This window comes from Pseudomonas sp. GYB4201 (assembly GCF_056312595.1).
Genome location: NZ_JBWGIG010000030.1, coordinates 1 through 82,941 on the forward strand (window position 1 = coordinate 1; position 82,941 = coordinate 82,941).

General features: G+C 66.9%; 49 protein-coding genes. 28 read left to right on the plus strand and 21 right to left on the minus strand.

Features of this window, described 5'->3' with window-relative positions:
* Window positions 1-48: 48 nt before the first annotated feature.
* The 6 genes from AC0Z2B_RS23755 to AC0Z2B_RS23780 all read right to left on the minus strand — a co-directional run bounded on the left by AC0Z2B_RS23755 (window position 49) and on the right by AC0Z2B_RS23780 (window position 25,916).
* Window positions 49-10,824, minus strand: coding sequence for an amino acid adenylation domain-containing protein (locus AC0Z2B_RS23755; RefSeq protein ID WP_476299827.1), 10,776 nt, complete (start codon window positions 10,822-10,824; stop codon window positions 49-51).
* A gap of 229 nt (window positions 10,825-11,053) precedes the next feature.
* Window positions 11,054-14,083 carry a non-ribosomal peptide synthetase gene (locus AC0Z2B_RS23760; protein WP_476299829.1) on the minus strand — a complete coding sequence of 1,010 codons (3,030 nt, stop codon included), beginning with the start codon at window positions 14,081-14,083 and terminating at the stop codon, window positions 11,054-11,056.
* Complete coding sequence (locus tag AC0Z2B_RS23765; protein ID WP_476299830.1) at window positions 14,080-19,770, minus strand: amino acid adenylation domain-containing protein; 5,691 nt, start codon at window positions 19,768-19,770, stop codon at window positions 14,080-14,082. The genes AC0Z2B_RS23760 and AC0Z2B_RS23765 overlap by 4 nt, the downstream gene beginning before the upstream one ends.
* Window positions 19,767-24,971 (minus strand): amino acid adenylation domain-containing protein, encoded by a 5,205-nt coding sequence (locus tag AC0Z2B_RS23770; protein WP_476299831.1) that lies wholly within the window; start codon window positions 24,969-24,971, stop codon window positions 19,767-19,769. The genes AC0Z2B_RS23765 and AC0Z2B_RS23770 overlap by 4 nt, the downstream gene beginning before the upstream one ends.
* A 16-nt stretch (window positions 24,972-24,987) precedes the next feature.
* Complete coding sequence (locus AC0Z2B_RS23775) at window positions 24,988-25,701, minus strand: thioesterase II family protein (protein WP_476299833.1); 714 nt, start codon at window positions 25,699-25,701, stop codon at window positions 24,988-24,990.
* The gene (locus tag AC0Z2B_RS23780; RefSeq protein ID WP_473005379.1) at window positions 25,701-25,916 is read right to left on the minus strand and encodes an MbtH family NRPS accessory protein; all 216 of its coding nucleotides are present in this window, start codon (window positions 25,914-25,916) and stop codon (window positions 25,701-25,703) included. The genes AC0Z2B_RS23775 and AC0Z2B_RS23780 overlap by 1 nt, the downstream gene beginning before the upstream one ends.
* A 224-nt stretch (window positions 25,917-26,140) precedes the next feature.
* Here AC0Z2B_RS23780 and AC0Z2B_RS23785 point away from each other — a divergent pair, with 224 nt between their 5' ends.
* The 12 genes from AC0Z2B_RS23785 to AC0Z2B_RS23840 all read left to right on the plus strand — a co-directional run bounded on the left by AC0Z2B_RS23785 (window position 26,141) and on the right by AC0Z2B_RS23840 (window position 41,594).
* Entirely contained in the window at window positions 26,141-26,848 is a 708-nt protein-coding gene (locus AC0Z2B_RS23785) for an SIMPL domain-containing protein (RefSeq protein ID WP_473005378.1), read from the plus strand.
* A gap of 118 nt (window positions 26,849-26,966) precedes the next feature.
* The gene (locus AC0Z2B_RS23790; protein ID WP_476299835.1) at window positions 26,967-28,571 is read left to right on the plus strand and encodes an ABC transporter substrate-binding protein; all 1,605 of its coding nucleotides are present in this window, start codon (window positions 26,967-26,969) and stop codon (window positions 28,569-28,571) included.
* 345 nt (window positions 28,572-28,916) lie between these two features.
* The gene (locus AC0Z2B_RS23795; protein WP_476299837.1) at window positions 28,917-30,530 is read left to right on the plus strand and encodes an ABC transporter substrate-binding protein; all 1,614 of its coding nucleotides are present in this window, start codon (window positions 28,917-28,919) and stop codon (window positions 30,528-30,530) included.
* A gap of 289 nt (window positions 30,531-30,819) precedes the next feature.
* A complete protein-coding gene (locus AC0Z2B_RS23800; RefSeq protein ID WP_476299838.1) occupies window positions 30,820-32,421 on the plus strand; it encodes an ABC transporter substrate-binding protein in 1,602 nt (533 codons plus the stop codon).
* 129 nt (window positions 32,422-32,550) lie between these two features.
* A complete protein-coding gene (locus AC0Z2B_RS23805; protein ID WP_476299840.1) occupies window positions 32,551-33,927 on the plus strand; it encodes an OprD family porin in 1,377 nt (458 codons plus the stop codon).
* A gap of 70 nt (window positions 33,928-33,997) precedes the next feature.
* Window positions 33,998-35,593, plus strand: coding sequence for an ABC transporter substrate-binding protein (locus tag AC0Z2B_RS23810; RefSeq protein ID WP_476299843.1), 1,596 nt, complete (start codon window positions 33,998-34,000; stop codon window positions 35,591-35,593).
* 77 nt (window positions 35,594-35,670) lie between these two features.
* Entirely contained in the window at window positions 35,671-36,681 is a 1,011-nt protein-coding gene (locus AC0Z2B_RS23815) for an ABC transporter permease subunit (RefSeq protein WP_416422476.1), read from the plus strand.
* A gap of 10 nt (window positions 36,682-36,691) precedes the next feature.
* Window positions 36,692-37,603: an ABC transporter permease subunit gene (locus AC0Z2B_RS23820; protein ID WP_416422475.1), complete on the plus strand. Its 912-nt coding sequence runs from the start codon at window positions 36,692-36,694 to the stop codon at window positions 37,601-37,603.
* A 10-nt stretch (window positions 37,604-37,613) separates the two neighbouring features.
* Window positions 37,614-38,582 (plus strand): oligopeptide/dipeptide ABC transporter ATP-binding protein, encoded by a 969-nt coding sequence (locus AC0Z2B_RS23825; protein WP_473005372.1) that lies wholly within the window; start codon window positions 37,614-37,616, stop codon window positions 38,580-38,582.
* On the plus strand, window positions 38,582-39,553 hold the full coding sequence (locus AC0Z2B_RS23830; RefSeq protein ID WP_416422473.1) for a peptide ABC transporter ATP-binding protein: 972 nt from the start codon (window positions 38,582-38,584) through the stop codon (window positions 39,551-39,553). The genes AC0Z2B_RS23825 and AC0Z2B_RS23830 overlap by 1 nt, the downstream gene beginning before the upstream one ends.
* Window positions 39,554-39,635: 82 nt before the next feature.
* Window positions 39,636-40,430 (plus strand): AraC family transcriptional regulator, encoded by a 795-nt coding sequence (locus AC0Z2B_RS23835; RefSeq protein WP_476299845.1) that lies wholly within the window; start codon window positions 39,636-39,638, stop codon window positions 40,428-40,430.
* An 84-nt stretch (window positions 40,431-40,514) separates the two neighbouring features.
* Window positions 40,515-41,594 carry a polyamine ABC transporter substrate-binding protein gene (locus AC0Z2B_RS23840; RefSeq protein WP_476299847.1) on the plus strand — a complete coding sequence of 360 codons (1,080 nt, stop codon included), beginning with the start codon at window positions 40,515-40,517 and terminating at the stop codon, window positions 41,592-41,594.
* Window positions 41,595-42,343: 749 nt separating this feature from the next.
* On the opposite strand, the gene AC0Z2B_RS23845 is transcribed toward AC0Z2B_RS23840, so the two are convergent.
* Window positions 42,344-43,225 carry a LysR family transcriptional regulator gene (locus tag AC0Z2B_RS23845; RefSeq protein ID WP_476299849.1) on the minus strand — a complete coding sequence of 294 codons (882 nt, stop codon included), beginning with the start codon at window positions 43,223-43,225 and terminating at the stop codon, window positions 42,344-42,346.
* Window positions 43,226-43,346: 121 nt separating this feature from the next.
* On the opposite strand from AC0Z2B_RS23845, the gene AC0Z2B_RS23850 reads away from it, so the two are divergent.
* Genes AC0Z2B_RS23850 through catA form a run of 3 tightly spaced genes read left to right on the plus strand, consistent with a single transcriptional unit; the run spans window position 43,347 to window position 45,781 of the window.
* Window positions 43,347-44,495 (plus strand): muconate cycloisomerase family protein, encoded by a 1,149-nt coding sequence (locus tag AC0Z2B_RS23850; protein ID WP_476299851.1) that lies wholly within the window; start codon window positions 43,347-43,349, stop codon window positions 44,493-44,495.
* A gap of 12 nt (window positions 44,496-44,507) precedes the next feature.
* On the plus strand, window positions 44,508-44,798 hold the full coding sequence (gene catC / locus AC0Z2B_RS23855) for a muconolactone Delta-isomerase (protein ID WP_416422468.1): 291 nt from the start codon (window positions 44,508-44,510) through the stop codon (window positions 44,796-44,798).
* 53 nt (window positions 44,799-44,851) lie between these two features.
* Window positions 44,852-45,781, plus strand: coding sequence for a catechol 1,2-dioxygenase (gene catA / locus AC0Z2B_RS23860; protein WP_476299853.1), 930 nt, complete (start codon window positions 44,852-44,854; stop codon window positions 45,779-45,781).
* A gap of 143 nt (window positions 45,782-45,924) precedes the next feature.
* On the opposite strand, the gene AC0Z2B_RS23865 is transcribed toward catA, so the two are convergent.
* Together AC0Z2B_RS23865 and AC0Z2B_RS23870 are read right to left on the minus strand one after the other, a co-directional pair.
* A complete protein-coding gene (locus AC0Z2B_RS23865) occupies window positions 45,925-47,508 on the minus strand; it encodes a peptide chain release factor 3 (RefSeq protein WP_476299854.1) in 1,584 nt (527 codons plus the stop codon).
* Between the two features lie 98 nt (window positions 47,509-47,606).
* Window positions 47,607-48,350, minus strand: coding sequence for a phosphatase PAP2 family protein (locus AC0Z2B_RS23870; protein ID WP_476299856.1), 744 nt, complete (start codon window positions 48,348-48,350; stop codon window positions 47,607-47,609).
* A gap of 468 nt (window positions 48,351-48,818) precedes the next feature.
* Between AC0Z2B_RS23870 and AC0Z2B_RS23875 the strand changes: the two genes are divergently transcribed.
* The 4 genes from AC0Z2B_RS23875 to AC0Z2B_RS23890 are packed head-to-tail and all read left to right on the plus strand — an operon-like array spanning window position 48,819 to window position 52,247.
* Window positions 48,819-49,505, plus strand: a complete 687-nt coding sequence (locus AC0Z2B_RS23875; protein ID WP_416427535.1) for an ABC transporter permease — start codon at window positions 48,819-48,821, stop codon at window positions 49,503-49,505.
* Between the two features lie 14 nt (window positions 49,506-49,519).
* The gene (locus AC0Z2B_RS23880) at window positions 49,520-50,434 is read left to right on the plus strand and encodes a glycine betaine ABC transporter substrate-binding protein (RefSeq protein WP_476299858.1); all 915 of its coding nucleotides are present in this window, start codon (window positions 49,520-49,522) and stop codon (window positions 50,432-50,434) included.
* Window positions 50,431-51,084 carry an ABC transporter permease gene (locus AC0Z2B_RS23885; protein WP_416422463.1) on the plus strand — a complete coding sequence of 218 codons (654 nt, stop codon included), beginning with the start codon at window positions 50,431-50,433 and terminating at the stop codon, window positions 51,082-51,084. Before AC0Z2B_RS23880 ends, AC0Z2B_RS23885 begins: the two co-directional genes overlap by 4 nt.
* Window positions 51,081-52,247, plus strand: a complete 1,167-nt coding sequence (locus tag AC0Z2B_RS23890; protein WP_476299859.1) for an osmoprotectant ABC transporter ATP-binding protein OsmV — start codon at window positions 51,081-51,083, stop codon at window positions 52,245-52,247. Before AC0Z2B_RS23885 ends, AC0Z2B_RS23890 begins: the two co-directional genes overlap by 4 nt.
* An 80-nt stretch (window positions 52,248-52,327) precedes the next feature.
* On the opposite strand, the gene AC0Z2B_RS23895 is transcribed toward AC0Z2B_RS23890, so the two are convergent.
* Together AC0Z2B_RS23895 and AC0Z2B_RS23900 are read right to left on the minus strand one after the other, a co-directional pair.
* Window positions 52,328-54,748, minus strand: coding sequence for a TonB-dependent siderophore receptor (locus AC0Z2B_RS23895; RefSeq protein WP_476299860.1), 2,421 nt, complete (start codon window positions 54,746-54,748; stop codon window positions 52,328-52,330).
* A gap of 62 nt (window positions 54,749-54,810) precedes the next feature.
* Entirely contained in the window at window positions 54,811-56,007 is a 1,197-nt protein-coding gene (locus AC0Z2B_RS23900) for a sigma-70 family RNA polymerase sigma factor (protein WP_476299862.1), read from the minus strand.
* 458 nt (window positions 56,008-56,465) lie between these two features.
* Here AC0Z2B_RS23900 and AC0Z2B_RS23905 point away from each other — a divergent pair, with 458 nt between their 5' ends.
* Window positions 56,466-57,629, plus strand: coding sequence for a type III PLP-dependent enzyme (locus AC0Z2B_RS23905; RefSeq protein ID WP_158152702.1), 1,164 nt, complete (start codon window positions 56,466-56,468; stop codon window positions 57,627-57,629).
* Between the two features lie 109 nt (window positions 57,630-57,738).
* On the opposite strand, the gene AC0Z2B_RS23910 is transcribed toward AC0Z2B_RS23905, so the two are convergent.
* Both AC0Z2B_RS23910 and AC0Z2B_RS23915 read right to left on the minus strand, forming a co-directional pair.
* The gene (locus AC0Z2B_RS23910; RefSeq protein WP_476299863.1) at window positions 57,739-58,491 is read right to left on the minus strand and encodes a tetratricopeptide repeat protein; all 753 of its coding nucleotides are present in this window, start codon (window positions 58,489-58,491) and stop codon (window positions 57,739-57,741) included.
* 1 nt (window position 58,492) lies between these two features.
* Complete coding sequence (locus tag AC0Z2B_RS23915) at window positions 58,493-59,173, minus strand: Fe2+-dependent dioxygenase (protein WP_476299865.1); 681 nt, start codon at window positions 59,171-59,173, stop codon at window positions 58,493-58,495.
* Window positions 59,174-59,381: 208 nt separating this feature from the next.
* On the opposite strand from AC0Z2B_RS23915, the gene AC0Z2B_RS23920 reads away from it, so the two are divergent.
* The 3 genes from AC0Z2B_RS23920 (at window position 59,382) to AC0Z2B_RS23930 (ending at window position 65,632) form a co-directional block, all read left to right on the plus strand.
* Entirely contained in the window at window positions 59,382-61,685 is a 2,304-nt protein-coding gene (locus AC0Z2B_RS23920; RefSeq protein ID WP_476299866.1) for a TonB-dependent receptor, read from the plus strand.
* A gap of 116 nt (window positions 61,686-61,801) precedes the next feature.
* Window positions 61,802-64,174, plus strand: a complete 2,373-nt coding sequence (locus AC0Z2B_RS23925) for a PepSY domain-containing protein (protein WP_476299868.1) — start codon at window positions 61,802-61,804, stop codon at window positions 64,172-64,174.
* Between the two features lie 195 nt (window positions 64,175-64,369).
* Window positions 64,370-65,632 (plus strand): hypothetical protein, encoded by a 1,263-nt coding sequence (locus AC0Z2B_RS23930; RefSeq protein ID WP_476299870.1) that lies wholly within the window; start codon window positions 64,370-64,372, stop codon window positions 65,630-65,632.
* 57 nt (window positions 65,633-65,689) lie between these two features.
* Here the strand turns inward: AC0Z2B_RS23930 and AC0Z2B_RS23935 are convergent, their stop codons facing one another.
* The 6 genes from AC0Z2B_RS23935 to ptsP form a co-directional block, all read right to left on the minus strand.
* Window positions 65,690-67,243: an alkaline phosphatase D family protein gene (locus tag AC0Z2B_RS23935; RefSeq protein ID WP_476299871.1), complete on the minus strand. Its 1,554-nt coding sequence runs from the start codon at window positions 67,241-67,243 to the stop codon at window positions 65,690-65,692.
* Between the two features lie 181 nt (window positions 67,244-67,424).
* Window positions 67,425-67,700 carry a hypothetical protein gene (locus tag AC0Z2B_RS23940; protein ID WP_416422453.1) on the minus strand — a complete coding sequence of 92 codons (276 nt, stop codon included), beginning with the start codon at window positions 67,698-67,700 and terminating at the stop codon, window positions 67,425-67,427.
* Window positions 67,701-68,163: 463 nt separating this feature from the next.
* The gene (locus tag AC0Z2B_RS23945) at window positions 68,164-68,640 is read right to left on the minus strand and encodes a type II toxin-antitoxin system PemK/MazF family toxin (RefSeq protein WP_476299874.1); all 477 of its coding nucleotides are present in this window, start codon (window positions 68,638-68,640) and stop codon (window positions 68,164-68,166) included.
* Between the two features lie 347 nt (window positions 68,641-68,987).
* Complete coding sequence (locus AC0Z2B_RS23950) at window positions 68,988-70,724, minus strand: PTS fructose-like transporter subunit IIB (RefSeq protein ID WP_476299876.1); 1,737 nt, start codon at window positions 70,722-70,724, stop codon at window positions 68,988-68,990.
* Window positions 70,725-70,735: 11 nt separating this feature from the next.
* Entirely contained in the window at window positions 70,736-71,677 is a 942-nt protein-coding gene (gene pfkB, locus AC0Z2B_RS23955; protein WP_476299878.1) for a 1-phosphofructokinase, read from the minus strand.
* Window positions 71,677-74,550: a phosphoenolpyruvate--protein phosphotransferase gene (gene ptsP / locus AC0Z2B_RS23960; protein ID WP_476299880.1), complete on the minus strand. Its 2,874-nt coding sequence runs from the start codon at window positions 74,548-74,550 to the stop codon at window positions 71,677-71,679. Before ptsP ends, pfkB begins: the two co-directional genes overlap by 1 nt.
* A gap of 340 nt (window positions 74,551-74,890) precedes the next feature.
* Here ptsP and cra point away from each other — a divergent pair, with 340 nt between their 5' ends.
* Both cra and AC0Z2B_RS23970 read left to right on the plus strand, forming a co-directional pair.
* Window positions 74,891-75,886 (plus strand): catabolite repressor/activator, encoded by a 996-nt coding sequence (gene cra / locus AC0Z2B_RS23965; RefSeq protein WP_476299881.1) that lies wholly within the window; start codon window positions 74,891-74,893, stop codon window positions 75,884-75,886.
* Between the two features lie 3 nt (window positions 75,887-75,889).
* Window positions 75,890-76,666, plus strand: a complete 777-nt coding sequence (locus tag AC0Z2B_RS23970) for a TatD family hydrolase (protein WP_476299883.1) — start codon at window positions 75,890-75,892, stop codon at window positions 76,664-76,666.
* A 4-nt stretch (window positions 76,667-76,670) separates the two neighbouring features.
* Here the strand turns inward: AC0Z2B_RS23970 and rimI are convergent, their stop codons facing one another.
* On the minus strand, window positions 76,671-77,123 hold the full coding sequence (gene rimI / locus AC0Z2B_RS23975) for a ribosomal protein S18-alanine N-acetyltransferase (RefSeq protein ID WP_027976748.1): 453 nt from the start codon (window positions 77,121-77,123) through the stop codon (window positions 76,671-76,673).
* Window positions 77,116-77,895, minus strand: coding sequence for an energy transducer TonB (locus tag AC0Z2B_RS23980; protein ID WP_476299885.1), 780 nt, complete (start codon window positions 77,893-77,895; stop codon window positions 77,116-77,118). The genes rimI and AC0Z2B_RS23980 overlap by 8 nt, the downstream gene beginning before the upstream one ends.
* A 165-nt stretch (window positions 77,896-78,060) precedes the next feature.
* Between AC0Z2B_RS23980 and mksB the strand changes: the two genes are divergently transcribed.
* The 3 genes from mksB to mksF are packed head-to-tail and all read left to right on the plus strand — an operon-like array spanning window position 78,061 to window position 82,839.
* A complete protein-coding gene (gene mksB, locus AC0Z2B_RS23985) occupies window positions 78,061-79,350 on the plus strand; it encodes an Mks condensin complex protein MksB (protein ID WP_476299887.1) in 1,290 nt (429 codons plus the stop codon).
* Window positions 79,340-80,008 (plus strand): Mks condensin complex protein MksE, encoded by a 669-nt coding sequence (mksE, locus tag AC0Z2B_RS23990; protein ID WP_476299889.1) that lies wholly within the window; start codon window positions 79,340-79,342, stop codon window positions 80,006-80,008. Before mksB ends, mksE begins: the two co-directional genes overlap by 11 nt.
* Complete coding sequence (gene mksF / locus AC0Z2B_RS23995; protein WP_473005355.1) at window positions 80,005-82,839, plus strand: Mks condensin complex protein MksF; 2,835 nt, start codon at window positions 80,005-80,007, stop codon at window positions 82,837-82,839. Before mksE ends, mksF begins: the two co-directional genes overlap by 4 nt.
* The last annotated feature ends 102 nt before the right edge of the window (window positions 82,840-82,941 follow it).

The following is an 82,941-nucleotide window of genomic DNA, read 5'->3' on the forward strand; positions in this document are numbered from 1 at the left end:
GTATTGCGCCTGTAGCAGCGGCCGCCAGGCCGCGTCACGGCCACCGCGTCAAAGGGCCTCCAGGCGGGCCATCAGGTCGTCCAGGTCGGTGGTGGGTTGCGGGGCGCGGGCGGCGTCGACCAGGTCGGCGAGCTCGGCGACGGTGGCCACTTCGAACACCTGGCGCAGGCTCAACGACACCTGCAAGGTACTTTGCAGGCGGGTGAACACCTGCGTGGCCAGCAGCGAATGGCCGCCCAGTTCGAAGAAGTTGTCGGTCACCCCCACCTGCGCAAGGCCCAGCACCTGGGCCCAGATGTCAGCCAGCAGCCGTTCGGTCTCGGTGCGCGGGGCCACGTAGTCGCGCGGCTGCCAGTCCGGCGCCGGCAGGGCCTTGCGGTCGAGCTTGCCGTTGGGGGTCAGCGGCATGCGCGGCAGCGCCAGCAGTTGCGCGGGCACCATGTAGTCCGGCAGGTCGCGGCGCAGCTGCGCCTTGAGCGCATCCAGGCGGCTGTCGTCGACGCCGGTGACGTATCCCACCAGCTGCTTGCCGTACGCCGACTCGCGGGCAACCACGGCGGCGTCCGCGACGCCAGCCTGGGCCAGCAGGCAGGCTTCGATTTCACCCAGCTCGATGCGCAGGCCACGGATTTTCACCTGCTGGTCGATACGCCCCAGGTACTCCAGCACGCCATCGGCGCGGCGCCGCGCCAGGTCGCCGGTGCGGTACAGGCGCGCGCCGGTGGCACTGAACGGGTCGGCGACGAAGCGCTCGGCGGTCAGCCCGGGGCGCGCGTGGTAACCCCGCGCCAGGCCATCGCCGCCGATGTAGAGCTCGCCGGCCACGCCCGGCGGCGCCGGGTTGAGGCTGTCATCGAGCACGTGCAGCTGGGTGTTGGCCAGCGGCCCGCCCAAGTCCGGGCGGCCGTGCACCAAATTCAGCGCCGACCAGATGGTGGTCTCGGTGGGGCCGTAGAGGTTCCACAGCTGCGCCGCCTGTTCGCCCAGGCGCGCCGCCAGTTCGGTGGACAGCGCCTCGCCGCCGCAGAAGAACCGCTTGCCGCGCAGGCGGCTGAAGCCCTCATGGCTGGCGAGCATGCCCCAGCTCGACGGCGTGGCCTGGATCACCGTGACACCATACTGCTCGATCACCTCCAGCAGGCGCGCCGGGTCCTTGGCCGCCATGCGTTCCACCAGCACCACGGCGCCGCCCACCAGCAACGGCAGGTACAGCTCCAGCGCCGAGATATCGAACGACAGCGAGGTCAGGCCCAGCACCCGGTCAGTCGCCGCCAGGCCTGGTTCGGCGGCCATGCTGTGCAGGAAGTTGACCAGCCCGCCCTGGCGCACCGCCACGCCCTTGGGCTTGCCGGTGGAGCCGGAGGTGTAGATGACGTAGGCCAGGTGCTCGGGGTGCCCCACGGCTGGGCCGTTGTCGGCAGCGTAGTGCGCCAGGCCGTCGAGGTCGTCCATGCAGAAGGTCGGCACCTGGGTGGTTGGCAGCGCCGCCAGCAGGCGTCGCTCGCTGAGCAGCAGGCTCAGGCCGCTGTCCTCGAGCATGTGCGCCAGGCGCTCGCGGGGGAATTCAGGGTCCATGGGCACGTAGGCGCCGCCGGCCTTCATCACCGCCAGCAAAGCCACCGGCAAGGCAGCGCCGCGCTCCAGGGCGATGCCCACCGCCACGTCCGGGCCCACGCCCTGCTCGCGCAGGTAGCCGGCCAGGCGGTTGGCCCGGGCGTTGAGTTGCGAATAAGTGAGCTGGCCGTCGTCGGCGATCACTGCCACCGCGTCGGGGCTGCGCGCCGCCTGCGCCTCGATCAACTGGTGCAGGCTCTGCGCCGGGTCGTAGGCCATGGCGCTGCGGTTGCAGTCCAGCACCAGCGCGCGCTGGCTGGCGGCGTCCAGCAACGGCAGCTCGCCCAGGAGCCGCGCTGGGTCTTCGAGCATCGCCAGCAGCAGGGTCTGCAGTTGGCTGGCCAAGCCCTGCACGGCCAGCTCGCTGAAGTGACTGCGGCGGTAGTTGAACGCCAGCTTGAGGCTGTCGCCCAGGGACGCCATCAGCGTCAGTGGGTAATTGGTGTTGCCCTGAATGCCCGCGCCCGAGAAACGCACCGGGCTGTCGGCGCGCTCCAGCACTTCGGCCACCGGGAAGTTTTCGAACACCAGCAGGCTGTCGAACAGCGCCTCACCGTCACCATGGCGGCGTTGCAGTTCGAACAGCGGAGTGTGCTCGAATTCGCGGAGGGCCACGGCCTGCGCCTGCACCTGCTGCAGCCATTGGCCGACAGACAGCTGCGGCGCCGGCACCGACACCACCGGCAGGGTGTTGATGAACAGCCCCAGCTGCCGGTCGATGCCCGGCAGTTCCGGCGGCCGCCCCGCCACCGTCGCGCCGAACGCCACCGCCGCCTGGCCGCTGTAGCGCTGCAGCACGATGGCCCAGGCCGCCTGCAACAGCGTGTTGACCGTGACCTGGCGGCTGCGCGCGAACGCGGCCAGCGCGGCCAGCGGCAGGTGGATTTCATGCTGGCCGAAGCCCTCGCCGCCCTGGGGTTTCACCAGGCAGTCGGCGAGCCGCGTGGGCGCCTCCAGCGCTGCCAGCTGCTGGTCCCAGAACTGCTCGGTGGCCGCCGGGTCGCGGCGCTGCAGCCAGCGCAGGTAATCGCCGTAGCGGCCGGGGCTGGCCGGCGGCGCCTCGCCGAGGTAGCGCTGCATCACCTCGCCCAGCAGCTGCGCGGTGCTCCAGCCGTCCATAAGGATATGGTGGTGGGTGTAGATCAGGTGGTAGCGCTGCTGGTCGCAACGCACCAGGGTCAGGCGCAGCAACGGTGGCTGGTCGAGGGCAAAGCCGCGGGCCTGGTCGTCGGCGGCCAGGCGGTCTAGGGCCTGGCTGTCGCAAGCATTGCGCCAGTCCAGCACCTGCAACGGCAGGGTCAGCGCCGGCTGCACCCATTGCAGCGGGGTGTCCAGGCCCCGCCAGCAGAAGCCGGTGCGCAGGCTGTCATGGGCGTCCAGCGCCGCTTGCCAGGCCTGGCGCAGGCGCTCGACGTCCACGGCTTCGACGTCCACCCGCAGTTGGTTGACGTACACGCCGTCGCGGTTGTCGAGCAGTTGATGGAAGAGCATGCCGTGTTGCATGGGCGTCAGCGGCAGCGCGATGCTGACGCCGGCCGGCAAGGCCGCGCGCTGGGCGTCGTCGAGCACCAGCAGCGGCGCGTCGTCCTCGGTGCTGGCCGCCACGGCTTCAACCACAGCGGCCAGGGCACGCACGGTAGGCTGTTCGAACAGTGCCTTGGGGCTGAACATCAGCCCGGCCTGGCGGGCCTTGCCCACCACCTGGATGGTGACGATGGAGTCGCCACCCAGTTCGAAGAAGTTGTCCAGCACGCCGACCTTGTCCAGCCCCAGCACCTGGGCCCAGATCTCCGCCAGCACGGTTTCGCGCGCGCCTTCGGGCGCCTGGTACGCCTGGCCTTGCCAGTCCGGTGCCGGCAGGGCCTTGCGGTCGAGCTTGCGGTTGGGGGTCAGGGGCATGGCGGCCAGCTGCAGCAGCTGCGCCGGCACCATGTAGTCGGGCAGCTGCTGCTTGAGCGCTGCCTTGAGGGCGTTCAGGTCCAGCCCCTCGCCGACCACGTAGCCCACCAGCTGCTGGCCCTGCCCCACGCTGCGGGCAACCACGGCCGCCTCGCGCACGCCGGGTTGGCGCAGCAGCTGTGCTTCGATTTCGCCTAGCTCGATACGGAAGCCGCGCACCTTCACCTGCTGGTCGATACGGCCCACGTACTCCAGCTGGCCGTTGGCGCGCCAGCGTGCCAGGTCGCCGGTGCGGTACAGGCGGCCGTGGCCTTGCGGGTCCGGCACGAAGCGCTCGGCGGTCAGGTCGGCGCGGCCGTGGTAACCGCGGGCCAGGCCCTGGCCGCCGATGAACAGCTCGCCGGCCACGCCTTGGGGCAGCGGTTGCAGGTAGGCGTCCAGCACGTACAGGCCGGTGTGGGCGATGGGCTCGCCCAGCCACGGCTGCGGTTGCTGCGGGTCGAGGCGGCGGCGCGCCGACCAGATGGTGGTCTCGGTGGGGCCGTAGAGGTTCCACACGTGCCCGGCGGCGGCAATCAGGCGCTGGGCCAGGTCGGCGGGCAGCGCTTCGCCGCCGCACAGCAGCTGGCGCCCGGCAAGCTTTGCCGCCAGCTGCGGATGGTCGGCGAGCATGCGCCAGGTCGATGGCGTGGCCTGGATGCTGCGCACCTGGTGCTGCTCGATGGCCGCCCACAGGCGCTGCGGGTCACGGGCGCTGTCGCGGTCCACCAGCACCACGCTGGCGCCACGGGTCAGCGGCAGGTACAGCTCCAGGCCGGCGATGTCGAATGACAGCGAGGTCAACGCCAGCATGCGCTCCCCCGCCGCCAGGCCCGGTTGCTCGGCCATGCTGTCGAGGAAGTTGAGCAACGCGCCGTGGCTGACCGCCACGCCCTTGGGCCGGCCGGTGGAGCCGGAGGTGTAGATCACGTACGCCAGGTGCTGGGGCTGGGTGACGGGGGCAAGGTCGCTGGCATTTTCGTCGGCCCACAGCGCCTGGTCACGGTCCAGGCACCAGGTGTTGGGGTGCGCGGGCAGCTCGGCCAGCAGGTGCTGCTGGGTCAACAGCAGGCGCGCGCCGCTGTCGGCGAGCATGTGGCCCAGGCGTTCGGCGGGGAATTCAGGGTCCAGCGGCACGTAGGCGGCGCCGGCCTTGAGCACCGCCAGCAAGGCCACCAGCAGCTGGCTGTCGCGCTCGCAGGCCACGGCCACGCGGTCGTCGGGCTGCACGCCGGAGGCACGCAGGGCGCGGGCCAGGCGGTTGGCGCGGCGGTTGAGCGCGGCGTAGTCCAGGGTCTGGTCGCTGGCAATCAGCGCCAGGCTCGCCGGCGCCTGCGCGGCCTGCCGCTCGAACAGCGGCACCAGGCTGGCGGCGGCCAGCGCCGGGCCGCCTTGCACGCCGCGTTGCAGCAGTTGCTGGCGCTCGGCATCGCCCAGCAATTGCAGCTCGGCCAGCGGCCGCGCGGCGTCCTCGGCCATGGCCAGCAGCAGGTGCTGGAAGTGCCCGGCCAGGCGCGCCATGGCCTCGCGGTCGAAGCTGGCCAGGTCGAAGGTGAAGCGCAGGTGCAGTTGCTCCGCGAGGTTGACCATCAGCATCAGCGGGTAGCTGGACTGCTCGGTGGCGCGGGCGTTGGCAAAACTCACCCCCGCTGGCGCGCCTTGTTGCAGGGCTTCGCTGACGGGGTAGTTTTCAAACACCAGCACGTGGTCGAACAGCCCACGGCCGCTGTAGCCCAGCCAGCGCTGGATGTCGTAGAGCGGCGTGTGCTCGTGCTCGCGCAGGTCCAGGTTGAGCTGCTGCACCTGGGCCAGCCAGGCGTCGACGCTGTGCAGCGGCTGCGGCGTGGCCGCCACCGGCAGGGTGTTGATGAACAGCCCCAACTGCTGCTCGATGCCCGGCAGCTGCGCCGGGCGCCCCGCCACGGTGGCGCCGAAGGCCACGGTGGCCTGGCCGCTGTAGCGGTGCAGCAGCAACAGCCAGGCGGCCTGCACCAGGGTGTTGAAGGTCACGTGGCGCTGGCGGGCGAAGACCTGCAACTGCGCGGTGCGTGCAGGGTCGAGCTGCACCTGCACCTCGGCCTGGCCGCTGTCGCCGTTGCCTTCGTAGGCCAGCAGGTTGGCCAGGTAGGTCGGCTCGTGCAGCTCGCCCAGGTTGGCACGCCAGAAGCTTTCGCTGCTGGGGCGCTGGCCAAGCCACTGGATGTAGTCGCGGTAGGCCGGGGCGCTGCGGCTCGGCGCCTGGCCGGCGTAGCGCTGCAGCACCTCGCCCAGCAGCTGCGACTGGCTCCAGCCGTCCAGCAGCAGGTGGTGGCAGGTCCAGATCAGCTGCTGGCCGCCGTCGGCCAGGCGCACCAGGCGCAGGCGCATCAACGCCGGCCGGCGCAGGTCGAAGCCGCGCTGACGTTCGGCGCGAGCCACCTGCTCCGCGTCCTCGACCGCACTGCCCTGCTCCAGCACCAGGCTGACGTGGCGGTGCACGATCTGCAGCGCCGCGTCGCCCTCGCCTTCCCAGGCAAAGCCGCACCGCAGCACCGGGTGCGCGTCCAGCGCCGCCTGCCAGGCCGCGCGGAAGCGCGCCAGGTCCAGGCCCTGCACGTCCACCCGCAACTGGTTGATGTAGGCGCCAGCGGTGGGCGTGAACACGCTGTGGAACAGAATGCCCTGCTGCATCGGCGACAGTGGGTAGATGTCCTCGATCTGCGCGGCGGGCACCGGCAGGTTGTCCAACTGCGCCTGGGTCAGGCGCGCCAGGGGGAAGTCCGAGGGCGTCAGGCCGCCGGCTGCGGGGCTGATGCAGTGTTCGATCAGGCTGCGCAGCTCCAGCTGCCAGGCGTCGGCCAGGCCCTGCACCTGTGGGGCGCTGAACCACTGCGGGGCAAAGCTCCAGGCCAGGCGCAGGCAGCCATCGCTGATGCTGCCGTTGATGCTCAGCCAGTTGCCCGGCGGCGCCTCGGGGTCACTGTTGCGGCCACTGCTTTCGGCGGCCGGGTACAGCAGCGCGTCATCGCCGAAGCTCTGGTCGAACTGGCCCAGGTAGTTGAAGGTGATGCGCGGCGCCGGCAGCGCGCGCAGGGCTTCGCCGTGGGGCGACAGCCAGGCCAGCACGCCATGGCCGATGCCGCGGTTGGGCACCTGGCGCAGGTGTTCCTTGATGGCCTTGATCGACTCGCCCATGTCGCTGGCGGCCTGCAAACGCAGCGGGTAGGTGCTGGTGAACCAGCCGACGGTGCGGCTCAGGTCGGCGCCGTCGACCCACTCCTGCTCGCGGCCGTGGCCTTCCAGTTCCACATGCACTGCCGCCTGCCCACTCCAGCGCTGCCAGGCGCGGGCCAGGGCAGTCAGCAGCAGGTCGTTGACCTGGGTGCGGTAGGCCGCCGGGGCCTGGCGCAGCAGCTGCCGGGTGCGCTCGGCATCCAGGCCGGTCTCGATCACTTGCAGGTCGCGCTGGCAGGCCTGCGCCTGGGGCGTGGCCACCAGCTGTTCAACCTGGTTGTCGGCCAGCTGCGCCTGCCACCAGGGCAGCTCCGCGGCCAATTGCGCGCTGCCGGCCTGGCGGTGTAGGGCCTGGGCCCAGTCACGCAGGGCGGTGGTGCGCGGCGGCAACTGCGGCCGCGCGCCGTCGGCGAGCTGCCGGCACAGGGCCTGCAGGTCTTCGAGCAGGATGCGCCACGACACGCCGTCCACCACCAGGTGGTGCACCACCAGCAACAGGCGCTGGCTGCCGTCCCACAGTTGCAGCTGCACGGCGCGCAGCAGCGGGCCGTTGAGCAGGTCGAGGCTGTTTTGCGCCTGTTCGGTCACGGCCTCCAATTCAGCCTGGTCGGCCACTGCCACTTGCCACAGCACGTTCTGCCCGGGGGCGGCGTGCTGGGCCTGGCCCTGGGCGTCGAAGCGCAGGCGCAGGGCGTCGTGATGTTCGAGCAGCAGGTGCAGGGCCTGGCGCAGGTGTTCGCCGATGATGGTGCGGTTGAAGCCGAGCATCACCGACTGGTTCCAGTGCTGGCGCTGGGCAATCTGGGTGGCGAAGAAACGCGTCTGGAACGGCAGCAGGCGGCTGGCGCCGGTCACGGGGGCCTGCTCTACCTGCGGGGCTTCGGCCTGCCGGGCCGCCTTGGCCAGGGCCGCCAGGGTCTGGTGCTGGAACAGGTCGCGCGGGGCCAGCAGCAGCCCCGCCTGGCGGGCGCGGCTGACCACCTGGATGGCGATAATCGAGTCGCCGCCCAGTTCGAAGAAGTTGTCGTTGGTGCCCACCTGTTCAAGGCCCAGCACCTGCTGCCAAATGCCCGCCATGAGGGTTTCGCGCTCGCCCTGCGGCGCCACGTAGGCCTGCACCTGGGCCTGGGGCAGTGGCAGCGCCTTGCGCTCCAGCTTGCCGTTGGGGCTCAGGGGCATCTGCGCCAGGCTGATCAGGTGCGCCGGCACCATGAAGTCCGGCAGGCGCTCGGCCAGCCAGGCGCGCAGCGGCGCCTCGACGCTGCTGTCGCCGACCACGTACGCCACCAGCTGCTGCGAGCCGGCCACGCCGTCCACCGCCAGCACCACGGCTTCGCGGGTGAGCCCAGATTCGAGCAGGCAGGCTTCGATTTCGCCCAGCTCGATGCGCAGGCCGCGAATTTTCACTTGGTGGTCCAGGCGCCCCAGGTACTCGATGATGCCGCCTTCGCGCCAGCGCACCAGGTCGCCGGTGCGGTACAGGCGGCCACTGCCGTCGGCAGCGGGCACGAAGCGTTCGGCGGTCAGCGCTTGGCGCTGGTGGTAGCCGCGCGCCAGGCCGACGCCTCCCAGGTACAGCTCGCCAGCGACGCCAATGGGCACCGGTTGCAGGCGCTTGTCCAGCACCTGGGTGCTCAGGCCGTCGATGGGGCGGCCAATGGGCACGCTGTCGCGGCCGTCGAGGCGGCAGGTCCAGTGGGTGACGTCGATGGCCGCCTCGGTGGGGCCGTAGAGGTTGACCAGCTCGGCGTTGGGCAGCGCCTTCAGGGTGCGCGCAGCCAGGTCGGCGGGCAGCGCCTCGCCACTGCACACAATCAGGCGCAGGCTGGTGCAGCGGGCCACGTCGGGCTCGGCCATGAACGCCTGGAGCATCGAGGGCACGAAATGCAGGGTGGTGATGCCCTGCTGGCGGATGCGCCGGATCAACGCCGCCGGGTCGCGGTGCTCGCCGGGCAACGCTAGGGTCAGGGTGGCGCCGGTCATCAGCGGCCAGAAGAATTCCCACACCGACACGTCGAAGCTGAACGGGGTCTTCTGCAGCACGTTATCGGCAGCGCTCAGGTCATAGGCCTGCTGCATCCACGCCAGGCGGTTGAACAACGCGCCGTGGCTGTTGCCGGCGCCCTTGGGCTTGCCGGTGGAGCCGGAGGTGTAGATCACGTACGCCAGGTGCTCGGCGTCCAGCGCGGCCGGTGCCAGGGCCACCGGCTGGCGCAGGTCCAGGGCGTCGAGGTCGAGCACGTCCAGCGCGCGGCCGGCCAGCGGCAACTTGGGCAGCACCCGCGCCTGGGTCAGCAGCAGGGTGATGCCGCTGTCGTCGAGCATGTGCTTGAGGCGCTCGGCCGGGTAGTCGGGGTCCATGGGCACGTAGGCGCCGCCGGCCTTGAGGATGGCCAACAGCGCCACCACCAGCTCCGGGCTGCGCTCGGCGGCCACGCCCACCATTACGTCGGCGTCCACCCCACGCTGGCGCAGCAGCAGGGCCAGGTGGTTGGCGCGGGTGTCGAGCTGGGCGTAGGTCAGCTGGCGGTCGTCGAACAGCACCGCCAGGGCGTCCGGGCGCAGCGCCGCCTGCTGTTCGAACAGGCGGTGCACCGGCGCGCTCATGGCGTGGGCCGGGCCACCCTGGCTCCAGCCCTGCAGTTGCTCGCGCTCGGCTTGGCCAAGCAGCGGCGCGTCGTCCAGGCAAGCATCGGGGTAGTCGAGCATGTAGTCCAGCAGGTGTTCGTAGTGGCCGGCCAGCCGCGCGATGGTGCTGGCGGCGAACAGGTCGCGGTCATATTCCAGGGTGCACAGCAGGTGCTCGCCCAGGGCCACGTCCAGGGACAGGTCGAACTTGGCGGTGACGCTGGGCAGCGTCATCACTTCCACGTGCAGGCCCGGCAGCTGCAGGCGGGTGCTGTCGTCCTGGTTGCGCAGGTTGAACAGGGTCTGGAACACCGGGCTGTGGCTGAGGCTGCGCTCGACCTGCAGGTGGTCGAGCAGCAGTTCGAAGGGGTAGTCGGCGTATTCCAGCGCCTGCATGGCCTCGGCGCGCAGGCGGCGGCACAGGTCGCGGGCGCTCAGCGGCTGGCTGAAGTCGGCGCGGTACACCTGGGTGTTGACGAAGAAGCCCACCAGCTCCTGGATCTCGCGCTGGTTGCGCGCCGCGTTGGGCACGCCCACGGCGAAGCTGTCCTGGCCGCTGTGGCGCGCCAGCAGCGCCTGCCAGGCGCCCAGCAACAGCACGAACGGCGTGCATGCCTGTTGTTGGCAGAACGCCCGCAGGCGCGCCAGCAGGGCGTCGGGCAACTGCACCTGCAGCGATTCGCCGCGGTGGCCCTGGATGGCCGGGCGCGGGTGGTCCAACGGCAGGTTCAGGACCGGCAGGTGGCTGCCCAGGTAGCCGCGCCAGTAGTCGGCAGCGGCCTGGGCGTGGCCCTGTTCATAGCGCTGGCGCTGCCAGGCGGCGTAGTCGGCGTATTGCACTTCCAGCACCGGCAGGCGCGCGTCGGCCTGGCCCAGGGCAGCGGCGTAGGCCACCGACAGGTCGCGCACCAGGATGGCGTTGGACCAGGCGTCGGAGACGATGTGGTGCAGGGTGAACAGCAGCACTTGCTCGCACTCGTCGGCGCACGACAGCAGCGTGGCGCGTAGCAGCGGCGCGCGGTCGAGCACGAACGGAATGGCGGCCTCGGCGCGGATGCGCGCGTTGATCTGGCTGCAGTCGACCTTCTCCTCGCGGTGCAGCTGGAAGGTCACGTGGGGCTCGATGACCTGGCGCGGCTGGCCGTCGACTTCGACGAAGCGGGTGCGGAACACTTCATGGCGCTGGATCAGCGCCTGGAACGCCTGCTCCAGCGCCGCCACGTCAACCTCGCCTTCCAGGCGCAGCGCCCGCGGCAGGTTGTACTGGGCCGCAGCCGGGTCGTAGCGGTGTAGCAGCCACAGGCGCTGCTGGGAGAACGACAGGGGCGCACTGCCTTCATCGGGACGCCTGGGAATGCCTGGCTCGCCCGCTTCCTCGGCAAGCAGCAGCGCCAGCAGTTCGTCGTCCTGATTTTCGATGAATTGGTTCATGTCGTCCCGTCTCTCGACCGTGTCGTTGGTGTCTTTGAAGGACGAAGGGGGGGTGGGGGAATTTAGCGGGGTTTTGGGAGGGTGGTTAATGGGATCAAGTCAGGGCGGCAATGGGCCTGCCGGGAGATTTGCATGCCTCATGACATCGAGCGCCGCCCGCGCGGCGCTCGATCTTGAGGGCGCCACAACAATCCAGGCATGCGCCTTGTAGCCATCCCCCAATCAAAAATCACCGGCGGTTGAGCAACGCCTCGCGCTGCGCCGGGCTCAACGCCTGCAACTTCAAGCGCAGCCCAGCCGCTTTTTCCAACTGCCCCGGCGCGCTCTCGCGTTCGCGCAGGGCGGCGGCCAGGGCCACCACGCTGGGGTGGTCGAAGACGATGCCCGGCGGCACTTCCAATTGCAGGCCCTTGCGGATCGCCGCCACCAGTTTGATCACCGTCAACGAATGGCCACCGGCCTCGAAGAAGTCGCTGTCGATGTCCAGGCTCTCGCGCCCCAGCAGTTCGGCCATGTGGCCGGCCAGCAGGGTTTCCAGGGCGTCGCGCGGGGCGCGGCCACTGGCAAGGTCGGGCTGCACGGCGGGGAGTGCCTGGCGGTCGATCTTGCCGTTGGCCAGGCGCGGCAGGCTGGGCAGCCGCACGTAGCGCGCCGGGCGCATGGCATCGGGCAGGCGTGCCTCCACCTCTTGGCGCAGCGCCGCTTCGTCGCCGACCACGTAGGCCACCAGGCTGGCTTCGCCATCAGCATCGTGCAGCACTTTCACCGCCGCTTCCCCCAGGGCTTGCAGGGTGGCCTCGACCTCGCCCACTTCCACGCGGAAGCCACGGATCTTCACCTGGCCGTCGCCACGGCCGCGCAGCTCCAGCGCGCCATCATGGCGGCGCACGGCGCGGTCGCCGGTGCGGTACAGGCGCTGGCCGGGTTGCTCGGGATCGGCAATGAACGACGATTCATCGCCGCTCAGGTAACCCCGACACAGCTGCGCGCCGCCCAGGTACAGCTCGCCGATGGCACCCACCGGCACGCGGCGGCCCTCCTCGTCCAACAGGGTGGCGACGTTGTTGGCCAGCACCCCGCCCAGCACCAGCGGGTCGCCGGCTACTGCCTGGTAGAGCACGCCGACCGTGGCTTCGGTGGGGCCGTAATGGTTGAACAGGCGCGTGGCCGGCGACTGCGCGCGAATGCGCTCGGCCAGCGCCGGCGTGGTGGCTTCGCCGCCGAGGATGACCGTGGCCGGCAACGCCCCGTCCTGGCCGTCGAGCAAGGCAGCCAGGTGCGAGGGCACCATCTTCAGGCAGTCGATGCGCTGGGCCACCAGGAAGCGCGCGAAGGACGGCGCGTCCTGCATGTCCTCGGTGCTGGCGACCACCAGGCAGGCGCCCTGCTCGAAGGCGCCGAACAGGCAAGTGTTGCCCAGGTCGGCGGCCACCGTGGAGGTCAGGGCAAAGCGCTGGCAGGCACGCAGGTCCAGGGCCTGGCTGACCGCCTGAACATAGTTATGCAACTGTTGATGCTCGATGACCACGCCCTTGGGCTGGCCGGTGGAGCCGGAGGTGAACAGCACGTAGGCAGCCTGGTGCGGCGTGGGCAGCGGCAACTCTGCGACCACTGCCGGCTGCGCCGCCCAATCCACCCACGACAGCTGGCGGTGGCCGGCCAGCGCCGCGTCGGCGCCGATGACCAGCAGCGGCTTGGCGGCGTCGGCCAGTTGCTGGCGCCGGCCCTGCGGCCACTGTGGGTCCAGCGGCAGGTAGGCGGCGCCGCTGCGCATCACGGCCAGGGCGGCGATCACCAGCTCGGCGGAGCGCGGCAGCGCCAGGGCGACAATGGTCTCGGGGCCGGCGCCCTGGGCGTGCAAGGCGCTCGCCAGGTGCTCGATGCGTTGCTTGAGCTCGCTGTAGGTGAGCACGCCATCGGCGCCTTGCAGCGCTGCGGCGTTCGGCGCCACCGCTGCCCAGTGGGCGATGCGCGCCAGGGGGCTGCCTTCGCCGAAGGCCTGCACCGGGCCGGACAGGCGCGCGTCAGCCACCGTCGGCTCCAGCAGCCGCTCGATGCTCTGGTCGAGGCCATCGGGCAAGCGCTCCAGCAGTTGCAGGTACTGCTGCAACAGGCCCTGGGCGTCGCCGGGGCGGTAGTGCCGCAGGTCCGCCGACAGCCCCAGGCCGTTGACCTGACCGTGGGCGTCCTGGTGCACCTGCAAGGCCAGTTCAAAGGGCGACGGCCGCGCGCCGAGTGCACGCCAGCCGGCCGGCACCGCGGACTCGACGCTGAAGCCGGCCCGCAGGCAGTCGCTGCGCAATTGCGCCGGGGCGTGTTCCTGCCAGCCACGGTGGCTGTCCAGCAACGCACTGCACTCGGCCAGCCAGCGCGCGAACGGCTGGCGGCAGTCCAGGCTTAGCGCCAGCGGCAGGGTCTTTTCGTAGACCCCGGTGCTGGCGGCGAAAAAGTCATAGTCGGCGCGGCAGTCGTGCAGCCAGCCGCCCAGCAGCTGGCCCTGGCCGCCGATGCGCGCCAACAGCGCCCACCAGGCCGCCTGCAACAGGCTGTCGACGGGCACCTGGCGGCTTTCAGCCAGGGCGTTGAGGCCATGCACCTGTTCGCTGCCCAAGGCGCTGAACGCCTGGTCCTGGGCGGTCTGGCCGTGCAGGCGGCGCAGGGGCAATTGCAGCGCCTGCCCGGCACCCGCGGCGCGCAGGTGCTCGGCCCAGTAGGCTTGCCCGGCGGGCGCGTCCTCGTCCTCGGCCATGGCCTGGCGCCATTCGACGAACTGGCCGAAATGGCCGCTCTCCTCGTCTTCGGCCGGCGCCTCGGCGAATACCTGCCGTGCCAGCAGGCGCAGGCTGCCGGCGTCGGCCACCAGGGCGCTGGCGCGCAGGCACAGGCGCCAATCGTTGTCGGCCACGGCAAACAGCTGGGCGGCCACCACGTCGCCGCGGCTGAGGTCGAACGCCGGCGGTTCGCCGTGCAGCGCCGCCTGGGCGTCGGCCACGCCGCGCAGATCGGTAAACTGCCAGCGGCCGCTGCCGGGCGCTTCCAGGGCCTGCTGGCGAAGGCCGCGGTAGCCGGGCTGCTGGCTGAAGCGGCAGTTCAGGCTCCACTGCCCGCGCACCGCGCGCTCGAACCCCTGGTGCAGGGCCTGGGCATCGACAGCGGCCGCAGCGCCCAGCCACAGTACCTGCGGCTCGCCACCGGCGTCCTGGGCGGCGCGCTGTTCCGGGCTCAGGGCCAGGTGTTCGAGTTCCATCACTTCGCTCATTGCACAGTCTCCAGGGGCGCTTGGGCCAGGGCGGCACGCTCTTGCTGCAGGCGTGCGCGGTCATACATGTCGCCCATGGCGACGACGATCTTGCGCGGCCCCTCGTAGGGGTCGCGGGCGTGGGCGGCGATCATGTTGTCGAGCATCACCACGTCACCCTGCTGCCAGTCGAAACGCACCGCGCACTCTTCGTACAGGCGGCCCAGCAGTGCCATGACCTCATCTTCGATGGGCGTGCCGTCGCCGTAGTAGACGTTGCGCGGCATGCGCTCCAGGCCCAGCATGTCCAGCAGGTCGCTGCGCACGTCGGGCTCCAGGCAGAAGATGTGGTGCAGCTGCACCTGGTTGAAGAACGAACGCTCGCCGGTCAGCGGGTGGACGATCACCGCCGGGGCACGGGTGCGGGTCTGCAGTTCGTCGTCACCGAGCCAGCGGTAGTCGATGCCGCCGGCCTCGCAGCGCGCTTCCACTTCGGCGCGGTCAGCGGTCTTGAAGAAGTGCTGCCAGCTGACGTCGAGGTTCTGCAGGAAGGTGCGCACGTACAGCAGGCCGCGCTGTTCGAAGCGCTGGGCGACGTCGGCCGGCAGGCGCCGGTACAGCTCGCGGCAGTCGACGATGGGCGTGCAGCCGCCGATGGCCGACGGCAGTTCGCAGAAGAACCACTGTTTGCGCGGCCAGCGGTCCAGGTGCGCGCTTTCGTTGTGGTACAGGATCATCTGCCGCTCGGGGAACGGCGTGGAGCGGTAGGTGTTGCGCCCGCCCTCCTTCTTCGGCAGATCGCCGTAGGCGCCGTACAGGCCTGGCTGCAGGGCTTCGGCGAAGGCCTCGAAATCGGCCGGGGTAACCACGCCGAAGTTGCGCAGCACCAGGCCGCCGTGGCGGCGCAGCAGGGCCTCGACCTGGTCGCGGTGGGCGGCGGCCCAGGCCAGGGCGTCGAGGTCCGGGCTGGCCGGTTCGATCAGCAGCGGGAACACTTTGCCAGGCTCGATGGGCCGGGTCTTGATCAGCTCACGCGGGCCCTGGGGCCTGGCTGCCGGCTGCTTCATGAATTTTTTCAGTTTGTCGAGCTTGTTGCCCATGGCCGGCGCATCGCGGCCAACGGGGGTTTCGCTGCTGTCGTGCACGGTGAACTCCTCCAGCGGGGTGTGGGGCGAAGCAATCGCCAGGGCAATCAGTTGCAGCCAGGCCTGGGCCAGGCGCTGGATGCGAGCGGCGCTGAACAGGCCGCTGGCGTAGGCCCAGCGCACCAGCAGGCCGTCGCTTTCGGGCTCGAGGAACAGGCCCATGTCGAACTTGGAGCTGTGCTCCAGCGCGTCCAGGCGCTGGATGTGCAGGCCGTCGATGTCGAACTGGCCCTTGGGGGTGTTCTGCAGCACGAAGAGCACCTGCACCAGCGGGTTGCGGCTGCGGTCGCGGGGCACGCCCACGGCCTCGACGATGCGGTCGAACGGCAGCTGCTGGTGCTCGAAGGTGGCCAGGGCGCTGTCACGGGCCTGGGCCAGCAGCGCCTCGAAGGTCATGCCCGGCACGGTGCGCGAACGCAGCGGCAGGACGTTGACGAAGAAGCCGATCAGGCCTTCCAGCGCCTGCTGTTGGCGGCCGGCAAGGTCGGTGCCCAGCAGCAGGTCGTCGGTGCCGGCCACCCGGTGCAGCAGCCACTGGAAGCTGGCCAGCAACCACATGAACGGCGTGACCCCGGCGCTGCGGCAGTGCGCCTCGATCTGCGCGTACTGCGCCGGGTCGATGCGCAGCACATGCTCGGCACCGGCGGTGGAGGCCACGGCCGGGCGCGGGAAGTCGGTGGGCAACTCCAGCACCTTCGGCGCCCCTTCCAGCCGCGCCTGCCAGAACCCGCGCTCGCGGCCGAAGGCGTCGCTGGCCAGCCAGCGCTGCTGGTGGATGGCAAAGTCCAGGTACTGCACCGGCAGCGGCGCCCACTGCGGCGCGCGCTGGGCACCGAGGGCGCGGTACGCCTCGGCGAATTCGCGAATGAGGATGCCCACCGACCAGCCGTCGCCGACGATGTGGTGCAGGCTGAACAGCAGCAGGTGCCGTTGCTCGCCCAAGCGCAGCAAACGCGCACGCAGCAGCGGCCCGCCCAGCAGGTCGAAGGGCTGCCGGGCGTCGTCCAGCGAGGCCTGGCGCGCCAGCTGCTCACGTTCGTCCACGGCCAGCATCGACAAGTCGGCGAACGGCACGTCGAGCGTGAGGGCGTCGAGCACCTGGGTGTGCGGGTCGCCGTTGTCGTCCTCGGGGTAGTGGCTGCGCAGCACTTCATGGCGCGCCACCAGCAGGTCGAGGGCGGCCACCAGCCGTTGGCGGTCCAGTGGGCCGTCCAGTTGCAGGCGACCGCTCATGTTGTAGGCGTCGGACTGGCCGCCGCTGAGGCGGTCCACCACCCACAGGCGCTGCTGGGCCAGGGACAGCGGCAGCACACCCTGGCGCGGCTCGGCGGCCAGCGCCGGCAACGCAGGGGCGGTGTCGCCGGCCAGCGCGGCGATGCGCGCGGCCAGTTGGTCCAGGCGCGGGGTGTCGAACACTTCGCGCAGCGCCAGGGCCACGTCGAACTGCTCGCGCACCCGCGCCACCAGTTGCGTGGCCAGCAGGGAATGCCCGCCCAGTTCGAAGAAGTGACCGTCGCGGCTCACGCCTGCCAGCCCCAGCAGGTCCTGCCACAGCTGCGCCAGGCGTTGCTCATGGGCCGTGACTGGCGCCTCGCTGCTGCGGCTATGCAGCACCGGTGCCGGCAGCGCCTTGCTGTCGAGCTTGCCGTTGGCGGTCACCGGCAACGCCGCCAGCAGCTGCCAGTGCGCCGGCTGCATGTAGTCAGGCAGCCGGCGCGCCAGGTCGGCCTTGATCGCGTCCAACGTGGCGCCTTGCGCCAGCACCACGTAGGCCAGCAACTGGCCCGCGCCGAGGATCACCGCGCACTGCTGGACTGCCGCATGGGCGGCGATCTGCGCCTGCACTTCGGCCAGCTCGATACGGAAGCCGCGCACCTTGACCTGATGGTCCTGGCGGCCCAGGTATTCCAACTGGCCCTGGGCGTTCCAGCGCACGCGGTCGCCGCTGCGGTACAGGCGCGAGCCGGGGGCGCCGAAGGGGTTGGGCACGAAGCGCTCGGCGCTGTGCCCCGGCTGGCCCTGATACCCCTGGGCCAGCCCTGCGCCGCCGATATACAGCTCGCCCACCACGCCCACTGGCAGCGGGTTGAGGTCGGCGTCCAGCACGTGCACGCTGCTGCCGGCCAGCGGGCGCCCCAGGGGGGCCCGCGTGCTAACGTCCTGCACCGCGCCGGCCAGCACGCCGACGGTGGTTTCCGACGGCCCGTAGTGGTTGAAGATACGGCAGGCCGGGCGCGCCTGGGCGATGCGCTGCAGCAGCGCCGGCTCGCAGGCCTCACCACCGAGAATCAGTGCATGCCAGGGCAGCGCCGCCGCCTCGTGGCCGGCCACCAGCAGGCTGTGCAGGTGGCTGGGCACAATTTTCAGCACGCCTACCCGGTGCTGGCTGAGGTAGTCGGCGAACAGCTGCGGGTCGCGGGCCTGGTCGTTGTCCAGCAGGTGCAGGGTGCGGCCGCTGCACAGCGCGCCGAACAGCACGGTGTGGCCAAGGTCGGCGGCCACGGTGGAGACCATGGCCATGCTCGCCTCGGGCGCCAGCGCCAGGCGTTGCAGCAGGCCCTGCACGTAGTTGGCCAGGGCGCCGTGGCTGATGACCACACCCTTGGGGCGGCCCGTAGAGCCGGAGGTGAAGATCAGGTAGGCCGGTTGCAGGCTGTGGCTGGTAGGCTGCACCGCAGGCACAGGCGCGGTGGCGGCCAGCAGGTGATCGAGGCGAACCCGCGGCAGCGCCAGCTCGGGTTGCTCGGTGCAGGCCAGCACGCGGCGGGCCTGCAGGTCGGCGCAGATCTGCTGCAGCCGCCCGATCGGCGTCTGCGGCTCCAGCGGCACGTAGGCGCCACCGGCTTTCATCACCCCCAGCAACCCCGCCACCAGCGCCGGGCTGCGGCCGCACACTAGCGGCACGCGCTCGCCGGGCTGGCAGCCCTGGGCCAGCAGCGCCTGGGCGACGCGGTTGGCGGCCTGGTCGAGCCAGGCGAAGGTGTAGCCCTGGCCGCCGTGCATCAGGGCGATGCTGGTGGGCTGCTCGCGCACCTGCTGGTCGAACAGCTGCAGCACCGACGCCTGCGGCTGCTCCAGCGCTTCGCCCCACTGCGGTGGCGGTGCCTCGCCCAGCAACAGGTCGAGGTCGGCCAGGCGCAGCGACGGCTGCGCCAGCACCTGGCGCAGTACGGCCAGATAGTGCTGTTGCAGGCGCCCTACCGTGGCGCGCTCGAACACGTCGGCGCTGTAGCCCAGGCTGGCGAGAATCTCGCCGCTGCCGCGCTGTTCGGTGCTCAGGGTCAGGTCGAATTTCTGCGCTCGGCGCTCGCGTTCCACCAGCACCATCTGCACCTGTTCATCCAGCCGTCGCGCGCCCAGGGCGCCCTGGCGCTGATGGTTGAACAGCACCTGGAACAACGGCGTGTGGCTGGCGCTGCGCTCAGGTTGCAGCGCGTCGACGAGCATTTCGAACGGCAGGTCCTGGTACTGCTGGGCCTCCACCGCCGTGGCCTGCACCTGGGCCAGCAAGGTGGCGAACGGCAGGGCGCCGCTGACCTCGCTGCGCAGCACCTGGGTGTTGACGAACAGCCCAACCAGCGGCTCCAGCTCGCTGCGGTTGCGCCCGGCCAGGGGCACGCCGACCTGGATCGCCGGCTGGCCGCTGTAGCGGTACAACAGCGCCTTGAACGCCGCCAGCAGCACGCTGAACACCGTGACCCGCGAGCGCTCGGCCAGTTGTTCCACCTGCCGGGCCATGGCCGTGGGCAGGGCAAATTCGAGGCTGCCGCCGCGCTCGCTGCGCTGCGCCGGCCGTGGCCGGTCCAGCGGCAACGCCAGGGGCGGATGCTCGTCGCCCAGGCGCTGCTTCCACCAGTTCAGTTGGCGGTCGCCCTCCCCCGACTCCAGCCAGTGCCGTTGCCACTGGGCGAAGTCGGCGTAGTGCAACGCAGGTGCCGGCAGTTGCAGTGGCGGGCCCTGGCGCAGGGCCGGGTACAGCTGGGTCAGCTCCTGGATCAGCAGGTTGATGGACCAGCCATCGGCGACGATGTGGTGCACGGCCAGGGCCAGCACCTGCTCGCCCGCCGCCAGCTTGATCAACGCGCCGCGCAGCAGGCAGTCGCGGGCCAGGTCGAAGGGCCGCGCGGCTTCGGCGTCGAGCAGTTGTTCAAGGCGTATCTCGCGTTCGCCCACCGGCAGCGCGCTGAGATCCCAGCGGGTCAGTTGCAGCGGCGCCGGCGCCAGGACCTGCTGCACCGGCACCCCGGCTTCGGCCTGGATACGGCTGCGCAGCGGCTCGTGGCGGGCCAGCAACTGGTCCAGCGCCGCCTGCAACGCCGCTTCGTCCAGCGGCCCGGTGAGGCGCAGGGCGCCGGGGATCACATAGGCGGCACTGGCAGGCTCCAGCTGTTGCAGGAACCACAGGCGCTGCTGCGCGTAGGACAGCGCCAGCGGCGCGTCACGCGGCACCCGTGGGATCGGCAGCTGGCGGAACAGGTCGATGCCCTTCTTCGCCATCACTGCCGCCAACGCCTTGCGCTGGGCCAGGCTCAGGGTTTGCAACGATTCGAGCACCTTGTTCATGAGTCGCTCTTCTCGGCGGCCAGCAGGGCCAGCTCGTCTTCGGACAAACCTTGCAGGCTCTGCATCAGCGCCAGCACTTCATCGGCCAGGGCGTCCTGGTCAGGCAGCGCCTCGCCGACGTCCAGGGCTGCAGCCAACGCTTGCAGGTCGGCGGCTTCGAACACCTGGCGCAGGTCCAGGCGCCGCTGGAATTGCACCTCTATGCGCGAAGCCAATTGCGTGGCCAGCAATGAATGGCCGCCCAGCTCGAAGAAGTTGTCGTGCAGGCCCACCTGCTCGACGTTCAGCAGGCTCTGCCAGATCCCGGCCAGGGCCTGCTCGGTGACGGTACGGGGCGCCACGTAGGCCTGTTGCAACCAGGCGTTTTCGTCCAGTTGCAGGGCGCGCTGGTCGAGCTTGCCGTTGGCGGTCAGCGGCAGGCTGTCGAGCTGCTGCAACTGCGCCGGCACCATGTGCAGCGGCAGGCTAGCCTTGAGCTGCTGGCGCAGCTGCAACAGCGTCTGCGCGGCGTCGGGCCACGGTTCGGCCGCCACCACGAAGCCCACCAGGCGCTGTTCGCCCTGGGCGTCGGCACGCAGCAGCACAGCGGCGTCACGCACCTGGGGCTGGTCGCGCAGGCGCGCCTCGATCTCGCCCAGTTCAATGCGGAAGCCACGCAGTTTGACCTGGTGGTCGATGCGCCCCAGGTACTGCACCTGGCCGTCGGCGCTGCAGCTGGCGAGGTCGCCGGTGCGGTACATGCGCGCGCCCGGCGTGGCGCTGAAAGGGTCGGCCATGAAGCGCTCGGCGCTCAGGCCCGGGCGCTTCAGGTAGCCACGGGCCAGGCCCGCACCGCCGATGTACAGCTCGCCCACCACGCCCGGCGGCACCGGTTGCAGGCTGGCGTCGAGGATGTACCAGGCGAGGTCCGGCAGCGGCAGGCCGATGGGGCTGGCGCTGCTGCGCAGGTCGGCCTGGGTCAGCTCGCGGAAGGTCACGTGGACGGTGGTCTCGGTGATGCCGTACATGTTGATCAGCCGCGGCTGGCGGTCGCCGAAGCGCGCGAACCAGGGCTGCAGGCTGCTGACTTCCAGGGCTTCGCCACCGAAGATCACCGTGCGCAGCGCCGGCAGGCCTTCAGGGCTGGCCAGCAGCGGCACCATCAGTTGGCGGAACGCCGAGGGGGTCTGGTTGAGCACGGTCACACCCTGCTCGCGCAGCAGCTCGACGAAGGCCCGTGGCTCGCGGCTGACGTAGTACGGCACGACAACCAGCGTGCCGCCGTGCAGCAGTGCGCCGAAGATCTCCCACACCGAGAAGTCGAAGGCGTAGGAGTGGAACAGCGTCCACACGTCGCGGTGGTCGAACGGCAGCACCGGCTCGCTGGCCTGGAACAGCCGCAGCACGTTGGCGTGCTCGATCAGCACGCCCTTGGGCGAACCGGTGGAACCGGAGGTGTAGATGCAGTAGGCCAGGTGCCGGGGGCCTGCAGCCGCGGGCGGCGCGGTGTCGGGGTAGCCGTCGCTGGCGAAGCCCAGGCGCTGCACGCCGTCGACCACGGGCAGGCGCTGTTGCAGGTGGTCCTGGATCAGCAGCAGGGCAATGCCGCTGTCGGCCTGCATGTAGGCCAGGCGGTCGGCGGGGTAGTCCGGGTCCAGCGGCAGGTAGGCGCCACCGGCCTTGAGAATCGCCAGCAGGCCGACGATCAGCTCCAGCGAGCGCTCGGCGGCCAGGCCCACCAGCACGTCGGGGCCCACGCCCTGCTCGCGCAGGCGCCAGGCCAGGCGGTTGGCGCGCTGGTCGAGCTCGGCGTAGGTCAGGTGCTGGTCGTCGAAGCGCACGGCTACCGCAGCGGGGTGGCGGCGGGCTTGTTCGGCGATCAGGCCGTGCAGGCTCTGCGCGGGTTCGAAGGCCTGGGGCTGTGGGTTCCACTGCGCCAGCAGTTGCGCTTGTTCGTCCTCGCCCAGCAGCGGCAACTGCGCCAGCGGCTGTTCGGGTTGCGCCACCAGCTGCTGCAGCAGCGCGCGCCAGTGGCGGGCCAACTGCGCGGCGGTGGCGACGCTGAACAGGTGGAGGCGGTAGGTGAAGGACGCCGACAACTGCTCGGCGCGCTCCACGGTGTGCAGAATCAGGTCGAACTGGGTGGCCAGGGCTTCCTGGCCCAGGGCCTGGACCTGGAGGCCGTCAAACTGCACGTCGTCGTTGAGCCACTGGTGGTCGAACGCCACCTGGAACAGCGGGTGCTCGCCGGGCGTACGCTGCGGTTGCAGCGCTTCCACCAGCGCATCGAACGGCAGGTCCTGGTGGGCCTGGGCCTGCAAGGCGCGCTCGTGCACCTGGGCCAGCAGCGCGCTGAACGAGGGGTTGCCCGACAGGTCGGCGCGCAGCACCAGCAGGTTGACGAAGCAGCCGATCAGCGCCTGGGTGTGGGCCTGGTTGCGGTTGGCCACGGTGCAGCCCACGCGCACGTCAGGCTGCTGGCTGTAGCGGTGCAGCAGCACCTGGAAGCTGGCCAACAGCACGGTCGGCAGCGTCACCCCGTGGCGCTGCGCCAGGCGGCGCAAGGCCCAGGCCAGGGCGGGCTCCAAGACGATGGCCAGTTCGGCGCCGGCCAGGCTGGGTTGCGCCGGGCGCGGCTGGTCAGTGGGCAGGGCCAGGCGCGGATGTTCGCTACCCAACTCCGCCTGCCAGTACGCCAGTTGGCGCTGGGCCTCGCCGGCCGCCAGCCAGTCGCGCTGCCAGGCGGCGAAGTCGCGGTATTGCACCGGTAGCGCCGGCAGCGTGGCCGGGCGCTGTTGGCGCAGGGCGTTGTAGTGCTCGGCGAGTTCGGCCAGCAGCAGGTTCATGGACCAGCCGTCGGCGATGATGTGGTGCAGGGTCAGCGCCAGGCGCCAGCTGTCGGCGCCCAGCGTGGCCAGGCTGGCGCGCAGCAGCGGGCCCTGGCGCAGGTCGAACGGCTGGCGGGCGCTGCTGGCCTGGCCGTCGACTGTCAGCGGCTCGATGGCCGTTTGCAGTGCCGGCAGGACCTGCTGGCGCACCTCGCCGCCCTCCTCGACGAAGCGGCTGCGCAGGCTTTCGTGGCGCGCCACCAGCTGGTCGAAGGCCTGCTGCAGCGCGGCCTGGTCCAGCGTGCCCTGCAACTGCACGGCGCCGTGGATGTTGTAGGCGTGGCCTTCAGGGTCGAGCTGCCATTGCAGCCACATGCGCTGCTGGGCCGGCGACAGCTGGCCGGCGGCGCCATCGCCGGCGCGGGCGGCCTGGGTGCTGGTGGCCACGGGCTGGCGCTGCACCAGGGCGGCGAACTCGGCCAGGGTCGGCGCTTCGAACAGGTCGCGCAGGGCCACCTCGCGGCCCTGTTCATCGCGCAGGCGGGCGAGCATCTGCACGGCGGTGATGGAGTTGCCGCCCAGGGCGAAGAAGTTGTCCGCGGCGCCCGGCTCGATGCCCAGGCAGTCTGCCCACAACGGGGCAATCAGTTGCTCGCTGGCGGTCAGCGGGGCGCGGGCCTGGGCCTGCACCTGGCCTTGTTCGCCCAGGCGGTCGATGGCGTAGCTGTCGAGGCTGCCGTCCTGCAGCATGGCGCGGCAGGCCGAGCGTTGCAGCTTGCCGCTGGAAGTCTTGGGCAGCGCGCCGGGGTTGAGCAGCGCGACCACCGCCGGGGCTTCCTGGCAGACCTGGGCCACGGCCAGGCGGATGGCCTCGGCCAGGGCCTGGGCGCTGATCTTGTTCTGGGTGCCGCGGCCGATCTCGGCGGCCACGCCGATGGCCTCGCGGCCCTGGTGCTCGATGGCGAACACCCCTACCCGGCCCTGGCGCACGGCCGCCACGTGGGTTTCCACGGCGCGTTCGAGGTCCTGGGGGTAAAGGTTCTGGCCACGCACGATGAGCATGTCTTTCAGCCGCCCGGTCACCCGCAGCTGGCCCTGGACCAGGCTGCCCAAGTCACCGGTGCGCAGCCAGGCCTGGCCGTCAGCCTGCACGAAGGCCTGGGCGCTGGCCTCGGGGTTGCGCCAGTAGCCCTTGGCGATGCTCGGCCCGCTGGCCCAGATCTCGCCCACCTGGCCGTCGGCCAACGGCTGGCCCTGCTGCGGGTCGCAGATGCGCACGGCGTGCCCGGGCTGGGCGCTGCCGCAGTCCACCAGCGGCGAGCCCAGGCCCGCTTGCAGGCGGTTGTCGGCCAGCGCCTGGCTGTCGAACTCGTCCACGGCAATGCCCTGGCCACGCTGGCTGCCGGTGACGAACAGGGTCGCCTCGGCCAGGCCGTAGCAGGCGAAGTAGGCGCGTTCCTGGAAGCCGCAGGCGGCGAAGCGCTGGGCGAAGCCTTGCAGGGTCTCGCGGCGGATGGGCTCGGAGCCCGAGTACGCCAACTGCCAGTGGCGCAGGTCGAGCTGCGCCAGCGCCGCGTCGCCGACGCGCTCGGTGCACAGGCGGTAAGCGAAGTCCGGGCCGCCGCTGAGGGTGCCCTGGTAGCGGGTCATGGCCTGCAGCCAGCGCACCGGGCGCTCGAGGAAGTGCCGTGGCGACATCAGCACGCAGGGCACGCCGCTGTAGATGGGCTGCAGCAGGCCGCCGATCAGGCCCATGTCGTGGTACAGCGGCAGCCAACTGACCAGGGTGTCCTGGGCGTTGATGCCGAAGCCGTGGGCGATCAGGCGCTCGTTGGCCACCAGGTTGCCGTGGCTGACCTGCACGCCCTTGGGCCGCGAGGTGGAGCCGGAGGTGTATTGCAGGAAGGCGATGTCATCGGCAGCCAGCAGCGGCATCTGCCAGTCGGCGGCCATGCTCGCTTCCACCTGGTCCACGGCGAGCACCTGGACCTTGCCGGCGAAACTGTCGCCCAGCAGGCCGGCCACCGTGGAGTCGGTGAGGATGACTTTGGGCTGGGCGTCTTCGATGATCGATTGCAGGCGCTGCAAGTGCTGCGAGCGGGTGGATTCCGGCGGGTAGGCCGGCACCGCGATAACCCCGGCGTGCAGGCAGCCGTAAAAGCTGGCCACGTAGTCCAGGCCACTGGGGAACAGCAGCACCGCGCGCTCGCCGGCCCCCGCCTGCTGGCGCAGCCACACGGCGATGGCCTGGGCCCGCTGTGCCAGCTGCCGGTAACTGAGCGCCTCGAAGGCCTCTTCACCGTCCACCAGGAAGCGCAGCGCTTCGCGGTCCGGCGTTTCGGCCGCGCGTTGCTGCAAGGATTCCACCAACGAGCTTGCGAAGCGCTCGGTCATTTCGATCACCTTTGGTTCAAATGGCTGTTGCGTGACGGTGCAGCAGGGGTTGCAGCCGGGCCTGGAGCAGCGCGAGGACGTCGCTGGCCTGGTCGTGGATGAAGAAGTGGCCGCTGTCGAACAGGCTCAGGTCGAAACCGCCCGTGGTCTCCTGGCGCCAGGCCTGCAACTGCGCAGGCGTGGTCGAGTCCTGGCGCCCGGCCAGCACCTGGATGGGGCAGCCCAGCGGTGCCCGCGGGCGGTACTGGTAGCCACCACACAGGGCGAAGTCGGCGCGCAGCACCGGCAGCGTCAGGCGCATCAGCTCTTCATTGGCGAGGATGTCCTCGGGGGTGCCGTTGAGCTCGCGCAGGTCGGCGATCAGCTGGGCGTCGGTCTTGTCCGCGGCAAAGCGCTCGGTGTCACGCAGCGACGGCGCGGCGGTGCCCGAGGCGAACAGCAGGCGCGGCGGCGGGCAGCCACGCTCGCGCAGGGCGTGGGCCAGCTCGTGCACCAGCAGGCCGCCCAGGCTGTGGCCGAACAGGGCGTAGGGGCGGTCCAGCTCGGGGCTGATCTCGGCGGCCAGCTGGCGCGCCAGCGCGACCATGTCGGTGGCCAGCGGCTCGCTGAACCGCCGGCCGCGGCCGGGCAGCTCCAGCGGGCGCACCTCGATGTCGGCCGGCAGGCTGCGGCGCCAGCGGCCGTAGACCATGGCGCTGGCGCCCGAGTACGGCAGGCAGTACAGGCGCATCAGCGGGCCGCCTGCTGTTCCATGTGCTGGCGCAGGCTGAGCGGGCGCATGTCGGTCCAGACTTCCTCGATGAACGCCAGGCATTCGGCCTTCAGGCCGCTCTTGCCGGCTTCGCGCCAGCCCTGGGGAATGGCCTTGTATTCGGGCCAGATGGAGTACTGCTCTTCGTGGTTCACCACCACGGTGAACACGGTGTCTTCGCGATCAAAAGCCATTGCCGACCTCGTCAGTATTGCGTTGCAGGGGGATTGCCGCTTGCACGGCTTTGGAACCACAACGAAGTGACGAGTCAGCCAGAGGGAAAATTAATGAGAGGCGTTTCTGATAATGGCGTAGGACGTTTCGCTAACGCGCTCCATGCCACAAACGGTTACACATCCGTGCTGAACCGCTTAGGTGGAACTACAGTCTCATCGGTTTGCCCACAAGGAGTCCCCCCATGCACACCCTCAGTCGCAGCGCCGCCTTCCTCCTCGGCGCCGGCCTGCTGGCCAGCCTTCCCGCGTTGGCCGACGAACCCCGCTACAACCAGGTTTCCCTGCGCGCCGAGGTCAGCCAGGAGGTGCCCCGCGACCTGATGCTGGTGACCCTGTACAGCGAGGAACAGAACGCCGACCCGGCCAAGCTCGCCGCCCAGGTCACCGAAGCCATGAACAAGGCGCTGGGCAAGGCCCGCGCGGTGAAGGAAGTGAAGATCAGCCAGGGCAGCCGCAACAGCTACCCCATCTACGACGACAAGGGCCAGAAGATCACCGGCTGGCGCGAGCGTGCCGAGCTGCGCCTGGAAAGCGCCGACTTCCCTGCCCTGTCCACCCTCACCGGACAGTTGCTGCAAGACCTGAAGATGGGCGGCATGAGCTTCACCATTTCGCCCAAGGCCCGCACCCAGAGCGAAGACGCCCTGCTGAAGGACGCCGTGGCGGCGTTCAAGGCGCGTGCCCAGTTGGCCACCGAGGCGCTGGGTGGCAAGGGTTACAAGGTGGTGAGCATGAACCTCAACAGCAGCGGCTATCAGCAGCCGTTCCCGCGCGCGGCGATGATGATGAAATCGGCGATGGCCGACTCGGCGCCCGCGCCTGAAGTGGAAGCCGGCACCAGCCAGGTGACCATGAGCGCCGATGGCGCCATTGAAGTGCAGATGCCATAAGCAATGGCCGCGTCGGGGCACCGCGCACTGCCCTGACGCGGCCTGCGGCCGCTGCTACAGGTGTTTCGGGGGGCAGATGGAGTATTCTGCGTGCGATCACCGCACCCTAGAGGCTTTCATGGACAAATCCGCCTTCACCCCGCTGCTGCTTGCCGCCGCGCTGCTTGGCGCAGCGCCCCTGGCCCAGGCGGCCAGCACCCTGGTCTATTGCTCGGAAGCCAGCCCCGCCGGCTTCGACCCCAGCCAGTACACCAGCGGCACCGACTTCGATGCCTCGGCCGAAACCGTGTTCAACCGCCTGACCCAGTTCAAGCGCGGCGGCACCGAGGTGGAACCGGGGCTGGCGACCTCCTGGGACGTGTCCAAGGACGGCCTGGTGTACACCTTCCACCTGCGCGACGGGGTGAAGTTCCACACCACCGACTACTTCACGCCCACCCGCACCTTCGACGCCGATGACGTGCTGTTCACCTTCGAACGCCTGCTCAACCCCGAGCAGCCGTTCCGCAAGGCGTACCCGTCGGAGTCGCCGTACTTCAACGATATGGACCTGAACACCACCATCAAGTCCGTGACCAAGACCGACGACCACACCGTGGTGTTCACCCTCAACCACATCGACGCCGCGTTCGTGCAGAACCTGGCCATGAGCTTCGCCTCGATCCAGTCGGCCGAGTACGCCAACCAGTTGCTCAAGGAAGGCCGGCCCGCCGACATCAACCAGAAGCCCATCGGCACCGGCCCGTTCGTGTTCAAGCGTTACCAGAAGGACGCGCAGATCCGCTACGTGGGCAACAAGGACTACTGGAAGCCCGAGGATGTGAAGCTCGATAACCTGATCTTCTCCATCACCCCGGACGCCGCCGTGCGCCTGCAGAAGCTCAAGCGCAACGAGTGCCAGGTCAGCGGCTACCCGCGCCCCGAAGACATCGAAGTGGCCAAGCAGGACCCCGACCTGAAGGTGCAGAGCCAGCCCGGTTTCAACCTCGGTTTCCTCGCCTACAACGTCACCCACGCGCCGCTGGACCAGCTGAAAGTGCGCCAGGCGCTGGACATGGCCATCGACAAGCCGGCCATCATCAAGGCCGTGTACCAGAGCGCCGGCCAACTGGCGCAGAACGCCCTGCCACCGGCGCAATGGTCCTATGACCCGACCATCAAGGACGCCCCCTATGACCCGGCCAAGGCCCGCCAACTGCTGAAGGAAGCCGGGGTCAAGGAAGGCACCACCATCAACCTGTGGGCCATGACCGTGCAGCGCGCGTCCAACCCCAACGCGCGCATGTCGGCGCAGATGATCCAGAACGACTGGGCCAAGGTGGGCATCAAGGCCAACATCGTCAGCTATGAATGGGGCGAGTACATCAAGCGCGCCAAGGCCGGCGAGCATGACGTGATGATCTACGGCTGGACCGGCGACAACGGCGACCCCGACAACTGGCTGGGCGTGCTGTACAGCTGCGCGGCGGTGAAGGGCAGCAACTACGCCAAGTGGTGCGACCCGGCCTACGACAAGCTGATCCAGCAGGCCAAGCTGAGCAGCAACCGCGACAAGCGCATCAAGCTCTACCAGCAGGCCCAGCACATTCTCAAGGCCCAGGTGCCGATCACCCCGATCGCCAACTCCACGGTGTTCCAACCCATGCGCAAGGAAGTGCAGGACTTCCGCATCAGCCCGTTCGGCCTTACGCCCTTCTACGGCGTAAGCCTCAAAACCCCGTAGCAGCGGCCAAAGGCCGCGTCCCAGACGCTGCGTACGTTCAGGCCTGGCGCGGCGCGGTCTGACGCAGCCTGGCGGCAGCTGCTACGCGGCGTCATTGAATGCACCAATATGGCGCACAAAGCTGACCGAATGATCAGCTTTAGTGCGCCTCGTGCACCATTTAAAACGTACGCAAACGTTCAAATGGATGGTTTTTTATATCCATGCGACATTCTTGTACGCGTGTTCCACACTTTGCCCTTTCGCTGGCGTCAAAGTATTGCTTTGGGTATGCCGCCTGCATAAGTATCGGCGGGTAGACCCACAAGGTCCCCTCAATCAAAAAACACAACAACTGAGGCCACCATGCTCAAACACGCGGTCATTCCGTTCCTGATCGGCGCCGGCATGCTTGCCAGCGCTCCTTTTGCCCTGGCAGCACCCACCAGCCTGGTGTTCTGCTCAGAAGGCAGCCCGGCGGGCTTCGACCCGGGCCAGTACACGACCGGCACTGACTTCGATGCCTCGGCCGAGACCATGTTCAACCGCCTGAGCCAGTTCGAGCGCGGCGGCACCGCCGTGGTGCCAGGCCTGGCCACCAGCTGGGACATCAGCCCCGACGGCCTGACCTACACCTTCCACCTGCGTGAAGGCGTCAAGTTCCACACCACCGACTACTTCAAGCCGACCCGCGAATTCAACGCCGACGACGTGGTGTTCACCTTCACCCGCATGCTCGACAAGGACATGCCGTTCCGCAAGGCCTACCCCACCGAGTTCCCGTACTTCACCGACATGGGGATGAACGACAACATCACCAAGGTGGAGAAAGTCGACGACCACACCGTCAAGTTCAGCCTCAAGACCGTGGACGCCGCGTTCATCCAGGACATGGCCATGAGCTTCGCCTCCATCCAGTCCGCCGAGTACGCCGCGCAGCTGCTCAAGGAAGGCAAGCCGCAGGACCTCAACCAGAAGCCGATCGGCACTGGTCCGTTCGTGTTCAGCAAGTACCAGAAAGACGCGCAGATCCGCTTCAAGGGCAACAAGGACTACTGGAAGCCTGACGATGTGAAGGTCGACAACCTGATCTTCGCCATCACCACCGACGCCTCGGTGCGCATGCAGAAGCTGAAGAAGAACGAGTGCCAGATCACCGCCTACCCGCGCCCGGCCGACATCGAGCCGCTCAAGGCCGACCCGAACCTGAAGATGCCTGAGCAGGCCGGCTTCAACCTGGGCTACATCGCCTACAACGTGACCCACAAGCCGTTCGACAACCTCAAGTTCCGCCAAGCCCTGGACATGGCCGTGAACAAGCAGGAAATCATCAAGTCGGTGTACCTAGGTGCGGGCCAGCTGGCGGTCAACGCCATGCCGCCGACCCAGTGGTCCTATGACACCACCATCAAGGACCCAGCCTACGACCCGGCCAAGGCCAAGGCCCTGCTCAAGGAAGCCGGCATTCCCGAAGGCACCACCATCAACCTGTGGGCCATGCCCGTGCAGCGCCCCTACAACCCCAACGCCAAGCTGATGGCTGAGATGCTGCAATCGGACTGGGGCAAGATCGGCATCAAGGCCAACATCGTCAGCTACGAGTGGGGCGAGTACATCAAGCGCGCCCACAACGGCGAGATGGACGCCATGCTGATCGGCTGGAGCGGTGACAACGGTGACCCGGACAACTGGCTGGGCACCCTGTTGGGCTGCGACGCCATCAACGGCAACAACTTCGGCAAATGGTGTGACGCCGACTTCGACAAGCTGGTCAAGGCCGCCAAGGCCACCTCTGACCAGGCCAAGCGCACCGAGCTGTACAAGCAGGCCCAGCATCGCGTGAAAGACCAGGTGCCGATCACCCCGATCGCCCACTCCACGGTCTACCAGCCGATGCGCAACAGCGTAGTGGATTTCAAGATCAGCCCGTTCGGCCTGAACTCGTTCTACGGCGTGGGCATCGACGAAAGCAAGAAGTAACCCTGTAGCCGCTGCCGACGGCTGCGCTGGCTGCCTGCCTCACTGGAAATCTTCGGTGAAACGCAGGGCCAGCGCAGCCTGGCGGCAGCGGCTACATGGCTTTTTCGTGGGAAATCCCTGAAGACAACGATGACTGCATTTTCACGCAGGGCCTTCGTGCATTTCAGATTTTTCCTACAGGTCGCAGCGATTTCGCGCATTTACGGTCACGGCTCGCGCCCCTAGTTTCGAACCTCGGCCCGACTACCCCTCAGGTCGCCTCGATCCAGACAACAAGGAATAGACCGTCATGCGTCAACACCATCTGGTTGCATCCCTGCTGAGCCTGGGCCTTTTGGCCGAGGTGCCGCTCAGCCATGCCAACAGCAAGAGCCTGGTGTTCTGCTCCGAAGGCAGCCCTGCTGGCTTCGACATCGCCCAGTTCACCGGTGGCACCGACAACGATGCCGCGGAACCGCTGTACAACCGCCTGACCGAATTCGAACGCGGCGGCACCGCCGTGATCCCCAGCCTGGCCACGCGCTGGGACGTGGCCGAGGATGGCCTGACCTACACCTTCCACCTGCGCGAAGGCGTGCGTTTCCACAGCAACAAGGCGTTCACCCCCAGCCGCGATTTCAACGCCGACGACGTGCTGTTCACCTTCCAGCGCATGCTCGACCGCGACCACCCGTTCACCCGCGCCTACCCCACCGAGTTCCTGTACTTCGTGTCCATGGGCCTGGACAAGAACCTGGTCAGTGTCACCAAGGCCGACCCCATGACCGTGGTGTTCAAGCTGCGCACGGTGGACGCAGCCTTCGTGCAGAACATCGCCATGAGCTTCGCCGCCATCCAGTCGGCCGAGTACGCCGAGCAGCTGCTCAAAGCCGGCAAGCCCAGCGACCTCAACCACAAGCCCATCGGCACCGGGCCCTTCGCCCTGCAGCGCTACCAGAAGGACTCGCAGATCCGCTACAAGGCCCACGAGCAGTACTGGGAGCCGAGCCAGGTGAAGGTGGACCAACTGATCTACGCCATCAACGTCGACTCCTCGGTGCGCGTGCAGAAGCTGCGCAAGAACGAGTGCCAGGTCACACTCAACCCGCGCCCCGCCGACCTGGCCGCGCTGCGTGCCGACCCCAAGCTGAAAGTCATCGAGACCCCGGGCTACAACCTCGGCTACATCGGCTACAACGTGCAGCACCCGCCGTTCGACCAGCTCAAGGTGCGCCAGGCCATGGACATGGCGGTGAACAAGCAGGCGATCCTGCACGCGGTGTACCAGGAGGCCGGCCAGCTGGCGATGAACGCCATGCCACCGACCCAGTGGTCCTACGACACCAGCATCAAGGACGCGCCGTACAACCCGGAAATGGCCCGCCAGTTGCTCAAGGAAGCCGGGGTCAAGGACGGCCACGAGATCACCCTGTGGGCCATGCCCGTGCAGCGCCCCTACAACCCCAATGCCAAGCTGATGGCCGAGATGCTGCAGTCCGACTGGGCCAAGGTGGGCATCAAGGCGCGCATCGTCAGCTACGAGTGGGGCGAGTACCTCAAGCGCACCAAGAACGGCGAGCACGACGTGGCCCTGATGGGCTGGACCGGCGACAACGGTGACCCCGACAACTGGCTGGGCACCCTGTACAGCTGCGGCGCCATCGGCAGCAACAACATCGCCATGTGGTGCGACCCGACCTTCGACGCCCTGGTGACCCAGGCCAAGACCCTCAACGACCGCGAGGCCCGCAGCGAGCTGTACCGCCAGGCCCAGCAGCGCCTCAAGCAGGAGGTGCCGATCACCCCGATCGCCCACTCCACGGTCAACCAGCCCATCAGCGCCAAGGTGCAGGACTTCAAGGTCAGCCCCTTCGGCCGCAATACCTTCAGCGGAGTGTCACTGGCCGACTGAGCCCCAGTGCAGGCAAACCATGGCCAGTTGAACGAGGCCAAACGTTTGCAAACACAGTTGTACCCAAAGTTGACCGAGCACCCGAATGTGCCCGGCATAAAAAAAAGAAAAAACCAAGGAGCTTCACCCATGAACATTACAAGAAAAACACTGCTAGCCCTGTCCATCGGCGGCCTGTCCGCCCTGGCCAATGCCGATGACGCCAGCCAGGCGTTCACCCCCACCACGCTCAAGGACAGCAGCGCCCAGGCCGACGCCAAGGGCTTTGTCGAGGACCAGAGCCTGTCGGGCTGGACGCGCAACTGGTACGCCCGCGAACAGTCCAAGCGCGGGCCGCTGTTCAGCCACGCCAAGAACGGCACCCGGGAGCCCATGAACAACCGTACCAACTGGCTGCAGAGCACCACGGTCGACTACACCTCGGGCTTCACCCAGGGCACCGTCGGCTTCGGCGTGGAAGCGGCGCTGTACAACGTGGTGGCGCTGGAGCGCGGCAGCGCGCGCAACGGCGGCTCGAACAACCGCACCCTGGCCGACAGCGACGGCGACACCATCGGCCAGTGGAGCAAGCTGGGCCTGGGCAACGTCAAGGCGCGGGTGTCCAACACCACCCTGACCCTTGGCCGCCAGGCCATGGACACGCCCATGGTCGCCACCATCGGCAACCGCGCCCTGCCCTCCAGCTTCGAAGGCGTGAGCATCGACAGCAAGGAGTTCAACAACCTGTCGTTCCAGGCCGGCACCTTCGACCGCGTGTCGCCACGTACCGAGCAGAGCCTGAGCAAGTTCCGCAGCGAATACAGCGCCACCGGCGTGGAAACCGACCGGGTGACCACCGCCGGCGTCAACTACCAGCCGTTCGAAAGCGTCACCACCACGCTGTTCGCCACCCAGGTCGAAGACTTCTGGAACCAGTACTACTTCGGCGGCACCCACGTGCTGGGTGACAGCGCCGTGGTCAGCCTGACCACCGGCTTGAACTACTACAAGACCCGCGACACCGGCGCCCGCAAGATGGGCGAGATCGACAACCAGGCCGGCAGCCTGTCGCTGACCGCCACCCACCAGGCCCACAGCCTGACCTTCGCCTACCAGCAGATCAACGGCAACGAGTACTTCGACTACCTGCACGAAACCAACGGCATCTTCCTGGCCAACTCCCTGCTGTCGGACTTCAACGGCCCGAACGAGAAATCCTTCCAGGTGGCCTACGGCCTGAACATGGCCCAGTACGGCGCGCCGGGGCTCAAGTTCAACGTCTACAGCGCCCGCGGCTGGGGCATCGACGGCACCCACTACACCGGCACCGCCTATGACGTGAAGAAAATGGACGGCGAACACCACTATGAATACGGCGTGGGCACCTCCTACGTGATTCAGAGCGGCGCCCTGAAAGACACCAGCGTGCGGGCGACCTACACCGCCCACCGCGCCAGTGCCAACCAGGCTGATGGCAGCCTGGACGAACTGCGGATCGTTACCACGATTCCGTTCAACATCCTGTAACCGACCTGGCCTGCGCGCGGTGCGATCCACCGCCGCAGGCTAATCTGGCTATTGATCACAGAGGGACTACATGAAAGCGCTACCCCTTCGAGCCGCAATCGCGGCAGCACTGTTCAGCGTTGCCGTCGGCATTTCCGCCAAGCCCCTGGTGGTCTGTACCGAGGCCAGCCCGGAAGGGTTCGACATCGTCCAGTACACGGCGGCCACCACGGCCGACGCGTCAGCGGAAACCCTCTTCAACCGCCTGGCCAGCTTCAAGCCCGGCACCACCGACGTCGAGCCCGACCTGGCGCAGAGCTGGGACATCAGCGCCGACGGTAAGACCTACACCTTTCACCTGCGCCACGGCGTGAAGTTCCAGACCACCGACTACTTCAAGCCCAGCCGCGAATTCAACGCCGATGACGTGCTATGGAGCTTCGAGCGCCAGCTCGACCCCAAGCATCCCTGGCACGACAAGGCCCCCATGGGCTTCCCCTACTTCGAAGCCATGGGCATGAAAGACCTGATCGACAGCATCGACAAGGTTGACGACTACACTGTTCGTTTCAACCTCAAGCGTCCCGAGTCACCTTTCCTGCGGGACATGGCCATGGGCTTCGCGTCGATCTACTCCGCCGAATACGGCGACCAACTGCTGAAGGCCGGCAAGACCGGCGACATCAATAGCAAGCCCATCGGCACCGGGCCGTTCATCCTCACGCGCTACAACAAGGATGCGATGATCCGCTACAAGGCCAACCCCGACTACTACAAGGGCGTGGCCCCCAGCGAAGCGCTGGTGTTCGCCATTACCACCGACAGCAACGTGCGCCTGCAGAAACTGCGCGCCAACGAATGCCAGATCGCGGTGTACCCCAAGCCTGACGACATCCCCGGCATGAAGGCCGACCCCAACCTGCGGGTGGACGAGATGGAGGCGCTGATGACCAGCTACGTGGCCATCAACACCTCGCACAAATACCTGGGCGACCTTCGCGTGCGCCAGGCCATCGCCATGGCCCTGGACAAGCCCACCCTGGTCAAGACCCTGTTCGGCGAGGGCAACGCCACCCCCGGCACCGGCCCCTACCCGCCGACCCTGCTGGGCTTCGACAAGAGCATCAGCGACCTGCCCCACGACCTGGACAAGGCCCGCGCCCTGCTCAAGGAAGCCGGTGTGCCGCCAGGCACCCGTTTCACCGTGTTCGCCCGCAACGGCGGCGGCCCCACCAACCCCAACCCGACCCTGGCGGCCCAGTTATTGCAGGCAGACCTTGCCAAGATCGGCCTCAACCTCGATATTCGTGTGTTCGAATGGGGGGAAATGGTCAAGCGTATCAAACAGGGCGAACATGACCTGGCGTTCTACGGCTGGGCCGGCGACAACGGCGACCCGGACAATTTCCTCAGCCCCAACCTGAGCTGCGACGCAGCCACAAGCGGCGAGAACGCCGCGCGCTGGTGCAACAAGGAGTTCGACGGGTTCCTCGCCAAGGCACGTGCCAGCAGCGACCCGGCCGAGCGCGAGCAGGCCTACAAGCAGGCCCAGGCTCTTTTTGCCAAGGACATTCCCTGGCTGAGCCTGGCCTACCCACGCTTGTTTACCGCCGTGCGCAAGAACGTCGAGGGTTATCACATTAGCCCCCTGACCAATAACAACTTCGCTACCACCCTGGTGAAGTAACAAGAAGAACGCCCGCCCGCACCCCAACCGGGTAGTGGGCGGGAACTGCCTAACCGGCTGACGAGGTACCACTCAAGATGTTTAGTTTTATAGCCCGCCGCGTGGGGTTGTTGATCCCCACCTTCTTCGGCATCACGTTGCTGACATTCGCACTGATACGCCTGATACCGGGCGACCCCGTGGAAGTGATGATGGGCGAACGGCGCGTCGACCCTGAAATGCATGCCCAGGCGATGGAGCGCCTGGGCCTGAACAAACCCCTCTATGCCCAGTACCTGGACTACATCGGCAACCTGGCGCATGGCAACCTGGGCGAATCGCTGCGTACCCGCGAAAGCGTCTGGCACGAATTCCTGCAACTGTTCCCTGCCACCCTGGAGCTGTCGATCGCCGCGCTGATCTTCGCCGGCATCCTCGGGCTGCTGGCGGGGGTGATCGCCGCGCTCAAGCGCGGGTCACTGTTCGACCATGGGGTGATGGGCATCTCCCTGGCCGGCTACTCCATGCCCATCTTCTGGTGGGGCCTGATCCTCATCATGTTCTTCTCGGTGAGCCTGGGCTGGACGCCGGTGTCCGGGCGCATCGACCTGCTGTATGACATCGAGCCCAAGACCGGCTTCATGCTCATCGACACCCTGCTCAGCGACGAGCCGGGCTCGTTCGTCGACGCCCTGCGCCACCTGATCCTGCCGGCCATCGTGCTGGGCACCATCCCGCTGGCGGTGATCGCGCGCATGACCCGCTCGTCCATGCTTGAAGTGCTGCGCGAGGACTACGTGCGCACCGCCCGCGCCAAGGGCCTGTCGCCCGCCCGCGTGGTGTTCGTGCACGGCCTGCGCAACGCGCTGATCCCGGTGCTGACCGTGTTCGGCCTGCAAGTGGGCACCCTGCTGGCAGGCGCCGTACTGACCGAGACCATCTTCTCGTGGCCGGGCATCGGCAAGTGGCTGATCGAAGCCATTGGCGCCCGCGACTACCCGGTGGTGCAGAACGGCATCCTGTTGATCGCCTGCCTGGTGATCCTGGTCAACTTCGTCGTGGATATCCTCTACGGCCTGGCCAACCCACGCATCCGTCACCAGCGCTGAGGCCCGGACAATGACTACTGAAAACACCGCGGTCACCGTTGACCAAAGCCTGCTGTACCCCTCGCCCTACAAAGAGTTCTGGCAAGCGTTCGCCAAGAACAAGGGCGCCGTCGCCGGCCTGGCGTTCATGCTGCTGATCATCTTCTGCGCGATCTTCGCGCCGTGGGTGGCGCCCCATGACCCCAGCGAGCAGTTCCGCGACGCGCTGCTGACCCCGCCCGTGTGGCTGGCCGGCGGCCAATGGCAATACCTGCTGGGCACCGACGAGCTGGGCCGTGACCTGCTGTCGCGGCTGATCCACGGCTCGCGCCTGTCGCTGCTGATCGGCCTGTCGTCGGTGGTGATGTCGCTGATCCCGGGCATCATCATGGGCCTGCTGGCCGGCTTCTTCCCGCGCATCATGGGCCCCACCATCATGCGCCTGATGGACGTGATGCTGGCCCTGCCCTCGCTGCTGCTGGCCGTAGCCATCGTCGCCATCCTCGGCCCAGGCCTGATCAACACCGTGATCGCCATTGCCGTGGTCTCGCTGCCTTCCTACGTGCGCCTGACCCGCGCCGCAGTGATGGGCGAGCTGAACCGCGACTACGTCACCGCCGCGCGCCTGGCCGGTGCCGGCCTGCTGCGCCTGATGTTCGTCACCGTGCTGCCCAACTGCATGGCGCCGCTGATCGTGCAGGCCACCCTGAGCTTCAGCTCGGCCATCCTCGACGCCGCGGCGCTGGGTTTCCTGGGCCTGGGCGTACAGCCGCCGACCCCCGAGTGGGGCACCATGCTGGCCTCGGCCCGCGACTACATCGAACGTGCCTGGTGGGTGGTGAGCCTGCCTGGCCTGACCATTTTGCTCAGCGTGCTGGCAATCAACCTGATGGGCGACGGGCTGCGCGATGCGCTTGACCCCAAACTCAAGAATGCCGCCTGAGGAAACGACCATGTCACTGTTGCATATCAAGAATCTGAACGTGCGCTTTGGCGATGCCAAGGCCGTGCCGGTGGTCGATGGCCTCGACCTGTCGGTGGACAAGGGTGAAGTGCTGGCGATCGTCGGCGAATCGGGCTCGGGCAAATCCGTGACCATGATGGCGCTGATGGGCCTGATCGATCACCCTGGCATCATCACCGCCGACGCGCTGAATTTCGACGGCCGCGACATGCTCAAGCTCAGCGCGCGCCAACGCCGGCAGGTGGTGGGCAAGGACCTGGCAATGATCTTCCAGGACCCCATGACCGCGCTGAACCCCAGCTACACCGTGGGCTTCCAGATCCAGGAAGTGCTGCGCCAGCACCTGGGCATGAACAATAAGCAGGCGCGCCAGCGTGCCCTTGAACTGCTGAAGAAGGTCGAGATCCCCGGCGCCGAAAGCCGCCTGGACGCCTACCCGCACCAGCTGTCGGGCGGCATGAGCCAGCGCGTGGCCATTGCCATGGCCATCGCCGGCGAGCCGAAACTGCTGATCGCCGACGAACCCACCACCGCCCTGGACGTGACCATCCAGGCGCAGATCATGGAGCTGCTGCTCAACCTGCAGAAAGAGCAGAACATGGCGCTGATCCTGATTACCCACGACCTCGCCGTGGTGGCCGAAACCGCCCAGCGCGTCTGCGTGATGTACGCAGGCCAGGCCGTGGAAGTGGGCCAGGTGCCGCAGCTGTTCGACATTCCCGCGCACCCTTACAGCGAAGCGCTGCTGGCGGCAATCCCCGAGCACAGCGAAGGCGCCGAGCGCCTGGCCACCCTGCCCGGCATCGTCCCCGGCCGCTATGACCGCCCGCAGGGCTGCCTGCTGTCGCCACGCTGCCCCTACGCCCAGGACAACTGCCGCAGCCAGCGCCCGGCGCTGGACCCCAAGGCCCATAGCCTGGCCCGTTGCTTCTACCCGCTGAACCAGGAGGTGGCTTGATGGCCGTCGTACTTACTGCCCGCGACCTCACCCGTCACTACGAAGTCTCCCGCGGCCTGTTCAAGGGCCATGCCCTGGTGCGCGCCCTCAACGGCGTGTCGTTCGAGCTTGAAGCCGGCAAGACCCTGGCCGTGGTCGGCGAGTCGGGCTGTGGCAAGTCCACCCTGGCCCGCGCGCTGACGCTGATCGAGGAACCGTCCTCGGGCTCGCTGAAAATCGCCGGCCAGGAGGTGCATGGCGCCAGCAAGGCCGAGCGCAAGCAACTGCGCAAGGACGTGCAGATGGTGTTCCAGAGCCCGTATGCCTCGCTGAACCCGCGGCAGAAAATCGGCGACCAGCTGGGCGAACCGCTGCTGATCAACACCAGCCTGAGCAAGGCCGAGCGCCGCGAGAAAGTGCAGGCGATGATGCAGCAGGTGGGCCTGCGCCCCGAGCATTACCAGCGCTACCCGCACATGTTCTCTGGTGGCCAGCGCCAGCGTATCGCCCTGGCCCGCGCCATGATGCTGCAACCCAAGGTGCTGGTGGCGGACGAGCCGACCTCGGCGCTGGACGTGTCGATCCAGGCGCAGGTGCTGAACCTGTTCATGGACCTGCAGCAGCAGTTCAACACCGCCTACGTGTTTATCTCGCACAACCTGGCGGTGGTGCGCCACGTGGCCGATGACGTGCTGGTGATGTACCTGGGCCGGCCGGCGGAAATGGGCCCCAAGGAGGACATCTACAAGCGCCCGCTGCACCCCTACACCCAGGCGCTGCTGTCGGCCACGCCGACCATCAAGCCGGATCCGGCCAAGCCGAAGATCAAGATTGTCGGCGAGCTGCCCAACCCGCTGAACCCACCGTCGGGCTGCGCCTTCCACAAGCGCTGCCCGTACGCCACCGAGCGCTGCGCCATGGAAATACCGGAGCTGCGCCAGGTTGATACCCGCCAGGTGGCCTGCCACTATGCGGAGCAGTTCCTGAACTGATGCCATGACGCGGCCTGCGGCCGCTGCTACGGGTTCGTAGCAGTGGCCGCAGGCCGCGTCCGCATCCACCACCGGTGCCTGCATGCCAACCGACACCCTCACCACCGTCACCCGCTACCACCTGTGCTGGAAGCACCGCGACCTGGACGGCGTCATGGCGCTGTACCACCCGGCTATCCAGTACCACGATTTCTTCCAGAACCGCACCTTGGCCCTGGCCGAGCTGCGCGACTACGTGCAGGCGAACATGCCGCGCAACGCCGACGAGGCGCTGGAACACAGCGACCGCATCCGCGTGGACGGCGACACCGCCTTCATCCAGTACACCCTGACCCTGCGCGGCAGCGCCCAACTGGTGTCGTTCCATGCCAGCGAAGCCATCACCGTGCGCGACGGGCTGATCTGGCGCATCAACGAATACGCCGCCCTGGTGCGCGAACCCACGGCCGACGCGCCACGCCCGGCCACCTCGCGCCTGGGCCTTTCTCCCCGCCAGCTGGGCATCATGGCCGACGACCTGCAGCAGTACTTCGACCAGCGCCAGCCCTACCTGGACCCCGAACTGGACCTGCAGGCAGTGGCCCGCGTGTGCGGCTACAGCCGCAACCAGATGTCCTACCTGCTCAACCAGGTGCTGGGCCAGACCTTCTACGCCTACGTCAACCAGGCACGCCTCAAGCACCTGCTACAGGCCCTGGAAACCAACCCCGAGGCGCGCATCGACGCCCTGGCCTTCGCCGCCGGGTTCAACTCGCTGTCGGCGTTCTACAAGTGTTTCCGCCAGCACACCGGGCTGTCGCCCACCGCCTACATGAAACAACGCAACCCCGAAGCAGCGGCCGCCAGGCCGCGTCCAGCGCCAGCGCACTGCCCCTGACGCGGCCTGGCGGCCGCTGCGACAGTGCCATCTGCCGCAAGGTGGCTTATGCTGTACCCGCCCCCACCCGCAAGGCTTGCCCTGATGCTGCGTTCCCTGATTGCCACCTTGCTGCTCGCCACCGGCGCCACCCAGGCGGCCGAGACGGTCAAGATCTACAACTGGTCCGAATACATCGCCCCCGACACCCTCAAGCAATTCCAGGCCAAGACCGGCATCGTGCCCAGCTACACGGTGTATGACAGCAACGAGTTGCTGAACAGCAAACTGCTGGCGCGCAACTCCGGCTACGACGTGGTGTTCCCTTCCACCCACTTCATGGCCCGCCAGGTACAGGCCAACGCGCTGATGGAACTGGACCGCAGCAAGCTGCCCAACTGGGACAACCTCAACCCTGTGCTGCTCAAGGTGCTGGAGGTCAACGACCCCGGCAACCGCCACGGCTTCCCGTACCTGTGGGGCACCACCGGCATCGGCTACAACATCGACAAGGTCAAGGCCGCCCTGGGCGACAAAGCGCCCACCGACTCCTGGGACCTGATCTTCAAGCCGCAGAACCTCGACAAGCTCAAGGCCTGCGGCGTGGCCTTCGTCGACAGCGGCCCGGAACTGCTGCCCATCACCCTCAACTACCTGGGCCTGCCACCCCACAGCCGCAAGCCCGAGGACTACGCCAAGGCCGAGGCCGCGCTGCTGAAAATCCGCCCCGACGTGGCGTACTTCGACACCGCGAAATACATGGCGGACCTCGCCAGTGGCAAGGTCTGCGTGGTGGTGGGCTATTCCGGCGACGTGCTGCAGGCCGCCACCCAGGCCAAGGCGGCGAAAAACGGCGTGAACATCGGCTACTCGGTGCCCCGCGAAGGCGCGCCGCTGTGGTTCGACATGGTCGCCATGCCCGCCGACGCCCCCGACCCCAAGGCCGCCTACGCCTTCATGAACTACCTGCTGGAGCCCAAGGTGATCGCCGGCATCAGCAACTACGTACACTACGCCAACGGCAACGAAAAGGCCGATGCCCTGATCGACCCGGCGTTGCGGGGGGACAACAAGGTGTACCCGGACGAGGACATCATGAGCAAGTTGTTCCCGTTGGAGGCGATGCCGGCGGATATCGATGCGATTCGGACGAAAGTCATGACGAAGGTAATCGCGGGGGGCTAAAGCCCCCCACCACAAGCCGCGCCCGAGCCTGTGATCTGCTTGTGATCTGGCCCTTGATCTGGCTCTGGCTCTGGCTCTGGCTCTGGCTCTTGATCTGGCTTTTGACGTTGATCTGGCTTTTGATCTTGGCCCCGTTAAGCGCCCGGGCCGACTGGAGGTGTTGATCAAGCGGCCCTCGGCGGAGCCGAGGGAGACGGAACCGGAGGCGCTTCTATTCCGGGCCGTCGTCCGCTTGAGCGACGCCGGAGGGAGGGGACCCGTAGCGCAGCGAAGGGCCCAAGCAGGGGCAAGCCCTTTTTGCTTCCTTTTTGGGGCGACTGCCAAAAAGGGAGTCGCCGTAAGGGCGAAACGGTCGGTGGTATCCCCGCGAAAATGGATATGTTCGAAATCGCCGAAGCGGGATTCGAAAGCCGTATGAATATCCAGCATTCAGGGTGATGCAGAATCACCTTTCCGCCCTTACGGCGGGTCACTTTTTGACAAACGCCTCAAAAAGTAACCAAAAAAGGCTTGCCCCTGCTTGGGCCCTCCGCTGCGCTACGGGTCCCCTCCTTCCGGCGCCGCTCAACGGGCAGACGGCACCCGCTATAGAAGCCTGCGGGTTACCGTCTCTTCGGCCTGCGGCCTCGGCCCTTCGGGCAGCCCGTTGATCGACGCCTCCAGTCGGCCCGGGCGCTTTACGGGGCATACAATCAAGATCAAGAGCCAGATCACAAGCCAGATCAAAGGCGACCGCAACGGCGCCGGGTTCAACTTCGCAGCTGCGCGATCACCTCCAGGCAATACCCCACCGCCGGAGACACATCCCCCACCCTGCGGCTAAGAATAATCGGCGAGGTCGCATTGGCCTCCGCCAACGGGCTATAGCCAATATCATCCCGATGCAGAATCTGCACCGACTCCGGCACCAGGGTAATGCCTATACCCGCCCCCACCAGGCCGATGGCCGTCTGCAGTTCATTGGTCCACTGCGCCACCTTGATGCCCAAGCCGTGCGCCGCGAACAGCGCCAGCACGTGGTCGGCATAGCTGGGCCGCGGGTTGCCGGGGTACAGCACGAACGGCTCGCGGGCCAGCTGGGCCAGGGTGGCGCTGTGGCCCAGCAGCGGGTGGCCGGTGGGCAGCACGGCGATCAGGCGGTCTTCGCGCAGCACGGTCTGGGTAATGGCCGGGTCGTCGATATGAATGCGGCCGAAGCCGACGTCAATGCGCCCGGCCTTCAGGGCCTCCACCTGCTGCACCGTGGTCATCTCCGACAGGCCCAGCTCCAGTTCGATGGCAGCGTCTTCGCTGCGCAGGCGGCGGATCATCTCCGGCAGCACACCGTACAACGTCGACGGCGCGAAGCCGATGCCCATCCAGGTCTTCTGGCCCAGGCCGATGCGCCGGGTGTTTTCACACAGGGTATCGAGCTGGTGCAGCAGCGCGCTGCTGTGTTCGAAGAAGTACCGTCCCGCCTCGGTCAGCCGCAGCGGCCGGGCGCGCTCGATCAGGCTGACGCCCAACTCGTCCTCCAACTGCTGGATCTGCCGGCTCAACGGCGGCTGGGCGATGTGCAGGCGCTCGGCGGCGCGGGTGAAGTTCAGGGTCTGGGCCAGCACCTGAAAATAGCGGAGATGCCTGAGTTCCACGGCTTACCTCATCAGCGACAATACCTGGCAGGTATCAGACCAGACCAATTCTATATTGGATTGCAAGAAAACGCCGTATCACTATCGGGTCAGACAAGAACATAACCTGACGGGTATCGAAATGAGTCATCCCACGATCGAGTCGCTCGAAACGATCATTGTCGATCTGCCAACCATCCGCCCGCACAAGCTGGCCATGCACACTATGCAGCACCAGACCTTGGTGCTGTTGCGCCTGCGCTGCAGCGACGGCGTGGAAGGCATTGGCGAGGCCACCACCATCGGCGGCCTGAGCTATGGCAACGAAAGCCCCGACAGCATCAAGGTGAACATCGACAGCCACATCACCCCGCTGCTGGTTGGCCAGCCGGCCGACAACATCAACGCCGCCATGCAGCGCATCGAGCGCAGCGTGCGTGGCAACACCTTCGCCAAGTCCGGCATTGAAAGCGCGCTGCTCGACGCCCAGGGTAAGCGCCGTGGCCTGGCGGTGAGCGAGCTGCTGGGCGGGCGCCTGCGTGACAGCCTGCCGGTGGCCTGGACCCTGGCCAGCGGCGACACCGCCCGCGATATCGCCGAGGCGGAACAGATGCTCGACGTGCGCCGCCACCGCATCTTCAAGCTGAAGATCGGCGCCGGCGAGGTGAACAAGGACCTGGCCCACGTCATCGCCATCAAGAAGGCCGTGGGCGACCGCGCCAGCGTGCGCGTGGACGTCAACCAAGCCTGGGACGAGGCCGTGGCCCTGCGCGCCTGCCGGGTGCTGGGCGACAACAGCATCGACCTGGTGGAGCAGCCAATCTCGCGCTACAACCAGGTCGGCCTGGCCCGCCTGAGCGCCAGCAGCCCGATCCCGATCATGGCTGACGAAGCCATCGAATCGGTGGAAGATGCCTACAACCTGGCCCGCCTGGGCGCCGGCACCATCTTCGCGCTGAAAATCGCCAAGACCGGCGGCCCCCGCGCGGCCCTGCGCGCCGCCGCCATCGCCGACGCCGCAGGCATTGGCCTGTACGGCGGCACCATGCTCGAAGGCGGCATCGGCACCCTGGCCTCGGCGCACGCGTTCATTACCCTGCCGAAGATGGCCTGGGATACAGAACTGTTCGGCCCGCTGCTGCTGACCGAAGACATCCTCGCCACCCCACCGGTGTACAAGGACTTCCAGCTGCACGTGCCCAGCACCCCGGGCCTGGGCCTGGAACTCGACGAAGAGCGCGTGGCCTTCTTCCGCCGCGACAAAGCCACCAAGGCCCACAGCCACAGCTGAGAGAGAACTGCCATGCTGTTCCACGTAAAGATGACCGTGAACCTGCCCCTCGACATGGACCCGGCCAAGGCCACGCGCCTGAAGGCCGACGAGAAAGAGCTGGCCCAGCGCCTGCAACAGGAAGGCACATGGCGCCACCTGTGGCGCATCGCCGGGGCCTACGCCAATTACAGCGTGTTCGACGTGGCCAGCGTACAAGAGTTGCACGACACACTGATGCAGCTGCCGCTGTTCCCGTACATGACCATCGAGGTGGACGCCATGTGCCGCCACCCTTCCTCGATCCACGAAGACGACCGCTGATAGGCGCCTGACCCTGGCGCGCTGACTAATAAATATAAGATGAGGCCACACCCATGACTGTCAAAATCTCGCAGACCGAACCGGTACAGCAGTTCCTGAAAGAAGCCAGCGGCGTGTTCAACGACGCCGGCAACCCACGGGTGAAAACCCTGATCCACCGCATGCTCAAGGACTCGGTGAAAATCATCGAGGACCTGGAGGTCACCCCGGAAGAGTTCTGGGCCGCGGTGAACTACCTCAACGTGCTGGGCGCGCGCCAAGAGGCCGGGTTGGTGGTGGCCGGCCTGGGCCTGGAACACTACATGGACCTGCAGCTGGATGCCCAGGACGAGGCCGCCGGCCAGTTGGGCGGCACCCCGCGCACCATCGAAGGCCCGCTATACGTGGCCGGCGCGCCGCTGAGCCAGTACGAGGCGCGGCTGGACGACGGCAGCGACCCGGGCACCGTGCTGTTCATGCAGGGCCAGGTGAAAGACGTCGACGGCCAGCCGGTGCCCGGCGCCATCGTCGATGTATGGCAGGCCAACACCGGCGGCACCTATTCGTATTTCGACCCGTCGCAGAGCGAGTTCAACCTGCGCCGCCGCATCCAGGCCGACGGCCAGGGCCGCTATCGTTTCCGCAGCATCGTGCCCTCGGGCTACGGCTGCCCGCCCGACGGCCCCACCCAGCAGCTGCTCGACCAGCTGGGCCGCCACGGCCAGCGCCCGGCGCACATCCACTTCTTCATCTCGGCGCCGGGCCATCGCCACCTGACCACGCAGATCAACCTGGCCGGCGACAAATACCTGTACGACGATTTCGCCTACGCCACCCGCGATGAACTGGTGGCGGAGATCCGCTTCAGTGAAGATCAGGTGCAGGCGCAGAAACATGGGGTGAGCGGCCGGTTCGCCGAAATCGACTTCGACTTCACCTTGCAGGCCAGCGAAGTGCCGAAGGCGCAGCAGCGCGGCGAACGCGTGCGCGCGTTGGAGGATTGACGCACACACCGTAGGAGCCGACCTTGGTCGCGATGCAGGCACTGCGGTGTGTCAGGCGGGGCCTCATCGCGCGCAAGCGCGGCTCCTACCGGGATCATTGCGGGGTGTAAAAAAAGGGCAGCCCGTGGGCTGCCCTTTTTCGCTTAGTGGTGCTCGCGCGTCGCGCGGAATTTCACGTCAGGCCAGCGCTCTTCCATCAGCGCCAGGTTCACCCGGGTAGGCGCCAGGTAGGTCATGTGACCACCGCCGTCCACCGCCAGGTTTTCCACGGCCTTGTTCTTGAATTCCTCGAATTTCTTCTTGTCGGCGCAATCAACCCAGCGGGCCGACCACACGGTGATCGGCTCGTAGGAGCACTCCACCTTGTATTCTTCCTTCAGGCGGCTGGCCACCACGTCGAACTGCAGCACGCCCACGGCGCCGAGGATGATGTCGTTGCTGCGCTCGGGGAAGAACACCTGGGTGGCGCCCTCTTCGGCCAGCTGCTGCAGGCCCTGGCGCAGTTGCTTGGATTTCAGCGGGTCACGCAGGCGTACCCGGCGGAACAGCTCCGGGGCGAAGTGCGGGATACCGGTGAAGCCCAGCGCTTCGCCTTCGCTGAAGGTGTCGCCGATCTGGATGGTGCCGTGGTTGTGCAGGCCGATGATGTCGCCAGCGAACGCTTCTTCCAGCTGCTCACGCTCGGAGGAGAAGAACGTCAGGGCATCGCCGATGCGCAGGTCCTTGCCGGTGCGCACGTGGCGCATCTTCATGCCCTTCTCGTACTTGCCCGAGCAGATGCGCATGAACGCGATGCGGTCGCGGTGCTTGGGGTCCATGTTCGCCTGGATCTTGAACACGAAGCCGGTGAACTTCTCTTCCACCGGTTCCACGGTGCGCTCGTGGGCCACGCGGGCCAGCGGGCGCGGCGCCCAGTCCACCACGGCGTCGAGCACGTGGTCGACACCGAAGTTGCCCAGCGCGGTGCCGAAGAACACCGGGGTCATCTGGCCGTTCATGAACTCTTCCTGGTTGAAGGTGTGGCATGCGCCCTGCACCAGCTCCAGTTGGTCGACAAAACGGTCGTACTCGTCACCCAGGTGCGCGCGCGCTTCATCGGAGTCCAGCTTCTCGATGATCTTGGTCTCGGTGCGCTCGTGGCCGTGGCCCGGGGTGTAGACGATGATGTAGTCGCCGGCCAGGTGGTACACACCCTTGAAGTCGCGGTAGCAACCGATCGGCCAGGTGATGGGCGCCGCCTTGATCTTCAGCACCGCCTCGATTTCGTCGAGCAGCTCGATCGGGTCGCGAATGTCACGGTCCAGCTTGTTGATGAAGCTGACTATAGGCGTGTCGCGCAGGCGGCACACGTCCATCAGGGCGATGGTCCGCGGCTCTACGCCCTTACCGCCGTCGAGCACCATCAGCGCCGAGTCCACCGCGGTCAGGGTGCGGTAGGTGTCTTCGGAGAAGTCTTCGTGACCGGGGGTGTCGAGCAGGTTGACCATGTGGTCGCGATACGGGAACTGCATCACCGAGGTGGTGATGGAGATGCCGCGCTGCTTCTCCATCTCCATCCAGTCGGACGTGGCGTGACGGTCGGACTTGCGCGACTTCACGGTACCGGCCACGGCAATGGCCTTGCCCATCAGCAAGAGTTTCTCGGTGATGGTGGTTTTACCGGCGTCCGGGTGGGAAATGATGGCGAAAGTGCGGCGTTTCGCGACTTCGGCGGCCTGTTGGGTCATGGGAAATCGCCTGCGAGGTGATTCAAAAAAGGGCGCCGATTATAGCTGAACCCGGGCCGAGCTGGAACCATGCGTCCAACTCGCCCGTCGCCAGGGGCTCAGGCCGTGGCGGGTGCGGCCTGGGGCAGCGTGTCGGTGGCGGCCTGCGGGCGGTACAGCATCACGTAGTAGGTGCCCAGGCAGATCAGCCAGCAGAAGATCGCCGCCCAAATGTTGTGCGACAGGAAGTGCGCGCCCTGGATCATGCGACCGATGGAGAACACCGTGCCCAGGCCAAAGGCGAACACCAGGCCGGCGCGGGCCATGCGCGGGCGGCGGTCACGCAGCACGAAGAACAGCGAGAACAGGGTGAAACCGGTGGCCGCGTGGCCACCCGGCCAGCAGCGGCCCGGGCTGGAAGTGGCGGGGCGGTGCTCGAACAGCTTGCTGTAGGCCTGGGTGCCGCCGAACTCGGTCACGCTCCAGGGGCACTGCACGCCGGTCAGCGCTTTCAGCGGCGCGGTGTAGCTGGTGGACAGCGACATGGCCACCACCAGGCATGCCAGTTCACGGCGGATCGGCAGCAGGCCCTTGACCAGGAAGCTGGCCAGGTAACCCAGGGCGCCCAGCACGCCGATGGCGATTACCACGCGCTTGGCCTGGTCGTGCAGCACGTTTTCCAGCCAGTAGCTGTGCCGGCCGGCGAACGCCTGCTGCACCGGGTCGTAGAACCACTGCTCGATCACCATGTCGATGTCGGTCAGTTCCAGCAGGCACAGGGCGATGGCGATGACGGCAGGAATGCCGAGGCCGATCCAGAGGTTCAACGGGCGTGACGTGGGTCGCGGCAAGGTAGCTGGCATTTTTATGGGGAAGTCCACGGGCGGAAGAAGCGGCACCCGGAGCGTCGGGCGCCCAGGGTTTGAATGACGCAGGCGTGCGGCCCCATGGGCCGCGCGGCGTGGACTATACGCTTTTGACTGGTCAAAATTTCGTCAAAAACAGGCAGGCGAGTGTAGTCGTGTTTGCCAGGTCCGCCACACCGCTGGGTCAATTAAGGGTGGCCAAATGCTGCCGCAGATGGGAACCTTTTAATAAGCGGAGACGTCCACTCCCCTGATTCGACCATTCGTCAGGGTGTTGCAAGAACGGCAAGTCAGCCTGACGAGGCTGCGCTTATGGCGCGCATCGACGCTGTTTCACAGCCGTCCGCGCGCTGCTTCTCGCGAACCCACCGTTGACCGCCAGGCATGGCTGTCGCCACCGACGGTGAGTGCGCCGACTGAAAAAATAGGAGTCCGCCTGTGGCTATTCGCTATGGCAAGGGGCTGATGGGGTGTGCGGCTGCCGTCGTCATCCTGGCCCTGCTGGTCCACTGGATCGGCATCAGTACCATCGAGCAGTACCAAGAAGATTTACTGTTTTACCTGCAAGCGCATCTGATCCTGGTAGTGGCCTCCATGGCCGCCGCACTGCTAGTGGGCATCCCCGCCGGCATTGCGCTCAGCCGACCGAACATGGTTGGCCGCGCCGAACGCTTCATGCAAATCTTCAACATCGGTAACACCGTCCCTCCCCTGGCCGTACTGGCCATCGCCCTGGGCATACTTGGCATCGGCAGCGGCCCGGCCATCTTCGCCCTGTTCCTCGCTTCCCTGTTGCCCATTGTGCGCAACACCTACGAAGGCCTGAAAAACGTTCAGGGCTCGCTCAAGGAAGCCGCCGTCGGCATCGGCATGACCCCGCGCCAAGTGCTGTTCCAGGTCGAACTGCCCAATGCCGTGCCCATCATTGTCGGTGGCGTGCGCGTGGCCCTGGCGATCAACGTCGGCACCGCGCCGCTGTCGTTCCTGATCGGCGCCAACAGCCTGGGCAGCCTGATCTTCCCCGGCATCGCCTTGAACAATCAGCCGCAACTGTTGCTGGGCGCCGCCTGCACGGCGTTGCTGGCATTGCTGCTGGACGGCCTGGTGTCGATGGCCAGCCGCCTGTGGCTGGAACGCGGCCTGACTCGCTGAGCGAAGGAAATCACATGAAAGTACCAAGCATGCTGCTGGGCCTGGCCCTGCTGTGCGCGGGCGCTGCCCACGCTGCGGAAAAACCGCTGGTGCGCCTCGGCGCCCGGGTGTTCACCGAACAGTCGGTGCTGGCCGCCATCACCGCGCAATACCTCGATTCGAAAGGCTACAACGTGCAGGTCACCAGTGGCCTGGGCAGCAACCTGGCGCGCAGCGCCCAGGAGAGCAACCAGCTGGACATGGTGTGGGAATACACCGGCGTGTCGCTGGTGTCCTACAACCACGTGACCGAGAAACTCGACAGCGCCGCCACCTACCAGCGGGTCAAGGAACTCGACGCCAAGAAAGGCCTGGTGTGGCTGACCCCGTCGAAGTTCAGCAACACCTACGCCCTGGCCCTGCCGGAAAACATCGCCAAGGCCTACCCCCAGGTCAATACCATCAGCCAGCTGAACCAGGTGCTGCGCGATGAACCGAAAAAGGGCCACGTGCTGGCCCTGGACACCGAGTTCGCCAACCGCTCCGACGGCCTGGTGGGCCTGACCCAGACCTACGACCTGCAATTCACCCGCCGTGATATTCGCCAGATGGACGCCGGCCTTGTCTACACCGCGCTGCGCAACGGCCAGGTGTTCACGGGCCTGGTGTACACCACCGACGGCCGCCTGAACGCCTTCCACCTCAAGCTGCTGGAAGACGACAAGCACTACTTCCCCGACTACACCGCCGCACCGGTGGTGCGCCGGGACTTCCTCGACGCCCACCCGGACCTGGCCGCCGACCTGAAACCGCTGGCCGAGCTGCTGGACGACGAGACCATGCGCCAGCTCAACGCCAAGGTCGACGTGCAGCACCTGAGCCCGACCGCCGTGGCCGCCGAGTTCCTGCGTGACCACCCCGTGCCCGCCGCCACGAAGGAGCAGCCATGAGTTTCCTCGATACCTTTTCCCACCTGGACTGGGCGCAGGTGCTGCACCTGACCGGCCAGCACATCGCCCTGGTGGGCGTGGCGGTGAGCCTGGCGATTCTGGTGGGCGTGCCCCTGGGCATCGTCATGACCCGCTTCCCCGCCGCCGCCGGCGTGATGCAGGCCAGCGCCACCGTGCTGCTGACCATCCCGTCCATCGCGCTGTTCGGCCTGCTGCTGCCCTTCTATTCGAAGTTCGGCCAGGGCCTAGGGCCGCTGCCGGCCATCACCGCGGTGTTCCTCTACTCGCTGCTGCCCATCATGCGCAACACCTACCTGGCGCTGACCGGCGTGGAGCCGGGCATCCGTGAGGCCGCGCGCGGCATCGGCATGACCTTCGGCCAGCGCCTGCGCATGGTCGAGCTGCCCATCGCGGTGCCGGTGATCCTGGCCGGCGTGCGCACCGCCGTGGTCATGAACATCGGCGTCATGACCATCGCCGCCACCATCGGTGCCGGTGGCCTGGGTGTACTTATCCTCACTTCCATCAGCCGCAGCGACATGTCGATGTTGATCGTCGGCGCCGTGCTGGTGAGCGTCCTGGCGATCATCGCCGACCTCTTCCTGCAATGGCTGCAACGCGCCCTGACTCCCAAAGGATTACTCAAATGATCGAACTCCAGAACCTGACCAAGACCTTCACCAGCAACGGCAAGGAAGTAAAGGCCGTGGACGCCGTGAGCCTGACCGTCAACGAAGGCGAGATTTGCGTGTTCCTGGGCCCGTCGGGCTGCGGCAAGAGCACCACGCTGAAAATGATCAACCGCCTGATCACGCCCACCTCGGGCAAGGTGCTGATCAACGGCGAGGACACCACCGGCCTTGACGAGGTGACCCTGCGCCGCAACATCGGCTACGTGATCCAGCAGATTGGCCTGTTCCCGAACATGACCATCGAGGAAAACATCACCGTGGTGCCGCGCCTGCTGGGCTGGGACAAGCAGAAATGCCACGAGCGCGCCCGCGAGCTGATGAGCATGATCAAGCTGGAGCCCAAGCAGTACCTGCACCGCTACCCGCGTGAACTGTCGGGCGGCCAGCAGCAGCGCATCGGCGTGATCCGCGCGCTGGCGGCGGATGCGCCGTTGCTGTTGATGGACGAGCCGTTCGGCGCGGTCGACCCAATCAACCGCGAGATGATCCAGAACGAGTTCTTCGAGATGCAGCGGGCGCTGAACAAGACCGTGATCATGGTCAGCCACGACATCGACGAGGCCATCAAGCTGGGCGACAAGATCGCCATCTTCCGCGCCGGCAAACTGCTGCAGATCGACCACCCGGACACCCTGCTGGCGCACCCGGTGGACGACTTCGTCAGCAACTTCGTGGGCCAGGACAGCACCCTCAAGCGCCTGCTGCTGGTGAAGGCCGAGGACGCCGCCGACAACGCGCCGTCGGTCAGCCCGCAGACGCCGGTGGCCGATGCCCTGGAGCTGATGGACGAGCACGACCGCCGCTACGTGGTCATGACCGACGCCCAGAATAAGGCCATGGGCTACGTGCGCCGCCGCGACCTGCACCGCCAGCAGGGCACCTGCCAGGATTACCTGCGCCCGTTCAACGCCACCGCGGCCTACGACGAGCATCTGCGCATCCTGCTGTCGCGCATGTACGAGTTCAACCGCGCGTGGCTGCCGGTGCTCAATGCCGAGAACGTATTCCTGGGTGAGGTGACCCAGGAATCCATCGCGGCATACCTGAGCTCGGGCCGCTCGCGGGGTATGAAGACCAACATCGTGTCGCCGGCGGAGTTGGTGGAGCAGGCCGCCGTTTGATTGCAGGACGCGGCCTGCGGCCGCTGCTACGGATATCCCCTGTAGCAGCGGCCGCCAGGCCGCGTCATGCCCACCCCTATTTAAAACCCTAGACTGGCCTGCACATAGAACGTGCGCGGCTCACCCAGGTAGATGCCCGAATTGTTGTCGCTGGAACGGGTGAAGTACTGGCGGTCGAACAGGTTGCGCACCCCGGCGCCCAGCTTCAGGTTTGACAGCTGCTGGCCGAAGTCATACCCACCGCGCACATGCCAGGTCACGTAGCCGGGCATATCCCCATACTGGCCATCGGCACTGGGCTGGGTGATGTAGTTGCCGTTGAAGCTGCCATCGGCGTTCATGCCGGTGCCCGGCGCGCGCTGCTTCGATTGGGCGAAGGCGTCGAGGTTCCAGGTCCAGCGGTTCACTTCATAGCGCAACCCGGCGGTAGCCACCTGGCGTGAATAGAACGGCAGGTCGCGGCCCTTGAAGCCCGGGATATCGCCCTGGTAGGTGGCGCGGGTGTAGGTGAAACCGGCGTTGGCGTTCAGGCCATCCAGGCGTGGGTCCAGCGCGGCCAGGTCATAGTGCACCGAGGCCTCGATGCCCTGGTGCTTGGTGGCGCCCAGGTTGGTCCAGCCGATGTCGTTGCTGATGTACTGCAGCTCGTGGTCGAAGTCGATGTAGAACGCCGTCAGCTCGCCACCCCAGGTGCCGTCGTCATAGCGCGTGCCGATCTCGTAGGTCTTGGCCTTCTCGGCTTCCAGGCCGCTGGCGGTCTGGTTGCCGATGCCGCCCTGGGCCAGCTGGAAGTACTGCAGGCTGCCGAACGAGGTCTCGTAGTTGGCGAACAGCTTCCAGGCATCCGACAGGTGATACATCACGCTCAGCGCCGGCAACGGTTCGTTGCTCTCGACGCTGCGGTCCTTCGCCTGCACGCGCACGCCGTTGGTGCCGAGCACCGGGCGCTCGTGCCAGTCGGTGCTGATGTGCTCGAAGCGCACGCCGGGGGTGATGGTCCAGTTGCCGACGTCGATCTTGTCGTCGATGTAGAACGCGGTGGCCTCGGTGCCGCCGGTGCGGTCCTGGGAAATGTGGCCGTCGGAAGTCGGCGTGACCGTGGGCGTGTTGTCGATCAGCGCCAGGCGGCTGCTCTGTTCGTGCATGGCCTCCTTCAGGTAGCGCACGCCAATGCTGGCCTCCTGGCTGACGCTGTCGCCGATGAACAGGTGCGACAGCCGCGGCTCCACGGCGAAGGTGTGGTAGCTGCGCGGGTAGGACGACAGGGTTTTCTGGTCGCGGGCGGCGATGGTGCTGCCGCGGAAGCTGTCGGTGTAGTAGGTCAGCACCTCCAGCTGGGTGGCGTCGTCGATCTGGTGCAGCCACTTCAGCGAGACGTCCTTGCGGCGGCCGGTGAAGTTGTCGTAGTCGCGGTCGGACTGGTACGGGTTGTGGTCGTACTGGGCCTGGGTGAGGCCGCCGGGCATGTCGGCACGGGCGTCGTAGTAGTGGAAGTTCAGCGACAGCTCGTCGCTGTCGGTCAGCGCCCAGTGGGTCTTGAACAGCACGTCGTCGATGTCGTTGCCGTTGTTGCTGCTGCGGTAGCCGTTGCCGTTCACCCCGGTGTACAGCAGGGCTGCACCTAGGCCGTTGTCGGCGGTGCCGCCGAGGAAGGTCGACTCGGTATGCTTCCAGCCGCCGTGGGCCGAGGTTTCCAGGGTGGTGCTGACGTCACCGCTGAAGTCCTTGGGGATGGCGCGGGTGACGAAGTTGATCACCCCGCCGACGTTCTGCGGCCCGTAGCGCACGGAACCGGCGCCGCGCACCACGTCGATGCTGTCGAGGTTGCCAGCGGAAATCGGCGCCATGGACAGCTGCGGCTGGCCATAGGGGGCGAACGCCGCAGGCACGCCGTCGATCATCACCGTGGAGCGCGGCGACAGCCGCGAGGTCAGGCCGCGCACGCCGACGTTGAGGGAGATGTCGCTGCCACCGGTGCCGTTGGAGTCCTGCACCTGCACGCCGGGGATGCCGCGCAGCACGTCGCGCACGTTCATCGCGCCCTGCTCCACCATGGCCTCGCGGCGCACCACGGTGCGCGCGCCGGGGTGGTTCTGCACCACGGTCTTGTCGGCGTCACCCAGCCAGTCGCCCACCACTTTCACGTCGGTGGGCGCCAGCTCGACGCTGCCTGTGGCGGCGGCCGGCTGGGCGGCGTGCAGCACCGCGCTGCCCTGGTTGATCTCATACGTCAGGCCGCTGCCTGCCAGCAGCGCCTTCAGGGCCTGCTCGGGCGCCAGGTTGCCGGCGACGGCCGGGGCCTGTTTGCCAGCCACAAGGTCGGGGCTGAAGAACAGTTGCAGCGCGGTCTGCCGGCCCAGCTGGTTCAGCGCTGCGGCCAGGGGCTGGGCCTGGATCTGCACGCTGACCGGCGCCTGGTCGGCAAACGCCAGGGGGGCGACACTGCCGAAGGTAATGGCCAGCAGGGCCAGGGTTAACGCATTGAGCTTGTTGTTGTTCACGTCGTGACTTGTCCTGAAGTTACAGTTGGCCAGGAAGACGAACCAGGGCAAAAAAACCTGAATCAGCGCGCGATAATTTCTGCCGAACCGTCGGCCAGGGTGCGCACGCTCACCGGCAGGATGCTCGGCAAGGCGCGCAACAGGGCGTCGGTGTCATCGGCCTTGAACACACTGCTCAGGCGCAGGTGGGCGGCCTTGCCGCTGACGTGCAGCGGTTGCTGGCGGTAGCGGGACACTTCGCGCACCACCTCGCTCAGCGGCGCGTCGCTGAACACCAGCTTGCCGCTGCGCCAGGCAGTGAGGTCGGCGGTGTTCACCGGGGCGGCCGGGCTCACCTGGCCGTCCTCGCCAATGCGCGAGCCCAGGCCTGCGGTCAGCACCACCGGCGCGGCATGGCCCTGCACGCGCACGGTGCCGGACTCCACCGCCACCTGCACCTGGTCGGGGTCGCGGCGCACGTCGAAGCGCGTGCCGGTGACCGTCACCGTGCCGGCGCCAGCGCTCACCACGAACGGCCGCGACGGGTCATGGGCGACGCTGAACATGGCCTCGCCCTCCTGCAGCGTGACCTGCCGCTGGCCGTCGACGAAGCTCACCGACAGGCGCGTGCGGCTGTTGAGTTCCAGGTGCGAGCCGTCCGGCAGGTCGAACTGCCGGCGTTCGCCCAGCACCGTGGCAAACTGGCCCTGGTAGGCCGGGTCATGGCGCAGCTGGGTGAACCAGCCCAGCCATACCGCCGCCGCGACAATACTGGCCGCCACCGCGTAGCGAATGGCCTGGTGCCCGCGCAGGTGCTTGAGCGCGCGCATCATGTAGCGCTCCACCATGTTGCGGCTCAGGCCCATGCGCTCGGCGATCTCGGCCTGGCTCAGGCCCTCCAGCTTCTGCCAGACGAACACCTTGCGGCAGTTGGGTGGCAGCTCGTCCAGGGCCTTCTCCACCGCGTCAGCCAGTTCCACCGCCTGCACGAACGCTTCGGGGTCGGCGCCGGCCGCAGGGTCGGGCGCCAGCGCCAGGCTCTCCAGCGCGGCGCGGCGGTCTTCGCGGCGGTAGCCGTCCACGGCGATGTTGCGCGCAGCCTGGTGCAGGTAGGCACGTGGCTGCTGCACCTCCGCGGCCGGGGTTTCCAGCACGCGCACGAAGGCGTCGTGGGTCAGGTCCTCGGCGCGCGCACGGTCGCGCAGGCGGCGCGTCCAGGCGCCCAGCAGTTCCTGATAATGCTCGAGAAAACCGGGGTGGCCGCGCAGCTTGGAGGTCATGGTCGGCAGCTACTGAGGGGAGAGAGGCGCGAATGGTAATGGTTACCATTAATGTATTGCAACGGGTACACAGGGCAAAAATGTAGATACATACGGCCTGCCGACGGGCCGTCGGGGGAACATCAGGCTGTCATGTGGGTCGGTTACTAAAGAGGCGAAAAGGACGCCACGACGAACGCGTGTAAAAACGCGACATTTTTTGTTGATCTTGAGCCCCTCACGTCCTAAAGTTCGCGCCGACCGTCCATGCTGGAAACGATCCATCCGGCTCAAGTACTGACGACGAGACAGCAAGGCCATGAGGAAGCGTGCTTCCAGTGGCCTTTTTGCTTTCGGCGACATGCCTTGGGAAGTAGGCGAACCAAAGTGGGGATACGGAGGGCGGTCAAGAGAGGTGTGCACCGGGTGCCACCTTCACCCATGAATATTTTCAACGTTTGCCAGCAGGAGTCCCCAGCATGTCGATCCAGGTCGAAGACTATTTCGCGCGCGAAACCTTCCAGAAAATGAAGGCGTTCGCCGACAAGCAAGAAACCCCTTTCGTACTCATCGACACCCAGATGATCAGCCAGGCCTACGACGACCTGCGCGCCGGCTTCGAATTCGCCAAGGTGTACTACGCGGTCAAGGCCAACCCTGCGGTCGAAATCATCGACCTGCTGCGTGACAAGGGTTCGAGCTTCGACATCGCCTCCATCTACGAGCTGGACAAGGTCATGGGCCAGGGCGTTGGTCCTGAGCGCATCAGCTACGGCAACACCATCAAGAAGTCCAAGGACATCCGCTACTTCTACGAGAAGGGCGTGCGCCTGTTCGCCACCGACTCCGAAGCCGACCTGCGCAACATCGCCAAGGCCGCCCCGGGTTCGAAAGTCTACGTGCGTATCCTCACCGAAGGCTCGACCACTGCCGACTGGCCCCTGTCGCGCAAGTTCGGCTGCCAGACCGACATGGCCATGGACCTGCTGATCCTGGCCCGTGACCTGGGCCTGGTGCCTTACGGCATCTCCTTCCACGTGGGTTCGCAGCAGCGCGACATCAGCGTCTGGGACGCCGCCATCGCCAAGGTGAAGGTGATCTTCGAGCGCCTGAAGGAAGAAGACGGTATCCACCTGAAGCTGATCAACATGGGTGGCGGCTTCCCGGCCAACTACATCACCCGTACCAACAGCCTGGAAACCTACGCTGAAGAAATCATCCGCTTCCTGAAGGAAGACTTCGGCGACGACCTGCCGGAAATCATTCTGGAGCCGGGCCGCTCGCTGATCGCCAACGCCGGTATCCTGGTGAGCGAAGTGGTACTGGTTGCCCGCAAGTCGCGCACCGCCGTCGAGCGTTGGGTCTACACCGACGTGGGCAAATTCAGCGGCCTGATCGAAACCATGGACGAAGCCATCAAGTTCCCGATCTGGACCGAGAAGAAAGGCGAAGTGGAAGAAGTGGTCATCGCCGGCCCGACCTGCGACAGCGCCGACATCATGTACGAGAACTACAAGTACGGCCTGCCGCTGAACCTGGCCATCGGTGACCGCCTGTACTGGCTGTCCACCGGCGCCTACACCACCAGCTACAGCGCCGTGGAATTCAATGGCTTCCCGCCCCTGAAGTCGTTCTACATCTAAGCTGTTGCTGCAATGAAGAAGCCCGGGCCATGTGCCCGGGCTTTTTTTTGGGCGCTGGCCCTGACGCGGCCTGCGGCCGCTGCTACGGGGATCTGCGTAGCCGCGTCCCTCAGGCGCCCAACGCAGCGGCCTTTGCCGCGTAGGCCTCCGCCATCGCCCGCACGCGCGCGTCATTGGCCTGCAACAACGCCGGCCCGCTCACCCGCAGGAAGTTCAGGTTGCCGCCCTCCAGCGCCCGCTGCAGCCAGTGCAGCGCTTCGTCCACCCTGCCCGCCTCGGCCAGCACCGCCGCGTGGCTGAACTGCCCGCGAAAATCCCCGGCCTCGGCCGAGCGCCGGTACCAGTCATGGGCCTGGGCCACGTCGGCTGCGCAGGCCATGCCGTTTTCCAGGTAGCGCCCCAGCAGGTTCATCGACTTGGCGTGGCCCATCAGCGCCGCCCGGCGGTAGCACACCAGCGCCAGTTCATGGTCCAGGGCCACGCCACGGCCGGTGCCCAGCAGGTTGGCGTAGTTGTACAGCGCCCAGTCCAGCCCAGCGGCGGCCGCTTCGCGGTAATGCAGCGCCGCCTGCCCGGCATCCGCCGCACCGCCCCAGCCATGCTCACAGCAGCGCCCGAGCATGTTGCGCGCCATCAGGTGGCCGCCGTTGGCGGCAATCTCGAACCAGGTGCGCGCCAGCGCCGGGTCGCGTTCGATGCCCTGGCCGTCCAGCAGGATCTGCCCCAGCAACGCCTGGGCATCGACGATGCCGGCGCGGGCTGCGCTCAGGATGGCCTGGGCGGCGCGCGCCGGGTTGTCGTCAAGCATGGCGCTCAGGCGCTCGGCGTCGAGGATCTCTTCGCGGCGCAGCTCGAAGCCCATGTCAGACGTCCACCCAGCGGCGCAGCAGGTTGTGGTAGGTGCCGGTCAGGCGCACCAGCGAGGGGTGGTCGGGGACGTCGCGGCTCAGGCTCTGGATGGCGCCGTCCATCTCGAACAGCAGCGCGCGCTGGCTGTCCTCGCGCACCAGGCTCTGGGTCCAGAAGAATGAGGCGAAGCGGGTGCCGCGGGTGACCGCGTTGACCTTGTGCAGGCTGGTGCCGGGGTACAGCACCAGGTCGCCGGCCGGCAGCTTGACTCGCTGGGTGCCATAGGTGTCCTGGATTTCCAGCTCACCGCCGTCGTACTCGTCGGGGTCGCTGAAGAACAGCGTGGAGGACAGGTCGGTGCGCACCCGCTCCGGGTTGCCACGGGCCTGGCGCACGGCGTTATCGATGTGGAAATCGAAATTGCCGCCGGCCGTGTAACAGTTCAGCAACGGCGGGAACACCTTGTGCGGTAACGCCGCTGACATGAACAGCGGGTTCTTCCACAGGCGCTCGAGCATCGCCGCGCCGATTTCAACCGCCAGCGGGTGCCCTTCAGGCAGTTGCAGGTTGTGCTTGGCCTTGGCCGACTGGTGCCCGGCGGTGATCTTGCCGTCTGCCCAGTCTGCCTGTTCCAGGGCCTGGCGAATGCGCGCTACCTCCTCAGGGGAGAATATTCCGGGGATGTGCAGCAGCATGGCAAAGGCACCTGAAAACGTGAGGGCGCCAATGGTATTGATTCTTATTGACTGTGTACAACTGTCTGACGTACGAAATTGTAAAAACCGTAAGCAAAATGTGTAAAGAATGTAAATTCAGTGCGGATAGCACCTTGTCGCAATTGATACCGAATTTCATTTACCCTACATTCCGCCGCCTCGAACACCTTGGGGAAGGCCAAAAACAATGTCACGCCAACACGTTTATGTTCCTGTCAGCTCGCCACGCCTGCTGGTTTCCGCCATCGGCATGGCGCTGGGCGCCGCTTCGGTCGCGCAGTTCGCACAAGCCGCCGAAGACACCGACGCCAAGCAGACCGGCGCCATTTCGCTGGGCGCCACCAGCATCACCGGCGAGGCGCAAGAGCCTTCCTACCAGACCACCAAGTCGGCTTCGAGCAAATACACCGCGCCGCTGACCGACACCCCACGCTCGGTCACCGTGATCCCGCAGCAGGTGATCAAGGACACTGCCGCCACCTCGCTGCAGGACGCCCTGCGCACCGTGCCGGGCATCACCTTCGGCGCCGGCGAAGGCGGCAACCCCCAGGGCGACCGCCCGTTCATCCGCGGCTTCGACGCCCAGAGCGACACCTACCTGGACGGCGTGCGTGACACCGGCGCGCAGACCCGCGAGATCTTCGACATCGAGTCGGTGGAAGTCAGCAAGGGCCCGAACTCGGCGTTCGGCGGCCGCGGCTCGGCCGGCGGCAGCATCAACCTGGTGAGCAAGCTGCCCCAGGACCGTGACTTCCTCGACGGCGGCTTCACCTACGGCTCCGACCAGACCCGCCGCTACACCCTGGACGTGAACCGCAAGTTCCTCGACACCGCGGCCTTCCGCCTGAACCTGATGAGCCACGAGCAAAACGTGGCCGGCCGCGACGCGGTGAACTACGACCGCTGGGGCGTGGCACCGTCGGTGACCTTCGGCCTGGGCACCGAAAACCGCCTGAACCTCAGCTACTACCACGTGGAAAGCAACGACCTGCCGGACTCGGGCGTCCCGTACGGCTACAGCTCTTCCACCGCCACCGCCCACGTGCACGACAAGCCCACCGACGGCGGCGACAGCAACAACTTCTATGGCCTGAAGGACCGCGACTTCCGCAAGACCCGCGCCGACATCAGCACCATCGCCTTCGAACATGACTTCAGCGACACCATGACGCTGAAGAACACCCTGCGCCACGGCAACACCGGCCAGGACTACATCCTGACCCAGCCCGACGACAGCCAGCACAACGTCAACAAGTACGGCACCGTGTGGCGCCGTGCCAACGCCCGGGTCAGCACCACCGAGACCACCACCAACCAGACCGACCTGTTTGGCGAGTTCAACGCGCTGGGCTTCAAGCACAGCTACTCCACCGGTGTGGAATTCACCCGTGAAGAAAGCCACGTGACCGGCTACACCTTCGCCAACCCGGCCAACAGCAACCCGGGCGCCACCTCCCCAGGCGGCGCCGGTTGCCAGCCAGGCGAGACCAACGGCGGCACCTGCACCTCGCTAAGCGACCCGAACCCGAACGACGACTACACCGGCACCATTACCCGCAACTACCAGGGCACCAAGACCACGGCCAACACCCGTGCCATCTATGCCTTCGACACTATCGAGCTGGACCCGCAATGGCTGCTGAACCTGGGCGCGCGCTACGACAGCTTCGACACCAAGGCTGACAGCGACACCACCGGCAAGACCAGCAACGATTCCAACTTCTGGAACTGGCAGGCTGGCCTGGTGTTCAAGCCAACCGAACACGGCAGCATCTACGCCTCGTTCGCCACCTCGGCCACCCCGCCGGGCGCCATGCTCAACGAAGGCATCGACGGCAACCCGCTGACCGCCGGCAACAGCACCATCCAGAGCGACCTGGAGCCCGAGACCACCAAGAACTACGAGATCGGCACCAAGTGGGACGTGTTCCAGGACCGCGTGTCGCTGACCGCTGACATCTTCCGCACCGAGAAGGAAAACACCCGGGTACTGACCGCCACCAACACCTACGAGAACGCCGGCAAGACCCGCGTCGACGGCTTCGAGCTGTCGGCCACCGGCAAGATCACCGAAAAATGGCAGGTGTTCGCCGGCTACAGCTACCTGGACAGCGAGATCCTCAGCGGTGGCTTGTCGGGCCGTAACGGCGCGGTCACCGGTGGTGCCGCCACCGATGGCAAGGAACTGCCGAACACGCCGAAACACAGCGCCAGCCTGTGGACCACTTATCAAGTGGCGCCGAAGCTGACCATCGGTGGCGGTGCCTTCTACGTGGGCGAAGTGTGGGGTGACACGGCCAACACCGTGTACGTACCGTCCTACACCCGCTACGACGCCATGGCTGCGTACAAGCTGAGCAAGAACGTCGACTTCCAGCTCAACGTGCAGAACCTGACCGACAAGGTCTACTACGACAAGGCGTACGCCGCGCACTTCGCCAACCAGGCAGCCGGCCGCACCGTGTTGTTCAGCACCAACTTCCACTTCTGATAACCCGGAAGTGCCCGCAAGCCCCGCTCACTGGTTGAGCGGGGCTTTTGCGTGTTTGAGACGTGTTCGCAACTGATGCGGCATACTGCACGCCTGATCTGGCAAGGTGAATTAAGGTGTTGAAGAAAACACTGTTTCAAGTGCACTGGTTTTTCGGCATCACGGCAGGCCTGATCCTGGCCCTGATGGGCGTGACCGGCGCGATGGTGTCCTTCCAGGACGAAATAATGCAGGCGCTGAACCCCACCACCCTCAAGGTGCAGGTACAGGACAGCGGCGTGCTGCCGCCCGCAGTGCTGGTGCCCAGGCTATCGGCGGCCCAGGGCAAATCGATCGCCGCGCTGTGGGTGGAGACCGACACCGGCCTGGCCTCGCGGGTGTTCTTCAGCCCGCCGCCGGGCGAGCGCCGCGGCGAGCTGCGCTACTTCAACGCCTACACCGGCGAGCTGCTGGGCAAGGTCACCGGCGAAGGCTTCTTCGGCTTCACCCTGCAACTGCACCGCTTCCTGGCCATGGGCGAGGTGGGCAAGAACATCACCGGGGCGTGCACGCTGATTCTGGTGTTCTTCTGCCTGTCCGGGCTGTACCTGCGCTGGCCACGCCAGGCGCTGAACTGGCGTGCCTGGCTGACCTTGGACTGGGCCAAGAAGGGCCGCGCGTTCAATTGGGACCTGCACGCGGTGGCCGGCACCTGGGTGCTGTTCTTCTACCTCCTGCTGTCGGTGACCGGGCTGTTCTGGTCCTATGACTGGGTGCGCGAAGGCCTCACCGCCATGCTTGGCGACGCGCCCAAGGGCCAGCAGCGCGGCGGCCGCATGCAGCGCCCGATGCCGCCCAGCGGCCCGGTGGACATCAACTATGACGCGGTGTGGGACAGCATCCGCAACGAGGCCGGCCCGCAGCTGAGCGCCTACAACCTGCGCCTGGCGCCCCAGGGCCAGCCGGTGACGGTGTTCTACCTGCTCAAGGACGCCCCCCATGAGCGGGCGTTCAACAGCATGACCATCGAGCCCATGACCGGCAAGGTGCGCCGCCACGAGCGCTTCGCCGACAAGGCCCTGGGTGGTCAGCTCCTGGACAGCGTGTATGCCCTGCACGTGGGCAGCTATTTCGGCCTGGCCGGGCGTATTTTGAACACCCTGGCCGCGCTGACCATGCCGCTGTTCTTCGTCACCGGCTGGCTGCTGTACCTGGACCGGCGCCGCAAGAAACGCCAGGTGCGCGCTGCACGCCAGGGCCTGGAGCCCGGCACCGGGCAAAGCGACGCCTGGCTGATCGGCTTCGCCAGCCAGAGCGGTTTCGCCGAGCAGCTGGCCTGGCAGAGCGCCGGCCAGTTGCAGGCCGCAGGCATTGCCGTGCGCGTGGAACCGCTGGCACGCCTAGGCGAGCAGGACCTGCGCCAGGCCAGCAACGCGCTGTTCGTGGTCAGCACTTTCGGCGACGGCGAGGCGCCGGACAGCGCCCGTGGTTTCGAGCGCAAGGTGCTCGGCCAGGGCGGGTCGCTGGCGCAATTGAACTACGCCCTGCTGGCCCTGGGTGACCGTCAGTACCAGCACTTCTGCGGCTTCGGCCAGCGCCTGCAGCAATGGCTGGACGCGAGCGGCGCACGCCACGCATTCGCCCCGGTGGAAGTGGACAGCGGCGATGCGCAGGCGCTGCAGCACTGGCAGGAGCAACTGGGCCAGCTCACCGGCGCCCAGCCGATCATGGCCTGGCAGGCGCCGCTGTATGAAGAGTGGACCCTGAGCGAGCGCCGCCTGCTCAACCCGGGCAGCCAGGGCGCACCGGTGTACCTGCTGGGCCTGACGCCGCCGGCGCCACACAGCTGGGAAGCCGGCGACCTGGTGGAAGTGATGCCGCGCCTGAGCACCGACGTGCCGCTGCAGACCCAGGCACGGGAATACTCCATCGCCTCGCTGCCCGCCGACGGCCGCCTGGAACTGATCGTGCGCCAGGAGCGCCACCCCGACGGCAGCCTGGGCCTGGGCTCGGGCTGGCTCACCGAGCATGCGCCCGTGGGCGCGGCCATCAGCCTGCACCTACGCCGCAACGCGGGCTTCCATGCCCCGCGCGACGCCGCGCCGGTCATCCTCATCGGCAACGGCACCGGCATTGCGGGGTTGCGCAGCCTGCTCAAGGCGCGGGCGGCCAAGGGCCGCACGCGCAACTGGCTTATCTTCGGCGAGCGCAACGCGGCGCATGACTTCCTCTGCCACGACGAGCTGCAAGGCTGGCTGGCCAGCGGCGAGCTGCAGCGCCTGGACCTGGCGTTTTCGCGCGACCAGGCCAGGAAAATCTACGTGCAGGACCGCCTGCGCGAGCAGGCCCGCGAGGTGCGCGAGTGGGTGGCCGAGGGCGCGTTGATCTACGTGTGCGGCAGCCTCCAGGGCATGGCGGGCGGCGTGGATGACGCGCTGCGCGAGGTGCTGGGCGAGGCGACGGTGGAGTCGTTGAGCGAGCAGGGGCGTTACCGGCGGGACGTGTATTGAGCCCAGACGCGGCCATGCGGCCGCTGCTACAGAGATCGATCCGAACGTTACACCAATCCCCGTAGCAGCGGCCGCCAGGCCGCGTCCGGCCGTGACGCGGTGCCTGCCTGTGCCGGTTGCTACTGTCAGTTCTTACAGTAGACGCGTTAGGAGCAGGGGCGTCCAATCTAGCCTTCATTGACTGGAGCATCACCCATGAAGGTAACCCACGAACTTCACCAGGCAGGCGACCTGGACCCCGGCTTCGCGTCAGCTGGGCAATTGACCATCAACCTTGCCGCCATACCGCTTCCCAACATCAAAGCCGTGAACTGCACGGAGGAAGGCCACGTGTACGTGCTCTGCAACAGCATGGCCACCTATGGGGCATTCTTGATCAAATACAGTGCCGCCGGTGTACAAGACCTTACGTATGCAGGGGGAAAAGGCTACGTCTACAACGACGCCCCCCGCAGTTCAAGCAGTGCCGGGCTTCTGTTGCAAGGCAACTCAGCCATTATCATCAGTGAAAATGTTACTCACCTGACGCTCGACCGCTATCTGGAAAACGGCCTGCCTGATCCCACGTTTGGCGAAGCAGGGCGTGTCGCCATCCCCTTCGAGCGGTTGAAACTGGCGCCTGCGCAAGGGGCCCCATCACCCGATGTCCCTGGGTACCCGGCTGGACAGATGTTTACCGCGGCTGCTGGCGGCCGATTGTTTGTCGCATACGCTGCCCACTGGAACGAAACGTTGCAGTTGTCTGTGGTGGTGTGCCTGACCAGTGAAGGGGAACTCGACACTGGTTTTGATGGCAAGGGCTATACCGTGATCGATCTTGCCGGACAGGAACGCATTGGCAACACACCTGCCCGCCTGTTCGTGCAAACCAGCGGGACAAACGCCGGCAAGCCAGTGCTGTATGTGCGCCGAAGACGCCCCCTTACCCCTGACACCGACGAAGACTTTATCGTGCGGCTCAATGTTGACGGGTCAAAGGATTACTCGTTCGGCACCACTGATACCAACATGGTCGCGCTGCCCGCCGACGAGGTGCCAAACATCTATGATGTGATACTGGACGAGGATGACACGCTGAAAGTAGTGGGTTCTCGCGTCGATTACGCGGGTGCGGTGCGCGGCTACACGGCCAATGGCACCCCAGACCCGCTGTTCAATAACGGCTCTTTGTGGACCTTCCCACGCCACAGCGTATGGTTTGGCGCTGCGTCCTCGGGCCAAGGCCAAGGCTATCGCCTGATGACGTGGGGCTATAACAGGGTGACCGAGGGGCACGTTTACCTGAACCGCGTGTCACGCGAGTGTGAACAGGATGCCGGCTTCGGCGAGCTGGGCCGTAGCCTCGTTCCCTATGACTTACCCAACATCTACGTCACTGAGCCCAAGGTGACGGCAGCCACCGCAGACGCTTACTTTGCAGGCTTGGGCCCAACGCTGTTCAAAGTCGTTGCCCGTTGACAGTGGCCGCTGCTACACCGATCCCCGTAGCAGCGGCCACCAGGCAGCGTCCGGCCGTTACACCGGCTGCAACTTCTGCGCGAATACCGCCACGCCATCCAGATCGCGCAAGGTCACCGTCAACTCCCCGCTCTGCCCTTCAATGCCCACCTCGCCAAAGAACTGGAAGCCGGCAAACGGCGAGCTGTTCTGCGAAGGCGGCGCCTTCTGGAACACCACCTCGGGGCCGAAGGTCTTGTCCAGCGCATTGGGCCCGAACGCCCCGGCATTCAGGGGCCCGGCAACGAACTCCCAGAACGGTTCGAAATCCTGGAACGCCGCGCGGTCGGGGTGGTAGTGGTGGGCCGCGCAGTAGTGCACGTCCGCCGTCAGCCACACATGGTTGCGCACCTTGTTGTCGCGCAGGAACGCCAGCAGCTCGGCCATTTCCAGCTCGCGGCCCTTCGGCGCACCCGGGTCGTTGTTGGCAATGGCTTCCCAGCGTTCCACGCCCGGGCTCACCTCGCCGTCCGGCACGCCCAGGCCGATGGGCATGTCAGCCGCCACCACCTTCCACTGGGCGGTGGAGGCCTTCAACTGCTGCTTCAACCAGTCCAGCTGCGCGCGGCCCATGAAGGCGCTGTCGGCGCTCATCTGCGCCTGCAGGTTGGCGCTGTTGCCGCCGCGGTAGCTGCGCATGTCCAGCACGAACACGTCCAGCAGCGGCCCGTAGCTGAGCTTGCGGTAGATGCGCCCGCCGTTGTCGGCCTGCTGGCGGCGCATGGGTGAATACTCCAGCCACGCCTGGCGCGCGCGGCTCACCAGCACGTTGATGTCGCGGGTCTGGTAGCGCTCGTCCAGTTGCTTGCTGGGCGACCAGTTGTTGATCACCTCGTGGTCGTCCCACTGCCAGATCTGCGGCACCTCGGCGTTGAAGCGGCGCAGGTTTTCATCCAGCAGGTTGTAGCGGTAGTTGCCGCGGTATTCGTCCAGGGTCTCGGCCACCTTGCTCTTGGCCTCGGTGGTGATGTTGCGCCAGATGCGCCCGCCTTCCACCGTCAGCTGCGCCGGCACCGGGCTGTCGGCGTAGATGGTGTCGCCGCTGTGGATGAAGAAGTCCGGCAGGCGCAGGCGCATGGCCTCGTAGATGCGCATGCCGCCGATGTCCGGGTTGATGCCAAAGCCCTGCCCTACCGTGTCGCCGCTCCACACGAAGCGGATGTCGCGGCGCTGGCTGGGCGCGCTGCGCAGGTGGCCGAACCAAGGCTCGCTGGCCACGCCGGTCTGGGCGTCTTCGAAGGTGACGCGGTAGAAAATCGCCTGGTCCACCGGCAGCCCGCTCAGCTCCACGCGCGCGGTGAAGTCGGTGCGCGCGTCGGCCAGCGCCGAGACGAAGCGGCGCGGGTTGCTGAACACGCTGCGCGTGTCCCACTCCACCACCATGCGCGCCGGCCGGTCGCTGCGGCTCCACACCATGGCCCTGTCGCCCAGCAGGTCACCGGACTGCACGCCGTCGGTGAGCTGCGGGCGGTCCTTCACCGAAGCGATCACGGCGGGCGCCAGGCCCGGCAACAGCAGGCCGGCGCCAGCCACTTGCAGCAGACGGCGGCGGGGGAAGGTGAAATCGGTCATGGCGCGCGGCTCCCTGTTCGCGGAAAAGGGCTCAGTAGAGCGCATGCGCGTGAACGGGGTGTGACAACACTGCGGGCACGACCTGACCGTGCCTGGGGAGCAAGGCGTTTCCCATCAATGTGTTTGCAGAAGGTGAAGCCAGCTGGTTCGAGCGGGAAATACAGGGCGGTGCGGCGTGTGATTAAAGCGCTGCTTGCCCACGCTGCAGGCGTTGGCCGTAGACGTTCAGGGCGTCGCAGCCGTTTTCCAGCAGCAGCGCGCAGCCGGTGGCGAAGTGGCTCAGGTCATCGTCGTCCAGGGAGCGGTAGCCCATGCAGGACAGGCTCTTGAGCATGTCACGCACGGCGCGCACGCGGGCGTCGGCGAACTGGAACAGGTCGGCCATGGGCGCATCGGCGTCGATGAACAGGACGGGGTTGGAGGTGCAGTTGCTGTCGCAGGGTAAAAAGTCAGACATGGGACATTCCGTTGAAAAAGTGGGCCACGCCCGAAATGGGTGGTGGCTGTGCGCGGGTTGACAGACCGAAGTATCTACCACCCTACGGCGCGCACATATGGGCGCCCCGCGCACAGCTACCGCTACGTGCATGGAAATAGTAGATAGGGATTCGAGCTGTCAAACCCGGCCATCCGTGTGGATGACGGAGGGCAATATCCCCCTGTTTGGAGGCATCGACAACCCCCAAAAAGCAACTTGGGAAATGTCCTACAACCCGGGTTCCGTGGGGTCTGACAGGGTGCCTGATCGTTGCGCGGGGCGCTTGGACGCGGCCTGGCGGCCGCTGCTACGGAATTGTGCTCGACAGCCCTAAACGAAAAAACCCGCCAAAAGGCGGGTTTTTTCTAGGCGTTAAACGCACTAGGTGAAGCAAAGGGCTCAAAGGCCAATGCGGGGACTTTAGCAACCACCGCATCACAAGTCAATCAATCGACCCAGGCGCCATCTCTGGCGGGTGCGAAGGCCCGAGGAGCCCGGCTGCACTGATGGTCTTGATGATCGCCTTTTGAATCTTGGCAACCTGTTCCCTAGGCAAATACGTAGCCATGGGCATGCCACGCTCCTTGATCCGGTTAAGACGGTCCTTGGAGACATGCGTGATGCACTCGGCCAAGGCCCACCGATCGCGCTTATCGTAAAAACCTGTTACCGGGAACAGATCGGTTGGCAGGAATAAGTGAATGCCACGATCCGCCGCGTTTTTATTTTCTTTGGAGGATATGGGCACCACCAATACACAGCCGTTGGGGAGGCGCCCGTTTAGCACCACTACCATGCGCCGCTTGCGGATTTCTGGTGGAATCAGCCCGTTGTAGATCGGATGAATTGGCGGCTGAAGGAACTCCCCGAAATCGCATTCCAGGACCTCGCCAACTTTAGGTGTGTAAGTGAGAGCCATAGGTGATGTCCATTTTGGTGAAGTCGACATCTACCGCAGGCACAACCATAACGCTGAGGTGGGCGAATGGAGATCCAATAATTGGCGTGCCTTGAGTCGCTCGGATGCCGGCGGGCAATATCCTCCTGCCTGGCAGGACCAACAAGCCCCTAAAAGCAACTTGGGAAAAGTCCTACAGCCCGGGTTCCGTGGGGTCTGACAGGGTGCCTGATCGTTGCGCGGGGCCCTCGGACGCGGCCTTGCGGCCGCTGCTACAGGACGTCCCTTGGACCCGTAGCAGCTGCCGCAGGCTGCGTCCGCGGTTTGCAGGGTGCCCGATCATTGCGCGACGCCCTGGGGCGCGGCCTTTACGCCGGCTCGGCCGTCAGCTCCACCACTTCGGCCTTCTTGATCACCGCATACACCACCGCCGTCACCACCGCGCCAGCGATGATCGCCAGCAGGTACAGCAACGCATGGTTGATGGCGTTGGGGATGAGCATCACGAAGAGGCCACCGTGGGGCGCCATGAGTTTGCAGCCGAAGTACATGGACAGCGCACCGGTGAGCGCGCCGCCGGCGATGCTGGCGGGGATGACGCGCAGCGGGTCCTTGGCGGCAAAGGGGATGGCGCCCTCGGAGATGAAGCACAGGCCCAGCACCAGCGCCGCCTTGCCGGCTTCGCGCTCGCTTTGGGCGAATTTGCGTCGGGCCAGGAAGGTGGCGATGCCCAGGCCGATAGGCGGCACCATGCCGGCGGCCATGGTGGCGGCCATGGGCGCGTAGCTTTGCGAGGCCAGCAGGCCCACCGAGAAGGCGTAGGCGGCCTTGTTGATCGGCCCGCCCAGGTCGACGCACATCATGCCGCCCAGCAGCACGCCCAGCAGGATGGCGTTGGTGGTGCCCATGCTGTCGAGGAAGTGGGTGAGCGCTTCGAGCATGCCGGCCACCGGCTTGCCTACCACGTAGATCATCACCAGGCCGGTGAACAGGCTGGCCAGCAGCGGGATGATCAGGATCGGTTTCAGCGCCTCCAGGCTGGCTGGCAGCCGCGCGTAGCGGTTGATGGCCTTGGCCGCGTAGCCGGCGATGAAGCCGGCGACGATGCCACCGATGAAGCCTGCGCCCAGGGTGCTGGCCAGCAGGCCACCGATCATGCCCGGGGCCAGGCCCGGGCGGTCGGCGATGGAATAGGCGATGTAGCCCGCCAGCAGCGGCACCATCAGCTTGAAGGCGCTGTCACCGCCGATCTGCATCAGGGCGGCGGCCAGGGTGCCAGGCTCCTTGAACGCGGTGATGCCGAACACGAACGACAGGGCGATCATCAGGCCACCCGCCACCACCATGGGCAGCATGTACGACACGCCGGTGAGCAGGTGCTTGTAGGCGCCAGTCTTTTCCTGCTTCGCCGGGGCGGCGTTGCCCGCGGCCGCTGCCGACTCGGGCTTGCCTTCGGCCAGGGCCTTGTCGAGGATGGACGCGGCCTGCTTGAGGGCGATGCCGGTGCCGCAACGGTAGATGCGCTTGCCGGCGAAACGCTCGGTGGCCACGTCAATGTCGGCGGCCAGCAGCACCACGTCGGCGTCCTGGATAGCAGCGGCGCTGAGCGGGTTGCGCGCGCCTACCGAGCCCTGGGTTTCGACCTGCAGGTCGTAGCCCTTCTGCTTGGCGGCAGTCTGCAGGGCCTCGGCGGCCATGAAGGTGTGCGCAACGCCCGTTGGGCAGGCGGTAATGGCGACCAGGCGCGGGGCGCGGTCGCTGGCTACGGCGGCCGTGGCCACCGGCGCTTGCGCCTCATGCACGCGGGCCTGTTCAGCGGCCTGGCGCAGGAAGCCGTCGGCGTCCTGCAAGGCGGCGGCAGGCGTGCTCTGGAACAGGCGCTTGCCGACGAAGCGGCTCAGGTCGATGGGCCCGGTGTTGACCACCAGCACCCAGTCGGCGGCTTCGATGGCTGCCGGCGAAAGTTTGTTTTCCGGGTGTTGCGGGTCATGCACTTCGACGCTGGTGCTCCACCCCTGGCGCTGGGCCACGGCATCGAGCAGGCGGGCGCTGAGCACGCTGGAGACGCGGCCGCTGGGGCAGGCCGTGACAATGGCAAGTTTCATCGCAATCCCTCTTATTGTTCTGTCAGCGTGCGTACGCAGACGCCGCTTTCGAGCCGCGCCAGCAGGGCGTGGTCACTGATGCCGAAACCGATCTGGCTGACCGCCATGGCGGCGATGGCCGTGGCGGTGCACAGGGCTTGCTCAGGCGTGCTGCCGCTGAGCAGGCCATGCACCATGCCGGCCAGCAAGGAGTCGCCGGCGCCCACGGTGCTGGCGATGTCGACGGTGGGCGGCAACGCTTGCAGGGTGGGCTGGGCGCTGAACCAGGTGACGCCCAAAGCGCCCTGGGAGATGACCACGTTGGCGATGCCCTGGGCCAGCAGGCGCTTGGCCACGGCGGCTTGTTGCGCCGGGGTGTCGATGCGCTCGCCGAACACTTCGCTGAGCTCGTCGGTGTTGGGTTTGATCAGCCACGGCTGGGTGGCCAGGCCGGCGCGCAGGGCGGCACCGCTGGTGTCCAGGGCCACTTTCAGGCCCATGCCCACCAGTTTTTCCAGCAACGCCTGCAGCCACTGGGCGCTGATGCCCCGCGGCAGGCTACCAGCAACCACCACGGCATCGTGGCCAGGGGCGATTTGCACCAGGCGCGCCAGCAGCGCGGCCTGGGCGTCGTCGTCGACGAACGCGCCGGGGCCATTGAGGTCGGTGATGCGCCCGCCGCTTTCGGCCAGCTTGATGTTGCTGCGGGTCTCGCCCGGCACGCGGATGAACTCGTCGGTAAAGCCCCGGACCTTGAACAGCGCCTCGAACGGCAGGGCATTGTCCTGGCCGAGGAAACCGGCCACGGTCAGTTCATGGCCCAGATCGGCCAGCACCTGGGCAACGTTGACGCCCTTGCCGGCGGCGTGGCTGTGCATGGCGGTGCTGCGGTTGACGTCGCCCACCAGCAGGCTGTTGAGCTCCACGGTCAGGTCCAGCGCCGGGTTCAGGGTGAGGGTCAGAATCTTGGCCATCAGGCGTTCTCCACCAGGGCGCGCACTTCCAGGGCGCTGCCCAGGCCCAGCGCGGTCTGCGCCAGGCCTTTCGCTTCGCTCAGGGTCAGCTCGCGGACCCCGGCCTTCACCTCGGCAATGCTGCGCGCCGAGACACTCAATTCATCCACGCCCAGGCCCACCAGCAGCGGCACAGCCACGGGGTCGGCGGCCAGTTCGCCGCAGATGCCCACCCATTTGCCATGGGCGTGGGCGGCCCGCACGGTGATGTCGATCAGTTGCAGCACCGCCGGGTGCAGGCCGTCGGCCTGGGCCGACAAGGTCGGGTGGCCACGGTCGATGGCCAGCGTGTACTGGGTCAGGTCGTTGGTGCCGACGCTGAAGAAGTCCACTTCCTTGGCCAGCACCGGCGCCAGCAGCGCCGCAGACGGCACCTCGATCATGATGCCCAGTTGCAGGTCGGCCACCGGAATTTCCAGGCGCAGGCGCTCGGTCATGTCGCGGGCCTGGCGCCACTCGTCGACGCTGCCGACCATGGGGAACATGATGCGCAGCGGGCGGTTGTCGGCGGCGCGCAACAGCGCGCGCAACTGGCTTTCCATCACGTCGGGGCGTTGCAGGGTCAGGCGGATGCCGCGCACGCCGAGGAAGGGGTTTTCTTCCTTAGCAATCGGCCAGTACGGCAGCGGTTTGTCACCGCCCACGTCGAGGGTGCGCACCACCAGCGGCCGGCCGGCCAGGCCGTCGAGCACGCGGCGGTATTCGGCTTCCTGCACGGCCTCGTCGGGGGCCTGGGCGTGGGCCATGAAAATCAGCTCGGTGCGCAGCAGGCCGACGCCTTCGGCGCCCTGCTCCACGGCAGCCTTCACGCCGGCGCTTTCACCGATGTTGGCGAACACCTCCACCGCGTGGCCGTCGCGGGTGACCGCGGTTTCCAGGCGGCGGGCGTTGGCGGCTTCCTGGCGGCGGGCGCGCTGTTCACGTTCTTCGATGGCCTGTTGGCGCACCTCGTCGCTGGGGTCGACGATGAGTTGGCCGCGCTGGCCGTCGAGCAGCAGCGGGCAGCCAGGCTTCAGCAGCAACACGGCGTCGCCGGCACCGACGATGGCCGGGATGCCCAGCGCGCGGGCGACGATGGCGCTGTGGGCGGTGGCGCCGCCACGGGCGGTGAGGATGCCGGCCACGCGGGCCGGGTCCAGGCGGGCCACGTCCGAGGGGCCAACTTCATCCATCACCAGGATGTAGGGTTGGCTTGGCTCGTCGAGGCTGGCCACGCCACACAGCTGCGCCAGCACCCGGCGGCCAATGTCGCGCAGGTCGGCGGCGCGCTCGGCCAGCAGCGCGTCGGCCAGGCTTTCCTGCTGCACGGCGGCGGCTTCGATCACGCTGATCCAGGCGGCGGGGGCGCTTTCGCCCTGCTTGAGGCGGCCGGCCACTTCGTCGGTCAGGGCCGGGTCGTCGAGCATTTCCTGGTGGGTGACGAAGATCTCGCGGATGGCCTTGGCCGGGCTGCGGCGGATCAGGCCTTCGATGTCTTCGCGCACCTGCACCAGCGCGCCTTGCAGGCGCTGGTGCTCAATGTCATGGGACTCACCGCGCAGCGGGTAATCGAACGTCTGCAGCACGTGCACATGGGCCGGGCCCATGGCAATGCCCGGCGCGGCGGCGATGCCGTTGATCTGCTGGCCGGCCACCGGCGCCTGCACCTTGGGGGTGATGACCGCCACTTCTTCGACCTGCACCACCGTGGTTTCCACCACCAGCGGCAGCGGCTCGACTTCCTCGCCCAGGCCACCTTCCACCGCGGCCAGCAGCGCTGGCAGGGCGTCGTCGGCAATGCTCGGTTCGGCGATGAACTCCAGCACCTGGCCTCGACGGGCGCCCAGGCTCAGCAGCTTGCTCAGGCTTTTCGCCGACACGGCCGGCTCGTGGCTGTCGACCACGCGCAGGCGAATCTCGCCGTCAAAGCTCTTGGCCAGTTGCGCCAGCTCTTTCGCCGGGCGCGCGTGCAGGCCATGGGCGTTGGGCAGGCCGATGCGCGCGCTGGGCCAGTCGGCCGGCAGCTCGCCACCCAGCACTTCCAGCACCGCGCGGGTGCTGGTGGCGCGGCCCAGTTCCTGGCCACGGCCTTCGATCAGCAGGGCGCACAGGCGTTCCAGCAGCGCCTGGTGGGCCTCGCCCAGGCTGGCCAGGCAGAACAGCCCGGTCAGCGGCTGGCCCAGGTAGCGCAGCGGTTGTTGCGGGGTAACGAAGGCCAGGCCGGGCTTTTTCACCGTCTGCTCGCTGTGCAGCCACCACAGGCCATCGCCCAGGGGCAGCGCCTCGACCTGCTGCAGAATAGCGGCGAAGCCGTTGCTGACGCAGTCGGCCTGGCGCAGCAGGCGCGCGCCGCGCCACACCAGTTCTTCGAAGTCTTCGGCGGCCACGCTGAGGCTGATCATCTGCGCGTCCAGCGCCAGCTCTTGCGGCGCGCCCTGCAGCAGTTTCAGCAGCGCTTCGGGGCTGCTGGCGCGGCGCAGCGCCTGGCCCAGGTCGGTCTCGCCCAGGGCACGGGTCAGCAGTTGCAGCAGGCGCAGGTGTTCGTCGGACTTGGCGGCGATGCCGATGGCCAGGTAGACGATCTGGCCGTCGCCCCAGTCCACGCCGTCGGGGAACTGCAGCAGGCGCACGCCGGTGGCGTGCACCAGGTCGCGGGTGTCGGGGGTGCCGTGGGGAATGGCGATGCCCTGCCCCAGGAAGGTCGAGCCCTGAGCTTCACGGGCTTGCAAGCCGGCCAGGTAGCCCTCGGCAACCAGGCCATCAGCCACCAGTTTTTCGGCCAGCAGGTGCAGGGCGGCGGGTTTATCCACCGCCGTCTGGCCCATGGATATCTGCTCTATAGTGAGCTCGAGCATGCCAATCTCCTTTGCGGCATCCGGCGGATGCAGAAGTCTTGTTTTAAGGGTTCAGCATAGGGCCGAAATCACGGCCTGGTCAGCCCCTGGCTGGTTGACGCCCATCAGCTGGTATTCCACGAACCATAACCTGACCGGTCCGACAGAAAAATTTTCGGCAGAAAACGTCCAAGCTGAATCGTTTAACCTAGAATGACAGGCACGTTACCCGATAATCTTCAGGCATTGAAGCCCAACTGACGGTGGCGCTGCGACATTGGTCGGCTGCCACCGCGCCTCATGATCGTGAAAAATGCGTAGGCCTGCGCGTTTAGCGCGCCGTATAACAAGGAATACTCGGTTGAAACTCAGTGATATTGCCCGCCTCGCCGGAGTGTCGGTGACCACCGCCAGCTATGTGATCAACGGCAAGGCGCAACAGCAGCGCATCAGCAAGACCACGGTCGAACGCGTGCAGGCGGTGGTGCAAGAGCACGGCTTCACGCCCAACCCCCAGGCCGCCGGCCTGCGCAGCCGCCACACCCGCACCCTGGGCTTTATCCTCCCCGACCTGGAAAACCCCAGTTACGCACGCATTGCCAAGCGCCTGGAAAAACGCGCGCGCGAGCATGGCTACCAGCTGCTGATCGCCAGTTCCGACGACGAGCCGGCCAGCGAGCTGCAATTGCAGCAGCTGTTCAAGGCCCGCCGCTGCGACGCGCTGTTCGTCGCCAGTTGCCTGCCGCCCGGCGACACCAGCTACCTGGAGTTGCAGGACAAAGGCATGCCGGTAGTGGCCATCGACCGGGTGCTGGACGAAAGCCAATTCTGCTCGGTGGTCAGCGACGACCGCAACGCCGCCCTGCAACTGACCAGCAGCATCCTGCGCCCGGCGCCCAAGGACATCGCCCTGATTGCCGCACGCCCCGAACTGAGCATCAGCCGCGAGCGGGCCGCCGGTTTCCACCAGGCGGTGGAAGGCTTCAAGGGCAAGGTGCTGGTGGCCGAGGGCGAGTCGTTCAGCCGTGAGTGCGGCCGCCAGTCGATGTTGGAACTGATCGAGCAACTGGGGCACCTGCCCGAAGCGCTGGTGACCACCTCCTACGTGCTGCTGCAAGGGGTGTTCGACGTGTTGCAAGGGCACCAGGCCGAGTTCCCGTCGCTGCACCTGGCCACCTTCGGCGACACCCAGCTGCTGGACTTCCTGCCCCTGCCCATAAACGCCATGGGCCAGCAGCACGACCTGATCGCCAGCACCGCGCTGGAACTGGCGCTGGCGGCAGTGGAGCGCAACGAGTACCGGCCCGGCGTGCACGCCATCGCCCGTACCTTCAAGCAGCGCATCTTCGAGGCCTGAACCATGGGGCTGATCGACACCCACACGCATCTGGATTTCCCGGATTTCGACGTCGATCGCCCTGCCCTGCTGGCCAACGCCCGCGCCCTTGGCGTGGAGCGCATGGTGGTGCTGGGCGTGCACCAGGCCAACTGGCAGCGCGTGTGGGACCTGGTGCAAGGCGACGGGCAGCTGTATGCCGCCCTGGGCCTGCACCCCGTCTACCTGGACGAGCATTCACCCGCCCATGTGCAGGCGCTGCGCGACTGGCTGGCGCGCCTGGCGGGCCACCGCCAGTTGTGCGCGGTGGGCGAGTTCGGCCTGGACTATTTCCTTGAGGACCTGGACCGCGACCGCCAGCAAGTGCTGTTCGAAGCCCAACTAGCCCTGGCGGCCGAGTTCGAGTTGCCGGTGTTGCTGCACGTGCGCCGCAGCCATGCGGCGGTAATCGCCACGCTCAAGCGCTTCAAGCTCAAACGCGGCGGCATTATCCATGCCTTTGCCGGCAGCTACGAAGAAGCGCGGGAATACATGAAGCTGGGCTTCAAGCTGGGCCTGGGCGGCGCGGCCACCTGGCCTCAGGCCGCCAAGCTGCGCAAGACCGTGGCGCGCCTGCCGCTGGAAGCCGTGGTGCTGGAGACCGACGCGCCGGACATGGCGCCGGTGATGTTCGCCGGCCAGCGCAACAGCCCCGAGCACCTGCCACGGATTGCCCAGGTGCTGGCCGAACTGATGGGGGTGGAGCTGCAGGCGCTGGGCGCGGCCAGCACGGCCAACGCCTGCGCGCTGTTCAACTGGTAGGGCGTTATTCGAACAGGGTGCAGGCCATCACCAGCGCGTCTTCGCGGCCACCGGCAATCGGATAGTAATCACGGCGACGGCCAATCTCGTTGAAACCGAAGCGCTCGTACAGGCGGTAGGCCGAACGGTTGCTGTCGCGCACTTCCAGGAAGCACTCGCGGCCGTTCATCTCGTAGGCGCGGCTCATCAGCCGTTCCAGCAGGCGCAGGCCCAGGCCGCGGCCCTGGCTTTCGGGCTTGACGGTGATGTTGAGCAGGTGCGCCTCGTCGATGATCACGTTGATCACGCCGTGGCCGACCTGCTGTTCACCCTCGAACATCAGCCAGATCTCGTAGGACTTCAGCCCGTCGAGGAAAATGCCGCGGGTCCAGGGGTGGCTGTAGGCGGCGTATTCGATCTTCAGGACGGCTTCAAGGTCCGCCTCGGTCATGCGGCGGAAGGTTACGGCATCACTCATTGTTCGGTTTCCAGCGCGCCATCAGTTGGCGCATGGCTTTCCAGACGTCCGCCTTGCGGTGCGGCTCGTCCATCAACAGTTCCAGGCCCGGCAGGCACCAGGCGCTGCCCAGCCCTTCCACCTGTAACTCACGGTAATAATCTTCGGCAGCGGCCTCGCCGGCGAAACGCACGGCCGGCAGGCCCACCAGCCACAGGCAGGTGCAGGGGGCGTCTTCCAGGCGTGCCAGGACGAAGCCCTGGACGAAATCACGCGCCGCTTCCGGGCCCTGGTCGAGGTTGCCGCGCACCAGCAGCGGCCAGCGCACCGGCTCGCCGATGATCTGCGGGGCGTCGGGCAGGCCGGCGGCGCGCAGCATGTCCTTGAGCAGCAGGTAGGCCGGGTCGCGGCTCTGGAACGGCTCGCCGGTTGGCAGCTCCACCAGGATCAGGCAGGCACCGGCGCGCAGCAGCTGCAGGGCGAAGCGCGGCGGCGGCGCCTGCACCACCTTGGGCGCCACGGGCGCGGCTTCGGGCTCGGCCACCGGCTTGCTGACGGCCTTGGCCGTGGGCCGCGGCACTTCTATTTTCGGACGCTCGACTTTCGGCCGCTCCGGCGCGCGGGCCACGGCGGCGCCGGCTGGCGGCTGCTCGACGACAAGCGGCTCGATGGGCGCAGGCGGCGCCAGCAACTCGGGGCGCGACGGCGCGGCGAACGGCAATTCGGTACGCGGCAGCCATTGCACCACTTGCATGGCGGCCAAATAAGCGCGGCGACTGGATTCGATCAACAAAGCGCGGCCATCTGTGGATAAGTTAAACGCCAATTCTACCGCCGTTCTGTGCGCCGCGCCGCAGTTGATGCGCACAAAGCGCCGCCAAGTCGATCAGGGGCTCAATGATCGGGCGATTGATGCAGTACAATCGGCGCTTTTATTTGGCAACGAGTCGGCCATCCAATGATCGAACCCAAGCGCGTCTTGCGCGCACTCGCCGAACACTGGGCCTTGCTGGAACCGCTGTGCGCCCATTTTGACCAGGGCACGCTGAGCCTGAGCGAACTTCGCCAGCAGGTCGCCGCCCAGCAACTGGACGCCACGCCGCAGGACATTACCGCGGTGCTGGACGTGTGGATCCGCCTGGACATCCTGGTGCCCGTGGCCAAGAGCCCGAACCGTTTCGAGCTCAACGCCCAGATCCACGACTTCCTCGCCTACCTGCGCCGTGAGCACCGGCTGGGCCTGTGCCTGGAGATCGAGGCCTACCTGCGCCATCTGGAGCGTCTGGCCGGGCACATTCAGGACGCCTTCGACATTCGCGATGGCAACGACCTGGCCCGCCAGCTGCGCCTGCTGGACATGCGTATCCGCGACGTGCTGAAGAAGCTCGACAACGACGAGCAGGCCCTGGTGGCCGTGGCCGAGCGCGCCAAGACCAGCGACCGGCAGATCCCGCTGCGCCAACGCTACGCCGAGGTGCTGGCCACCTGGGACGAGTACGTGGAGCCGATGATCCAGCTGGTGAACGCCGATGGCGCGTTCGAGCAGGGCGTGCGCAAGGTGGAGAACGTGCTGCTGCGCATGCTCACCGAGCAGCAGCGCCTGGGCCACCTGGTGGACGACGACATGTTGCTGCGCACCCACGCGCGTATCCTGGAAATGCAGACCCGCGCCCAGCTGACCCTGCGCCATGCGCGCGAGCTGCTGCTGCCGCTGCGTGAAGAAGCACGCCGGCACAACGCCGTGACCCGCGGCGCGGCGCTGGCCCTGTCGGCCATTCGCCGCAAGGGCCTGGACGCCGTGCCCCAGGCGGCCATGCCGATGTTCACCCGGCCGCAGAGCACCTTCCTCGGCAGTGCCAGCCAGGTGGAAGCCTACGTGTACGCCCTGGCGCGCTTCGAGGCCAAGCCGGCGCAGTTCCCCAAGGCGCACAAGGTGCGCGACGGCGAGGCGCCCAAGGCGCCGCGCACGGTCAAGGAAATGCTCGACCGCTGCGAAGACGCCCTGCCGCTGCCCGACCTGATGGTGTGGCTGCTGGAGCAGGAACCCGAGGGCGCCACCGACGAGCTGCTGTATTGGTTCTCGCGCCTGTCGCGGGACAAGCGCTTTGCCCGCGAGCGCCTGGAGCGCCGCGAATATCACACCCTGGAGCACCGCGTCAGCCTGCGCTCCTTCGCCCTGCTTTCCAGCGCCGACACGCCGTTGGCGGCCCCGCTGGAACCCTCTGCGAGCACTGCACATGAATCTTGATCTGTCCGAAATGTCCCAGCTGGCGCCGATCTTTCGCGAGCTGTACAAGGGCTTCCACATCAGCCGCCGGGACCCGGAGCTGTACGCGCAGCTGTCCAACCTGCAGGACCAGTACCGCGGCCTGTTCCGCGCCCTGGGCTTCGACCTGGTGTGCGACACCCGCGGCTTCTATTACTTCGTGCCCGAGCAGGCGGCCACGCAGGTCAACAAGACCGCCCAGCGCCTGTCGCTGTTCACCTTCATCCTGGTAGAACACCTGGCCGACCAGGGCCGCGACCCCATGGCCGTACTCGACGGCGGCAGCATTGGCCGCGACGAGCTGCCTTCGCTGCTGGAAAAATACCGTGACCTGTTCCTGCAGGCCGAGGTGCAGACCCCGGAAGAGCTGGAAGAGAAGATCATGCGGCGCATGACCCAGCTGGGCTTCGCCGGCGAGGAGAACGGCGTGTACCGTTTCCTGCCGCCGATGCACCGTTTCCTCGACGTGTGCCTGTCGGTGCAGCAGGACCGCAACCTGGCAGCCAGCCTGCACAGCGACCTGCCGTTGCCGACCCCGGTGCTGGTGGATGACGACGACATCATTGTCATCGACGACGAAGAGTCGGAAGAAGATGCGCTGGCACGCGCCATCGCCGAAGAACAGGAGATCGACGCATGAGCCAGGAACGCTACGGCATCCGCCGCTTCGCCCTGCTGAACACCGCCGGCTACAGCCTGGGCCTGTTCCCGCTGGAAAACCCGCTGTCGGTGTACGGTGCCAACAACCTGGGCAAGTCAGCCTCGATCAACGCGCTGCAGTTCCCGATTCTGGCGCGCATGTCGGACATGAGCTTCGGCAAGTACAGCCTGGAACAGTCGCGGCGCTTCTACTTTGCCAGTGACACCAGCTACATCCTCTGCGAAGTGTCGCTGCCCCACGGCCCCCACGTAATTGGCGTGGTCGGCCGCGGCCCGGGTGGCGGCTTCGGCCACCAGTTCTTTGCCTACAAGGGCGAGCTGGACCTGGCCCACTACCAGAAGAACGACACCTGCCTGCGCCAGAAAGAGCTGTTCAGCAACCTGGAGCGCAATGGCCTGAAAGCCTACGAGCTCAAGCCTGACGAACTGCGGCGCTTGCTGGTGGGCGGCCACACCTCGGTGCCGCTGGACCTGACCCTGATTCCGCTGCGTTCCACCAGCGAGCAGAGCCTGAAGACCTTCCGCGCGCTGTTCATCAACCTGCTGCACATGCGTGAAATTACCGCGGCCAAGCTCAAGCAGCTGTTCCTCGATGCCTTCGAGCACAGCCTGCGTTCGGGCAGCGTGGACTACATCGCCGCGTGCGAAGAAGCCTTCCGCGACGTACGCCGCATGGAGCAGGACTACAACTCGCTGGTGTCCGCCGGCCCGCTGGTCGAGGCCCTGGCCAACGGCGTGCGGCAGCGCGACATCCTGCGCGGCAAGCTGCACCGCATCTCGCCGGTGCTGGATTCGCTGCTGGGCACCTGGCAGGACTACTCTGGCGCGCGCAAGGAAGAGCTGGTCATCCAGGCCGAGCACTACCGCAAGGAGCAGGACTCGCTGCAGAACAACCAGCGCGGCGGCACCCAGGAGCTGATGCGCCTGGAACGCGAGATCACCGGCGTGCAGCGCTGGCTGGGCGAGCTGTCGGTGCTCAAACACCGCTTTGCCCTGGTGGACGACGTGAAGGTGCTGGAGCAGCAACTGCTGGCCGCCAAGGACGCCCACGACGAGCTCGCCGGTGCCCTGGCGCAGTCCCGTCAGTTCAGCGCCGAAGACCTGGAAGAGCGCCTGCGCGACCTGGAGAAACGCCTGAAGTCGGTGCGTCAGCAACTGGACCACGCCGACAACAACAGCTACGCCCGCCTGCGTGAAGAGTTCTCGCAGCAGGACGTGGAACGCCTGATGCGCCTGTTCAACAGCGCGCTGTTCAGCCTGCCGCTGGGCGAGCAGGGCATTGCCCTGGATGACAGCGACGCCTGGGTGAAATCCCTGGAAGCCATCCTCGACAGCTTCAAGGGCGAGCGCTTCGAAGTGCCGGGCATTTCCATCGACCTGTCGCACATCGAGCCCCCTGCCCTGCAGGCCCTGGCCGACCGCGCTGCCCTGCGCGAGCAGAAGGAGCGCCTGGAGAAAGAACTCAAGCAGCTCAAGACCCAGCAGGCCGTGGCCTCCGACCGCGCGGCCAGCAAGGAGCAGACCGAGGCCCTGTACCAACAGGTGCTGGATGCCCAGAAAGCCCTGGAAGACTTCCGCCGCGCCCAGACCCTGGGCGCCGAGGAAGGCGACAAGCTGGAACAGCTGGCGCAGATGGAAGCCGCCCAGGACGAGCTCAAGCGTTCGAGCGATGCCTTCACCGAGCGCGTCCAACAGCTGTCGGCCAAGCTGCAACTGGTGGGCCGGCAGATCGCCGATATGGAAGCCAAGCAGCGCACCCTGGACGATGCCCTGCGCCGCCGCCAGCTGCTGCCTGCCGACCTGCCGTTCGGCACGCCGTTCATGGAAGCCGTGGATGACTCCATGGACAACCTGCTGCCGCTGCTCAACGACTATCAGGACAGCTGGCAAGGCCTGCAGCGCGTCGACGGTCAGATCGAGGCGCTGTACGCGCAAGTGCGCCTGAAGGGCGTGGCCAAGTTCGACAGCGAAGACGACATGGAGCGCCGCCTGCAACTGCTGATCAACGCCTACGACCACCGCAGCGAAGAAGCCCTGACCCTGGCCAAGGCCCGCCGCGCAGCCGTTACCGACATTGCCCGGACCCTGCGCAACATCCGTAGCGACTACGACAGCCTCGAGCACCAACTGGCGCTGTTCAACCGCGAGATCAACAAGCGCCAGGTGTCGAACCTGCAGAGCTTCCGCATCGTGTTGGCCCCCAACAAGGAAGCGCTCAAGCACATCGACCAGATTATCCACAGCGCCGGGCAGTACGAGGAAGGCGAGACGTTGTCGGTGTTCGACCTCAGCCAGAGCGCCGAGCAGGACAACAAGAACGAAGAGGCCAAGGAATACCTGGCCCGCCTGGTGGCCGCCAACCACAACCAGCTGGGCCTCAAGGACCTGTTCGAACTGGCCTTCGAGATCACCAAGGTGCACGGCCAGCCGGTGATACACACCGATATCGACGGTGCGGCGTCCAACGGCACCACCATGACCATCAAGGCGCTGACCAACATGTACCTGTTGCTGCACTTGATGGACCGCGACCTGGCTGGCCGCATTCGCCTGCCGTACTACCTGGACGAGGCGGCGGACATCGACGAACGCAACCAGTCGGCGCTGCTGGAAACCAGCCAGCAGCTGGGCTTCGTGCCTATCCTGGCCAGCGTGAAGCCGCAGGTGTCGGCCCACGTGGCCATCGACCTGGAAGGCGGTAGCGGGCCTAACGGCATCTACATCGATGAGTCGGACTGGAAGTACATCCGTCGTCACGATGCGGTGAAGGCGGTGGTCGTGGATGATGAGGCTGAAGAGGTTTCGGCCTGATGTGAGCTTGATGGCATGACAAAAAAACCACCCTCTTGGGTGGTTTTTTTGTGCCTTTGAGGGGGTGCCTGCGGACGCGGCCTGGCGGCCGCTGCGACGGGG

Excerpts from the sequence above, each read along its gene's own strand:
- AC0Z2B_RS23780 (WP_473005379.1), bottom strand. The coding sequence starts at position 25,916 with ATGGCTTTTGATCGCGAAGACACCGTGTTCACCGTGGTGGTGAACCAC.
- AC0Z2B_RS23880 (WP_476299858.1), top strand. The coding sequence starts at position 49,520 with ATGAAAGTACCAAGCATGCTGCTGGGCCTGGCCCTGCTGTGCGCGGGC.
- AC0Z2B_RS23920 (WP_476299866.1), top strand. The coding sequence starts at position 59,382 with ATGTCACGCCAACACGTTTATGTTCCTGTCAGCTCGCCACGCCTGCTG.
- AC0Z2B_RS23790 (WP_476299835.1), top strand. The coding sequence starts at position 26,967 with ATGGACAAATCCGCCTTCACCCCGCTGCTGCTTGCCGCCGCGCTGCTT.
- AC0Z2B_RS23800 (WP_476299838.1), top strand. The coding sequence starts at position 30,820 with ATGCGTCAACACCATCTGGTTGCATCCCTGCTGAGCCTGGGCCTTTTG.
- AC0Z2B_RS23910 (WP_476299863.1), bottom strand. The coding sequence starts at position 58,491 with ATGGGCTTCGAGCTGCGCCGCGAAGAGATCCTCGACGCCGAGCGCCTG.
- AC0Z2B_RS23930 (WP_476299870.1), top strand. The coding sequence starts at position 64,370 with ATGAAGGTAACCCACGAACTTCACCAGGCAGGCGACCTGGACCCCGGC.
- mksF (WP_473005355.1), top strand. The coding sequence starts at position 80,005 with ATGAGCCAGGAACGCTACGGCATCCGCCGCTTCGCCCTGCTGAACACC.
- AC0Z2B_RS23905 (WP_158152702.1), top strand. The coding sequence starts at position 56,466 with ATGTCGATCCAGGTCGAAGACTATTTCGCGCGCGAAACCTTCCAGAAA.
- AC0Z2B_RS23805 (WP_476299840.1), top strand. The coding sequence starts at position 32,551 with ATGAACATTACAAGAAAAACACTGCTAGCCCTGTCCATCGGCGGCCTG.
- mksB (WP_476299887.1), top strand. The coding sequence starts at position 78,061 with ATGATCGAACCCAAGCGCGTCTTGCGCGCACTCGCCGAACACTGGGCC.
- AC0Z2B_RS23890 (WP_476299859.1), top strand. The coding sequence starts at position 51,081 with ATGATCGAACTCCAGAACCTGACCAAGACCTTCACCAGCAACGGCAAG.
- AC0Z2B_RS23885 (WP_416422463.1), top strand. The coding sequence starts at position 50,431 with ATGAGTTTCCTCGATACCTTTTCCCACCTGGACTGGGCGCAGGTGCTG.
- AC0Z2B_RS23865 (WP_476299854.1), bottom strand. The coding sequence starts at position 47,508 with ATGACCCAACAGGCCGCCGAAGTCGCGAAACGCCGCACTTTCGCCATC.
- mksE (WP_476299889.1), top strand. The coding sequence starts at position 79,340 with ATGAATCTTGATCTGTCCGAAATGTCCCAGCTGGCGCCGATCTTTCGC.
- AC0Z2B_RS23775 (WP_476299833.1), bottom strand. The coding sequence starts at position 25,701 with ATGCGCCTGTACTGCCTGCCGTACTCGGGCGCCAGCGCCATGGTCTAC.
- ptsP (WP_476299880.1), bottom strand. The coding sequence starts at position 74,550 with ATGCTCGAGCTCACTATAGAGCAGATATCCATGGGCCAGACGGCGGTG.
- AC0Z2B_RS23815 (WP_416422476.1), top strand. The coding sequence starts at position 35,671 with ATGTTTAGTTTTATAGCCCGCCGCGTGGGGTTGTTGATCCCCACCTTC.
- AC0Z2B_RS23795 (WP_476299837.1), top strand. The coding sequence starts at position 28,917 with ATGCTCAAACACGCGGTCATTCCGTTCCTGATCGGCGCCGGCATGCTT.
- catC (WP_416422468.1), top strand. The coding sequence starts at position 44,508 with ATGCTGTTCCACGTAAAGATGACCGTGAACCTGCCCCTCGACATGGAC.
- AC0Z2B_RS23940 (WP_416422453.1), bottom strand. The coding sequence starts at position 67,700 with ATGTCTGACTTTTTACCCTGCGACAGCAACTGCACCTCCAACCCCGTC.
- AC0Z2B_RS23765 (WP_476299830.1), bottom strand. The coding sequence starts at position 19,770 with ATGAACAAGGTGCTCGAATCGTTGCAAACCCTGAGCCTGGCCCAGCGC.
- AC0Z2B_RS23945 (WP_476299874.1), bottom strand. The coding sequence starts at position 68,640 with ATGGCTCTCACTTACACACCTAAAGTTGGCGAGGTCCTGGAATGCGAT.
- AC0Z2B_RS23875 (WP_416427535.1), top strand. The coding sequence starts at position 48,819 with ATGGGGTGTGCGGCTGCCGTCGTCATCCTGGCCCTGCTGGTCCACTGG.
- catA (WP_476299853.1), top strand. The coding sequence starts at position 44,852 with ATGACTGTCAAAATCTCGCAGACCGAACCGGTACAGCAGTTCCTGAAA.
- rimI (WP_027976748.1), bottom strand. The coding sequence starts at position 77,123 with ATGAGTGATGCCGTAACCTTCCGCCGCATGACCGAGGCGGACCTTGAA.
- AC0Z2B_RS23755 (WP_476299827.1), bottom strand. The coding sequence starts at position 10,824 with ATGAACCAATTCATCGAAAATCAGGACGACGAACTGCTGGCGCTGCTG.
- AC0Z2B_RS23870 (WP_476299856.1), bottom strand. The coding sequence starts at position 48,350 with ATGCCAGCTACCTTGCCGCGACCCACGTCACGCCCGTTGAACCTCTGG.
- AC0Z2B_RS23785 (WP_473005378.1), top strand. The coding sequence starts at position 26,141 with ATGCACACCCTCAGTCGCAGCGCCGCCTTCCTCCTCGGCGCCGGCCTG.
- AC0Z2B_RS23970 (WP_476299883.1), top strand. The coding sequence starts at position 75,890 with ATGGGGCTGATCGACACCCACACGCATCTGGATTTCCCGGATTTCGAC.
- AC0Z2B_RS23770 (WP_476299831.1), bottom strand. The coding sequence starts at position 24,971 with ATGACCGAGCGCTTCGCAAGCTCGTTGGTGGAATCCTTGCAGCAACGC.
- AC0Z2B_RS23950 (WP_476299876.1), bottom strand. The coding sequence starts at position 70,724 with ATGAAACTTGCCATTGTCACGGCCTGCCCCAGCGGCCGCGTCTCCAGC.
- AC0Z2B_RS23810 (WP_476299843.1), top strand. The coding sequence starts at position 33,998 with ATGAAAGCGCTACCCCTTCGAGCCGCAATCGCGGCAGCACTGTTCAGC.
- AC0Z2B_RS23835 (WP_476299845.1), top strand. The coding sequence starts at position 39,636 with ATGCCAACCGACACCCTCACCACCGTCACCCGCTACCACCTGTGCTGG.
- AC0Z2B_RS23760 (WP_476299829.1), bottom strand. The coding sequence starts at position 14,083 with ATGAGCGAAGTGATGGAACTCGAACACCTGGCCCTGAGCCCGGAACAG.
- AC0Z2B_RS23840 (WP_476299847.1), top strand. The coding sequence starts at position 40,515 with ATGCTGCGTTCCCTGATTGCCACCTTGCTGCTCGCCACCGGCGCCACC.
- AC0Z2B_RS23850 (WP_476299851.1), top strand. The coding sequence starts at position 43,347 with ATGAGTCATCCCACGATCGAGTCGCTCGAAACGATCATTGTCGATCTG.
- AC0Z2B_RS23935 (WP_476299871.1), bottom strand. The coding sequence starts at position 67,243 with ATGACCGATTTCACCTTCCCCCGCCGCCGTCTGCTGCAAGTGGCTGGC.
- AC0Z2B_RS23915 (WP_476299865.1), bottom strand. The coding sequence starts at position 59,173 with ATGCTGCTGCACATCCCCGGAATATTCTCCCCTGAGGAGGTAGCGCGC.
- pfkB (WP_476299878.1), bottom strand. The coding sequence starts at position 71,677 with ATGGCCAAGATTCTGACCCTCACCCTGAACCCGGCGCTGGACCTGACC.
- AC0Z2B_RS23900 (WP_476299862.1), bottom strand. The coding sequence starts at position 56,007 with ATGACCTCCAAGCTGCGCGGCCACCCCGGTTTTCTCGAGCATTATCAG.
- AC0Z2B_RS23820 (WP_416422475.1), top strand. The coding sequence starts at position 36,692 with ATGACTACTGAAAACACCGCGGTCACCGTTGACCAAAGCCTGCTGTAC.
- AC0Z2B_RS23825 (WP_473005372.1), top strand. The coding sequence starts at position 37,614 with ATGTCACTGTTGCATATCAAGAATCTGAACGTGCGCTTTGGCGATGCC.
- AC0Z2B_RS23830 (WP_416422473.1), top strand. The coding sequence starts at position 38,582 with ATGGCCGTCGTACTTACTGCCCGCGACCTCACCCGTCACTACGAAGTC.